The 115,343-nt window shown below is 57.0% G+C and carries 111 protein-coding genes and 1 pseudogene (2 of these 112 cut by a window edge); 47 read left to right on the plus strand and 65 right to left on the minus strand.

What is annotated here, in order from left to right; translation table 11 throughout:
- Positions 1-355 carry the 5' portion of an Nramp family divalent metal transporter gene (locus IEX04_RS11990; protein WP_188685943.1) on the minus strand. It extends 947 nt beyond the left edge of the window, so 355 of the gene's 1,302 nt are visible here — the first part of the coding sequence; the start codon lies at positions 353-355; its stop codon lies off the left edge, out of view.
- A gap of 256 nt (positions 356-611) precedes the next feature.
- Here IEX04_RS11990 and IEX04_RS11995 point away from each other — a divergent pair, with 256 nt between their 5' ends.
- Genes IEX04_RS11995 through IEX04_RS12015 form a run of 5 tightly spaced genes read left to right on the plus strand, consistent with a single transcriptional unit; the run spans position 612 to position 6,168 of the window.
- Complete coding sequence (locus IEX04_RS11995) at positions 612-1,277, plus strand: response regulator transcription factor (RefSeq protein WP_170947694.1); 666 nt, start codon at positions 612-614, stop codon at positions 1,275-1,277.
- Positions 1,274-2,698: a sensor histidine kinase gene (locus IEX04_RS12000; RefSeq protein WP_188685945.1), complete on the plus strand. Its 1,425-nt coding sequence runs from the start codon at positions 1,274-1,276 to the stop codon at positions 2,696-2,698. Before IEX04_RS11995 ends, IEX04_RS12000 begins: the two co-directional genes overlap by 4 nt.
- Positions 2,691-3,662: a TAXI family TRAP transporter solute-binding subunit gene (locus IEX04_RS12005; RefSeq protein WP_141392834.1), complete on the plus strand. Its 972-nt coding sequence runs from the start codon at positions 2,691-2,693 to the stop codon at positions 3,660-3,662. The genes IEX04_RS12000 and IEX04_RS12005 overlap by 8 nt, the downstream gene beginning before the upstream one ends.
- Before the next feature lie 38 nt (positions 3,663-3,700).
- Complete coding sequence (locus tag IEX04_RS12010; RefSeq protein ID WP_188685947.1) at positions 3,701-5,017, plus strand: M20/M25/M40 family metallo-hydrolase; 1,317 nt, start codon at positions 3,701-3,703, stop codon at positions 5,015-5,017.
- Positions 5,018-5,028: 11 nt separating this feature from the next.
- Positions 5,029-6,168, plus strand: coding sequence for an acyl-CoA dehydrogenase family protein (locus tag IEX04_RS12015; protein ID WP_188685949.1), 1,140 nt, complete (start codon positions 5,029-5,031; stop codon positions 6,166-6,168).
- Here the strand turns inward: IEX04_RS12015 and IEX04_RS12020 are convergent.
- Positions 6,157-6,399: a DUF5703 family protein gene (locus IEX04_RS12020; protein WP_096253975.1), complete on the minus strand. Its 243-nt coding sequence runs from the start codon at positions 6,397-6,399 to the stop codon at positions 6,157-6,159. The genes IEX04_RS12015 and IEX04_RS12020 overlap by 12 nt on opposite strands.
- Positions 6,400-6,443: 44 nt before the next feature.
- Here IEX04_RS12020 and IEX04_RS12025 point away from each other — a divergent pair, with 44 nt between their 5' ends.
- The 3 genes from IEX04_RS12025 (at position 6,444) to mshC (ending at position 8,919) form a co-directional block, all read left to right on the plus strand.
- On the plus strand, positions 6,444-6,662 hold the full coding sequence (locus IEX04_RS12025; RefSeq protein WP_096253974.1) for a hypothetical protein: 219 nt from the start codon (positions 6,444-6,446) through the stop codon (positions 6,660-6,662).
- 78 nt (positions 6,663-6,740) lie between these two features.
- On the plus strand, positions 6,741-7,565 hold the full coding sequence (locus IEX04_RS12030; protein WP_096253973.1) for an undecaprenyl-diphosphate phosphatase: 825 nt from the start codon (positions 6,741-6,743) through the stop codon (positions 7,563-7,565).
- Between the two features lie 91 nt (positions 7,566-7,656).
- The gene (gene mshC, locus IEX04_RS12035) at positions 7,657-8,919 is read left to right on the plus strand and encodes a cysteine--1-D-myo-inosityl 2-amino-2-deoxy-alpha-D-glucopyranoside ligase (protein WP_170947693.1); all 1,263 of its coding nucleotides are present in this window, start codon (positions 7,657-7,659) and stop codon (positions 8,917-8,919) included.
- A 57-nt stretch (positions 8,920-8,976) separates the two neighbouring features.
- On the opposite strand, the gene IEX04_RS12040 is transcribed toward mshC, so the two are convergent.
- Positions 8,977-9,885 (minus strand): proteasome assembly chaperone family protein, encoded by a 909-nt coding sequence (locus tag IEX04_RS12040; protein WP_188685950.1) that lies wholly within the window; start codon positions 9,883-9,885, stop codon positions 8,977-8,979.
- Positions 9,886-9,968: 83 nt separating this feature from the next.
- Between IEX04_RS12040 and IEX04_RS12045 the strand changes: the two genes are divergently transcribed.
- The 16 genes from IEX04_RS12045 to IEX04_RS12120 all read left to right on the plus strand — a co-directional run bounded on the left by IEX04_RS12045 (position 9,969) and on the right by IEX04_RS12120 (position 28,631).
- Entirely contained in the window at positions 9,969-10,682 is a 714-nt protein-coding gene (locus IEX04_RS12045; protein WP_096253970.1) for an HAD family hydrolase, read from the plus strand.
- The gene (locus IEX04_RS12050; RefSeq protein ID WP_188685952.1) at positions 10,679-11,806 is read left to right on the plus strand and encodes a site-2 protease family protein; all 1,128 of its coding nucleotides are present in this window, start codon (positions 10,679-10,681) and stop codon (positions 11,804-11,806) included. Before IEX04_RS12045 ends, IEX04_RS12050 begins: the two co-directional genes overlap by 4 nt.
- A 26-nt stretch (positions 11,807-11,832) precedes the next feature.
- The gene (locus IEX04_RS12055) at positions 11,833-12,885 is read left to right on the plus strand and encodes a tRNA (adenine-N1)-methyltransferase (RefSeq protein WP_188685955.1); all 1,053 of its coding nucleotides are present in this window, start codon (positions 11,833-11,835) and stop codon (positions 12,883-12,885) included.
- A gap of 83 nt (positions 12,886-12,968) precedes the next feature.
- Entirely contained in the window at positions 12,969-14,705 is a 1,737-nt protein-coding gene (gene arc, locus IEX04_RS12060) for a proteasome ATPase (RefSeq protein WP_382344650.1), read from the plus strand.
- Positions 14,702-16,321, plus strand: a complete 1,620-nt coding sequence (dop, locus tag IEX04_RS12065) for a depupylase/deamidase Dop (RefSeq protein WP_188685956.1) — start codon at positions 14,702-14,704, stop codon at positions 16,319-16,321. The genes arc and dop overlap by 4 nt, the downstream gene beginning before the upstream one ends.
- A 60-nt stretch (positions 16,322-16,381) precedes the next feature.
- On the plus strand, positions 16,382-16,567 hold the full coding sequence (locus IEX04_RS12070) for a ubiquitin-like protein Pup (RefSeq protein ID WP_096253966.1): 186 nt from the start codon (positions 16,382-16,384) through the stop codon (positions 16,565-16,567).
- A 76-nt stretch (positions 16,568-16,643) separates the two neighbouring features.
- Positions 16,644-18,017: a Pup--protein ligase gene (pafA, locus tag IEX04_RS12075; protein WP_188685959.1), complete on the plus strand. Its 1,374-nt coding sequence runs from the start codon at positions 16,644-16,646 to the stop codon at positions 18,015-18,017.
- A 118-nt stretch (positions 18,018-18,135) separates the two neighbouring features.
- Positions 18,136-19,068 carry an FKBP-type peptidyl-prolyl cis-trans isomerase gene (locus IEX04_RS12080; RefSeq protein ID WP_096253964.1) on the plus strand — a complete coding sequence of 311 codons (933 nt, stop codon included), beginning with the start codon at positions 18,136-18,138 and terminating at the stop codon, positions 19,066-19,068.
- Positions 19,069-19,084: 16 nt separating this feature from the next.
- Positions 19,085-19,480: an FKBP-type peptidyl-prolyl cis-trans isomerase gene (locus IEX04_RS12085; protein WP_096253963.1), complete on the plus strand. Its 396-nt coding sequence runs from the start codon at positions 19,085-19,087 to the stop codon at positions 19,478-19,480.
- Positions 19,481-19,579: 99 nt separating this feature from the next.
- On the plus strand, positions 19,580-21,583 hold the full coding sequence (locus tag IEX04_RS12090) for a helix-turn-helix transcriptional regulator (protein WP_188685961.1): 2,004 nt from the start codon (positions 19,580-19,582) through the stop codon (positions 21,581-21,583).
- 3 nt (positions 21,584-21,586) lie between these two features.
- Positions 21,587-21,946 carry a hypothetical protein gene (locus IEX04_RS12095; RefSeq protein ID WP_188685963.1) on the plus strand — a complete coding sequence of 120 codons (360 nt, stop codon included), beginning with the start codon at positions 21,587-21,589 and terminating at the stop codon, positions 21,944-21,946.
- Between the two features lie 32 nt (positions 21,947-21,978).
- The gene (gene tatA / locus IEX04_RS12100; RefSeq protein WP_096253960.1) at positions 21,979-22,191 is read left to right on the plus strand and encodes a Sec-independent protein translocase subunit TatA; all 213 of its coding nucleotides are present in this window, start codon (positions 21,979-21,981) and stop codon (positions 22,189-22,191) included.
- A 78-nt stretch (positions 22,192-22,269) separates the two neighbouring features.
- The gene (gene tatC, locus IEX04_RS12105) at positions 22,270-23,052 is read left to right on the plus strand and encodes a twin-arginine translocase subunit TatC (RefSeq protein ID WP_096253959.1); all 783 of its coding nucleotides are present in this window, start codon (positions 22,270-22,272) and stop codon (positions 23,050-23,052) included.
- Between the two features lie 60 nt (positions 23,053-23,112).
- Complete coding sequence (locus IEX04_RS12110) at positions 23,113-25,893, plus strand: DEAD/DEAH box helicase (RefSeq protein WP_188685965.1); 2,781 nt, start codon at positions 23,113-23,115, stop codon at positions 25,891-25,893.
- Positions 25,894-25,929: 36 nt separating this feature from the next.
- Complete coding sequence (locus IEX04_RS12115) at positions 25,930-27,540, plus strand: amidohydrolase (protein WP_188685967.1); 1,611 nt, start codon at positions 25,930-25,932, stop codon at positions 27,538-27,540.
- Positions 27,541-27,902: 362 nt separating this feature from the next.
- Positions 27,903-28,631 carry a polyprenol monophosphomannose synthase gene (locus tag IEX04_RS12120; protein WP_096253956.1) on the plus strand — a complete coding sequence of 243 codons (729 nt, stop codon included), beginning with the start codon at positions 27,903-27,905 and terminating at the stop codon, positions 28,629-28,631.
- A gap of 80 nt (positions 28,632-28,711) precedes the next feature.
- Here the strand turns inward: IEX04_RS12120 and IEX04_RS12125 are convergent, their stop codons facing one another.
- From IEX04_RS12125 to zapE, 6 genes are all read right to left on the minus strand, one after another.
- Positions 28,712-29,059 carry an RNA polymerase-binding protein RbpA gene (locus IEX04_RS12125; RefSeq protein ID WP_096256459.1) on the minus strand — a complete coding sequence of 116 codons (348 nt, stop codon included), beginning with the start codon at positions 29,057-29,059 and terminating at the stop codon, positions 28,712-28,714.
- A 176-nt stretch (positions 29,060-29,235) separates the two neighbouring features.
- The gene (locus IEX04_RS12130; protein ID WP_229677124.1) at positions 29,236-30,165 is read right to left on the minus strand and encodes an SPFH domain-containing protein; all 930 of its coding nucleotides are present in this window, start codon (positions 30,163-30,165) and stop codon (positions 29,236-29,238) included.
- 52 nt (positions 30,166-30,217) lie between these two features.
- Entirely contained in the window at positions 30,218-30,691 is a 474-nt protein-coding gene (locus IEX04_RS12135) for an NfeD family protein (protein WP_188685969.1), read from the minus strand.
- A 103-nt stretch (positions 30,692-30,794) separates the two neighbouring features.
- The gene (locus IEX04_RS12140; protein WP_188685970.1) at positions 30,795-31,643 is read right to left on the minus strand and encodes a putative RNA methyltransferase; all 849 of its coding nucleotides are present in this window, start codon (positions 31,641-31,643) and stop codon (positions 30,795-30,797) included.
- Positions 31,643-32,287, minus strand: a complete 645-nt coding sequence (locus IEX04_RS12145) for a peptide deformylase (protein WP_096256461.1) — start codon at positions 32,285-32,287, stop codon at positions 31,643-31,645. The genes IEX04_RS12140 and IEX04_RS12145 overlap by 1 nt, the downstream gene beginning before the upstream one ends.
- Entirely contained in the window at positions 32,284-33,351 is a 1,068-nt protein-coding gene (gene zapE, locus IEX04_RS12150) for an AFG1/ZapE family ATPase (protein WP_188685972.1), read from the minus strand. The genes IEX04_RS12145 and zapE overlap by 4 nt, the downstream gene beginning before the upstream one ends.
- Before the next feature lie 339 nt (positions 33,352-33,690).
- Here zapE and IEX04_RS12155 point away from each other — a divergent pair, with 339 nt between their 5' ends.
- The 3 genes from IEX04_RS12155 (at position 33,691) to IEX04_RS12165 (ending at position 35,451) form a co-directional block, all read left to right on the plus strand.
- The gene (locus IEX04_RS12155; protein ID WP_096256463.1) at positions 33,691-34,065 is read left to right on the plus strand and encodes an ArsR/SmtB family transcription factor; all 375 of its coding nucleotides are present in this window, start codon (positions 33,691-33,693) and stop codon (positions 34,063-34,065) included.
- Between the two features lie 159 nt (positions 34,066-34,224).
- Positions 34,225-34,755, plus strand: coding sequence for a YkvA family protein (locus tag IEX04_RS12160; protein ID WP_229677126.1), 531 nt, complete (start codon positions 34,225-34,227; stop codon positions 34,753-34,755).
- A gap of 234 nt (positions 34,756-34,989) precedes the next feature.
- Positions 34,990-35,451: a DUF3817 domain-containing protein gene (locus IEX04_RS12165; RefSeq protein WP_096254041.1), complete on the plus strand. Its 462-nt coding sequence runs from the start codon at positions 34,990-34,992 to the stop codon at positions 35,449-35,451.
- Positions 35,452-35,529: 78 nt separating this feature from the next.
- Here the strand turns inward: IEX04_RS12165 and IEX04_RS12170 are convergent, their stop codons facing one another.
- A complete protein-coding gene (locus IEX04_RS12170) occupies positions 35,530-36,501 on the minus strand; it encodes an arsenic resistance protein (protein ID WP_229677127.1) in 972 nt (323 codons plus the stop codon).
- A gap of 159 nt (positions 36,502-36,660) precedes the next feature.
- On the opposite strand from IEX04_RS12170, the gene IEX04_RS12175 reads away from it, so the two are divergent.
- The gene (locus IEX04_RS12175) at positions 36,661-37,047 is read left to right on the plus strand and encodes a DUF3054 domain-containing protein (RefSeq protein WP_096254039.1); all 387 of its coding nucleotides are present in this window, start codon (positions 36,661-36,663) and stop codon (positions 37,045-37,047) included.
- Here the strand turns inward: IEX04_RS12175 and IEX04_RS12180 are convergent.
- Positions 37,024-37,569 carry a hypothetical protein gene (locus IEX04_RS12180; protein WP_188685974.1) on the minus strand — a complete coding sequence of 182 codons (546 nt, stop codon included), beginning with the start codon at positions 37,567-37,569 and terminating at the stop codon, positions 37,024-37,026. The genes IEX04_RS12175 and IEX04_RS12180 overlap by 24 nt on opposite strands.
- Before the next feature lie 2 nt (positions 37,570-37,571).
- Positions 37,572-38,165 carry a sigma factor-like helix-turn-helix DNA-binding protein gene (locus IEX04_RS12185; protein WP_188685976.1) on the minus strand — a complete coding sequence of 198 codons (594 nt, stop codon included), beginning with the start codon at positions 38,163-38,165 and terminating at the stop codon, positions 37,572-37,574.
- 164 nt (positions 38,166-38,329) lie between these two features.
- On the opposite strand from IEX04_RS12185, the gene IEX04_RS12190 reads away from it, so the two are divergent.
- Entirely contained in the window at positions 38,330-38,611 is a 282-nt protein-coding gene (locus IEX04_RS12190) for an Lrp/AsnC family transcriptional regulator (protein ID WP_096254034.1), read from the plus strand.
- 77 nt (positions 38,612-38,688) lie between these two features.
- Here the strand turns inward: IEX04_RS12190 and trpD are convergent, their stop codons facing one another.
- Positions 38,689-39,756, minus strand: a complete 1,068-nt coding sequence (gene trpD, locus IEX04_RS12195; RefSeq protein ID WP_188685978.1) for an anthranilate phosphoribosyltransferase — start codon at positions 39,754-39,756, stop codon at positions 38,689-38,691.
- A 287-nt stretch (positions 39,757-40,043) separates the two neighbouring features.
- Between trpD and ctaE the strand changes: the two genes are divergently transcribed.
- From ctaE to IEX04_RS18845, 5 genes and pseudogenes are all read left to right on the plus strand, one after another.
- Positions 40,044-40,682 (plus strand): aa3-type cytochrome oxidase subunit III, encoded by a 639-nt coding sequence (gene ctaE, locus IEX04_RS12200; RefSeq protein ID WP_188685980.1) that lies wholly within the window; start codon positions 40,044-40,046, stop codon positions 40,680-40,682.
- Positions 40,683-40,757: 75 nt separating this feature from the next.
- Positions 40,758-41,552, plus strand: a complete 795-nt coding sequence (qcrC, locus tag IEX04_RS12205; RefSeq protein WP_188685982.1) for a cytochrome bc1 complex diheme cytochrome c subunit — start codon at positions 40,758-40,760, stop codon at positions 41,550-41,552.
- A 69-nt stretch (positions 41,553-41,621) separates the two neighbouring features.
- On the plus strand, positions 41,622-42,671 hold the full coding sequence (qcrA, locus tag IEX04_RS12210; protein WP_188685984.1) for a cytochrome bc1 complex Rieske iron-sulfur subunit: 1,050 nt from the start codon (positions 41,622-41,624) through the stop codon (positions 42,669-42,671).
- A 2-nt stretch (positions 42,672-42,673) separates the two neighbouring features.
- Positions 42,674-44,344, plus strand: a complete 1,671-nt coding sequence (gene qcrB / locus IEX04_RS12215) for a cytochrome bc1 complex cytochrome b subunit (protein ID WP_188685985.1) — start codon at positions 42,674-42,676, stop codon at positions 44,342-44,344.
- A 146-nt stretch (positions 44,345-44,490) separates the two neighbouring features.
- Positions 44,491-44,786, plus strand: a pseudogene (locus IEX04_RS18845) (Tn3 family transposase); the annotation flags it as partial.
- A gap of 652 nt (positions 44,787-45,438) precedes the next feature.
- Here IEX04_RS18845 and IEX04_RS12225 read toward each other — a convergent pair.
- From IEX04_RS12225 to IEX04_RS12250, 6 genes are all read right to left on the minus strand, one after another.
- Positions 45,439-46,221, minus strand: coding sequence for a GntR family transcriptional regulator (locus IEX04_RS12225; RefSeq protein WP_188685988.1), 783 nt, complete (start codon positions 46,219-46,221; stop codon positions 45,439-45,441).
- An 84-nt stretch (positions 46,222-46,305) separates the two neighbouring features.
- Complete coding sequence (locus IEX04_RS12230; RefSeq protein WP_188685990.1) at positions 46,306-46,707, minus strand: cytochrome c oxidase subunit 4; 402 nt, start codon at positions 46,705-46,707, stop codon at positions 46,306-46,308.
- 2 nt (positions 46,708-46,709) lie between these two features.
- Positions 46,710-48,428, minus strand: a complete 1,719-nt coding sequence (gene ctaD, locus IEX04_RS12235) for an aa3-type cytochrome oxidase subunit I (RefSeq protein ID WP_188685992.1) — start codon at positions 48,426-48,428, stop codon at positions 46,710-46,712.
- A 5-nt stretch (positions 48,429-48,433) separates the two neighbouring features.
- The gene (gene ctaC, locus IEX04_RS12240) at positions 48,434-49,324 is read right to left on the minus strand and encodes an aa3-type cytochrome oxidase subunit II (RefSeq protein WP_229677128.1); all 891 of its coding nucleotides are present in this window, start codon (positions 49,322-49,324) and stop codon (positions 48,434-48,436) included.
- Between the two features lie 213 nt (positions 49,325-49,537).
- Positions 49,538-49,912, minus strand: coding sequence for a HesB/IscA family protein (locus tag IEX04_RS12245; protein WP_188685996.1), 375 nt, complete (start codon positions 49,910-49,912; stop codon positions 49,538-49,540).
- A gap of 134 nt (positions 49,913-50,046) precedes the next feature.
- Positions 50,047-51,456, minus strand: coding sequence for a dipeptidase (locus IEX04_RS12250; protein ID WP_188685998.1), 1,410 nt, complete (start codon positions 51,454-51,456; stop codon positions 50,047-50,049).
- A 69-nt stretch (positions 51,457-51,525) separates the two neighbouring features.
- On the opposite strand from IEX04_RS12250, the gene IEX04_RS12255 reads away from it, so the two are divergent.
- Complete coding sequence (locus IEX04_RS12255; RefSeq protein WP_188686000.1) at positions 51,526-52,119, plus strand: DUF3043 domain-containing protein; 594 nt, start codon at positions 51,526-51,528, stop codon at positions 52,117-52,119.
- Positions 52,120-52,481: 362 nt separating this feature from the next.
- Here the strand turns inward: IEX04_RS12255 and IEX04_RS12260 are convergent, their stop codons facing one another.
- The gene (locus IEX04_RS12260; protein ID WP_188686001.1) at positions 52,482-53,546 is read right to left on the minus strand and encodes a quinone-dependent dihydroorotate dehydrogenase; all 1,065 of its coding nucleotides are present in this window, start codon (positions 53,544-53,546) and stop codon (positions 52,482-52,484) included.
- Positions 53,547-53,607: 61 nt separating this feature from the next.
- Here IEX04_RS12260 and IEX04_RS12265 point away from each other — a divergent pair, with 61 nt between their 5' ends.
- Positions 53,608-54,645: an alpha/beta hydrolase gene (locus tag IEX04_RS12265; RefSeq protein ID WP_194446454.1), complete on the plus strand. Its 1,038-nt coding sequence runs from the start codon at positions 53,608-53,610 to the stop codon at positions 54,643-54,645.
- Here the strand turns inward: IEX04_RS12265 and IEX04_RS12270 are convergent.
- The 3 genes from IEX04_RS12270 to leuA form a co-directional block, all read right to left on the minus strand.
- Complete coding sequence (locus IEX04_RS12270; protein WP_188686005.1) at positions 54,642-55,448, minus strand: isoprenyl transferase; 807 nt, start codon at positions 55,446-55,448, stop codon at positions 54,642-54,644. The two genes, IEX04_RS12265 and IEX04_RS12270, sit on opposite strands and share 4 nt — an antisense overlap.
- On the minus strand, positions 55,445-56,194 hold the full coding sequence (gene recO / locus IEX04_RS12275) for a DNA repair protein RecO (RefSeq protein ID WP_188686008.1): 750 nt from the start codon (positions 56,192-56,194) through the stop codon (positions 55,445-55,447). Before recO ends, IEX04_RS12270 begins: the two co-directional genes overlap by 4 nt.
- Before the next feature lie 309 nt (positions 56,195-56,503).
- Entirely contained in the window at positions 56,504-58,243 is a 1,740-nt protein-coding gene (gene leuA / locus IEX04_RS12280; RefSeq protein ID WP_188686010.1) for a 2-isopropylmalate synthase, read from the minus strand.
- Between the two features lie 580 nt (positions 58,244-58,823).
- Here leuA and IEX04_RS12285 point away from each other — a divergent pair.
- Positions 58,824-59,438 (plus strand): DUF4286 family protein, encoded by a 615-nt coding sequence (locus IEX04_RS12285; protein ID WP_188686012.1) that lies wholly within the window; start codon positions 58,824-58,826, stop codon positions 59,436-59,438.
- 254 nt (positions 59,439-59,692) lie between these two features.
- On the opposite strand, the gene era is transcribed toward IEX04_RS12285, so the two are convergent.
- The 4 genes from era to IEX04_RS12305 are packed head-to-tail and all read right to left on the minus strand — an operon-like array spanning position 59,693 to position 63,439.
- The gene (era, locus tag IEX04_RS12290; RefSeq protein ID WP_170947942.1) at positions 59,693-60,655 is read right to left on the minus strand and encodes a GTPase Era; all 963 of its coding nucleotides are present in this window, start codon (positions 60,653-60,655) and stop codon (positions 59,693-59,695) included.
- Positions 60,645-61,937, minus strand: coding sequence for a hemolysin family protein (locus IEX04_RS12295; protein ID WP_096257725.1), 1,293 nt, complete (start codon positions 61,935-61,937; stop codon positions 60,645-60,647). Before IEX04_RS12295 ends, era begins: the two co-directional genes overlap by 11 nt.
- A gap of 3 nt (positions 61,938-61,940) precedes the next feature.
- Positions 61,941-62,414 carry an rRNA maturation RNase YbeY gene (ybeY, locus tag IEX04_RS12300; RefSeq protein ID WP_188686014.1) on the minus strand — a complete coding sequence of 158 codons (474 nt, stop codon included), beginning with the start codon at positions 62,412-62,414 and terminating at the stop codon, positions 61,941-61,943.
- The gene (locus IEX04_RS12305; protein ID WP_188686016.1) at positions 62,414-63,439 is read right to left on the minus strand and encodes a PhoH family protein; all 1,026 of its coding nucleotides are present in this window, start codon (positions 63,437-63,439) and stop codon (positions 62,414-62,416) included. The genes ybeY and IEX04_RS12305 overlap by 1 nt, the downstream gene beginning before the upstream one ends.
- 398 nt (positions 63,440-63,837) lie before the next feature.
- Here IEX04_RS12305 and IEX04_RS12310 point away from each other — a divergent pair, with 398 nt between their 5' ends.
- Positions 63,838-64,650, plus strand: coding sequence for a GerMN domain-containing protein (locus IEX04_RS12310; RefSeq protein WP_188686018.1), 813 nt, complete (start codon positions 63,838-63,840; stop codon positions 64,648-64,650).
- Between the two features lie 73 nt (positions 64,651-64,723).
- Here the strand turns inward: IEX04_RS12310 and IEX04_RS12315 are convergent, their stop codons facing one another.
- From IEX04_RS12315 to hrcA, 3 genes are read right to left on the minus strand one after another with little or no spacing between them, the layout of a single operon-like run.
- Positions 64,724-65,497 carry a 16S rRNA (uracil(1498)-N(3))-methyltransferase gene (locus tag IEX04_RS12315; protein WP_188686020.1) on the minus strand — a complete coding sequence of 258 codons (774 nt, stop codon included), beginning with the start codon at positions 65,495-65,497 and terminating at the stop codon, positions 64,724-64,726.
- 2 nt (positions 65,498-65,499) lie between these two features.
- Complete coding sequence (dnaJ, locus tag IEX04_RS12320; protein WP_096257730.1) at positions 65,500-66,627, minus strand: molecular chaperone DnaJ; 1,128 nt, start codon at positions 66,625-66,627, stop codon at positions 65,500-65,502.
- A 51-nt stretch (positions 66,628-66,678) separates the two neighbouring features.
- Positions 66,679-67,692 carry a heat-inducible transcriptional repressor HrcA gene (gene hrcA, locus IEX04_RS12325; RefSeq protein ID WP_096257731.1) on the minus strand — a complete coding sequence of 338 codons (1,014 nt, stop codon included), beginning with the start codon at positions 67,690-67,692 and terminating at the stop codon, positions 66,679-66,681.
- Positions 67,693-67,817: 125 nt separating this feature from the next.
- Here hrcA and IEX04_RS12330 point away from each other — a divergent pair, with 125 nt between their 5' ends.
- Both IEX04_RS12330 and IEX04_RS12335 read left to right on the plus strand, forming a co-directional pair.
- Positions 67,818-68,687 carry a DUF3097 family protein gene (locus IEX04_RS12330; RefSeq protein ID WP_096257732.1) on the plus strand — a complete coding sequence of 290 codons (870 nt, stop codon included), beginning with the start codon at positions 67,818-67,820 and terminating at the stop codon, positions 68,685-68,687.
- 89 nt (positions 68,688-68,776) lie between these two features.
- A complete protein-coding gene (locus IEX04_RS12335; RefSeq protein ID WP_188686022.1) occupies positions 68,777-69,178 on the plus strand; it encodes a DUF4870 domain-containing protein in 402 nt (133 codons plus the stop codon).
- 16 nt (positions 69,179-69,194) lie between these two features.
- Here the strand turns inward: IEX04_RS12335 and hemW are convergent, their stop codons facing one another.
- Together hemW and lepA are read right to left on the minus strand one after the other, a co-directional pair.
- Positions 69,195-70,424: a radical SAM family heme chaperone HemW gene (hemW, locus tag IEX04_RS12340; RefSeq protein WP_188686024.1), complete on the minus strand. Its 1,230-nt coding sequence runs from the start codon at positions 70,422-70,424 to the stop codon at positions 69,195-69,197.
- Positions 70,425-72,269, minus strand: coding sequence for a translation elongation factor 4 (gene lepA / locus IEX04_RS12345; RefSeq protein WP_096257735.1), 1,845 nt, complete (start codon positions 72,267-72,269; stop codon positions 70,425-70,427).
- A gap of 112 nt (positions 72,270-72,381) precedes the next feature.
- Between lepA and IEX04_RS12350 the strand changes: the two genes are divergently transcribed.
- The 3 genes from IEX04_RS12350 to IEX04_RS12360 all read left to right on the plus strand — a co-directional run bounded on the left by IEX04_RS12350 (position 72,382) and on the right by IEX04_RS12360 (position 73,956).
- Positions 72,382-72,948, plus strand: coding sequence for a type II toxin-antitoxin system PemK/MazF family toxin (locus IEX04_RS12350; protein WP_096257736.1), 567 nt, complete (start codon positions 72,382-72,384; stop codon positions 72,946-72,948).
- Between the two features lie 170 nt (positions 72,949-73,118).
- Complete coding sequence (rpsT, locus tag IEX04_RS12355) at positions 73,119-73,379, plus strand: 30S ribosomal protein S20 (protein WP_096257737.1); 261 nt, start codon at positions 73,119-73,121, stop codon at positions 73,377-73,379.
- Positions 73,380-73,473: 94 nt separating this feature from the next.
- Entirely contained in the window at positions 73,474-73,956 is a 483-nt protein-coding gene (locus IEX04_RS12360) for an SRPBCC family protein (protein WP_188686026.1), read from the plus strand.
- Here IEX04_RS12360 and holA read toward each other — a convergent pair.
- Genes holA through leuS form a run of 5 tightly spaced genes read right to left on the minus strand, consistent with a single transcriptional unit; the run spans position 73,953 to position 81,329 of the window.
- A complete protein-coding gene (gene holA / locus IEX04_RS12365; RefSeq protein ID WP_188686028.1) occupies positions 73,953-74,945 on the minus strand; it encodes a DNA polymerase III subunit delta in 993 nt (330 codons plus the stop codon). The genes IEX04_RS12360 and holA overlap by 4 nt on opposite strands.
- Positions 74,946-74,979: 34 nt before the next feature.
- Positions 74,980-77,250, minus strand: a complete 2,271-nt coding sequence (locus IEX04_RS12370) for a ComEC/Rec2 family competence protein (protein WP_188686030.1) — start codon at positions 77,248-77,250, stop codon at positions 74,980-74,982.
- On the minus strand, positions 77,247-77,876 hold the full coding sequence (locus IEX04_RS12375) for a ComEA family DNA-binding protein (protein WP_096257741.1): 630 nt from the start codon (positions 77,874-77,876) through the stop codon (positions 77,247-77,249). Before IEX04_RS12375 ends, IEX04_RS12370 begins: the two co-directional genes overlap by 4 nt.
- Before the next feature lie 21 nt (positions 77,877-77,897).
- A complete protein-coding gene (locus IEX04_RS12380) occupies positions 77,898-78,830 on the minus strand; it encodes a DegV family protein (RefSeq protein ID WP_188686032.1) in 933 nt (310 codons plus the stop codon).
- Between the two features lie 9 nt (positions 78,831-78,839).
- Entirely contained in the window at positions 78,840-81,329 is a 2,490-nt protein-coding gene (leuS, locus tag IEX04_RS12385) for a leucine--tRNA ligase (RefSeq protein ID WP_188686035.1), read from the minus strand.
- A 317-nt stretch (positions 81,330-81,646) separates the two neighbouring features.
- On the opposite strand from leuS, the gene IEX04_RS12390 reads away from it, so the two are divergent.
- Entirely contained in the window at positions 81,647-83,416 is a 1,770-nt protein-coding gene (locus tag IEX04_RS12390; protein WP_188686037.1) for an HNH endonuclease, read from the plus strand.
- Between the two features lie 115 nt (positions 83,417-83,531).
- Here the strand turns inward: IEX04_RS12390 and glpK are convergent, their stop codons facing one another.
- From glpK to IEX04_RS12405, 3 genes are read right to left on the minus strand one after another with little or no spacing between them, the layout of a single operon-like run.
- A complete protein-coding gene (gene glpK / locus IEX04_RS12395; RefSeq protein ID WP_188686039.1) occupies positions 83,532-85,052 on the minus strand; it encodes a glycerol kinase GlpK in 1,521 nt (506 codons plus the stop codon).
- 17 nt (positions 85,053-85,069) lie between these two features.
- Complete coding sequence (locus tag IEX04_RS12400) at positions 85,070-85,801, minus strand: MIP/aquaporin family protein (protein ID WP_170947946.1); 732 nt, start codon at positions 85,799-85,801, stop codon at positions 85,070-85,072.
- A gap of 54 nt (positions 85,802-85,855) precedes the next feature.
- Positions 85,856-87,592, minus strand: coding sequence for a glycerol-3-phosphate dehydrogenase/oxidase (locus IEX04_RS12405; RefSeq protein ID WP_188686040.1), 1,737 nt, complete (start codon positions 87,590-87,592; stop codon positions 85,856-85,858).
- A gap of 105 nt (positions 87,593-87,697) precedes the next feature.
- On the opposite strand from IEX04_RS12405, the gene IEX04_RS12410 reads away from it, so the two are divergent.
- Positions 87,698-88,651: a sugar-binding transcriptional regulator gene (locus tag IEX04_RS12410; protein WP_229677130.1), complete on the plus strand. Its 954-nt coding sequence runs from the start codon at positions 87,698-87,700 to the stop codon at positions 88,649-88,651.
- A 10-nt stretch (positions 88,652-88,661) separates the two neighbouring features.
- Positions 88,662-89,528 carry an alpha/beta fold hydrolase gene (locus IEX04_RS12415; RefSeq protein ID WP_188686041.1) on the plus strand — a complete coding sequence of 289 codons (867 nt, stop codon included), beginning with the start codon at positions 88,662-88,664 and terminating at the stop codon, positions 89,526-89,528.
- A 7-nt stretch (positions 89,529-89,535) separates the two neighbouring features.
- On the opposite strand, the gene IEX04_RS12420 is transcribed toward IEX04_RS12415, so the two are convergent.
- The 13 genes from IEX04_RS12420 to pyrR all read right to left on the minus strand — a co-directional run bounded on the left by IEX04_RS12420 (position 89,536) and on the right by pyrR (position 104,018).
- The gene (locus IEX04_RS12420) at positions 89,536-91,497 is read right to left on the minus strand and encodes a primosomal protein N' family DNA-binding protein (protein ID WP_188686042.1); all 1,962 of its coding nucleotides are present in this window, start codon (positions 91,495-91,497) and stop codon (positions 89,536-89,538) included.
- Between the two features lie 8 nt (positions 91,498-91,505).
- Complete coding sequence (metK, locus tag IEX04_RS12425) at positions 91,506-92,711, minus strand: methionine adenosyltransferase (RefSeq protein ID WP_188686043.1); 1,206 nt, start codon at positions 92,709-92,711, stop codon at positions 91,506-91,508.
- Positions 92,712-92,788: 77 nt separating this feature from the next.
- Positions 92,789-94,012 carry a bifunctional phosphopantothenoylcysteine decarboxylase/phosphopantothenate--cysteine ligase CoaBC gene (gene coaBC / locus IEX04_RS12430; RefSeq protein WP_188686158.1) on the minus strand — a complete coding sequence of 408 codons (1,224 nt, stop codon included), beginning with the start codon at positions 94,010-94,012 and terminating at the stop codon, positions 92,789-92,791.
- Between the two features lie 81 nt (positions 94,013-94,093).
- The gene (gene rpoZ / locus IEX04_RS12435) at positions 94,094-94,354 is read right to left on the minus strand and encodes a DNA-directed RNA polymerase subunit omega (RefSeq protein ID WP_407646312.1); all 261 of its coding nucleotides are present in this window, start codon (positions 94,352-94,354) and stop codon (positions 94,094-94,096) included.
- Between the two features lie 10 nt (positions 94,355-94,364).
- Positions 94,365-94,928 (minus strand): guanylate kinase, encoded by a 564-nt coding sequence (gene gmk, locus IEX04_RS12440; RefSeq protein ID WP_096257751.1) that lies wholly within the window; start codon positions 94,926-94,928, stop codon positions 94,365-94,367.
- A gap of 3 nt (positions 94,929-94,931) precedes the next feature.
- Entirely contained in the window at positions 94,932-95,267 is a 336-nt protein-coding gene (mihF, locus tag IEX04_RS12445) for an integration host factor, actinobacterial type (RefSeq protein WP_096257752.1), read from the minus strand.
- A 134-nt stretch (positions 95,268-95,401) separates the two neighbouring features.
- Positions 95,402-96,235: an orotidine-5'-phosphate decarboxylase gene (pyrF, locus tag IEX04_RS12450; RefSeq protein WP_096257753.1), complete on the minus strand. Its 834-nt coding sequence runs from the start codon at positions 96,233-96,235 to the stop codon at positions 95,402-95,404.
- On the minus strand, positions 96,228-99,506 hold the full coding sequence (gene carB / locus IEX04_RS12455) for a carbamoyl-phosphate synthase large subunit (protein WP_188686048.1): 3,279 nt from the start codon (positions 99,504-99,506) through the stop codon (positions 96,228-96,230). Before carB ends, pyrF begins: the two co-directional genes overlap by 8 nt.
- On the minus strand, positions 99,506-100,675 hold the full coding sequence (gene carA / locus IEX04_RS12460; RefSeq protein ID WP_096257755.1) for a glutamine-hydrolyzing carbamoyl-phosphate synthase small subunit: 1,170 nt from the start codon (positions 100,673-100,675) through the stop codon (positions 99,506-99,508). The genes carB and carA overlap by 1 nt, the downstream gene beginning before the upstream one ends.
- The gene (locus IEX04_RS12465) at positions 100,676-101,185 is read right to left on the minus strand and encodes a PH-like domain-containing protein (protein WP_188686049.1); all 510 of its coding nucleotides are present in this window, start codon (positions 101,183-101,185) and stop codon (positions 100,676-100,678) included.
- Complete coding sequence (locus IEX04_RS12470; RefSeq protein ID WP_096257757.1) at positions 101,178-102,479, minus strand: dihydroorotase; 1,302 nt, start codon at positions 102,477-102,479, stop codon at positions 101,178-101,180. The genes IEX04_RS12465 and IEX04_RS12470 overlap by 8 nt, the downstream gene beginning before the upstream one ends.
- Before the next feature lie 10 nt (positions 102,480-102,489).
- Positions 102,490-103,452 carry an aspartate carbamoyltransferase catalytic subunit gene (locus IEX04_RS12475; protein WP_188686050.1) on the minus strand — a complete coding sequence of 321 codons (963 nt, stop codon included), beginning with the start codon at positions 103,450-103,452 and terminating at the stop codon, positions 102,490-102,492.
- Positions 103,449-104,018 carry a bifunctional pyr operon transcriptional regulator/uracil phosphoribosyltransferase PyrR gene (gene pyrR, locus IEX04_RS12480; RefSeq protein ID WP_096257759.1) on the minus strand — a complete coding sequence of 190 codons (570 nt, stop codon included), beginning with the start codon at positions 104,016-104,018 and terminating at the stop codon, positions 103,449-103,451. Before pyrR ends, IEX04_RS12475 begins: the two co-directional genes overlap by 4 nt.
- Positions 104,019-104,451: 433 nt before the next feature.
- Between pyrR and IEX04_RS12485 the strand changes: the two genes are divergently transcribed.
- Positions 104,452-105,147, plus strand: coding sequence for a class I SAM-dependent methyltransferase (locus IEX04_RS12485; RefSeq protein WP_188686051.1), 696 nt, complete (start codon positions 104,452-104,454; stop codon positions 105,145-105,147).
- Between the two features lie 67 nt (positions 105,148-105,214).
- On the opposite strand, the gene nusB is transcribed toward IEX04_RS12485, so the two are convergent.
- The 12 genes from nusB to IEX04_RS12545 form a co-directional block, all read right to left on the minus strand.
- Positions 105,215-105,625, minus strand: coding sequence for a transcription antitermination factor NusB (nusB, locus tag IEX04_RS12490; RefSeq protein ID WP_096257760.1), 411 nt, complete (start codon positions 105,623-105,625; stop codon positions 105,215-105,217).
- Positions 105,625-106,185, minus strand: coding sequence for an elongation factor P (efp, locus tag IEX04_RS12495; RefSeq protein WP_096257761.1), 561 nt, complete (start codon positions 106,183-106,185; stop codon positions 105,625-105,627). Before efp ends, nusB begins: the two co-directional genes overlap by 1 nt.
- An 83-nt stretch (positions 106,186-106,268) precedes the next feature.
- Positions 106,269-106,799 (minus strand): tol-pal system YbgF family protein, encoded by a 531-nt coding sequence (locus IEX04_RS12500; RefSeq protein WP_096257762.1) that lies wholly within the window; start codon positions 106,797-106,799, stop codon positions 106,269-106,271.
- A gap of 2 nt (positions 106,800-106,801) precedes the next feature.
- Positions 106,802-107,893: a 3-dehydroquinate synthase gene (gene aroB / locus IEX04_RS12505; protein ID WP_188686052.1), complete on the minus strand. Its 1,092-nt coding sequence runs from the start codon at positions 107,891-107,893 to the stop codon at positions 106,802-106,804.
- A gap of 62 nt (positions 107,894-107,955) precedes the next feature.
- The gene (locus IEX04_RS12510) at positions 107,956-108,450 is read right to left on the minus strand and encodes a shikimate kinase (protein WP_096257764.1); all 495 of its coding nucleotides are present in this window, start codon (positions 108,448-108,450) and stop codon (positions 107,956-107,958) included.
- Complete coding sequence (gene aroC / locus IEX04_RS12515; protein WP_096257765.1) at positions 108,451-109,650, minus strand: chorismate synthase; 1,200 nt, start codon at positions 109,648-109,650, stop codon at positions 108,451-108,453.
- Positions 109,651-109,679: 29 nt separating this feature from the next.
- Positions 109,680-110,510 carry a shikimate dehydrogenase family protein gene (locus tag IEX04_RS12520; RefSeq protein ID WP_229677131.1) on the minus strand — a complete coding sequence of 277 codons (831 nt, stop codon included), beginning with the start codon at positions 110,508-110,510 and terminating at the stop codon, positions 109,680-109,682.
- Positions 110,507-111,856, minus strand: coding sequence for an endolytic transglycosylase MltG (gene mltG, locus IEX04_RS12525; protein WP_188686054.1), 1,350 nt, complete (start codon positions 111,854-111,856; stop codon positions 110,507-110,509). Before mltG ends, IEX04_RS12520 begins: the two co-directional genes overlap by 4 nt.
- A 33-nt stretch (positions 111,857-111,889) precedes the next feature.
- A complete protein-coding gene (gene ruvX, locus IEX04_RS12530; RefSeq protein ID WP_188686055.1) occupies positions 111,890-112,363 on the minus strand; it encodes a Holliday junction resolvase RuvX in 474 nt (157 codons plus the stop codon).
- Positions 112,356-115,046 carry an alanine--tRNA ligase gene (gene alaS / locus IEX04_RS12535; protein WP_188686057.1) on the minus strand — a complete coding sequence of 897 codons (2,691 nt, stop codon included), beginning with the start codon at positions 115,044-115,046 and terminating at the stop codon, positions 112,356-112,358. The genes ruvX and alaS overlap by 8 nt, the downstream gene beginning before the upstream one ends.
- Positions 115,047-115,065: 19 nt before the next feature.
- The gene (locus IEX04_RS12540; protein ID WP_096257770.1) at positions 115,066-115,275 is read right to left on the minus strand and encodes a hypothetical protein; all 210 of its coding nucleotides are present in this window, start codon (positions 115,273-115,275) and stop codon (positions 115,066-115,068) included.
- Between the two features lie 11 nt (positions 115,276-115,286).
- Positions 115,287-115,343, minus strand: the 3' portion of a protein-coding gene (locus tag IEX04_RS12545; RefSeq protein ID WP_188686059.1) for a DUF948 domain-containing protein. It continues 315 nt past the right edge of the window; the window shows 57 of its 372 coding nt (coding positions 316-372); the start codon falls outside the window, past its right edge; it ends in the stop codon at positions 115,287-115,289.

Below are 115,343 nucleotides of genomic sequence, written 5' to 3' on the forward strand. Positions count from 1 at the left end.
TCGCGGTGGCGCCGTAAACGAAGCCCCAAATGATGATGTACGGACCGAAGTACCAGGTGGTCCACTTACCAAGGGTCTTCCAACCCTCAAAGATGGTCTTTCCGGTGGCCAGTGTGTAACGTCCGGCGCCTTCGACCAAAACGATTTTGAGGATGACACCCAAAATCACTGCCCAAAGTAGGGCGTAGCCGTACTGGCTACCCGCAACCAAGGTGGCGACCATATCGGCTGCGCCTACACCGGTTGCCGCAACAACCAGACCCGGTCCGACAATCTTCCATTTTGGTGGACCGCCACCGTCGCGGTCGCCCTGAACCGCGGCGTCTGAAGCGCCCGGCTGCTGCTGTTCGGCCATGAATATAATCCTTAAAAGTTTTTGCTCGTTTCCGGTGCGAGTACCGGTGTCCGTGATCGGTTTACGTGAGGTAAAAGCTACATTGATTTTCATCACGCCAACATGAGAGACAGATCTAATGTATGGGTGAGCCAGCCCATATCCAACATGTGCGCCAAATCTTAAGACTGTCTTAGGAAACCGTTCGGTCAGTTATTCGTTTAGCCCAGCTGATAAAGTGCATCTGGGTGCGTGGTGCACCAGAGATCGAAGGGACATGACCTTGCAGCTGCTTATCGTCGAGGATGACGACGCCGTCGCGACGGCCCTGGTCGACGCCGTGGCAGCTGCCGGACATACGGCAATCTGCGTGGCCCGAGGGGCCGATGCGCTGCTGCGGCACCGCGAAGCGCAGATGATCCTGCTCGATTTGGGCCTACCGGACATGGATGGGCTCGAGGTTCTGCGCAAGCTGCGACTTATCACCAGTAGTCCGATAGTCATCCTCAGCGCCCGCGATGATGAACGCAGCGTCGTTCGAGGACTGCGCCAAGGCGCCGATGACTATTTGGTTAAACCCATTGGACTGACGGTGCTTCTGGCACGCATTGAGGCTGTGGCCAGGCGTTCGCAGCTCAGCTCGAGTTCCAGTAGCGAATTGCAGGTTGGTGAACTGCGTATCGATTTAGATAAGCGAACCGCCGGGTTGGGGGAGCGGTCACTGAATCTGACAGCGAAAGAGTTTGATTTGCTCTCCTTGCTGGCACAACATGCAGGCTCGGTCGTGACCCGCGAACAAATACTCGACGCGCTGTGGGGAGACGCTTTCATAGCGGTTTCCCGTTCCTTGGACGTACATCTGACGGGGCTGCGCGCCAAGCTGGACAGTCCGGGAATGATCATCAACGTGCGCGGAGTCGGCTACCGCATCGAGGCCCCGTGAGACGCCGCGTCATTCTCATCTTGGGTTCCTTGCTGGCGTTGTTAGTGATCATCGTTTCCGGCGTGCTGATGCAAAATGCGAGCGTTGATGCCACCCAGCAACTGCGGCTGACCCGTGCCGCGTCGCTGAACCGTTTTGTTCAGCTGGCGGCTTCCCTGGATGCGGATCATGGCAAATTGCAACAAGAAATGGATACCTACTCACAGCTCTACAACGAGGGGCTGCTGATACGGATGGATCAGCAGACCTTCACCTCTGGGAGTATCGATCCGCGTGACCCGCAGGTTCAACAGGTGGTTGAGAACACCGAACTGAATCTAGGACACACCGATATTGACACCATCAACCCTTTATCCAACGACAAGTCGCTCATCGCTCGGCCTTATGGCAATTCCACCCAGGTGCTGGGCGCGGTAATTATGCAGGTAAATCTCGATTCTGCCCGAGAACTGGTTTTGCAACGCTGGGTGCTGGTGGTGTTAGTCAGCCTGACCGCAGGCTCAGCCTTATTGCTTCTGGCAGATCGAGTCACCACCTGGGTATTACGACCTATCCACCGGCTCAACGAGGCGACCAAGGCCCTAGCTGCAACAAAAACCGCGGCGCCTTTAGAAGCTGCCGGCCCGCCGGAACTACGGGAATTGGCACGTTCTTTTAGCACCATGGCTCAGGTGATGACCGCTAGTTTGGCGCAGCAGCGCGAACTTATCGCCGAAACCTCACATCAGTTGCGCAACCCGGTCGCCGCCTTGCGACTACGCGTGGATCTTCTGAAAATGCGGCTCGGCGACGAGGCGGATCCGCAAGGGGTGCGGGCGGTGGAGAAAGAACTGCGAAGAGTCGAAACCCTGTTGGACGCGGTGCTGCGTTTGGCCAGCGCCGACCACCGACTCTCTGAGCTCACCGCTGGCACTACGCTGGCCACGGGCGTTGCCGACTCCGCGCCGGTCCCGGTACGTGATTTGCTCATCGAAGAAATTGAGCGGCGGACCGAGAGCGCCCGCAACACCGGCACGGAGTTATTGTTCAACTCGGGCCAAGAAACTGAATTCTGGGTAAGTTGCAACGAATTCGAGCTGCAGCAAATGATCGCCGAACTCTACGAGAACTGCCTGAAATATGCTCCGGGAGCACCGGTGCTTACGAGCCTTACCGCCACGGAACAAATCGTCGAAATCATCATCAGAGATCACGGACCGGGGCTGCGCACCAAGGACTTAGCCTTGGTCACCGAGCGTTTCTGGCGGGCGGATCCCACCGGGGCAAGCCCCGGAACTGGTTTGGGCATGGCGATTGTGGAACGTCTGGCCCAAGCTAATGGCGGCGAACTGATCGTAGAGGCCGGCGTTGGTGGCGGACTGCAGATGAGACTTCTTCTGCTACGCAGCGCTGCACCGAGACAGGGGGTGCACCTTGGGTAAATCACCGGCTATTGGCGCGCGAACTATCGGACGCAGACAGCTACTTCGCTGGGGTGGACTCTCGCTGATGGGTGCCGGGCTGGCCGCTTGTTCCGCCGGGCCGTTGATTCCGCGGCTGGATGTCGCCGGGGGTGAAAACGGCGGCATGTATTTTGAATTCGCGACCTTATTGTGCGAGGCACTGGTCAAATACAAGATCGCCGAAAACTCCGAGGCGTTGATCACCGAGGCCAGCGTCGAGAATCTGAAACTTTTGAAGAATGGGACAGCAGGACTTTCGCTGGCACTGGCCGATACTGTGGCCCAACTGAGGCCTGCGGAGAGTTCTTTAGTTGCCTTGGGGCGTGTGTACCAAAATTATTACCACTGTCTGGTGCCGCGAGAAAGCAGCATCCGCACCTTGGCAGACCTCTCCGGGCGCAGGCTCGGCACCGGAGCCCCCGGGTCAGGTACTTGGGTCACCGGGCAGCGCATCCTTAATGCCACGGGACTCGATACCGCTATGCGTAGCCCTCGTGAACGCCAGCTCGGCTACGTTGGCGGGCTGAAAGCGCTGGAAGAAGGCAGCATCGATGCTCTTTTCCTTTTCGGCGGGATCCCTGTAAGTTCGATTACCGAGTTGGAACAACGTTTACCACTTCGGCTGATCAGTATGTCCTCGGTACTCCCGCGCTTGCGCGAAGAATACCCGCGGCTCTACGAGCCGGTGATAATCCCGCAAGACACTTATGCCGGGGTAGCACAGGTCGATACCGTCGGAGTGGCCAACCTCTTGATGGCTAACGTGTCCTTGCCCGATTCGGTGGTCTCGGCGGTAGTTGAACTCTTGGTCAACCATGCGCGCGAACTCATTCCACGTAACAGTGCGGGAATACAATATTTGACCCCAGATACACTGATCTCAACCGGCGGCCAGCCATTGCACCCGGCGGCGCAAGCCGCATACCGCAGGCTCCATGGATAATCCGCTCCCAGGCCGGGCACGAATAGAGGTTTGTAAATATGCCAAAAACGCACTCCTATGAATTGATGCAAGAAGAAGTCGTAGAGATTTGCCGCAAGCTGATCACCATTGACACCACAAACTTCGGCGATAACAACAGTCGTGGAGAGCGCGAAGCAGCAGACTACATTGCGCGCCTACTGAGCGAGGTCGGGTTGGACTCGACCATCTACGAATCAGCACCGGGACGAGCCAATCTGCTCACCCGCATTCCAGGCAGTCACCGGAGCTTGCCCGCGCTGGTGGTTCACGGACATCTAGATGTAGTGCCCGCTATCGCCGAGGACTGGTCCGTGGATCCCTTCGGAGCGCAAATTATTGATGACATGATCTGGGGTCGTGGCGCCGTCGATATGAAAGACATGGACGCGATGATCGTCGCCGTGATCAGACACCTGATGCGGGAGAAGATCAGCCCGCGTCGAGACCTGATCATTGCATTTTTCGCGGATGAAGAAGCCGGTAGTGATTATGGCTCCCTGTGGATGGTTGAGCAGCATCCAGAACTCTTCGCCGGAGCGGGCGAGGCGATCAGCGAAGTGGGTGGTTTTTCTACCGAAATCGCAGGGCAACGCGCATATCTGGTACAAACCGCTGAGAAGGGCATCGCTTGGATCAAACTTGCAGCTCATGGCGTGGCTGGCCACGGTTCACAGCTAAATGAGGAGAACGCGGTAACTCGCTTGGCGTCGGCAGTTGCGCGCATTGGCGAGTATCAGTGGCCGCTTTCTTACACGAAAACCACCAGAGCGCTATTTGAAGAACTCTCTGAAATCTCCGGGATTGAGTTCGACGAAGATCATCCCGAGCCGCTGCTCGAAGCGTTGGGGAACACCAGCCGCTTTGTTGGCGCCACCTTGCAGAACACCTCAAACCCGTCGGTACTCAAGGCCGGGTATAAACACAATGTGCTGCCTGGTTACGCTGAGGCGCTTATCGATTGCCGAACCTTGCCGATGGAACATGAATCGACACTGGCGACATTGCGGGAACTGGCGGGGGAGCATGTTGAGGTCAGCCTGCTCCAAGACCAGCAGTCTTTGGAAGTACCCTTCAGCGGCGAACTAGTGGAATCCATGGTTGCGGCGTTAAAATCCGAAGATCCGCAGGCCGTGGTGCTGCCCTACATGCTCTCCGGTGGTACCGACAACAAAGCGTTAGCAAAGCTTGGTATCACTGGGTACGGATTTGCTCCGTTGCAGCTGCCTAAAGACCTCGACTTTACTGGCATGTTCCATGGCGTGGATGAGCGGGTGCCGATCTCGGCCCTGAAGTTCGGAACCCGTGTGCTTGACCGTCTACTTAGAAACTATTAGGAGCCTCCCGCGTGACAATTGAAGAACTACTAAGCGATCAACTACTTGAACGGATCCGCGCACGAGCCGCGGAATACGACGCGGAGAACAGCTTCGCCACCGAAGACTTCGAAGAGTTGGTCGGCTTAGGGTACTTAAAGGCGCTGGTGCCCGAATCCGCCGGTGGTCTGGGCTGGAGCTTCGAACAGCTGGTGCTTGCTCAACGTCGACTGGCGACGGCGGCTCCGGGCACCGCGTTGGCGATCAATATGCATCAGGTCTGGGCCGGGGTCGCATACTTGCTTGCGGCACGCGGAGATATGCGGCTGAACATGGTTACCGACTGGATCACAGACGGAGAAGTGATGGCCTTCGGGATTTCGGAACCTGGTAATGATTCAGTGCTTTTTGATTCAAATACCGTGGCGGACACCGCGGCCGATGGTTCGGTGGCCTTCACCGGAACCAAGATCTTCACCTCACTTTCTCCGGCTTTTACTCGACTGGGAATCTTTGGCAAGGATGAGCAGACCGGGGAGTTAGTTCATGGCTTTGTGGCACGCGGAGAAAAAGTCCGCTCGCTGGGGGACTGGAACACCTTAGGAATGCGGGCGAGCCAGTCGCACACCACCAAATTAGAAGGCGCGGTGGCGCCGGCGGCCTGGGTGCATTCCAGATTGCCGGTCGGACCCAACGCGGATCCGCTGATCTTCGCAATCTTTGCGTCCTTCTTAACGCTCACCGCCAGCGTGTATGTCGGGATGGCTGAACGTGCGGTAGAGCTGAGCCAAAACGCGCTGAACAAACGCACCCATCAAGACGGTAGTAGTTACACCCAAGACGTTCGAGCTCGTGGTCTACTAGCCCAGTCAGGGATGCGGATGCTGAGCCTAGACGCACTGCAACACGCGGTAGCCAGCGACCTGGAATCACGCGTTGATCATGGCGAGGGTTGGTTCCCGCGGCTAGTGACGCTACGAACTCTGGCCGGACAAACCGCGCGAGAGAACGTGGAAACTGCCGGCCAATTGCTTGGTGGTGGCGGATACTTCCGAGGCAGTGAATTTGAACGCCTCTACCGAGATGTGCAGGCCAGCTGGTATCACCCCTCAAATGCTGCCTCGGCGGAAAACACCGTGGCTAGTTGGCTGGTGGGCCCACTAGAGTCCTGAGCGATCAAGCGTACTGACAACGCGGATCACCTTGCGCCGCATCCAATATTTGCTGGCTCCACCCTCATAGCGCAGGGTGCGAACATGCTCCCATTTTCCGTTATCCGAGTGTTCTCGCAAGGCTGCTCGGGCTACGTGTTTGGATTCCGTGGGGAAAGAAGTGATCACCAAATATTCGTACCGGTCATCATTATTCAAGTGCAGCGGGGCCTTGATAAGTTCCTGAAGCATTTCACCTCTATCGAAAGATGGCATTCGGTTGTAGCGTGTGTCTCATGAGCATCGAACCGAGCTACGCGCTACAACAGCTGATCTCACGACTTGAGCAGCACCTGACGGTGGTTTCCCAGAGTCGGGGATCGGCCGACGCAGCCGTTGACGCGGCTTTTGGATCTTTAGCCGACGCGTTCCAGACTTATGAGGATGCCCTCTACGACCAATATTCCGAACTACTTCCGTTCACCATACCCACGGATGACGACGATGACGAGTGAGTACGACCACGGATTGAATTTTCTTTCAAACGCCCGTTAATCACCGTGTCTCCCGCCCACGTGACGTAGTGTCAAGGGGTGAATTGGTTTGAAGCAGCTTTTCTCGGATTAATACAGGGCCTGACAGAGTTCTTGCCCGTCTCCTCATCGGCGCATCTGCGCATTGTGGGCGAACTTTTGCCCAACGCGCAAGATCCCGGTGCGGCATTTACCGCCATTACCCAACTGGGTACTGAAACCGCGGTCATCGTTTTTTTCTGGCGCGATATTGTGCGAATAATCGGAGCCTGGTTTAAGGCGATCACCGGCAAAATTCCGCATTCGGATCCGGACGCCAAAATGGGTTGGCTGATTATTGTCGGCTCGATCCCTATCGCATTTTTGGGCTTATTGCTCGAAAGCTACATCGATACGAACTTCCGTTCGCTCTGGATAGTGGCCACCACACTGGTGGTATTTGGCGTATTCCTTGCGATCGCTGACTACTACGGCAAACAAGAACGCACCTTGCAAACGCTGACCGTGAAACACGGTATCTTTTACGGTTTGGCTCAGGCTATGGCTTTGATTCCCGGTGTCTCACGCTCTGGCGGCACCATTACCGCCGGCTTGCTGATGGGCTACACCCGTGAAGCTGCGGCAAGATACTCGTTCTTACTCGCCATTCCCGCGGTTTACGCCTCGGGACTGTACAAGCTTTACAAGTCTTTCGCCGAGCCTGGCGTATACACGTTGGCGCAAACCGGTGTGGCCACCTTGGTGGCCTTCGTGGTCGGATTCTTTATCGTGGGCTGGTTCCTAAAGTTTGTTTCCACCCACTCCTACCGATTCTTCGTCTGGTACCGCTTGCTCTTGGGCCTAGGACTGTTCGTGTTTCTTGGCCTCGGTGTGATCAGCGCCTAACAAGACAAGAGAGTCAACGGGAATAAACTAAGTTCTCGTTGACTTGCTCTTAAGAGAAGATCGTCTATACATCTGCGAAAGGATGTACTCAGTGCTCGCGTGGAAGTCCCCGGAAGTACCGCATGTTGTCGGATCCGCACCCATCTTGGAGATTTTTGATACCTCCAGCGGAACCAAGCGGGCCACCGCGCCGGCCGATAAAGCCAACAGTCCAGCCAGCATGTACGTCTGTGGCATCACCCCATATGACGCCACACACATGGGTCACGCGGCTACCTATGTCACCTTTGACCTACTGCACCGTACCTGGTTGGATAACGGCCGTAAGGTGAGCTACACGCAGAACATCACCGACGTGGATGATCCGTTGCTCGAGCGTGCCACCGCGACGGGTGTTGATTGGCGCGATCTGGCCGAGAGCCAGATTCAGCTGTTCCGCACCGACATGGAAGCGTTGAATGTCATCGCCCCACATAACTACATCGGTGCCGTCGAGTCCGTGAGCTGGCTGGTGCCAGTAGTCGAACGACTGCTGGCCGCAGACTTGGCATACCGAGTGCCGGCGGGTGAAGACGGGGTGGATGGTGACATTTACTTTGACACCATGGCCTCGCAGAATGATGCGTGGAAGCTCGGTCAGGTATCAAACTACGACCGTGAAACGATGCTCGGCTTTTTCGCCGAACGCGGCGGAGACCCGCAGCGTGCAGGTAAGCGCGACCCGCTAGATCCACTGCTCTGGCGAATGGCTCGCGAAGGAGAACCTTCGTGGGATGGTGGAGAACTGGGCACCGGACGTCCGGGCTGGCACATCGAATGTTCGGTGATTGCCCGAAAGACACTGCCTGCACCGTTTACCGTTCAGGGTGGCGGCTCAGACCTGATCTTCCCGCACCACGAATTCTCTGCCGCACACGCTGCCGCCGATGATCAGCTCGAATTGGCGCAGAACTACGTGCACACCGGCATGGTTGGCCTGGACGGCGAAAAGATGAGCAAGTCCCTAGGCAACCTGGTGTTGGTCTCCAAACTGCGTGAGGCCGGGGTGGAGCCGGTGGCGATTCGCGCGGTGCTGCTCTCCCAGCACTACCGGACCAACTGGTCTTGGACCGATGACCTGTTGCAGCTGGCACAGCAGCGCATAGCCACCTGGCGGGAACGGATAACCGCTAGTGGCTTGGCCGAAGCTACCGCACTGCTCACCCGCATTCGCTCGCGCATGGCCGATGATCTGGACGCTCCAGCAGCGCTGGAAGCCATCGACCAGTGGGCGGCCACCGAGGCTGAAGGCAGCGGCGAAGGTAGCGAACTGCTAACCCGTGGCTTTGATGCTCTCCTAGGCCTGAAGCTCTAAGTTAGAAAAGAATCTCCATGCGAATTTCTTCGCATGGAGATTTTTTGTACCCTCAGCTTAGATTTCGAAGTCCGGACCTTGCCCGTCTCCCCGCGAGCGGCCACGCCTGCGCAGGTAGCGTTCAAACTCGCGCGCAATGGACTCGCCACTTGCTTCAGGTAATTCGCTAGCGTCCGAAGCCCGCTCGAGTTGCTGCACATATTTTGAGACATCCGGATCCGCCGCCAAAAGCTCATCGACCCCGCGTTTCCACGCGACCGCGTCTTCACGCAACTTTTCCGAGGTCACGCTCATCGGGATCAACTCCTCGAGCATTTCAACCAGCGCTAATTCCACCCGTGGGCTCGGTGCTTGGGCTACATAGTGGGATAACTGGGCCCAAAGCGACATAGTCGCAATTCCATGCTTGTCGAATTCCGCGCTTAAGACCGAAGGAATTCCTGTTGGACCCTCATAGCGTGATGCGGAGATATTAAAGAACTCCTGCAGCTTAGGATGATCGCTGTTCAGCACCGTAGGCACCGGGCGGGTATGCGGCACATCAGCCAACAGTGCACCCACGGAAAGTACCGCGTGAACATTGTGGGTTTGGGCGGCCCGCACGACCTGAGCACAAAAGGATTGCCACTTAAACGTGGGCTCCACGCCCACAACAATCAGCAGATCTGCTGGGGCTTGCTCGAGGTTGATGCGATAAACATCGGTGACCGGCCATTCGATCACCCGTCCAGTCTCTGTGAGCCGAGAATGCGGGCGAGTGAACTGGTAGTCGTAGTAATCATCTGAGCCCACGGTGGCGACATGTTCGGGCGAGGTGCTATTCAAAATGCGCCGGACCGCATCACTAGCGGCCGAGCCAGCATCATTCCAGCCCTCAAACGCCGAAATTAAGATGGTGGGACGCATCTCATGTTCGGTTTGCCCAACGAAGCCATTCAGCGTTGGTGCTTGGTATTCCTCGCTCATCACAAACCTCTTTCCTGCCACTTCACCGACCCGACGTATCCACCGAAGCGGTTTAGCCCCACTCTTCCATCTAGAATGGAGTCATGCCAAGCACCAGATCAGCGTTCGATACAAAAGTTTCATCCCACGGCCCGCAAGCGGTGCTGTGGGATATGGATGGGACCCTCATCGACACCGAACCCTATTGGATCAATGCCGAGATGGAACTCGTCAAAGCCCATGGTGGTACCTGGAGTGAGGAACAAGCATTTAACCTCGTCGGACAAGCGCTGCCTAACGGTGCCAAAATCCTTCAGGAAGCCGGAGTTAATCTCAGCATCCGCGAGATCATTGACCACTTATCGAGCAAGGTTATTGCCGGGTTGAGCCACGAAGTACCATGGCGCCCCGGAGCTCTGGAACTGCTCACTGCCGTGCATGCGGCAGGTATTCCCCAAGCGTTGGTCACGATGAGTGAACGTAGCATCGTGGATAAGCTCATGGAAGTACTACCCGAAGGTATCTTCACCGTCAGCGTCACCGGTGAGGAAGTCACCCACGGCAAACCAGATCCCGAACCCTACCGACGCGGACTAACCTTACTGAGTGAAAAGTTGGGCCGAGAATTTGAAGCCGCCCGCTGCATTGGCTTCGAAGATTCAAAACCCGGCATTCATTCTGCCTCGGCCGCCGAGCTACACGCAGTATTAGTCCCAAACGCCACCGATCCCGGAGTGGGGAACTGGCGACGGATCACGTCACTAGTTGATGTGGAAGTAGAAACCATGACCGATTGGTTGGTGCAGGTTAACGCGTGAGCGAAGTAACTGAAAAGGCCCCAGGGCTGAAGCTGGGGCGTATCGGCGGAGTGCCGGTGTACCTGTCTAGCTCGTGGTTCATTATTACCGCGGTCATCACCGTAGCCATCGGCATGCAATTATCCAATAACGCGCTGATCCCACCTGTTGTCGCTTACCTCTTGGGGTTTGCCTGCGCCGTGGTGATTGCCCTAGCTGTTCTCGTGCACGAGGTAGCGCACGCGCTCACGGCGCGCGCCTTCAAATGGCCAGATGCCCACATTGTGCTCACCCTGATGGGCGGACACACACAGTTCGGTTCCTTTAAAGCCAAGCCCGGAGCCTCTTTAGCTGTGGCTATGGCCGGTCCGCTATCGAACTTTGTGCTCGCCGGCCTAGCCTGGCTGGCTATGCAAATTCCAAGCCTCGGGTTATATCCGGGACTGCTGCTGAATTTCTTCGTCTACGCAAACCTGCTGCTCGGTGCGTTTAATGCACTGCCAGGACTTCCCCTAGACGGTGGGCGCCTCGTTGAATCTGCGGTGTGGAAACTAACCGGTTCACAGTTTAAAGGCACCATCGCCGCATCCTGGGTGGGCCGCATTATCGTCATCGGCGTGGTCTTCTGGTTTGTGGTGCTTCCATATTTTAAGGGCCAACAGCCACAACTGATCACCATGGTGGTTGGCGTGATGGTGGCGGTCTTCATGTGGCAGGCGACTACACAGTTGATCAATCACGCAAAAATGATGCTGAACCTACCCAAGGTCATTGCCGGGGACCTGATGTCACCAGCCAGTGCCATGATGTCCGTAGCCACAGTAGCTGACGTGCACACCCGCAAACGGAACCGTGGGGGATCGATCATTTTGATTGACCCGCAGGGCATGCCTTGCGGTGTGGTAGATGAACAAGCGCTGAGCCGGGTAGCTGTTGAGGCAGCTTCCGAAGTCTCCGCCTTAGCTGTTTCGCGGGCTTTGGGCCGCGGAGCGGTGGTCGCTGCTGAGGCTGATGGCAGGCAACTGATCGATTATCTGGCCACTGTGGCTAGCGCAGAATATGCGGTGATCGACGCCCGTGGGGCCGTGGTCGGGTTATTGCACCAACGCAAAATTATTTCGGCCGTCACCGGCCGCAAAGCCTAAAAAGTTCTACAACAAAGGAAAACTCAGTGAGTGCTCAGAACACCGCAGCGCCGCATGGCGCGAACGCCCGTCGCGGCCCCTTCCGCGTCGGCGACCGTGTCCAGCTGACCGACGAAAAGCGTCGCATCAACACCATCACCCTTGAAGCCGGTGGAGAGTTCCACACGCACCAGGGCGTGTTGAGCCATGATCTGATCATTGGTACCTCCGAAGGCTCGGTGGTGGAAAACGTTGAAGGCGTGCGCTATCAGATGCTGCGTCCGCTGGCGAAGGACTTTGTTCTGTCCATGCCTCGAGGTGCTGCAGTGGTTTACCCCAAGGATGCCGCCCAAATTATTCAGTTTGGCGATATTTTCCCTGGTGCACGTGTAGTTGAGGCCGGCGTTGGGTCCGGAGCGCTGTCGATTTCACTGCTGCGTGCGGTAGGAGACCAGGGGTACCTGCACTCCTATGAGCGTCGTGAAGAGTTCGCAGACATTGCGCGAGGCAACATCGCTACGGTATTTGGTGGCGAGCACCCTGCCTGGAACCTTTCAATTGGTGATTTCCAAGAGAAGGTACTGGAAATTGAGGAACCAGGCAGCGTAGACCGCGTAGTGCTCGATATGCTCTCGCCGTGGGAATGCCTGGACGCTGTAGCCACGGTGCTGGCACCTGGCGGAGTTTGGACAAACTACGTGGCCACGGTGACCCAAATGTCCCGCGTGGTGGAAGCAATTCGCGCATCGGGCCAGTTCACCGAGCCCGATTGCTTTGAAACCATGGTGCGCGGTTGGCATGTTGACGGTTTAGCGGTTCGCCCGGATCACCGCATGGTGGCGCACACGGCGTTCTTGATCACCACTCGCCGGTTGGCCGACGCGCAGGAGGGCATCCCGAAAGCTAAGCGGATGAAAGAGCACGGTTACTCGGCCGAGGATCTGAACGCGTGGACCCGGGAACACGACGCCGAGCAGTGGACCGAATCCGCACTCGGAGAACGTGGCATTTCGCCCAAGAAACTTCGCCGCGCCGCCAAGGACGCCAACCGTCCTAACCGTGTCCGCGAAGGTGAAAACGTCTCGGATATCGAGAACTAACGTTTCAATATGTGAACTAAAGCCCTGGGAAATTCATTCCCGGGGCTTTAGCTTCCTAAGATGGAATCAGAGTGCCTCGCAAGATAGCCACCTCTGGTGGCCGCGCGAGGAGAAGTGTAAAGGTTGGGAGAATAACCGTGAGCGAAAACAACGAGGCACAACGCGTCGCCGAGCGTCTTCAGGTAACCGAACGTCAGGTCAACCTGCTTCGCGATAAAAATCGCAACCTAGATAAGCAGCTAGCCGGGATCAGTGGCAACAACCAGCGCCTAGTGTCCTTGCTAGAACAGACTCGCGAACAAATTATCAACCTCAAATCTGCGCTTGAAAAAGACGGTGATACGCCATTTAGCTACGGAACCATCGTGGCAAAACACCCGCGTAAACACCCGGAACCAGGCACCGGAATCGAAACCACCGCGGTACAGGCTGTCGACGTGATTTACTCCGGACGAAAAATGCGTGTATCCATAAGCCCACTGCTGGATTTCGACAAATTCCACATTGGCCAACAGGTACTCCTCAATGAGGCTCTCGTTGTCGTGGCAGGCCTAGGCTATGAACAAACCGGCGACCTAGTGACGATCAAGGAAATCCTGGAGCACCACCAAGCAGTAGTGATGACCCGCGGCGATGACCAGCGAGTCATCGAATTTGCTGAGCCACTGCGCGGTGAACATCTGCGCGTGGGAGATCAACTAACCATTGATTCGCGTACCGGGTTAGCGATCAACCGGGTACAGCTCACCGACATGCAGTCGCTAGTGCTCGAGGAAGTACCGGATATCGATTACTCGGATATCGGTGGACTGAACTCACAAATTGAAGCCATCCAAGACTCGGTCGAGTTGCCCTTCGCGCACCCAGAGCTTTATCGAGAACACGGACTGAGCGCCCCCAAGGGCATTCTGCTTTACGGCCCTCCGGGCTGCGGTAAGACCTTGATCGCCAAGGCCGTGGCAAATTCACTAGCCCAGCGCGCAGCAGCACGAAACGGTAATACCCAATCCAGAAGCTACTTCCTGAACATCAAGGGCCCAGAACTACTGGACAAGTATGTCGGTGAGACCGAACGGCATATTCGCCTGATCTTCGCACGAGCCCGCGAAAAGGCGTTGCATGGCGACCCAGTCGTGGTGTTCTTCGACGAGATGGAATCGCTCTTCCGAACCCGTGGCACAGGTGTTTCTTCCGACGTTGAGACGACCATAGTGCCACAGTTGCTTGCCGAAATTGACGGTGTGGAGCGCTTGGATAACGTCATCGTTATTGGTGCCTCAAACCGAGAAGACATGATTGACCCGGCCATTTTGCGTCCGGGACGTTTGGACGTGAAGATCAAAATTCGTCGCCCCGACGCAGTGGGCGCCGCAGAAATTTTTGGTAAGTATCTCACCACAGACCTACCCCTGCATGAGGACGAGGTCACCGCCGATGGGGGAGAGCGCCAGAAGACCGTAGCAAGAATGATCAGCGACACCGTGGAAGCGATGTATTCCACCGAACGGATCAACGAATTCTTGGAAGTCACTTACGTCAACGGTCAAGTAGAGGTGCTCTATTTTAAGGACTTCGCCTCCGGGGCGGTCATTCACAATGTGGTGGACCGAGCAAAAAAGCATGCAATTAAGTCGTTGATCACTACCGGTGAACGCGGACTGAAAATGGAATACCTGTTGCGTGCAGTGCGTGAAGAGTTCGCCGAGCACGAGGATATGCCAAACACCACCAATCCCGATGATTGGGCGCGTATCTCCGGGCGCAAGGGGGAACGGATCAGCCATATTCGCTCGCTGGTTAATCAGAAGGGCAGCAAATGAGCGCTCGTCGGCTAGTGGGCCTGGAAACTGAGTACGGAATCATTCGGCCGTCCATGCCCAAAGCGAACTCCACGGTGCTCTCCGCGCAAATTGTGGACGGATACGCGCAATTAGTACGCGATAGCGACTCCGCAACTCGCGCCGCACGCTGGGATTATGCTGATGAGTCTCCGCTCAATGATGCTCGGGGTCATTCGGTGTCCCGCGAGGAAGCACATCCGAGTCAACTCACAGATTCTGAACCCACCTTAGAAGCCGAAAATCAGGTGTGGACCGCCGAATCTATTGCCTTAGACGGAAATGACGCACGCGTTGGTGCCACGTTGTATCAGGAAAATGACACCACCGACGTAGTAATGAATATGGTGCTCGGTAACGGTGCCCGACTCTATGTGGACCATGCGCATCCCGAATACTCCGGTCCGGAAGTGACCAGCCCGCGTGATGCGGTGCTCTGGGATCAAGCGGGCGATCAGGTAATGCGCCGGGCCGCAGCCTCGGCCGCCAGTTTGGGCAGTGGTGAACTGCTGTTATACAAGAACAACACCGACAATAAGTCGGTGTCTTATGGGTCGCACGAAAACTATCTGATCCCGCGCGATGTGGAGTTCTCCCGGTTAGTCGACGGGTTGACCGCATTTTTTGTCACCCGGCAGATTTTTTGTGGGGCAGGACGAGTGGGGCGCGGAATGCTCGGGCGCGGAGCCGAATTCCAAATCTCCCAGCGTGCCGATTTTTTTGAGGCAGAAGTTGGTCTGGAAACCACGGTCAACCGTCCGATCATTAATACTCGAGACGAGCCACATGCCAATTGGGATAAGTACCGCCGGTTACATGTGATCATCGGAGATGCAAACCTTGGTCAGATCTCCACACTGTTAAGAGTTGGCACCACAAACTTGGTGCTCAGCCTGATCGAAGCAGGAATGTCTCCGAAGCTTGAGCTAGCAGATCCGGTATCCGCCCTTCAGCAGATCAGCCACGACCCCACTCTGCAGGCATCCGTGGCGCTGCGCGGTGGGCGTCGAATGACCGCTATCGAGATCCAGCGCAGCTATCTGGAAGCGGCCGAAACCTATTGTGCACAGCGCGAGGTCACCGACCCCGACACCACTGAAATTCTTAACCGTTGGCGTGCCATCTTGGACACCCTGGAACAAGATCCTATGCAGGCGGCCGGCCAGGTCGACTGGATCGCCAAATATTCGCTAATGAAGTCATTTACCGAACGCCACAACGTTGGGCTTGATGATCCGCGCATTGCACTGATGGACTTGCAATGGGCTGACCTGCGCCTGGACAAAGGATTGTATTATCGGATCGCCGCGCGAGGCCTGATGGAAACCATCTTCAGCCAGGAAGAAATTAATGCCGCGGTGGACAACCCACCCCACGATACCCGCGCCTACCTGCGAGGAATGACGCTGCAACGCTACGCACCCTACGTGGTAGCTGCCAACTGGGATGCGCTGTCATTCTCGGTACCAGGAGCAAGGAAAATCAACAGGTTCCACATGCCCGAACCATTGACGGGTAGTCGTGCGCAGGTTGGAGAACTCTTTGATGCGCAACTGGAGATCAATGAGTTCATCGATCAGTTGGCGCGGCATCGCTAAACAGCGCAGAATGAGAACTAGGCGTGCATCACCTGCCGCCAAAGATTTGAGGAGCAAGAAATGACCCAGGAAAACTTCTCGGCTCGCCGTGAGAATCAAGCCCAGCCGGTAGAAACCGAGCAGGTACAGGTAAATACCACCGGTACCAGTGCCGGCGTTGACGATTTGTTGGATGAGATCGATTCAGTACTTGAATCGAATGCCGAAGAATTCGTGCGTGGCTTCATTCAAAAGGGTGGCCAGTAACTTAGTTGCAGTCACGGGCATGACCAACATGTTGCTGGTTTACTCTGGCAACACCAATGAGGGGAAGTAGCTTCCGGTGGATCGCAGGATTTTCGGTTTAGAGACCGAATTTGGACTGAACTATGTGCCATCTGATGGGCGACGGCTCACTCCAGAAGACGCAGCCCGGCATCTTTTTCGTCCCGTTGTCGCGTGGGGACGAAGCTCCAACGTTTTCTTGAACAACGGTTCACGGCTTTACCTTGATGTTGGTTCCCACCCTGAATACGCTACCGCGGAATGTGATCAGTTGCTTCAACTGATTGCTCATGACCGCGCCGGTGAAACGGTGATGCTGGACCTGGTTGAACAGGCCGAAGAACAGCTACTCGAAGAAGGTCACGAAGGCCGATTGTTCTTGTTCAAGAACAATGTTGATTCCGCTGGTAATTCTTATGGATGTCACGAAAACTACTTGATCCCGCGCAAAGTCGAATTTAAGCGACTCGCGGATATGCTCATCCCGTTCTTGGTGACTCGTCAGCTGCTGTGCGGTGCCGGTCATCTGGTTCAGATTGAAGATGAAACAAAGTTTGTCTTCTCCCAACGCGCGGACCACATGTGGGAAGGCGTTTCCTCAGCGACCACACGGTCTCGTCCAATTATCAACACTCGTGACGAGCCGCATGCGGATGCCCAGTATCATCGTCGTCTGCACGTGATCGTGGGGGACTCGTCGATGAGTGAGACCACGCAACTGCTGAAGATCGGTGCGACCGATCTGGTCTTGCGACTGATTGAATCCGGAGAGATCTATCATGATCTGCGTCTGGAGAACCCGATTCGTTCAATTCGCAGTATCTCTCATGCTTTTACAGGGCAAACCGTGGTGCGGTTGATGTCCGGAGATGAACCAACCGCCTTGCAATTGCAGTGGAAAATCCTTGAGCTGGTAAAGGGATTTGTGGCCCGTCATGGCGCGCACCACGATCAGGTGGAACGGGTGCTTGAACTATGGGAACGCGTTTTGGTAGCCGTTGAGAGTCAGAACTTCTCGTTAATCGACCAAGATATTGACTGGGCAATTAAGCACAAACTGATCACTGGTTACGCTGCCAAGAACAATCTGGGCCTAGATTCCCACCGCATTGCGCAGTTGAATTTGACCTACCATGACATTGACCCGACACGTGGTCTCTTCCACTTACTGCGTCGGCGCGGACTTGCTAGCTCGGTTCTCGACCCGCAGGCAATTGCAGATGCCGTAGAAAACCCGCCAGCCACCACGCGTGCGGCGATCCGCAGTAAATTCATCAGGGCCGCCAGAGAGACGGGTCGACGGTATTCCACCGACTGGGTGCACATGAAATATGAAGAAGGTGAAGGCGGGGTTGTATTGTGCAAGGACCCCTTTGCCACCACAAATTCGGCGGTTGATGAGCTAATTGAAATGATGCGCCGCCCCGTATGACCAGCTGAAAACAAGTATTTACACAGTAAATACCCCTAAGCTAGATGCAGATCGTTGCGACCGGGTCCCGTCCCGGTGCGTGTAGTAGAACCAATAGTTCTTATCGGAAAGAAGATTCGTGCGAAAAGTTTTGGCAGTTTGCGTAACCGCGTCCGTTTTGGCCCTGACCGCTTGTGGGTCAGGAACCACCTCACTCAGCAAAGTTGATGTAAAGCCGGCGGCTGACGAGCAGACCGCACCAGAGGTCAGCTTCGATGCCCCATTGTTGACCGATAAAGAAGAAGCGGTCACCGTGGTCGAAGGTGATGGTGCGGACATCAAAGATGGCGACACTATCGACATTCAGTCAGGCCTCTACAAAACCATTGACGGTCACTTGACAAATGAGAACTTCACCGGTGACACCACCCCGATGCCGGTAGATGAATCGCTTAAGACACAGATGCCGGCACTTTACGAGACTCTGCTCAAGTCCCAGGTTGGTGACTGGATTGCTTACGCTGCCATCGATGGTGTTCAGCAGGCGGACGGAACCATGAAGGAGCCAGAAGCTGGTTCCCGCGCCGAGCGCCTGATTGTCATCAAGATCGCCGATTCAGTGAGCGCCAGCAAGCCGTTGAGCCAGGATGAGGTCAAGAAGCTGAAGGACGAGGGTAAGCTACCTACCGTAAAGACCGGTAAGGGCGATCCAGCGATCACCATCCCTAAGGACACTGAGGCCCCTGCAGGTCTAGCGGTTGATGTTCTTGAAGAAGGCACCGGACCGGCGACCTCCGATACTTCTAGCGCCAGCGTTCACTACCACGGTGTGCGTTGGGAAGACGGCAAGAAGTTTGATGGTAACTTCGGCTCGGATGAGGGTTTTGAAATGAAGATGTCCGGCGGCGTCATCAAGGGCTGGCTTGAAGGTCTAAAAGGCTTGAAGGAAGGCAGCAAGGTCTTGCTAAGCATTCCTGCCGATATGGCCTACGGCAAGAACCCACAGCCGGGTCAGCCTGAAGGACCACTGGTCTTTTACGTAGAATTAGACAAGGTAACTACCAGCAAGTAACAGAAAGGCCGTAAACATGTCTTTTGGAGAACGTAATTACGAGCGCACCAAGCCTGAAATTGATTTCCCAGGCACCGATGCACCTACCGAATTGGTCATCAACGATCTGATCGAGGGCGACGGCGCAGAAGTCACCCCGGGCACCACCGTGCAGGCTCATTACGTGGGCGTTTCATGGTCCACCGGCGAAGAGTTCGACTCTTCATGGGGCCGTGGCTCGACCCTCGACTTCCCAGTGGGCGTCGGCATGGTCATCCAGGGCTGGGACCAGGGACTCTTGGGAATGAAGGTCGGCGGACGCCGTCGCCTGGAGATCCCTTCCGAGCTTGCCTATGGTGAGCGCGGTGCGCCTGGTGCTATCGCACCTAACGAGGCATTGATCTTCGTGGTTGACCTGATGGGCACCAAGTAAGACCTTGATGAAAGCCCCAAGATTGCAATTTGGCAAATCTTGGGGCTTTCCTTGTCTTCAAAGTCATAGATCAGTGCGGAAGTTCGTTAGGGTAGGCACGTGAGAATAAAGCAGACTGACGGACCGAGCAAGGCCGAACGCCTAACAAGCCTCATCTATGCCTTGGCAACCACCGAACGACGGTTTAGTGCTGAGCGTATCGGAGACTACCTCAACCCAACAGGGAATGCCGAAGCGCGCGAAAAGGCCATCGAGCGGCTCAAGGACGACATCCGCAACGAGTTCGGTCTGCGGCTGATCACCGAGGTCATTGACGATATCCCGTATTACCGGATCGATACCAGTGACTGGTTCCTACCTGCCATCGACTTCTCCGTGGCAGAATCTTCCATGATCGCCTTGGCCGCCAGCCTCTGGAAAGACTCAAAAGTCCAGGCTCTGGCATTGAGCGCCGCAGCCCGAATTACCGGCAACCAAAGTAACGATGCGAGTATTGCCCCCTACACCGGGGCCATGCTGCCACGGCTCTCGGTGGACGATCCAAACTTTAAAGCGTGCGCACTTGCGGTCTTTAATAAGAAAACACTGAAGTTTGATTATGAAGATGCCCAAGGAAATACCACTAAACGGGTCGTCGATATGTGGGGGATCGGACAGCGCTTCGGCAATTGGTACTTCACCGGATGGGATCATCACCGCGAGGCCCAACGCGTGTTCCGGCTCAACCGGTTGCAAGGTCACTTCACCATTCAGGTCCGGCGAGAAGGCGCTTCCAACACCGATTATCATCCTCGTCCGCAAGATTTTTCCATGACAGAGGTGCTCCAAGATTTTGATCTGCGAAATCCCGGTCACCTGGCAGTTGTAGAACTGCTCGACGACTCGGCCACTCCGTTGCGCGCTCGAGCTATCAACGGAACTCGTAGCTCAGCAACGTTGAATATTGGTTATGCAGACCAGCACTCTTTCGCCGCAGAATTGGCCAGTTTTGGCCCGGCAGTCAAAGTCATGCAACCGCGCGAACTGGCGTTACAGGTGGCCAATACCCTCAAAGATGCCCGGGCAGCTCAGCACGATATTGCACAGCTTTCAGCGCTGAAAGACGTCAAGTTTAAACCGCATCGCGCCCTCGGACGTAGCTCGACGGCCCAACAGGTCATGCGTAATATCGACATGATCCAGTACGTTGTCGCGCAGGGCTCGGTGACGATTGGCGAGCTATGTGAACGTTATTCGATGACCCAAGCCAAAGTTCGCGATGAACTGGCGATGATCATGATGTGTGGAGTGCCCAATGGGCAGCACGATGAACTGATCAACGTCAACGATGGTGACCTCGACTCGGATGAAGTTACCATCACTAACGCAGCGTTTCTTGCCGAACCGCAAAAACTCGCTCCCTTGGAAGCAGTGGCAGTGCTTGGTGGCCTGAACGCCTTAGATAGCATCCCCGCCTTTGAACACCGCGAGGTCTTGCGTAGCGCGCTGCAAAAAATCAATGCGGCCGTGGCACGGTTTGATGGGTGGAACGGAGCGCTGGGTTTTGCGCTGACTCAGGTACGTGAGCATGACACTCCCGCCCAGCTCATTCAGGCGCTACGCACCAAAGTTGTCGCCGATATAGATTACTACTCGGCGAATTCCCAAACTCACCAACGACGTGAGATTGAACCGATTAGGCTGATCGAGGACGGGCCAGTGCAGTACTTGCGCGCTTGGTGTCGCAAGCGCCAGGCCATCCTCACCTTCCGCGTTGATCGGGTTCTTGATGTGAAACTCACCGAGGAACCATTTGTTCTTGGCGAACGTCATCAAGACTATGAGAAGCTTGATTTCAGCTATTCGGCAAACAGTGATGATCTAGAAGTTGAATTTTATGTAGCTGCCGAAGCCGTGGCAGTTATCGAGGCTTTCAACCCGATAGCATGGTCTCAATCCAAGGTTGAATCAGGTCACTTGGCAAAAGTTCGACTTTCAGACCATCTGGTAGCTGCTCCATGGGTTGCACGCCACGGCGGTAAAATTGTTGTTGTCGGCCCTGATGCTACACGCGAACGCGTTGAGAAATGGTTGGACGACGCTATCAGAATGTATGAGGATTGATAGATGCTTCCTTGGTGGTTTTGGGTTCTCTTATGGACCGTGCTGATTCTCGCGACACTGCTCTTAGCGGTGCTTGCCGGGTTCCGCCTGTTCCGTCGAGCCATGTCCGTGCTCGACGGCGCCTCTGACGCGGCGGACCATATCAGCGGGGAATTTGCTCAACCTGGAACAGTGGTAGCTTATGAACCGGTGGTTCGGCGTTACCCGCACGGAACCGATGCAACGCATGGCGAGCGGGAAGAAATTTCCGAGTTACGCCACCTCGGTAAGGCTGAGCGAATTGAGGCACGTCGCGTCAAACGTGTGGCCCGTCGCAGTAACCGGGGTCAGGCGCAAAACATGCGCGATCTGAATCTGTTCTGACGTAGACTTAAGTTTGAGAGAAGGGGAACCACATGTTTGGTTTACAGGGATGGCACTTAGCTATCATTATCGTTTTAGCATTACTACTTTTCGGCGCTCCAAAGCTTCCAGGCATGGCTCGGTCTTTGGGTCAGTCGCTACGTATTTTTAAGTCTGAGGTTCGTCAGATGAAAGACGACGACAAGCCTGAAACCGTTGACGGTACCGTCAACGAACCTAATCCCAATGAAAAGAACAACTCGTAGACCTCTTCAGTGGTAAATAGCAAAGATAAAGAACCGCGCACTAAAAAGAAGTCGCGGTCCAAAGACGCTGAGGGGCGGATGTCCCTCAAAGCTCACCTGATTGAGGCTCGCAACCGACTCTTTAAGTCGTTGATCGCCCTGGTGATAGGCACCGTAGCCGGGTTCTTCCTCTACGACGAGCTCTTGGCGTTGCTCATCGAACCGGTTCGTGCCGCAGGTGGGTCCATTACCTACACCTCCGTGATGTCACCTTTTGACATCATGCTTAAGGTCGCGATTTTTGTTGGTGTGGTCGCATCGTCCCCGGTGTGGATCTATCAAATCTGGGCGTTCATCATCCCGGGACTCAAAAAGAAGGAACGCCGGCTCAGCTACTCCTTCGCCGCGGTAGCCGTACCACTCTTCCTCTTTGGCATAGCTATGGCGTACTTCGTGTTGCCCTTTGCTTTGCAATTCTTCGTGAGCCTTGCTGCGGCAAACTCCGAAACACTCTTCACCATCGATACCTACCTGCCCTTCATCTTCCGCTTGCTGCTCGCCTTCGGCCTAGCCATGTTGGTACCAGTACTGATGGTCGGGCTAAACATGGTTGGAGTACTCTCCTCCAAGCTGATTCTCAAAAACTGGCGCATCACGGTGTTCATCATCGCTCTGGTGGCAGCCATGGCAGCTCCAGGCGGCGATGCAATCACCATGTTCGCCCTAGCCGGACCGCTGTTCCTGACCTTTGCGGCAGCCACACTGTTCTGCTACATCAACGATAAAAAACGCGCAAAGAAACAGGCGGAACAAGACGCTGCCAACGAAAACATGGCAGCTGGGTCAGCCTCCTCGATCGATACCCCTAGCACCGAGGTCTAGCGCCCCTCTAAATATGTGTTTCGGAACGGCAACCCCGTTCCAGAAAGTGAACGGCCGATAGTGACTTCACCCGCGGAACGATACGCGAATTCCAAGGCGCGACAGGTCGAGAACGGCACCTATTTGCCTGACTTCCGCGCCAGCATGTCGTTTACTCTCGACGAGTTCCAGTCCCAAGCCTGCCATTCAGTGGCGAAGGGCCATAGTGTCCTCGTGGCGGCGCCCACCGGAGCCGGTAAAACCGTAGTAGGCGAATTCGCCATTTACCAAGCAATACAGGAGAACCGCAAGGCCTTCTATACGACGCCAATTAAGGCGTTGAGTAATCAGAAGTACTCCGAATTGGTTAAACGCTACGGACCGGAAACAGTGGGTCTACTCACCGGCGACACCTCGATCAACAGCGAGGCCCAGGTGGTCGTGATGACCACCGAGGTGCTACGCAATATGCTCTACGCTGACTCGCGAACCCTGGACGGCTTGGGCTACGTGATCATGGATGAGGTGCACTATCTGGCCGATAAGTTCCGCGGTGCGGTCTGGGAAGAAGTCATCATCCATCTGCCGTCCAACGTGCAGACCATATCGCTTTCAGCCACCGTATCGAACGCCGAAGAATTTGGTGGATGGCTAGATACTGTCCGCGGACAAACCGACATTGTCGTCTCTGAGCATCGCCCTGTGCCACTTTTCCAACATGTCATGGTTGGTCCGCAGCTCGTTGATTTGTTTGCCGAAGACGTAGCTTTTGAGCAGGCCGCCGATGATGACGCGAAAATCAGCGTAAATCCGGAACTGCGCAAACTCGTGCGCGGACACCGCCCCACAGGACGCTCACACCGAGGCGGAAGAGGACCACAACGAGGTCGGGCTCAGGGCCCAGGGCAAAGCCTAAGGGTGAGTCGCCGCGATGTCATTTCGCGGTTGGAAAAAGCCGAACTTCTTCCTGCAATTTTCTTTATCTTTTCGCGTAAGGGCTGCGATATGGCGGTCCAACAGTGCGCCATGGCAGACTTGCGGCTGACTTCTAACGAAGAAGCTGGCCAGATCGCTGAGGTGCTCGACGAACTGGCCCATCGAATCCCCAGTGAAGACCTCGACGTCTTAGAATTCTGGTCGTGGCGTGACGGTTTAGTACGTGGTTTTGCTAGTCACCATGCAGGTCTGTTGCCAATCTTCAAAGAAATCGTGGAAGATCTATTCGCACGAAATCTGATCAAGGTGGTTTTTGCTACCGAGACGCTCGCCTTGGGTGTTAACATGCCAGCGCGCTCTGTGGTGCTTGAAAAACTTGTGAAGTTTAACGGCGAATCCCATGTTCAGATCACTTCGGGGGAGTACACCCAACTCACCGGGCGTGCCGGACGGCGAGGAATCGACGTAGAGGGCCACTCCATTGTGCTGTGGAACCCCGACATTGAGCCAGAGGCGTTAGCCGGACTGGCCTCGCGACGTACCTATCCGCTGAACTCGTCCTTCCGCCCGACCTACAACATGTCTACCAACCTGCTCGCTCAGTTTGGACGTGAGCAAACACGGCAGATTCTTGAATCGTCCTTTGCGCAGTACCAAGCGGACCGCTCGGTAGTTGGCATGGCGCGCCAGGTTCGTTCGCGCGAAGAATCGCTGGCTGGATACGAAAAATCCATGGAATGCCACCTGGGGGACTTCCGCGAATACCTTCAACTACAGCGCAACATTTCCGAAGCGGAAAAGCGGTCGGCCAAAGATCGCAAGACGCTGCGTCGCTCGGCGGCTGAAACTTCGTTGCAGTCGGTAATTCGCGGAGATGTCATCGACCTGCCAGGCGCGCGACGCTTTGGACGCGGCGTGATCGTTGCATTGGACGAGTCACTCTACAATCCCCGGCAGACCGTGCTCACCGAAGAAGGCCAGTTGCGCCGAATCTCGGTGGAAGACCTGAACGGACCGCTGGAAATCGTTTCCCGCATCCGCATCCCGAAGGGGTTCACCGGTAACAGCCCTAAGGAGCGCCGTGCGCTGGCAGCCTCTTTACGTTCTGCGATTGAGGAGCAGCGTCCACCACGACAGGATGCGCCAAGCTTCAATTTTGAGGGGGCAGACTCCTTCGAACGGGAAATTGCTGCGCTACGTGAGGCGATGAAAGAGCACCCTTGCCATGCCTGTTCTGACCGTGACGCACATATGCGTTGGGCCGATAGGTATTGGAAGCTGAAGAAGGATACGGATAAGTCCCGTCGGGCCATTCGTGGACGCACCAATACCATCGCCACAGAATTCGATAAAGTTTGTAAGGTGCTCGAGTTATTTGAGTACCTAGTGCCGAGCAATGATGGTGAAGATTACGACATTACCGACTCCGGCCGTCGCCTGCGCCGGATCTATGGTGAACGTGATCTGCTCACCAGCCAGGTGCTAGAAACCGGTAAACTTAACGGTCTTAATCCCGAAGAACTCTGTGCAGTGGTCGCCGCGTTGGTCTATCAGGGCCGGCGTGACTATGACCGTCCAGATCCCAAGATGCCGACGGTACGTGTTGGCGATATTTGGACTCAGACAATTAATATCTGGGGCAAACTCTCGGACGCCGAAGAAGCTATGTCGCTGAACCAAACCGCGCCGCCGGAAGCTGGCCTGATCTGGCCCATGTATAAGTGGTCCCGTGGGTCCTCGCTGAACAGCTCGCTACGCGGTTCAGATATGGCCCCTGGCGATTTTGTGCGCTGGGCTAAGCAGGTCATTGACACCTTAGATCAATTTGGCAAGAACACGGACCTCCCGGTCCAGCTGGTGAAGTCCGCTCGTCAAGCAGTGGACCTCGTCAAACGTGGCGTCGTCGCCTACTCCAACGTCCTCTGATCAACCGCAATGTTCAGAGAGTAAAGGAAATAACTCGTGGCAACTACCTTGTACCGCAATGGAACTATCTATTCGGCCGCTGACCCCTTCGCAACGGCGCTACTCATTGATTCGGACACCGTCGCGTGGCTTGGCGGTGAAGAAGCTGCCGAGCGGTATGTAGAGAAGGCAGACGAAGTCATTGACCTTGCCGGTGCGCTGATCACCCCAGCATTCGTTGAATCTCACACGCACCTAGCCGCCTTGGGCCGAAACCTTGGGGGAGCGGACCTGGGGGCAGCCTCCTCTGGCAGTCAATTGCTTGAACTGCTCTCGGCCCGAGCCAAAGGTGCCGAGTCGGTAATCATCGCCCAGGGCTGGGATGAAACCAGCTGGGTGGATTCGAGCCTGCCGAGCGAAACCGATTTGAGTTCCGCTGCCGGCGGCCGACCGTATTACCTTGCACGCCGTGATGTACACAGTGCCCTGGTTAACCGTGAACTATTAGACCGCTTAGGTTTGGGCTCAATTGCCTCCGGCGTGGTGCGCGGTGCCGAACATGATCAGGTGCGCCAAGCACTGCTGGCCGAAGGCCCTGGGGTTGAAGAATTCCAGCGCGTGGCTTTAGAACACTACGCAGCCCGCGGTTTTGCGACGGTCGTGGAAATGGCAGCACCACACCTTGAGGGACGCGAAGCGTTGGACCAGCTGTTAGCCGCTGATCAAGCGGACCTTCCTCAGGTATATGCCTACTGGGGTGAGCTAGTGCAGGAAGAGACCGCCGCTGAGCAACTAATTCGTTCCTTCCCACAGGGCCGGGTCCTTGGCTTGGGTGGAGATCTATGTGTTGACGGTTCGATCGGGTCTCGGACGGCACTGCTACGCGAAGATTATGCCGATGATGCCGGCAACCGCGGACTGGCTTACTTGAGCATCGAAGAAATCACCGCTCATTTGGTCGCCTGCTCGAGCAAGGGAATCCAAGCAGCCTTCCATGTCATTGGTGATGCAGCATTGGACTTGTTGCTTGAGGGATTTGATGCGGCAGCCGAACAGGTTGGCGTCGCTAAGCTGCAAGCTGCCCGTCACCGTTTAGAACATGCCGAGATGGTTGACGAGGCGACGCGTGCGCGCTTGCTCAGCTATTCGATTACCGTTTCCATGCAACCTGGCTTTGATGCACTCTGGGGCGGGCCTGAAGGCATGTACGAGCAACGCCTGGGTGAACGCGCGGCAACGATGAACAATCTCTCCGCGATGCTCTCCAGCGGCGTTCCACTGGTTCTCGGATCAGACGCTCCGGTGACCGAAGTCAACGGTTGGGCCGTGGTGCGCGCCGCCATGAGCATGAGCAACGAATCCGGTCGAATTTCGGCTCGAGCTGGGTTTATGGGTCAAACCCGTTCGACCTACCGCGCAATGGGGGAGATGAATCCCTTCGCTGGACAGTTGTTAATTGGTGCTCCGGCAACATTTGCGATCTGGAGTGCCTCCGAACTGGCCATTCAAACTCCCGATGAGCGGATTAGTTCGTGGAGTACAGATGCGCGAGCCGGAACTCCGATGTTGCCGGTGGTTGATCAGGAGATCCCTACCTGCTTGCGTACCGTACGCGCCGGTGTTTTGCTGTTCGATCAGCTGGATCAACTAAATGAGCCGACAGCGTAATCGTCCTTCTTAGAAGTTCCTCAGTATCACGAATCTAGCCTTTGACGTGTAAATATTTGATGAAGATTGTAGTCATCTTATGGTTGACAATCGGGGTGGGTAAACGGTTAGGCTGGGGGATAGCGCCTCATCGTGATGCAGTAGCATTGCGTTCGAAACGACGCAGCACGATAGCGATCCCCGGTGACATTAGATAACATTTCGCGTTCTTCAAAGATGTGAGATTGGGCCGAAGTCACCGGGGATTGCTGTGTCTGATAGTGTCGCCCGATTCAGGGGTGTCTATAATTTAAGCTTGGCTTGACTCTCCGCCCGGTTCGCCGGGTGGAACTTCTGTTGTATATCTAGAAAGGTGCCGCCGCGTGCGCGTCATTACGATCATTCCGACCTATAACGAATTGGAGTCGCTCCCGCTGACAGTGGGGCGTCTTCGCCAGGCCGTTCCGGATTCGGATGTTCTGATCGTGGACGATAACTCCCCGGACGGCACCGGTGAGCTTGCCGACAAGTTCGCAGCCGAGGACTCATCGATCCACGTTCTACACCGCACCGGCAAGGACGGGCTTGGAGCCGCGTACATTGCTGGTTTCCGCTGGGCGCTCGAGCGCGACTATGACGTCCTCGTAGAAATGGACGCCGACGGTTCACACATGCCAGAACAACTGCCACGCTTGCTAGAAGCCAGCGCAGCAGGCGCTGACCTAGTCATTGGTTCACGTTGGGTCAAGGGCGGCGAAGTCGTCAACTGGCCGCTACATCGTAAGCTGATTTCCCGAGGTGGCAGCTTCTACGCTCGCACCATGCTCGGTTTGGGATTACGCGATATCACCGCAGGCTACCGCGCCTTCAAGCGTTCTACTCTCGAAGCCATCGATTTTGATGCCGTAGAGTCACGCGGTTACGGTTTCCAGGTCGATATGACCTTCCGTGTAGCGATGCTACGTAAGAAGATCGTAGAAGTTCCGGTGACCTTCGTGGAGCGCGAACTCGGTGATTCAAAGATGAGTGGAAACATTGTCTTTGAAGCAATGTGGAATGTGACCCGTTGGGGCATGAGTGCTCGCTGGAAGAAGCTGACCTCAAAGAAGTGACCTCACCGAGGCAAAACAAAAGAGTGGTGGTTTCCAACCCTAGGGTTGGAAACCACCACTCTTTTTTAAAGCTTAGAAACCTAGACGGCCTCGCCGCGCGCAGTGCGCAGCTGGGTCAGACGGTCACCTAAGATTTTCTCAAGTTCTTCTACGCTACGACGTTCCAGCAGCATGTCCCAGTGGGTACGTACTGGCTTCTCGTTTGTTGCTTCAGGGGCCTTAGCTTCGCCGTGGACGAGCTTCGCCTCCTTGCCGTTCTTGGTGAGCCAAGTAGCAGGGATTTCGGCTTCGGCTGCAAAGACGATGAATATACGTTCACCCTCTTCGGTACGGTACTCCACACGCTGACGGGCAGCCGGCTCCACACCTGCCTCAGATTCCATGCTCTGTGCACCCAGGCGCATGCCTCGTAGGCTGCGATCGCTCATGTTTTCCCTCCGCGATGTTAAAAAGAATTCGCTACAAACGTATCAACGATTGATGGCACAAGATAATTCCCAAGGAATAATTTGGACACCAAAACATCCATTATACGCGTCAATGGCGGGGTACGTCATGCGCACCTCGCCATCGAGCTGATGTGTTTCACCCTAAAGAGTGGAAATTAGATTCCCGAACCACTTTGTGGTGGCTGAACCGAACCGGTAGCTGGGTTTTCGGTGTTGCTAAAAGCACTACCGATTCCCTTAAGCGCTTCGGTCAGTTCACTTGGAATGACCCATAGGGTGTTGCTTGTACCCTCGGCCAGCTTAGGCAAGGTCTGCAGGTACTGGTAAGCAAGCAATTCAGAATCCGGCTTACCGGCGTGAATTGCATCAAAGACCTTCTGGATCGCTTGAGCTTCACCATCAGCGCGCAAGATCGATGCCTGAGCATCACCTTCGGCCTTCAAGATGGAGGACTGGCGTGCGCCTTCTGCGGTCAGGATCGAGGACTGCTTAACGCCTTCTGCGGTCAAGATCGCCGCACGGCGATCTCGGTCGGCACGCATTTGCTTCTCCATTGAATCCTGAATCGAGACCGGAGGATCGATAGCCTTGAGCTCGACGCGTGAAACACGAATGCCCCACTTGCCGGTAGCCTCGTCCAATACTCCGCGAAGCTGACCGTTGATCTGGTCGCGACTGGTCAGAGCCTGTTCCAAGTTCAAACCACCGACGACGTTACGAAGCGTAGTGGTGGTCAGCTGCTCGACTGCCTGAATGTAGTTAGCGATTTCGTAGGTCGCTGCGCGTGCTTCGGTGATCTGGAAGTAAATCACGGTATCGATCGAAACCACGAGGTTATCTTCGGTAATCACCGGCTGTGGCGGGAAAGAAACAACCTGCTCACGAAGATCGAGAAGTGGCAAAAGTCGATCCACAAATGGGATGAGGATCGTAAGCCCTGGGTTTAGGGTCTTATTGTACTTGCCGAGGCGCTCCACAATGCCGGCTCGTGCTTGTGGCACGATTCGAACACTGCGCAACAGTACGACGATCACGAAGATCGCCAGGACGACAAGTACGATGGTCAGGCCAAAGCCGTTTTCCATGGTGTGTACTCTCTTTCCATGTGCGTAGTAATGAGGTAAAAAGTCTTTGAAACTACTTGGACTCTGTAGGCGGCGCTGGATTCAAATATGCGGTAGCCCCTTGAATGCGGCTAACCACCGCGTAGGAACCTGGCAACATCGTCGCAGCATTAGCTTCAGCACGGGCGGTCCAGATTTCACCGGCGATCTTGGCGGAACCAGACAGGCGTGAGGTGGGCTCCAGAATCAGCGCGTCTTGGCCGATAAGCCGTTCAATATTCGTCCTAAATCCTTCGGGCGATTTTTTTAGATGTTTAATGGCGATAGGCCGGACTAAGAAAATCATCAGAAGCGACAGCAGGCAAAAAATAACTACCTGTAGCCAAACGGGGCCGTCAAGTAATGCGACGGCGACTCCGCCTAGCGAACCAACACCGAGCATGATGAAGTACAGATCTAACGAAATCATCTCAATGATGGCCAACAGCAGAAATAGCGCGAGCCAAATGACCCACGCGTTGCTGACAATCCATTCTGCCGTTGTCATGGCATCCACCTCTGTTCAAATGAGCAAGGGCCAATTGCGAGTGGCCTTTTCTCTATTCTGCCGTAAGGCGTGAATAAAAGCGGTAGTCATTTTGGGGTATTTTCTAGCCCTTACGGACGAATGTATGTACGCCAAAGGATGCGTTGACACTTTGCGCCCCGAGGGATTCGGTTTTGGCGCGCAAGGTTTCGGGGGAGAGGTGGTGCCCTGCCGGACCCATGAATACAAGATTGAACAAGTCGTTGGTGCTCAGTTCCATCGGGTACTTCAACTGACGGCTGTGCTGGTGCAGAAGGCTATGAGCCGCAAATTTTTCGATCAACGAGGATTCTTTGTTCTCCGCGATGCCGAGCATGTCCAGCGGTTCACGGACCTCTTGGAGATGATCGGCTGCCGCGGTGACAACTATGCAGACACCATTAGCCCGTAAGACGCGATGAAACTCCTCCGGGTTATGCGGTGCAAAGCAGTTGAGCACTACATCGCGGGAATTATTGGCCGACGGTAGCCGGCGCCAAACGTCCCATACCATTGCAAGCGTATGGGGAACCTTAGCGGCTCGTCGCATGGCGTAGCGTGAAATATCTAGGGCGAGTGCATCAACTTTGGATCCGGGCAGGGACTCGATGATCTTGTTCAGGTAGTAACCGGTGCCGGCTCCTGCGTCCAATAGGTCTAGTGAATCTTCTGGATGATGCCCGCTGATAGATTCACTGAGCAATTCAGCCAGTGGTTCGTAATGCCCGGCGTTTTGGAATTCTTCGCGGGCGAGAACCATTGGTCCGGTATCTTCGAGGAAATTTGTTCCACGTCCGGTGAGGAAATTGAAATATCCCTGTTTAGCTGCGTCAAAGCGGTGTCCCTCAGGGCAACTCAGACTACGCCGCGGCTGCGTGGTGAGGCCGAGGTTCTGTTCGCAGACAGGGCATTGAGCCGTAGTGCTAATGTCCATTAGAAGTTCAGCTCCTCTCGGGCTTGTGCAATCTCAAGACCCGGGTAGCGATATAACTCGTCCTGCCCAATCAGCGACCGAGTAATGGCTTTGTCGATATAGACGGTGCCAGCAAGATGGTCGGTTTCGTGTTGCACGATGCGAGCTTGCCAGCCAGAAAACTCTTGGCTGAGTTTGTTTCCCTCACGGTCTTCGAAGTCGGCGGCGATATCTGCCGGACGGATCACGACAGCTTGGAAGTTATCGAAGGACAAGCATCCTTCATAGAAAGTCGCCTGTCGATCGCTGACGGCACGATAGGTGGGATTGAAGATTTCTAGGTACTCTAACGGTGCTCGTTCGCGTAGCTGCGCTGTTTCTGGATCGGTGGGATACAGATCCTCCAAAACAGCGATCTTTAGCGGAATCCCAATCTGTGGTGCCGCAAGCCCGACGCCAGGAGCCGCGTACATGGTGGCTCGCATGACATCCAACAGTTCTTCAAGTAGTTCTTTGGGTAGCTGATCTGTATAGCGTTGTGCTTGCTGTCGAAGCACTGGATGACCCAGCTGGACGATCGGCACAACCTGATCCTCGGCCTGGGACAGAATGGTCACTACTAGGTCGGTCAGATCCTCGGAGGTTAGCTGCTGAGGTGAATTCACTTCATAATCCGATCAGTTGTATTCAAGGTGTTTGCTAACTGCGCCAACCTAGATTTCAGCCGTGCGCGCTCTGTGTCATGTAATTGGTGCCCAAGAAATTCCAGCCGGTCTTGGGTGTATAAGTGAATTTCGATGTCCTTGTCATAGAAAACATCTATGAGGTTGGCGAATCGGCGTTCCTCGTCCATCGGCATGTGCTCGCTGGAGGGTACGGAAGTTATATGCCAGCAATTGAAACGAGACGCTAGCTCAAGGTAATCAGCGGTATTGCGTCGTGTACGGCAAAGCTGGCTAAATGATATTTCAATGCTCGTTCCGGTTAGCCGGACAGGGCCTATATGGTCATAGCCAACGGGGAGCTGCTCAGTGAAGTCAGTTTCATCAATGGGGGAGTATCCGGGGTTTAGCGTGCCCGAACGGTAGCCACTGAGTCGCATTTGTTCTGGCGTCTCCAGCATGCGGTAATCAACCGCAGCGTCGAGTTCAAATACTTCGAAGGACGATCGAATTTTCGCAATGGTTGGCTCGATCAGATGATGGAAATATTCGTCATCCAGTAATTTTTCTGGGGCATAATTTGACGTCGTGATGATGAAGATTCCAGCCTCTTCGCAGTAGTTCACCATCTTAGCCATAAACATTGCGTCCCCTGGTTCGACGCAGTGGAACTCATCAAAGAACAGAACCTTCAAACCCTGCAGTTCGCGCTGGAGGCCTTCGGTAAATACCGAACCCGAGCTTTGGTCACTCCTACGTTTGCTTGGATTATTGATCGTTTGAAAGAACTCATGAAAATGAAAACGTGCCGTCGACTTCTGATCTAAATCCGCGCAGATGGCATCTATAAGCATGGATTTTCCGCGGCCTGGCGGACCATAAATATACGTTCCACGCTGCTCTTGTTCACTGAGGTGTGCAAGATTTCGGATCAGTAAGCCTATGAGGTCGTTCTGGCGATCATCGAGAATAAGCCCTTGTCCCTGAAGGTGGGAAACTACTCGGCGCCTACGCTTTGCGGCGCCACGGGCGCGCAACAGTCCAGAGGGCAATAGTGGTGAAGGCATATACAAATCTTCCCACTAGCCGGACTGACTGCCAATTTACTTGGCTGTACGCAGCGTAAATTGCTACATGATTTCGATGCCAACGGCCTGAGAAAGAATCGAAATCACGCTAACAACACACAGATAGACCGAGAATAATATAAGTTGAATTATCAAGCATCATAGGGGGAGTAGTACTAATCTCACCAACACATGCGCACTTGGTATTGGCAACTTCTGATCTTTACTATCGCTTTGGGGCTAAGCGTGTCCATAATGGTTGCACCGAGGGCTGTAAGTGCAGCGAGGCGTTGGGAGCACTGAGTCCGAATTATCGCTGAGCCAGAGGAGTCGAGGAAGATGACCAGTGAATATGCTGGATCGCCAACACGTGAAGAAATCATCTCCAATGATTTACTGGACATGTCAATGACGATTCTCAAGACCCTGTCAGATCCCGCTCGGCTGCAAATGTTGTGGGCGCTAAGCAAAGCCGAGCATTCATTGTCTGAGCTTGCGCAATATGTTGGGGTCAGCCCAACGGTCGCTGGACAGCTGCTCGCCAGGCTCAGGACGACTGGCGTTCTGCAAACACGCAAATCTGGTCGTCATGTAATTTACTCGATGCAAGACGAGCGCCTCAAGCAGTTCATTGGCCAAGTGCTAGATTTTGCCGAGTATCGCCTTGCCGTCAGCAACCAGGATGAGCCTGTGAGCCAGATTCGCAGCAGCTAGATGTCAGTGCGTGCAGTTCTGATTATTGGCCAACTTCTGCCACTTTCAGCCAGCTTGATATTGAGCCGATAATCTACATTATGTCAAGTAGTTGAAATCCAGTGACCCCCAACATGCCAGCTAATGGCCGGTCTTGCTTCCAGCCTCTGAGTCATACATTTGGACCTGAACGAATGTCTACCAGCTCACCTGCCCACGTTATTCTGGTGCTGGCTTCAAAGAAAAATCAGAGCTGCCGGGCTTAGCGTGGATTTCATGTGGGAAGCAATTGCAGGAATGCTTGCGGGGCTATTGGCTTTCTATCTCATACTTTTAATCGCCCTCTGGTTATATGCCAGACGCCATCCGGAAACAGTTAGCATAGCTGAAGCGTTTCGTCTGCTGCCTGATCTCATCAGAGTCATTCGAAGGATGGCTGCGGATAAAACTGCGCCACGTTCGGTGAAGATCAAACTCGCCTTACTGCTGGTCTACTTGCTGTCCCCTGTTGATCTTGTCCCAGATTTCATTCCAATTATTGGACAAGCCGACGATGTCATAATTGTGGCCCTCGTCCTACGCTCAGTTATCCGTTCTGCGGGTGTCCACTTACTTCACCGGCATTGGCCGGGAAACGCCACAGGACTGTCGCTTATCGAGAAACTTGCGGGAATTGATGCTCGTGCAGCCCAGCGCAATGAACATCACTAGCTGACGACGTCCACTTCAACAGTGAGCTCGTATCCAGCACCTTCTGCTCCCCCGGTGCAAAAAGTAAGCAACTTTTATCAAGATTGACCAACGGTGAGCCTTCTTCCGTTAGCAACTTTGAACAGCGGCCTAAGAAAGCTGTTCAGTCTGATTGTGGTTGAACCGATAAGCTTGATCCAAGGATCCCTTTTGGGCGCACCTCTCCCCCACCACAGCAAGGACTGAAAACAGCTTATGTCGCCAAGCGTTATGTATCGGACCGTAGCCCGGGCCGAAGCCGTCACCTGGACATTGCTCATCATTGCGATGATTCTAAAATACGGTGTGAAAGTTGGAGACTGGCCAGTGTCTGTCGCTGGATTTATTCACGGCTTTGTATTTTTGTCCTACGTAGTCATGTCGATACTTGTCGGAATGAATCAGCGTTGGAGTAAGCGATTGATTGTTGGCGCCGCAGCTACCTCGGTCATTCCGTACCTGACCATCCCGTTCGACAAGTGGTTGGAAAAGAACGGAAAACTTGTCGGCGACTGGCGTACTGCAGCTTCTGATCACCCTGGTGATAGAAAATGGACTGATGCAACAATGCGTTGGCTTGTTGCCCGGCCGGTATTAACTGCTGCCCTGTTGTTCGTAGCAATTGTCGCTGTGTTCTCCACCATGCTATTCCTAGGCCCTCCCGGTGGTCGTAGCTAGGAACTGAAGAGGATTGAACTCGCTCCGCAAAATTGGCCTGAGGGCGGAGTCAAGTCCTTCGTTGATGCTGAGTACCGATCAAATCAAACCTTTGTGATCATTTATGCCGCTTTTAGCGGTGACGAATCTGGGGACTAGCTGGATCAAGACCAGCATGCCAACTAACTCAACTAAGGTTTGTGATACCACTACCGCGGAAGCCAGTGAAAGCTCTGGTGGCAGCGCCAGCGCAAGTGGCAGGACAACCAAGGAATTTCTGGTCACCCCGCTAAAAGTCACCGCACGCAGCGGGGCGGTTTCCAAATGAAACAGTTTTCCAACCGCGGTTGATATTGCTGCCATAACGGCCACAAATACGACGAAGAGCGCGATGGCCGTAGCCAGGTTTTGAAACTGGCTTGCTACGGCATTGATCTGGGAACCAACCACGCTAAGTAACGTACCCATCATCAAAGGCACCATCAGATAATCAGCCCACGAGCCGATTCTGACGGCGAATGCAAACCTCTTCATTAACAGCTGCGTTAAGAATGCGGCGATAAACGGGACCACAATCAGCCCGAGTAGAGCGCGCAAAAAGGGTTTCGGGTCAATCAATGCCAGGGTATCGGAACCCGCTATAAGGAACATGTAGGCAGGGACTAGAAGAACCTGTAATAACAAGAGAAGCGGTGTAGCCGCCAATAACCTTGTACTATCTCCCCCAGCAATTCCTGCAAACACAATCACGTAATCGATGCACGGCGCTAGCAATACTAAGAGCACACCGTAGAGCAAGGCCTGATCATCGGCGATGAACCTTGTCAATATAAAAACGATGGCGGGTACCAGGACAAAATTGACCAAACCCAGGACCGCCATAAATCTCAGATCGCGGAACGATACGAGTAGTTTTGTCAGCGGCAAACTTAAGAACGTTGCGTAAAGCAGGAGGCCAAGAAACGGATTGATTGAGGCTTCGAGCGATGGCCGAACACTGGAGACCTGGAGCCCAAGAACTGCGCCGAACACGATGGCGATCAGGTACAGAACAATCTGATGTCGTTGCATCCAGGACGCCCCTGGCCAAATTCTCATGTAGCTAATGCTAATGGAGGCCAGTTCGATACGAGCGGTCTCGAACCTTGGTACGTCAACTCAGTAAGTGATTCAACATACACTTGCCGGCTGAATAGGATCGCAGAGGATCGTGGTACATATGATGGAGACATGAAAGAACGTATTCGCAATTGGCCGCTCTGGACCGTTATTGACCTCGCACTGATCATTCTCTTTGCCATCTTAGGCCGGCGTGAACACGAACATGCATTAGATATCGGCGGCATTTTCGAAACGGCTGTTCCGTTCTTGGCCGCCTACATAGTGATGACTTTGATATCTCGACCATGGCTGACGATCAACCGGGTCTGGCCTACAGGTTTACTCGTTTGGCTCGGAACCGTAGCCGTGGGAATGGCGCTAAGAATTGCGATGGGTTCAACTGCAGCCATTGCATTTGTCATCGTCACGATCCTCGTCCTAGGCGTGTTCCTTTTAGGTCGCAGATTGATCTGCTCGTTGCTTTCCAAACGATCAGCGAAGCAACAAAACGCCTAGTCCGTATCCGCCGGCAGCAATAAGGCAACTAGCGAAGGTGCCGAGGATAAACTGCTCGGCTGCCTGATGGTTTTTCAGTTCCGAAAAACGACCTAGCCCCTTCACCGCGAGCACTACCGCGATACCCTCGGGCCAATCAGCCCAAAGTGTCGCAACGATAGCCGTTCGCTCTAGCAGACCGATCCATAAGCCACCACGGAGTGGTGATGGGTCGGTCTTTTGTCGATCCTGCCTTTGATCATGGCGCCATGCCAGGTGGAAGATCAATTCGGTCAGTGGACCACCGAAACTCACCGCAAAGAGTACGCTCACAGCGATGATCAATACGTCGGGAACTGCAGGCGGTAGGTCTGAGGACTTGGCTAGTAGGCCAAGGATCAACGCCCCCAAGGAAACTAAACCGGCACCAATGGTGAGAAGATTACGAACTTTCGCCCTACTACCGTTCGATCCAGCGAGGAAAATTGCGGAGCTGGAAATAAGCACCGCCAGCACCAGGAGCGACCACGCCGTCCAAGCCACGTTCACTCCCCCAACTTACGTAGTTGTTTGGACAAGGACTTAGTCGCCTCTTCCATCATTCGGTTAGCTTCAAACCATAGGGCAGCTGAGAGCCTCGAAGACACCGCTTGCTGCGTGATACCAAGACGCGTGGCAATTTGCTGCTGAGTCAGACCTTGGTCAGCGAGCGTTCCGGCCTCCCAAGCCGTAGCGCGTCGCTTGGATACGATGCAAGCAGTGAGCTGAAGCTCGGCTTCTAGGCGACTGGCTTCTTCCGTGGGTCCGGCTACCGCCAGGTGAGCGTTAGTGTTTTTTGCCCGTTCTACCGCTTCGCGTGCAAAAACGAACGCAGGCCCGCGTCCGGCACGGGTTTCCTTGGGCAGGGGTAGTTCCACTTCTCCGTATCCAAGTCCTACGCTCCAGTCCCCCGAGGCGGCCATCATGACGGCAAGGTGGATGGCCTCCATGGAGTCGTCAAATACTGCCTGCACTTCATCGCCGGCAGTGCGCTGGAACGGACGCACGTGGGTCACTGTATTATTGGCCTGATTAATCAGCGCCTCGACTTTATCTTCTCCCTGGCGAGAGCGTCGTTGGTCGATTGTCATAACGATCATAGTACAAGCCTAAAGTATTGTAATTACTTAAACAAACTTTAAGTCCTGTTTAATGGAACGATGATCTTCGTCTTACGCATGGGAGTCAGACTGCAGGTGCACTACAGTTATTTAGTGAAGCAATCCCTGTATATGGGGGAACTATTCAACGTTGAGAGGCTTTCATGGTCACCGCATTCGTCATGATTCAGACAGCAACCGACAGTATTCCCGAGTCGGCGCAGCAGATTTCAGAAATCGAAGGAATCAGCGAGGTCTACTCCGTCGCCGGAGACTGGGATTTGATCGCTGTGGCTCGCGTCCATAAGCATGAAGATCTGGCGGAAGTTATTGCGAATCGTCTATCGAAGATTCCTGGTATTCGCCAGACACAGACTCACATTGCATTTCGAGCCTATTCGGCCCATGACCTAGAAGCTGCCTTTTCACTGGGTTTGGACGACTAGCTCTCAGAGTACAACGAAGGGAGCTTGTCCGAGGTGATTGAACACCTCAGGCAAGCTCCCTTCGTTGTGAAACCAGGCTACTTTCCGACAATCGATGAGGTTGTCGAAGACCATGCATCCAGGACCTTGGCTGCAGCACCGGAATCCAAGGATTCTTCGGCGCGACGCATTGCTGCCCGCATCCTGTCAATAAAGCTACCCTCGGCATCCTGATCAAATGCGACCATTCCGGCCGCTGAATTGAGCACCACGGCGTCACGCACCGGACCCGTGGCTCCGGAGACGATATCCCGCACGACACTGGCGTTGTAGGCGGCATCAGCCCCGCGCAAATCATCGAGCGTAGCTCGGCCAATGCCTACTTGCTGAGCGTCGAAGGCAAATTCCTCAACTTTTCCGTCTCGCACCTCCCAGACCATATTCGGGGCGGTAGTGGTCATTTCGTCAAGCCCATCATTACCGCGGAATACCAGGCCACGTACGCCTCGGCTCGCAAGCACGCCAGCCATAATCGGAGCCATGCGTAGATCCGAGCAACCAATCGCCGAAGCGCTGGGAAGCGCTGGGTTAGTCAGCGGACCCATGAAGTTGAAGGCAGTAGGTACGCGCAGCCCGCGACGTGCTCCGGCGACGTGGCGCATGGAGGGGTGGAAGATATTGGCGAAGCAAAAGGCAATGCCGACCTTTTCGTAGACCTCTACAAGGCGGTCGATTGGTACGTCCAGGTGGACGCCCAAGGCTTCCAGGACATCCGCAGACCCCGAAGATGAAGACGAGGCACGGTTTCCATGCTTTACGATCTTCACGCCGGCGCCGGCGCATACCAGAGTCGACATCGTAGAGATATTTACGGTGTTGTGTCGATCGCCGCCGGTCCCCACAATGTCTAATGTTTGTGCATCGATGACAAGTTCGCGAGCATTGCCCACCATGGAGTCAACAAGGCCGGTAAGCTCTGCCACTGTCTCCCCCTTGGCGCGCAGCGCGACAAGGAAGCCTGCGATCTGCACATCGCTGGCTTCACCGGTCATGATTTGATTCATGGCCCAGGCGGCATCTTCACGGCTCAGATTCTGGCCGCTAATTAGGGAGGCCAAAAGATCTGGCCACGTTGGGAACTTTTCATTTGCAAGGCTCGTTGACACGTATACAAGCCTATCCACGGGTCCCCCTCTCTGCTAGTTCATGTCGTCACGTGATACGCGGTCAAAAGTCTGTTTTCGGGTCAAAAATGCCCTCAATTAGCGAACGTTTGTGTTGTCTAAACGATTGTTTCGTGCGACGCGCCGACTCATGCTCTACAAATTGTAGAAAGAGTTTCTCGGCTACTTCCGCATGTTTCCGCGGTTGTTCTCATGGTGTGGCGTAGCAAACCCTAAATAACCATGGTTTGCATTGGTATCTGGGGGCTGTTTAGAGACATAATGACAGGGTGACAACTGCGACTCATGCCCCAAATACGACGGCGCCTCATGCGCCGAACCGCCCAAACATGGTGTCGGTGGGAACGATGGTGTGGCTCTCCAGCGAGCTCATGTTCTTCGCCGCCCTCTTCGCCATGTATTTCAGCCTCCGGGCTGCCGCGCCCGAGCTTTGGGCGACCGAAACTCCAAAGCTGAACGTACCGTTCGCGCTGGTTAACACCTTGATTCTGGTGTCCAGCTCGTTCTCCTGCCAGATTGGCGTGTTCAAAGCCGAAGAGTTCAAGCCTCGCCGTTCCGGCGGAATTTTTAATTTCAAGGAATGGGGAATGATTGAATGGTTCATCCTCACTTTCATTCTCGGCTCGATCTTCGTCTCTGTTCAGGCCTATGAATACGCTGTGCTCGTGAGCGAAGGCGTTGCAATAAACTCGAACTCGTACGCTTCATCGTTCTACATCACTACTGGCTTCCACGGCATTCACGTGCTTGGTGGCCTGATCGCATTCTTGCTGATCATAGGTAGAGCAATGCTTGCTAAGAAGTTTGGTCACTTCGAAGCGACCGGTGCCATCGTTGTGTCTTATTACTGGCACTTCGTTGACGTAGTGTGGATCGCGCTGTTTGCGATCATCTACTTCCTACAATAGGTAACTAATATCCATCAGTTGCCTCCACGGAAGTATGGCAACACCACACCAAGAAACTAAGTGAGGAACCAGCAAGTGAAGGCTCTTTCGAAGAAGCGCCGCCACCCGCTCGCCGCTGTGGCCCTGCTGTTGTTCGGATTGCTGGTCACCGGCAGTCTCTACACTGCAGCAGGCAGCATAAGCGAAGCGAAGGCAGCGGATACGACTTCTGCATCGGTTACCGATGTGGAAGAAGGACAGAAGCTTTTCGTAGCCAACTGCGCCACCTGCCACGGCATGAGCGCCGAAGGCACCGCAGACGGCCCATCGTTGATCGGCGTCGGCGCAGCAGCAGTTGACTTCCAGGTAGGCACCGGCCGTATGCCGATGCAGATGCAGGGGCCTCAGGCTCAGGCTAAGCCAGTACAGTTTGACGATGAGCAGATCTCTCAACTGTCGGCCTACGTTGCGAGCCTCGGTGCAGGTCCAGCAATTCCTGGCGAAGATGTGCTGGATACCACTCAGGGCGATGCCGCCCAAGGTGGTACCATCTTCCGCGTGAACTGCGCAATGTGCCACAACGCTGCTGCCGGTGGTGGCGCGTTGACCCGCGGTAAGTTTGCTCCGACGCTAGCCGGCGTCTCAGAGAAGCACATTTACGAAGCGATGGCTACCGGTCCGCAGAACATGCCAGTGTTCAACGACTCGAACATCACCCCGGATGATAAGCGCGATGTGATCACCTTCTTGAAGACCATTGAAGCTAATGGTTCTGCCGGTGGCGCTGCTCTTGGAAACCTTGGCCCAGTGGCTGAGGGTCTCTTCGTTTGGACCGCCGGTTTGGGCATCATCATCGCCTTCACCATTTGGTTGACCTCGCGTCCTTCCTAAGGCTTTCGCGGTGAAAACCGCAAACATCACTACGTACATAAATTCCTAACAGAAGGATGAGAGAGAAACATGGGCGACCATAGTCACGGCAGTCCCGAAGAATCGGGCACCGTTGCTAAGGCTGACGATGTAGCTCAGGACCGGTTCCCGGATCCAGGACTCCCCCCACATCGTCCGCGTCTCGCAGATCGCGATCCGCGCGCAGCCAAGCGACACGAGCGCCAAGTTGCGCTGCTATTTACCATCTCCATCATTGGCACGCTGTTCTTCTTCGTGGCTTACTTCGTCCTGGGTCGCCTGGGCGAAATGACCTTCGCTGAACTGCGTGTGCAGAACGCTGCACTGGGCTTGGGCACCGCATTCGCGATGCTCGGCATTGGTGTGGGTATCGTTCACTGGGCTAAGACTCTGATGCCGGACCATGAACTCGTTGAGCAACGTCACGAAATCAGCTCCGAAAAAGATCGCCAGGATGCAGTCGATATCATCGACACAGTGATCGAAGAAACCGGTATCAAGCGCCGTCCGCTGATCCGCAACACTTTGATTGGTGCCATCGCTTTGGCACCGATTCCAGCAATCTTCATGTTCCGCGACCTTGACCGCACCGGTAAGACCGCACATCAGATGATCGAGCAGATGCGCCACACTTTGTGGGACACCGGCGTTCGTCTGACCCGCGACCCATCGGGTACTCCGATCAAGGCCTCGGATGTTCAGCTTGGCTCCGCTTTCCACGTGATCCCTGAGGGTCTGGAAAATGCAGAGAACATGCTGAACGAAAAGGCTAAGGCAGTTGTACTGCTCATGCGCATGGACCCGCAGGAAATGAATATTTCCGAGGGCCGTGAAGACTGGCACGTAGATGGCATTGTTGCCTACTCGAAGATCTGCACCCACGTGGGATGCCCGATCGCCTTGTACGAGCAGCACACGCACCACTTGCTTTGCCCATGCCACCAGTCGACCTTCGACCTCGCCAATGAGTGCAAGGTTATCTTCGGCCCGGCAGGTCACGCACTTCCACAGCTGCCTATTACCGTGGACGCCGACGGCTACCTCGTAGCTCAGAGCGACTTCCACGAACCTGTAGGCCCAAGCTACTGGGAGCGTGGATAATCATGGCAACAACCAATGAATACACCCCGTCAACTACCACCGGTCGTCTAGCGAATTTCGTAGACTCCCGCGTCGGTGCCTCGGGCATGGTCAAGGAATTTGGTCGTAAGATCTTCCCTGACCACTGGTCATTCATGTTCGGTGAAGTAGCGCTGTACACCTTCGTACTGCTGCTGCTCTCCGGTACTTTCTTGACTTTCTTCTTCGATCCATCGATGACCCACATCACCTACAACGGTTCTTACGTCCCGTTGAAGGGCATCGGCATGTCGGCGGCTATGGCTTCGACCATGGACATCTCCTTTGATGTCCGCGGTGGCTTGTTCATGCGCCAGGTGCACCACTGGTCGGCACTGCTGTTCGTAGCATCGCTGTCCGTGCACATGCTGCGCGTGTTCTTCACCGGCGCTTTCCGCCGCCCACGTGAACTGAACTGGGTTGTCGGCGGCGTGCTGCTGATCATGGGTCTAGCTGCTGGTTTCACCGGCTATTCACTGCCCGATGATCTGCTTTCCGGTAACGGTCTGCGCATTATCGACGGCGTCATGAAGGCTCTGCCGATTGTTGGCACTTACCTGTCGATGTTCTTCTTCGGTGGCGAGTTCCCTGGCGTACACGTCATTCCCCGCTTGTACTCGTTGCACATCATGATCGTTCCGGCAGTAATCATCTTGCTGCTGGTCATCCACTTGTTCATGGTTGTCACTCACAAGCACACCCAGTACCCTGGCCCAGGCCGGACCAACGACAACGTTGTTGGCTTCCCAGTTGGTCCTGTGTACGCAGCGAAGGCCGGTGGATTCTTCTTCATCGTCTTCGGTATCGTGGCATTCATTTCGGGTCTCTTCCAGATCAACCCGATCTGGAACTACGGTCCATACGATCCATCACCTGTTTCTGCTGGTACTCAGCCGGACTGGTACATCGGATTCGTTGACGGCGCGTTGCGTTTGATGCCTGGTTACCTTGGTAACTTCAGCTTCGAATGGATCATCCCGTTCCCATGGGGCGATAACACCTTGGTGTTGAGCGTTCTACTGCCTGCCCTGGTTCCTGCCGGCGTACTGTTCATGGTGATGTTCGCATGGCCATGGATCGAGCGTTGGGTGACCAAGGACAACCGCGAGCACCACCTGTTGGACCGCCCGCGTAACGCTCCATTCCGTACCGCAATGGGTGCTGCTGGTGTCGTCTTCTACTGTGTCATGTGGGCAGCAGCCTCCTCGGACCTGATTGCGACCCACTTCCATGTGGCATTGAATGACGTAACCTACTGGCTGCGCATCCTCTTCTTCCTGGGCCCGATCTTCGCCTTCTGGATTACCCGCCGTATTTGCTTGTCGCTGCAGCGTAAGGATCGCGAGATCGTGCTGCACGGCCGTGAAGCTGGCATTATCCAGATGTCGCCTGAAGGTGGCTTCTCGGAGAAGCACGAGGAAGTTGACGTGTACAAGCGCTTCTTGCTCACCAGCTACAACGACAACAAGTACATCCCGGCTCAGCCGGATGCTGCAGGGCACGTCTCCGGTTCGGAGAAGCGCCGCGCAGCATTGTCGAAGTTCTTCTTCGAGGATCGTGTTGCCCCAGTGACCCCATCGGAGCTCGAAGCTGCGCACGCAGCCCACGGCCACCATGAGGTCGAAGGCGAAAAGCAAGACTCGATCGAGAAGTAGCATCGACTCGCACTAGTCACAGAAAGAGGGACACACCTACTGGTGTGTCCCTCTTCTGGGTTAAGCAGGCTTCATGCCAGCTACTCCCCTTCGGTTCAACAGCGTTGCCAACCTCCGTCGATGGTCTGCGGTACGTGGACCCGGTACGCGCGACCTTCCAGACACGGCACGGGCAAATCTACCAGCGCCACTAAGAAGGCCAGGAAGACCAGGTCAGTGCACTCGGCCTGCCCCTGAACGCGATCATGCTCTGGAACTCCCATCGCACCGATGCATCCATTAATGCATTGCGTGAGGCCGGCAACCTCGTGAATGACGCGGATACCGCCCGGCTGTCCCCGCACGGCGATCAACACGTCAACATGCTCGGCCGCTATGCCTTCATCACCTCCACACCAAACGGACCCCGTAGCAGGAACCTGCCGCGGGACAGCTGGCATGAGAAATTGATCCGTGTAATCCTAGACGTGCCCTTTCTCGGATTTAGCCAACAATTCTGGAGGCCTCTAACTCGATCTTCCATCCCCGGTCTGCGTGAGTATATCGCCGGGATTTGCTGCTGAAAGAGTGCAAGTAATCAATCACAACCACCCTCTGCCCTCTAAGTAGAAGCACGAAAAGCCAGAAGATCAGGTCTAAGTTCAGACCCACGATGAGTGCTTACTTCGAAAATTGTGGGCTTTAGTGGTCGAAGAAGTATCGCTGTATCGATAGAGAAAGCCTAAGCGTACGATTTTTCCGTTTTCTGCGCCGACCCCACATTGGTCTGCTACTGGTCGATGGCGGCCATGATGGATTCTCGTCGGGTCGCTCGACGGCTGCCGGATCGAGTGGTCTGCTGCGCTGATCTCGGATAGCGGAGTTAGCAAGGGGAATTAGCCAGCATGTGGTCTTTAGTCTTTAGCGAGAGGACATCAAGTCAGCGGCAGAATCAGAATTCAGTCACCGCTTGAGGTCAGTTCGTTGGTCTCGGTTTGCCCGGCAGTATCCGCTTCGCGGCAGGCTTCCCGTGCCAACAACATCGTCTTCGCTGTTATCTAGCGCCTGAGCGCAGGCTCTGGCCTCACTGGCACAGGACAGGATCGCTTCTAAGGCTAGAAATTGTCTGTATAGCGTGGAGTGCGCGTTCCAAGCCGTTGGAGCGGTACAAAGAGCTTGTAGCGATCCGACCGGTACAGCGAAACCGAGTAGTCGGCCAGGCGTTCGCCGATATACGCATAGCGAGTGATCTGCAGGAGCGGGAAACCCTGCTCAACGCCCAGCAGTAAGGCTTGTGCACTGCTGGCGGCTGTACTTTCCACCTGATCTTCGCCCCATTCCAAGAGGATGCTGTATCGCTCGTGGAGCGCCTGGTAAAGCTTGGATGGTGGCGGTCCGTCAACGAAGCCGGGTACCAGGTCCGCTGGCATGTAGTTTTCATCCAAGCTCATAGGTGTGCCGTCGGCAAGCAGCAGGCGCTTGAAGCGGACTACTCCAGCTCCCTCTTCGACCATGAGTTGGGCGCTGAGGTAGGGCGAAGCCTTGACCTCGTCGAATTCGAGGACGCGAGCGTCCGGAACCATGCCACGGCGCATCATGTCTTCTGAATATGAGTGCAGACGCACACGCAGATCCATTTTTTCTGGAACGACGAACGTGCCAATGCCCACCACGCGCTTAAGTACCTGCTCGTCTACCAATGCGTCAATGGCCTGCCGGATAGTTTTCCGGGCCACTCCGAAGTGCGTGGCCAGTTCGCGTTCTGGCGGGAGTTTGTACCCTGGCTTGCACGCTTCGCGAGCGTGCGTTTTGAGGATGTGACGGATCTGCCGGTACTTACTGGTCTTGCTTTGGGCATCGAGCGTGCCGGTGACCGGTGGTGTCGGTGAGTAGCGCATGTTGGTCTCCTAGGACACAGAAGTGCTAGTTAAAATGCTAACGGGGTGACAAGTGAAAACTTGTCACCCCGTTAGGAGAACTTCTTAGTGAGCGTGATCGCCGCGGCTGTATTCGTAAACCCAGCCGACAAGACCGATAACGCACAGTCCCAGACCGATGAACATAACCCACCATCCAAGGGCTAAGCCAAGGAAGCCGATTGCTGCGGCACTGGCAAGAACCAGCGGCCACCAACTCCACGGTGCGAACAGCCCGACATCGCCGGCGTTCTCGTGGATTTCACCGTCAAGGCGATCCTCTGGACGAGGGCCAATACGTTTTGCGGTGAAGTACAGGTAGCCGCCAACCATGGCCGACAAGCCAACCAGCATGAGCAGTGCTAACAGGCCAACCCATTCATCCCAGTTAGTCATGTAACCGTAGACGAGCGCGATAGGGGCGAAGAAGAAGATTCCACCCAGGAAGATCCAGGATTCAACTTTCATCTTTACAGGTCCTTCTGGTCAGCCGGTCCGAAGATCTTCGCAGCACCAGCAGTAGGAGTAGCACGGCCACTCAGTTCTGGGTGGTGCAGATCAAGCGCTGGGCGCTCGGAACGGATTCGTGGAATCGAGTGGAAGTTGTGACGTGGTGGTGGGCAAGAAGTTGCCCACTCCAGCGATGCACCGAAGCCCCATGGATCATCAACTTCAACCATCTTGCCATTGCGGTGAGTAGTCCAGACGTTCCAGAAGAACGGAATCATCGACATCCCCAAGATGAACGCGAACACGGTCGAAACCTGGTTCATCCCGGTGAAGCCATCTTCGGGCATGTAGTCAGCGTAACGACGTGGCATTCCCATAACACCCAACCAGTGCTGGATGAGGAAGGTTCCGTGGAAGCCGATAAACAGCAGCCAGAAGTGGATCTTGCCCAAACGCTCGTTGAGCATCTTGCCGGTCCACTTTGGCCACCAGAAGTAGAATCCGGCAAACATGGCGAACACCACGGTACCGAAGACCACGTAGTGGAAGTGAGCAACCACGAAGTAGGTATCCGAAACGTGGAAGTCAAGCGACGGAGCCGACAGGATAATACCGGTGAGGCCACCGAACAGGAAGGTGATCATGAAGCCGATGCTCCACAGCATTGGGGTTTCGAAGGTAATCGAACCTCGCCACAGAGTACCGATCCAGTTGAAGAACTTCACACCAGTTGGCACTGCGATCAGCATCGTCATGAAGCCGAAGAATGGCAACATCACCGAGCCGGTCACGTACATGTGGTGAGCCCAGACGGAAACCGAAAGTGCAGCAATGGATATGGTCGCGAAGACCAGACCCTTGTAACCGAAGATCGGCTTGCGGCTGAAGACCGGGAAGATTTCAGAGACGATACCGAAGAACGGCAGCGCAATGATGTAGACCTCAGGGTGACCGAAGAACCAGAACAGGTGCTGCCACAGGATCGCACCGCCATTTTCTGGGTCGAATATATGTGCCCCAAAGCGCCGGTCGGCACCCAGTGCGAACAGCGCAGCTGCTAGCGGTGGGAAAGCCATGAGAACCAAGATCGAGGTGATCAAGATGTTCCAGGTGAAGATCGGCATACGCCACATCGTCATACCAGGTGCGCGCAAGCAGATGATCGTGGTGATGAAGTTGACGGCGCCAAGAATGGTACCGAAGCCGGACAGGGCAAGGCCGAAGACCCAGAGGTCTCCGCCGACGCCCGGCGAGAAGGTGGTGTTCGACAGTGGCGCGTAAGCGAACCAACCGAAGCTAGCAGCACCCTGAGGAGTGAGGTAGCCAGCGAGTGCAATGGTCGAACCCAGTGAGAAGAACCAGAAGGCCAACGCGTTGAGACGAGGGAAGGACACATCTGGGGAACCGATTTGCAGAGGCATCATGACGTTGGCGAAACCCGCGAAGAGCGGAGTTGCGAACATCAGAAGCATGACGGTGCCGTGCATCGTGAATAGTTGGTTGTACTGTTCCTTGGTCTGCAGGATCTGCATGCCAGGTTCGAACAGCTCAGCACGGATCAGCAGCGCCATGACGCCACCAATGCAGAACATGATGAACGAGGTGATCAGATACATGTATCCGATCTTCTTGTGGTCAGTCGTCGTGATGTAGTCGACGAAGATGCGACCCTTTGACCTCGGCACGACAGATGGGGCAATCGTCTTGACGTCGTCGGTAGCGTATTCAAACGTTGTCATAGTGACTACTTTCCTCCCTCTTCTTTGCCGTGCTCCACAACAACGGAGTTAACCTTGTTGGGCTGACGGTCGTATTCTTCGCCAAGCTGGCCATCTTCCATCTTGGCAAGCTGGGCCTTGAACTCTGCGTCGTTGACGACCTTGACGTTGAAGAGCATTTCCGAGTGGTACTCGCCGCAAAGCTCGGCGCACTTACCAGCGAAGGTACCTTCAACCTGTGGAGTCAGGTAAATGTAGTTGGTCTTGCCGGGGATCATATCCAGCTTCTGAAGGAATGCTGGAACCCAGAACGAGTGGATAACGTCTCGGCTGTTGAGCTCGAGAGTTACCGACTTGCCTGCAGGCAGGTACAGGGTAGGCAAAGTTTCTTCAACGCCTGCCGAGCCATCCGTGTTCAGGTGAGCCTGTTCGCCAGCGAAGTACTTCTTCTGGCCCTCGTAGTTGTAGTTGAAGTCCCACGACCACTGCTTCGCGCGGACGTCAATGACGACCTCGGAATCTACAGGTGCCTTGATTGACTTCTCAATGGTGTTATTGAAGCTAAAGAAGACCAAAACAAGGACCAACGGAATGGCCGTGTAGAAGATCTCCAATGGCAGGTTGTAGCTGAGCTGACGCGGGTAGCCGGTATCGGTCTTGCGGCGACGGTAAGCCACGACGCACCAAAGCATCAGGCCCCAAGTCATCACACCGATAATGATCACGGCGATCCAGGAGTGAACCCATAGATCCTGGATTGCTCCAGTGTGGTTCGTGGTGTCGCGCTCCACGTTAGGGAGCCAACCGCGTTTAGCCTCCGCTGTACATCCCGTCAGCAGCAATGCGCCGGCGCCGACCAAAGCAATAACTTTAGCTTTGGCAGATCCGCGACTGCCGGTTCGGTATTGCGAACTCACAGACGGCCCTTCCTCTTTGTTGGTGCAGAATGTGGTCTTCATAAGTCACCTCGCGGTTAAACGAGTTGCACGGTGAGGTGGCTCACGAAGGGAAACATAGTTTTACTACTCTCTGTAGAGCTTACCCTCTTAGACCCCGGAATACCGAAAAACGCCGCTGTTTGAACGAGAAATTTCTTCAACGTTTAAACAGCGGCGTTAGTTCCTTGTGGCCTAGTGGAAGGAATCTCCGCAGGCACAAGATCCGGATGCGGCAGGGTTGTCAATGGTGAACCCCTGCTTGGAAATCGTGTCTTCGAAATCGATCGAAGCGCCAGACAGGTACGGCACGCTCATCTTGTCGACAACCACTTCTACGCCATCAAAATCGCGTACGTGATCGCCTTCAAGCATGCGCTCATCGAAGTAGAGCTGGTAAATCAGGCCAGAGCAGCCACCGGGCTGAACGGCGATACGCAAACGAAGGTCATCGCGGCCTTCCTGCTCAAGAAGTGAACGTACCTTCTGCGCAGCTACGTCGGAAATTGCCACCTCGTGGGTTGGCACCTCGGTAGAGTCACCCGCGGTCTGGTCAACGGCTACAGTCATGATTTTCCTCCCATACTGTTTGATGTGACGCCCTCATCCCGAAGTGCATCGGGCTAAACGGCATCTTTTCTTGATTCAATACTACGTCGCGAGGATCAAAAATGCTCTTTGATCTTCTCGTCATATGACGCGGTTCATAGTCCCGTCGAGTTAATCCGTGCCAAAAGCAATGCTTCGGCAACAATTGCTTTCTGGAAGTCCCCAATATGAAGCGACTCGTTAGCCGAGTGCGCTCTCGAATCAGGATCTTCCACTCCGGTAACCAAGATCTGCGCCTGCGGGAATACTTCGAGCAGGTCGGCGATAAAAGGAATGGATCCTCCCAGCCCCATGCTGACCGGCTCTACTCCCCACGACTGCTCGAGTGCCCAGCGTGCAGTGTCGTTCGCCGAAGCTTCAAGATCTGCCTGGTAGGCGTTTCCGCCTTCGGTGGCGACAAACTGGACCTCGGCACCGCGCAGATCCACCGACTTCACGTGTGCTTCCAACGCAGCCAGTGCCTGTTGCGGCTCTTGTCCTGGCGCCAATCGCATTGACACCTTAAAGCGCATCTGCGGAATTAAGGTATTTGACGAGCGATCAACACTAGGCATATCCATTCCAATGACGCTCAGTGCTGGTTTATTCCATAAACGGTCGGTGATCTTTCCGGTGCCTGCCAGTTGCACCGAGTCAAGCACGGAACTATCGCGGCGGAATTCGGCCTCATCGAAGTCGACTTCGGCGCTGTCGTTGGCCACGAGACCTGATACAGCAACGGAACCGTTTTCGTCATGGAAGGAAGCGATGAGCTTGGCCGCAAGGATCGGAGCGTCGAGCACCGGGCCGCCAAACATGCCCGAGTGCACTGCGTGCCCCAGGGAGCGGACGGTGATTTCTGCGGCAGCCATGCCGCGAAGCGAACTTGTCAGCGCGGGGGTCCCCACCGCCCAGTTCGATGAATCGGCCACGATGATCACGTCGGCTGCGAGCTTTTCCTGATGCGCCTCGAGGAAGTTCCGGAAGGATGGTGAGCCAGCTTCCTCCTCGCCTTCGAAGAAGTAGCTGACGCCCACGCCGAAGTCCGCCACGGACTCCAGTACCGCGCGCAACGACGCAATATGAACCATGATGCCGGCCTTGTCATCTGCGGCGCCACGGCCATAGAGCCGCTCCCCTACGCGGGTTGCTTCAAATGCTGGAGTGTTCCAGTCTTCGTCATTTCCCGGAGGCTGCACGTCGTGATGTGCATAGAGCAGAATCGTTGGCTTGCCGGGGGCGGCCTTGCGGCGGGCAACTACCGCGGGGGCACCCATGATGCCGTTATCGTCTGCTTCACGCAGAATTTCGACGGTGTCCATGCCAGCATCGCGGGCCAGAGCGGCGACAGCTTCGGCGCTCCGTTCAAGGTTCGCTGGATCAAATGATTCCCAAGCAACGCCGGGAATGGCGACCAGTGAGCTGAGCTCTTCGAGGATCTTCTCAAAGTTCTTCTCGACATGACTTTTTAGGGCAGTAACATCGACGCCATGGTTTGAGCTGTCGACTGGAGAATTGATTGTCATGCATTCAGCCTAGCAATGACCGCGGTTGCCAATGTCACTAGGTAGCCAACAACCCGGTAGGATAGGGGCGTGTTTGGACGTAAAAAAGATGACTCTCAATCCCCCGCAAATGTAGAGCCGGCAGACTCGGCTCCTGAAACAACGGACGGCCGCAAGACCGGCCCGACCCCGAAGCGCAGCGCACAGCAGGCTAGCCGCCAGCGTCCGCTGGTGCCCACCGATCGCAAGGCCGCGAAAGAAGCCGATCGCCAGCGTCGTATCGAAGCGCAGAATCGTTTGCGTATCGCTAACGAAACTGGCGACGAGCGCTACCTCATGCCACGTGATCAGGGCGCGCAGAAGCGTTACGCCCGCAACTTCATCGATTCCCGCTGGATGTTCAGTGAATTCATGATGTTCGTGATCTTCGCTTTCTTGATCTTGTCACTGACTTTCAACCAGAATCTCGGCGTGCAAATGTACGTCCAGGGTGCACTCTGGGTCGTTATCGCTCTGGTGATCATCGAACTGATTGTGACCACGATACTGCTCAAGCGTCGATTGGTCGCCAAGTTCGGGTCGATGGACCGTGGACTACGCATGTATGCAGCAATGCGCGGAATGCAGTTCCGCAAGCTACGTCTTCCTAAGCCGCAGGTTAAGCGCGGCGCAAATATCGACTAGTCTCGCAGTCCAAATCTTCTAGGGCGGACCCCAACGGGTCCGCCCTTCTTAATGCTCGAAAACGCAATGGGCATTAACCAGTAGTCTTCTACACAATGTTATAGATTTGTATTTGTCTTCACAAGGTTTAAAATATTTATGTTTTGATGCCTTCCCTGTACGTACTGAATTCCTTTGTAATGCGAGATACAAGGTCCAATGCAGCGCCTACAAGGATTTAATCTGGTGCCACGATCGTCCCACCACATCGGCTCACCGCGTCCATTAGGCGTTTTGTTTCTCCCCCGGCAACGACTAGCCGGTTAAACGACTGATCCCCTGAAACCAAGTTTCAGGGGATCGTTTATTTCCACGGTGCTGCCCTACAGGCTGCGGGCAAGTTCCTTATTAATCGCACGAGCCCAGAAAGGACCTTCATAGAGGAAGGCGGTGTAACCCTGAACCAAGTCTGCGCCCGCCTCCAGACTCGCCTTTACGTCGGCAGCATTCTCCACGCCACCAACGGCAATCAACGTCATCTGGGCAGGAACCAACTCACGTAGTTGGCGCAATACCTGCAATGAACGACGTTTTAGCGGTGCTCCGGAGAGCCCACCGGCACCGATTTCTTCCACTCGTGCAGAGTCAATGCTTAGACCGTCGCGCGTAATAGTCGTATTGGTGGCAATAATTCCGTCCAAATTGAGCTCGGTTGCCAATTTCGCAACATCGGCAACATCTTCGTCGCTCAAGTCGGGAGCTATTTTCACCAGCAATGGCAGGTGACGTCCGGCGACTTGATCGGCCAGCTCTCCCACTTCACGCAGCAGCGGACGCAATGACTCAACACTCTGCAACAGCCGCAAGCCCGGGGTGTTGGGACTGGAGACATTAACAACTAGGTAATCTGCATGGTTTGCCAGCTGGCGGGTCGATTCAAGGTAGTCGCCGATGGCATCTTCAAGTTCAACCAGTTTGGTTTTACCAATATTCACACCGATTACCGGGCGAGTTCCGGTGTAGTCGGCCTTCAGGTGCTGGCGTGCAGTAGCAACGCGTGCGGCTACGGTTTCGGCGCCTTCATTGTTAAAGCCCATGCGGTTAATGACTGCGCGGTCTTCGACCAAGCGGAATAGCCGAGGCAACTCATTGCCCGGCTGGGCTTGACCGGTGACGGTACCGATCTCCACATGTCCGAACCCGATGTCACTGAGCGCCAAAATTCCGGTGGCACCTTTATCAAACCCTGCCGCCAGACCAAACGGCGAAGGAAAATCAATCCCCATCACGGTACGACGAAGCTTGGGGTCAGGGGCAAAAAACTTTCGGACTGCCTTGGTCAAACCCACGCGTTGCGCGAGCTTGATGGCGTCAAAAGCAAAATAGTGGGCCTTTTCAGGATCCATCTTGGTGAAAACATGCTTGAAGACCAGAGGATAAATGCGCATGGTTAATAGTTTCCCGCGAAGATCCCCAAACAGACAACTTGAGATCGGTATGCTTCAAGACATGAAGGGCTCAACGTACTCATCCAGCGGGCAATGGCCGGATTTCACCGACACCACAGAACCCGGTCAATGGGTCGCGGATCCATTAGGTGAAGGATTCGAATACACGACCTTGGACTTCGGTGTTGATGATGAAGGCCCGGCCGTCGGCACCTTAGTCCGTTATAAGCCCCTGGGCTGGCGCACCTTGCTGCCGCGTCGCTACAACGGAGTGGTGTTGAGTCTGCATGGGTGGAGCGACTATTTCTACAACCGGGAGCTTGCAGAATTTTGGGAAGCTCGCGGTTATCATTTCTACGCGCTTGATCTACGTCGTTACGGGCGCAGCCTCCGCGCAGAGCATGAAATACCAGGTTACGTCGATGACCTGGCAGTGTATGACGAAGAGCTCGACGCCTCCATGGTGCTACTCGGCGCAGCACATCCAGATCTCCCGATCATCGCTCAAGGACATTCCCAGGGCGGACTGATCCTCACCCTGTGGTTAGCTCGTACCGCAGCCCGTGTCCAAGCTTTAGTGCTCAATGCCCCCTGGCTGGAATTCCAAGGAACTGCATTTTTACGCGTTCCCATGCACGGGATCCTGGAAGCTATTGGTCGTAATAACGGGCGGCGCAAACTCGTGCTGCCCGAACGCGATCACTACTGGCATTCATTGAGTGATCAAGGAGTCGGCGAGTGGGACATCCACCGGCTGTGGCGGCCGCGCTACGCATTCCAACCAACTACCGCCTGGATGAAAACCATCCTCGATGGGCACGCCCTCGTCGCCAAAGGCTTGGATCTATCCCAACCAATTCTGGTGCTCAGTTCAAATGCGTCGCATCTGAGTACCAACTACTCCCCCATTATGCAGAACTCTGACTCCGTGATCGATGTGCAGCAGACCCGCTTGCGGGCCATCAAACTGGGCAGTTTTGTCACTCTGTCACAAATCCCTGGGGCCATGCACGACGTGTTCACCTCTGCAGAACCAACCAGGGCCGCAGCTTATCGAGATCTCGCATTGTGGCTGAAGATGTTCCAGCGCAAGCGCTAGCTCTTCGGCTTGTCTACGGCTCCGCCGTAGCGGCGATCGCGTTGTGCATACTGCTGTACGGCGGTAAACAGCGTAGTACGGTCTACATCGGGCCACAGCTGGTCAAGGAACACCATTTCTGCGTACGCTGACTGCCACAGCAGGAAATTACTCGTACGCTGCTCGCCGCTGGTACGCAAGAAAAGATCTACATCTGGCAGTTCCGGCGCGTAGAGGTACTTGCCCAAAGTCTTCTCTCCTACCGAGGAAGCCTTCAACCTGCCGGCGGCAACATCTGCCGCGATCGCTGACATCGCATCACCAATTTCGGCTCGCCCACCATAGTTGACACACATGGTCAGCTGGCAGCCGAGATTATCTTTTGTCAGTTCTTCGGCGGCTCGCAGCTCGTTAATCACCGACTTCCACAATCGAGGTTCGCGACCGGACCAGCGAATTCGCACTCCCCACGAGTTGAGCGTATCGCGCTGGCGCCGCAGCACGTCTCGTGAGAATCCCATCAGAAAACGTACTTCCTCGGGGCTTCGTTTCCAGTTCTCGGTGGAGAAGGCGTAGACGGAGACATGCTTGATTCCCAGTTCCACCGCTCCGGCCATCACATCCAGCAGCGCAGCTTCGCCGGCCCGGTGTCCCTCGGTGCGAGGCAATCCGCGCTGATTGGCCCAACGTCCGTTGCCGTCCATAACGATCGCTACATGCTCAGGCACTAAGGCTGCGGGGATGCTGGGCATCACCGGGTTATCCGGGTGCGGGTAAGGCTTGACTGGACCAGGTCGGCCGGTAATCGGGCGAAGCTTGCTCATGTTCTCTCCACGTGTTTCAGCGATTTCACGGCACGCTCCAGGTGCCACTGCAGGTAATTGGCAACAATGTCGGCTGCCTGTTTTTTGGCTCGCGGTCCGGCTTCAGCCACCGAGTCCCAGTCGCCGGTGAGTAACGCCTGTAGGTAACCAAGGGTAATCGGATGGGGTGCCAAAGATCCCGGAGGCCGGCAGTCGGCACACACCACTCCGCCCAACTGGACGTGCAAAGCTTCGTGCGGACCAGGCTTCCCACACTTAACACAGTCGGTAAATGACGGAGCCCAACCAGCAATAGAAAGCGCCCGGAGAATGTAGGAGTCAAGGACTGCTCCGGAATCAACCCGATGTTTTGACAACAGCGCGATAGCACCATGAAGCAGCAAGTACTGTTTGCCGGTGGAATCCGCATCGGCTTCGAGCAGTCTCTCGGCAATTTCAACCATCGCCGTACCCACCGTATAACTCGTGTAGTCGCTCACTAGCTGTTGCCCATAAGGATGGCGTAGCTGAGCCTGCGAGACGACATCAAGATTTCGCCCCATCACGATCAGCGCGTCAACTTCCATAAATGGTTCCAAGGTGGCGCCGAGCCGCGATGAAGTGCGGCGCACGCCCTTGGCCACCGCCCGTACCAGTCCCTTGGGAGTGATCAGGGTGATGATGCGATCTGCTTCGCCCAGTTTATGGGTACGCAGCACTAACCCACGGGTGTGGTAACTGCGTGAAGCAAAGCCGGAACGTGACACGTCTTCAATTCTCCCACTTGAAACTGGAAAAATCGCAATTCACCACCGTGGATCCTTCGCTCAGCGCTGCCAGTGGCTACGTCGGAGTCCACGCCGGGTATTTCTCGCACGCAACCAGGTGCCGGATGGTTGGCTTCGCCAGTCACCAACCCCATGGAACTTTATGACGGCTGTCGGTCTGTTCCTCATCCTGATCGTTCTCGAGCGCAGAGGTGAACTAAAGGGCTCGTGGCTCTCTTTCGCGTCAGCGGAAAACAAAAATGCCAGGAACCAAAGGGTTCCTGGCATTTTGATGCTTGCGGTAGGTAGCTAAGCAGCGTCGCGAATCGCGCGGTTGACGGCAGAAACCACTGCCTTCAGAGCCGAGATGTTGGTATTGGTGTCCATCCCAACGCCCCAGAGGATACGATCACCGACGGCACATTCAACAAATGAGGCCGCACGCGCGTTGCCACCCTCGCTCATTGCATGCTCGGTGTAGTCCAAGACGCGCAGGTCTACTCCATCATCGTTGAGCATCTTGACCAAAGCAGACACCGGGCCGTTGCCCTGAGCGCTACGCTCATGCGCTACCCCATCGATGATCAGCTTCACGTCCAGCTGGAAGCTTCCGTCTTCGGCCGAAGCAGCGGTCGCCGACGCAATCTGGTAGTAACCCCAGGCATCCAATCCGGAGCCTTCGCTGGCCGGCAGGTACTCGTCCTGGAAGACGTTCCAAATGGTGGAGGAGGAAACCTCGCCACCTTCGGTTTCGGTCTTCTTCTGGATTACTCCGGAGAACTCGATTTGCGCACGGCGCGGCAGATCCAAGTTGTAATCATTTTTCAGCAGGTAGGCCACGCCACCCTTGCCGGACTGTGAGTTCACGCGGATCACTGCCTCATAGGAGCGGCCAATGTCCTTCGGATCGATCGGCAGGTACGGGACCGCCCAGAGGATGTCGTTCAGATCCTTGCCCGCAGCGGTGGCCTTTGCGCCCATCGCCTCCAAGCCCTTCTTGATCGCATCCTGGTGGGAACCGGAGAACGCGGTGAAGACCAGGTCGCCACCGTAAGGGCTGCGTTCTGGGACTGGCAACTGGTTGCAGTATTCGACGGTGCGGCGAATGTGGTCCATATCGGAGAAGTCGATTTCTGGGTCCACGCCCTGACCGAACATATTCATTCCCAGGGTCACCAGGTCGACGTTGCCGGTGCGCTCGCCATTGCCGAACAAGCAGCCTTCGATGCGATCCGCGCCAGCCAGGTAACCCAGCTCGGCGGCAGCAACACCGGTTCCACGGTCATTGTGTGGGTGCAGCGACAAGATAATCGAGTCACGGTTCGCCAAGTTGCGGTGCATCCACTCGATCGAATCCGCGTACACGTTCGGGGTAGCCATTTCTACGGTGGCCGGCAGATTCAAGATCATCTTGTTCTCCGGGCTGGCTTCCAAAACTTCGGCTACAGCCTCGGAAATTCGCTTGGCGAATGCCAGTTCGGTGCCAGTGTAGGACTCTGGTGAGTACTCATAGGTGATCTTGGTACCGGTCAGCTGCTCTTCGTACTTCTTGCACAGGCGTGCACCCTGTACCGCGATATCAACGATGCCATCCTCGTCTTGGCGGAAGACAACTTCGCGCTGCAGGATCGAGGTGGAATTGTACAGGTGAACGATTGCCTGCTTGGCGCCCTCGAGCGCCTCATAGGTGCGCTCGATCAGGTGCTCGCGGGATTGGGTCAACACCTGGATGGTGACGTCATCAGGGATGCCGCGTTCGATCAGCTGACGGACAAAGTCAAAGTCGGTCTGCGAAGCGGAAGGGAAACCGACTTCGATTTCCTTGAAACCCATTTGGACCAACAGGTCAAACATCTTGTGCTTGCGCTCTGGACTCATCGGGTCGATGAGCGCCTGGTTTCCATCACGCAGGTCAACCGCGCACCAGCGTGGAGCCTTCGTAATGTACTTATCTGGCCAGGTGCGATCTGGAAGGTTGACTTCGATCTGATCCTGGAATGGAACATACTTGTGGACTGGCATGTTCGAAGATTTTTGCATGTTCTGCATTTCGGTTATCCCCTAGACAATGTTGGTGCTTAGTTGTGTGGGGCCAGACGTGAGCTACTCCGCGGCGAGAAGGTCGGCCGAATTGACCACTAACGGTCTCTTGGATCCTCGCAGCGGCAGATTAGAAGTAGAAGCTCGAAATGCACATTTTGAGCATAACACCGGTTTGTTGAGCACCGTGATTTGCTACTCAATTGTGTCAAATAGTGGACATCAGGCGGGGAAGCGATCCTCGGGATCGGCTCGATATCCATGGACACTTCGGGTGAAATGCGCGAACAATAGGAGCTCAGGGCGAATTGCACACCGGCCGGGGCAACCAGGCTGAGGAAGGCAACGGATGAAGACGATCATCATCAGGGCAGGAATTGCCGGGCTTGTGGCGGCCGGCCCGATCGCTACGCAAAGGGTTCACCGATCTGCACCCAGATGGCGCAACGCCCTGACAGGCTCCGCCGCCGACGTAATCCGCCACCTCGCCGAAGGCGCCTGAACCACCTCGGACAATCCAGGAGGCTCACTCAATAGGGTGAACAGGATGTCATCGCAGACAGTAACCCATCCTAGAAAGGAAATTCCCTTGGACCTGAACCAAACCGGAGCGCCGGACCCCGCCGAACAAACCCTGCTATTTGAGATCCCGGGGCTACGGTGGACCGAGGCAGACGCGCGTCGGGCGCGGCAAGCGGTACCAGAGGTGCCAGTCGATATCCTCACCGCCATCTCGGAGCACGAAACGTGGATCTACGTTTCCCGGCAACAGGTGAGTGATTTGGGCACCCCGGGTGACCCGGCGGCGTTCCTGGCCAGGCTCCTGGGGACCAGCGACAATGCCACCCAGGCGTTCCGTCTTCGCCGTCTACAGGCTCTGCTCTCGATCGGGGACGCAGCACAGGGCGGGCTCCAACCCTGGCACTACACGTCACAAACGGACATCCCGGTAGATGACGAAGACGAGTTCAACCAGTGGTTCGATCGCGAGCACCTGCCGCGCCTGGCCGCGGTCACGGGTACCGCGCACGCAGCCCGCTACCGGACCGATGGCTCCCCGCGATATCTCGCCGGCTATGACTTGAGCGGTGAAGACGTGCACGGCAATGATGCGTGGCGTGATGCCGTCGCAACGCCGTGGCGCGATCGGATCCACCAGAGGTTCGTCAAACCACGTCGTCTCATGCTCAAGCGATTGCGCTAGCGGCTCGCACAGACGAGACACTGATGCACGCGGGTAAGCACTCCGAGCCAGGCTACGCAGTTGCGTCTTGGCGCGCTGCTTAAACACGGTGAAACAACGGGACGTGCGCCCAGCTCGCCACACACCGGCACACGAAGCCCAGTCAGGTTATGGTTTTTTGCGGTATCCGCCACCCGCTGCAAGCTAAAAAACCGGCCCCCGGATCTCCTCGAGCTGAGGTGATCCGGGGGCCGGCGGGTCATGCCAGGCTGTGCTTAGAAGCCCAAGCGCCCTAGCTGCTTCGGGTCGCGCTGCCAGTCCTTGGCAACCTTCACGTGCAGGTCCAAGAAGACCTTGGTGCCCAAAAGCTTTTCAATGCCTTGGCGCGCGTTGGATCCCACCTCGCGCAAGCGTGATCCGCCCTTGCCGATGATGATCGCCTTCTGGCTTGAACGTTCCACAAACAACGAGACGTGAATGTCGATCAACTGCTTGTCTTCGCTGCGTCCCTCGCGTGGGATCATTTCTTCGACCACTACAGCCAAAGAGTGTGGCAGCTCGTCGTGTACACCTTCAAGGGCAGCCTCACGAATAAGTTCGGCGACCATCTTCAGCTCAGGCTCGTCGGTGAGTTCACCGTCCGGGTACAGTGGTGGGCCCTTCGGCAGGTGCTCCACGAGCACGTTTGCGACCTCTTGAACCTGGAATTCCTTCACTGCGGAAACCGGGATGATGGCTGCAAAACCATCTTCGCCAAACTGTTCCACACCCAGTTCGGCCACCGACATTAGCTGCGCGGCGAGCTGTTCACGGTCAACCAGGTCCGCCTTAGTGACTAGGGCGATGATTGGCTTGCGCTGCAATTGCGCCAACTGGGTGGCGATAAAGCGGTCACCGGGGCCGATCTTCTCATTGGCCGGCAAGCAGAAACCAATGGCATCCACCTCAGATAGCGTCTGTGCGACCAAGTCGTTGAGGCGCTGACCTAGCAAGGTGCGCGGACGGTGCAAGCCGGGGGTATCAACCAGGATCAGCTGGGCGTCTTCGCGGTGCACGATACCGCGGATGGTGTGCCGCGTGGTCTGCGGCTTAGCCGAGGTGATCGCGACTTTCTGGCCGACTAGCGCGTTGGTTAGCGTCGATTTGCCGGCATTCGGGCGTCCCACAAAAGAGGTGAAACCCGAACGGAAGTTCTCGGGCCAGCCACTGGTGGGCATCATTTTCTCGTTATCGCTCATCGGCGGATACCTCGTTGTTCTCATTATGGTCGGATGCGTCCGTTTCCAGACGCTCTACATGGATTTTGCCAATACGGTTTCGGCGACCCGCGAGGGCCACCACGGTCAGCCGCAGTCCGTGAACATCGGCGGTGGAGCCGAGTACTGGAACGGATTCCAGCACCTTCGAGAGTAACCCACCGACGGTGTCAACATCTTCATCATCGATCAGCACGTCGAAGTGATCTGCCACATCATCGATGGACACCGAGGCCATGGCGAACAGCGAACCGTCTGGATTCTCGATGATCTCGTTACGTGAACGGTCATATTCGTCGTCAATTTCGCCGACGATCTCTTCGATCAGATCTTCAAGTGTGACCAACCCGGCGGTGCCACCATACTCATCAATCACCACCGCGAGGTGAATGGCTTCTTGCTGCAGTTCTTGAAGAAGGTCTGCAGCATTTTTTGATTCGGGCACAAAGCGTACCGGCCGGGCCAAATCTTCCAGACGCTCCGCCTGCTGCAGGCCGTGGATCTCGGAGATCACGTCCTTGAGGTAGATGATGCCTTGAATGTCGTCGGTATCTTCGCCGATCAGTGGGATCCGTGAATAGCCGGAGGCCATAAACAGTTCCAACGCACTGTTAATGGTGTGTTCCCCGGTGAGCACCACCATGTCGGTACGCGGCACCATGACCGCACGCACGTTGGTTTCTTCCAGATCCATTACCGAGGAGATTAGTTCGGCAGATTCTTCATCAAGGTCTTCGCCTTCGCTGGCGCGATCCACCATGTCGCGGAGGCGTTCTTTGCCAAGGTAACCGTCTTCGTCGTTACCCGTTCCCGGGCTCATCGCGGTACCGATGCTGGCCAGCCAATTGGTGATCGGACCCAATAAAAGACGCAACAGGCGCACCATTGGTGCCGTCGTACGAACCACGTTGCGAGCATTGGAACGTCCATAACGCCGAGGTGACACGCTCACCAGCACAAAACCGATGGCCGCCATCACCACGGTGGCCAGTAGTCCGGCTAGCCAGAGGTTTTCGATCCAGCGGGCCGCCAGTAGGGCTACCGCCACCGCGGAGGCGGTTTCAAACCAGATACGCCAGAAGCGGATTGCTTGGGCGTGGGACTCGGTGTCGTCAAGGATGCGACTCAGCGACTTTGAGTCTGATTCGCTGCGCAACCGCTCGGCCGCATTACGCGACAATGCGTAGAAAGCTGAGTCGGCGGCCGTTAAAATTGCGGCGCTGGCCATGAAGACCAATGCCAAAATGAGTAGTACTGCGCCCACCGGCTATTCCACCGTTTCTTTCGGTGCTGGGCGGCCGGTGTAGCCTTCGAGTAGTCGGCGCTGCAGGGTGAACATTTCGGCCTTTTCCTCTGGTTCTTCGTGGTCGAAGCCCATCAGGTGCAACATGCCGTGAGTGGTGAGCAGCAAAATCTCATCATGGACCGCATGCCCGCCAGCCTTCGCCTGAGCCTCGGCGATGGTTGGGCAGATCACGATGTCGCCTAAGATCCCGCTTTCCGACGGAGCGGTTTCGGAACCTGGCCGAAGTTCATCCATGGGGAAGCTCATCACGTCGGTGGGACCTTCTAGGTCCATCCACTCCACGTGCAATTCGCTCATCGCATCTTCATCAATGAAGACGATAGAAACTTCGGTTTCCGGGTGGATGAACATCGCCTCGGTAATCGAGTCGGCGAGTTTCTGCACATCGTGCAGGTCCACCTCATAGTCGGTTTCGTTGTTTACTTCCACGCTCATTACTTGGTCCGTCCCCGAGAGTGTTGTTCACGTTTTTTGGTATCCCAACGGTCATAAGCCGTGACAATGTCTGCGATCAGTCGATGACGCACCACGTCCCCGGCATCCAGCCGGCACAGCTTGATGTCATCAATATCTTCGAGCACTTCGATGACCATGGCTAATCCGGAGACCGCGTTTCCTGGCAGATCCACTTGAGTCACGTCCCCAGTGATCACCATTTTGGATCCGAAGCCCAAACGAGTGAGGAACATTTTCATTTGCTCGCTGGTGGTGTTCTGCGCCTCGTCCAGAATGACAAATGCATCATTGAGTGTGCGCCCGCGCATGTAAGCGAGCGGGGCCACCTCAATCGTTCCAGCTTCGATAAGACGCGGAATGGTCTCCGGGTCGATCATCTCGTGCAAAGCGTCGTAAAGCGGACGCAGGTACGGGTCAATTTTTTCGGTCAAGCTTCCGGGAAGGAAGCCTAGCTTCTCCCCCGCTTCTACCGCCGGGCGCGTCAAGATAATTCGACTCACTTCCTTGGCTTGCAAGGCTGCCACCGCCATGGCCATCGCAAGGAAAGTTTTACCGGTACCGGCTGGACCCACACCAAAGGTGATGGTGTTGTCCTCGATCGCGTCGACATAACCTTTTTGATTCAGCGTCTTAGGTCGAATCGATCGGCCACGTCCAGAAAGGATCTTCAGACCCAGCACGTCGGTGGGTGTATCACCACCGCCGGCAGAGAGCATCTTAATGATTTGCTCGATCGTATCTGCGCTCATCCGCGAACCGCGGCTGGCTAAGGCCCGTGCTTCTTCGGTAACCCGCTGCGCTTTACGTACCTGGATAGGTTCGCCGATCAAGGTCAAGGTGGCACCGCTAGGGCGGAACTGCACCAAGGGATAAGCACCTGTCAGGATGCGCAATAATTCATCACTAGGACCTAGCGTCGCGACCATAAGTTCGGGAGTCTCGAAGGTGATGGTCATGGACGCGGAGTCTGACTCGGCCGGTATCTTATTATGTTCAACCTGCATGCAGTGCTTAGTGCCCCTTTTATAAAGCTTGGCGATGGTTCGTTCTCGTACCTTACAGTCTATCCATGACGGTCAGCCTTCGGGAAGATTTTCGCCATGAGCAAGGGCTCAATGCATCTGAAGTGTTTCTTAAGTATCACTGGTGGCCAAGGTATAGATTTGGTTAAGAATGCGTCGAAACGCCAGATTTCCGCTTTTTTGCTCAGCTTCGTGTGCCAAACTATTTGAGCGTCAGGGCATTTAATGCCCCGACGTTAAACGATTGATCAACGGATTGGTAAGTAGTGCAGGGTAGATTCACGAGAATGGTTTCAAAGCGGGTTGCCGTTATTGGAGTCAGCCTAAGTCTCGTCGCGGCAGCCGGCTGTGGTCTTGCTTCGCGCGAGGAATCACACCAGATGCCGATTAGCTCGACCGCCACGTCGCTGTCCCTACCCGCTGCAAGCGACTCGGTTGAACATCATTCATCAATTGACCGGTTGCCTATCTATTGGCTAGAAAACACGGATCTTGGCGTATATCTCTACCGTGAATACGCTGCAAAAAATATGACTGGTGAGCCCATTGGAGATTCCATCTCCTACCTGCTTAATGAAAAGTCAGTAAATCCTGAGTGGTACACACATCTGAAACCATCAAGCGAAGTTGGCGTGTCCATGAACAAGGAAAACGTCATTACCCTTGATCTTCCGGCTAAGGTCTTCAGCGCTAAACTCGACCGCGGACTGTCCGAGCGCAGCATTCAGCAACTAGTCTTCACTTCAACCGCTGCCGCTTCTAACGCGGGTCTGTTCATTGGCACATTGCCTCCGAAGGTAAAAATCCTGGTTGACGGTCAAGCTAATGCAACGGTTTTCGGAGACTTACGACTCGCAGATTCATACGAACGAGATGCAAGCTTCATGGCGCCAATTTGGATTATCGATCCGCAATTTGGCGCCACGAATAAGGCCGGGCAAATCAAATTCTCCGGGCGAACCGCCGACTTTACCGACGGCGTCTACTACAGTCTGGAAAGCAAGGACAAAACAGGCAAGCTGACCGTGTTGACCGCTGCTGAGGCTATCGAAGCATCGTCGATCAAACAAGATGGCTCATTCAGCTTCACCACTCAACTAGGAGTGGGCTCCTACAAGCTGACCTTCTGGGGACAGGAAAACGGGTCCACGAAGAAAATCGCTTCGGTGTCCAGTGAGTTCACCATCAAGTAAATTTCGGCTCGTTGAGCCACAAAAATGTTCAGCACAACCACTTGGTTATGCTGAACATTTTTTGTTTAACGGTTTATAACTCTCCCAGCAGGTGCCGAACCAGGACCAAGGCTGCAGGTCCTGCGGTCGAAGCACGCAAGACATGCTGCCCTAGCAAGGCTGGGCGGGCACCAGCAGCAACAAACTGTTCAAGCTCAGCGTGACTTATACCGCCTTCGGGTCCGACCACCAAGGTGACACCGGCCTGCTTGGACGCCTGGCTTAGCCAGTTCTGCGTTTCTTGCGCGACAGATAGTTGCGCTGCCTCATGAAGAATCAAAACTAACTCACCGGATTCGCACAGGTGGCGAATCTGGGTACTCAGAGTCTTGGTATTAACCGGTTCCAAGACTTCCGGTTCAAAAGCACGACGTGATTGCTTCTGCGCCGAACGCACTAGCGAACGCCACTTAGCCATTGCCTTCTCGGTCTTACTTCCGCTCCATCGCACGATGGACCGATCTGCCTGCCACGGACGGACCGTAAACACACCGAGCTCCACGGCTGACTCCACGGCCTGCAGGTCACGGTCACCCTTAGCTAAAGCCTGAACCAGTCCAATTCGGTGTGCCGGAGGAACTTCCTGTAAACGTTCAAGCACGATGACGCGCAACAACTCCTTGGACGCGTCCAACACTTTAACGCGCAAACGCAAACCGGTACCATCGAGCAGATCAAGCTCTTCGCCGGAAGACACACGTTTCACGGCCACCGCATGATGGGCTTCAGCACCGGTGAGTTCTAGAGTTTCCCCCACCAGGGCTAGTGCACCTTGCTCCGCGGAGATCACAAAGCTGTGATTGCTCATGGTTAGCGCTGGTTCAACTTATCGCGCAACCGGGAGAACATCCCGCCGGACTGCTCAACGCGACCCGAGGTGAGCTTTTCCCCACGAAGTTCTGCGAGCTGTTCAAGCAGCTCACGCTGTGCAGCGTCCAACTTGGTTGGGGTTTCCACCTGCAAGTGCACGATTACGTCACCACGCTTGCCACCGCGTAGGCGTGGTACACCAAGGCCTGGAAGCGTCATGGTATCCCCATCTTGGGCACCGGACTCGACATTGATCTGCTGCTCGCCATCGAAGGTTTCAAGCTTCAGTTCACAGCCCAAGGCGGCAGCGGTCATAGGAATGGTCATCTTCGCATGCAGATCGGTTTGTGCGCGCTCAAACACCTTGTGGCGACGAACATCAACCTCAACGAAGAGGTTACCGTTCGGTCCCCCACCAGGACCGGCTTCGCCCTGACCGCGGAGCTGAATTCGGGTTCCCGAATCAACACCAGCAGGAATATTCAGCGACTTCGACACGTGCTCGCGCACGCGGCCTTCACCATTACATTCATTACATGGATCAGGGATAGTGGTACCGAACCCGCGGCAGGCAGGGCAAGTTTCAACGGTCATCATCTGTCCGAGGAAGGAACGCACCGGCCGCTGGATCTGACCCGCACCATGGCAGGTTTCACAGGTGACCGGGCTGGTGCCTGGGCGGCAGCATGAACCGTCACAGGCCTTACAGGTAACAGCGGTTTCCATTTCCAGCGGGTAGACGGTGCCCTTGACCGCGTCTTCCAAATCAATGGTGATGGTGATCAGCGCGTCGCGGCCAGCCTGCGTACGTGAGGCCGGCCCCTGGGCTTGTCCCCCGCCAAAGAACTGTTCGAAGATATCGCCAAAACCACCGAAGTTCTGACCGCCGCCACCACCGAAACCTTGCTGACCGTTGCCATTGAGGTCCCCGGTCGCGTCAAAGTTGGCGCGCTTCTTTTCATCTGAAAGGACCTCGTAGGCGCGGGTGACCAGCTTAAATTGCTCAGCAGCACCTTCACTGGGGTTCACATCGGGGTGCAACTTGCGTGCCAGTTTGCGGTAGGCACTCTTGATTTCCTGCGGGGTCGCATCCTTAGCAACACCCAGCGTCTCGTAATGCGAGCTCACGATATTCGCCGTGTCCTTTCGTAAAAATAAAAATTTTAGTGGCGACGAAAACTAATTCGTCAAAATCTTCGATAGGTAGCGCGCTACCGCGCGTACCGATGCCATCGATGAAGGGTAATTCATTCTGGTCGGTCCAAGTACGCCCAGTTTGCTACGTGCGTCCGAACCATAGGTTGTGGCAATCACCGTTGCATCGGATAACTGTCCGTAATGATGTTCGGTACCAATGGTCACCGCTACACCACGTGAGTCAGCTTCCAGCTCGGAAAATAGCTTAAGCAAAACTACCTGCTCTTCTAAGGCTTCCAGAACTGGGGTCAGCGTCAGCGGGAAGTCACCCGAGGAACGCGCCAGATTAGCAGTACCGGCCATCACGATGCGCTGTGCATTCGCGGCTCGTGCCATTTCCTGCAAGCTATCGACGATCGATTCGAACAAAGGATCTTCGTGAAGCTGTGGCGGGACTGTGTCCAACTTTAGGCTTCCCACGAGCTCAGCAAGTTGCCTTCCGCCCAGAGCGTTAAGCAAAGTCAGCTTCAGCGCGTGCAGTTCCTCGTCGCTATAAGCTCTCGCGGTCGAGATCATTCGCTGATCTACGGTCCCATTAGAGGCAATCATCACCATCAACACCTGCGCGGAGCCTAATCCCACAAGATCCAAATTTCGTAACGACGCCGTGTCATAGTGTGGCACTTGAATTAGGGCGACTTGGTTTGTCAGGCGTGCCAACAATCGAACGGTGCTATGGAGTACCTCGTCGAGATCTTGGGAGCTATCTAAGATCTTATTGATCGCTTCGCGTTCGGCCCTAGACAGCGGCTTCAGCTCACCTATCTGATCAACAAAACGGCGGTAGCCCTTCTCCGTGGGAATACGCCCTGAAGAGGTGTGCGGAGCCGCGATCAGCCCTTCTTCTTCCAGCAATGCCATGTCGTTACGGATCGTCGCCGCGGAGACTCCGAGGTTATGACGATCGAGCAATGCCTTGGACCCAACTGGTTCATGCGACTGGACGTAGTCCTCCACAATGGCGCGCAAGACGTCTAGCCGTCGAAACTCACTCACCTCAACACCTCCTATGAAACCACGCAAGGTTTTGGCACTCGAACCTATCAAGTGCCAAGTCTAATACGTTCATCGGTTGCTAGCATTGGATTTCGAGCGTATTCGATCACAGCGAAAGGCAGTACGTGTCCAATTACTCCTGGGGAGCGCAAGACCTCAGTGCACCAGCACCCAAAAAACTGCGTCAAATTCCGGTGTCCGTCGGTTTGTTATTGGAAGACGTGGACAGCGGATGGGTCGGTGAAGTGGTTCGCACCGAAAAGTCCGGAGGAATGCGTGTCATCGTGTTGGAGGACCGTCGCGGCAAGACACGTTCATTCCAGGCCGGGTTCGGATTCCTGCTCGAAGGAGAACCGGTCGAGATCGTAGAACCGCAGCCTAAAGCGGCAGCACCTAAGAAGTTAGTTTCGGCATCCGGTTCTCGTGCGGTCACTGACCTGAAAGCTCGTACCGCCCGGGCCAGTCGTATTTGGGTCGAAGGTAAACACGACGCAGAGTTGGTCGAAAAAGTCTGGGGCCATGACCTGCGCGTTGAAGGCATTGTGGTGGAGCCCTTACACGGAGTTGATGATCTTGCCGGAGCAATCCGAGCGTTTAATCCTTCACCGGAACGGCGCTTGGGGATCCTAGTGGATCACCTTATTTCTGGAACCAAAGAAGAACACATCGTCAAGGAAGCAATGCGGGTCCCCGGAGCAGCGCAACATGTGCTGATCCTGGGCCATCCGTACGTCGATGTCTGGCAGGCGGTTAAACCCTCGGCGCTTAATATTACGAAATGGCCGGTCATTGCGCGCGGCACCGACTGGAAAACCGGAATATTACGGGAGTTCGGTTGGCCACACTCCACAGCAGAGGATATTGGTCTGGGCTGGCAACGCATCCTTTCCCACGTTGACCACTATTCTCAGCTAGAACCACAGCTGTTAGGCAAGGTTGAGGAGCTGATCGATTTCCTCACCAGTGAAGATTACGGTTTCCTAACGATTGACTAATAGTTGGAGTTTCAGGGCGGGTTGGCCTTTACATCGCTAGAACCTCGATAGAATTGGAGTATCACCCTATCGAGACAAGGAAGAGCCACGTGACAACACGCAAGACCGTACCGCCGGAGAATTCACGTTTCGAAGGTTCCAAGGTCTCAGCTTTACCCTTGTCTCCTTCCGAGGACCGCCAATGGGCAATGATGTCGCACTTCGGCGCCATACTAGGTTGCATCCCAGCGGCCATCATCTTTGCGGTGTACCGCGACCGCGGGCCCTTCACTTCTCAGGAGTCAAAGGAAGCGTTCAACTTCACGTTCCCGTTGACTATCTTGGCAATCATTCTGAACGTGCTCACCCTGATCCCGGGCATCGGTTGGATCTTCGCTGTACTCACCGTGGCACTGTGGGTCTACATGACGCTAATGGGCGCCCATGCCGCCATTCAGGTCAACAAGGGACGCCCATACCGTTACCTCATTAACCTGCGGTTGATGAAGTAACTAACTTTTCTATGCTTTAGAAATCTAACAACTCACGAACAACCAGGTCGGCCAAGAGCCGGCCTCGTTGCGTTAACACCACAGATCCAGCAAAAGCAGCTTTCGGATCAATCAACTCATCGGCGATTAAACCTGCCACAGCCTTCCGGCCATGCTCATCGAGCTCTGCGATAAGCATTCCGCTGCTGAGTCGGGTCAGGAGCATCGTTCGCTCTAACTGGACTGCTTCGGCGTCAGGGAACTCGCGACCGTGTCCCGGAGAGATGCCACCGTCGATACGCTGTTGGTAAGCGGCAGGATGCTTCACATTCCACCAGCGCAATCCGCCCACGTGCGAGTGCGCTCCAGGGCCTGCGCCCCACCAGTCACCACCTTGCCAGTACGCAACGTTATGGCGACAAGCATGCTCGTCACCCTTGGCCCAGTTGCTGACTTCGTACCATTGGTAACCGGCTGCAGCGAACATCTCATCGGCTAGCTGATACTTTTCGGCATGATCATCATCATCAATATTAGGAACCTGCCCGCGCCGAATTTGCGCCGCCAGTTTAGTTCCCTCTTCGATAATGAGCGCGTAGGCAGAAATATGATCAGGTTCGTAGGATAGCGCCGCCTCGATACTGGCACGCCAGTCCTCCACCGACTCCCCCGGCGTTCCATAGATCAAATCCACGCTCACGTCCAAGCCCACCTCGCGTGCCCACTGAACTACCTGTGGAACGCGCTTGGGGTCATGGGTACGTTCTAGGACCGCCAACACATGGGGAACTGCAGACTGCATCCCAAAGGAGACTCGAGTAAATCCGCCATCTTTAAGCTCTTGAAGACTTTCACGGGTCACCGAATCGGGGTTCGCCTCGGTGGTGACCTCGGCACCGGGTTTGAGCCCGAATTCACTGCTAATGCGTCCTAATACCGAAACAAGGTCACTAGCGGGTAGCAAGGTCGGGGTGCCACCCCCGAAAAATACGGTTTCAATCTCGCGATGCGCAATGTCAGACTTGTCCATCACGCCGCGGGCGAAACTGATTTCCTGGCTGACCGTGGCAGCATAGCTGGCCTGGCTGGAGCCAGAACCAAGTTCCTTCGCTGTATAGGTGTTGAAGTCGCAATAACCGCAACGCACAGTGCAAAACGGAATATGCACGTAGAAGGACATGGTCCGCTCCTGCGCATTGTGCGAGCATAATGCGGGGAGCAGACCATCGGCCGGAGCCGGATCGCCGTCAGGCAAAACTGAGGGCATTTACTTCTTTTTCTCTTCACCAGTGGATAGGGCGGCGATGAAGGCTTCCTGCGGAACCTCCACACGACCGACCATCTTCATACGCTTCTTACCGGCCTTCTGCTTTTCAAGCAGCTTGCGCTTACGGCTAATATCGCCACCGTAGCACTTGGCTAGCACGTCCTTGCGAATAGCTCGAATGGATTCACGAGCAATAATGCGTGAGCCGATAGCTGCCTGAATTGGCACCTCAAACTGTTGGCGCGGGATCAGTTCACGCAGCTTTCCGGTCATCATGACACCGTATGCGTAGGCCTTGTCGCGGTGGGTGATCGCACTGAAAGCGTCGACCTGCTCACCTTGCAACAAGATATCGACCTTGACTAGGTCAGCAATTTGCTGGCCGTCGGCCTTCCAATCCAAGGAGGCATATCCGCGGGTGCGGGACTTGAGGTGATCGAAGAAGTCGAACACGATCTCCGCCAGTGGCAAGGTGTAGCGCATTTCTACGCGCTCCTCGCTGAGGTAGTCCATACCGCGCAACGTGCCACGACGGCCCTGGCACAGTTCCATCACCGAACCAATAAATTCAGCTGGTGCAAGGATAGTCGCAGAAACCAGAGGTTCATGAACCTCAAGAATCTTGCCTTCTGGGAACTCCGATGGGTTGGTCACGGTGATCATGACCTTGTCTTCACGCATGACCTCGTACACCACGTTTGGAGCGGTGGAAATCAGATCGAGATTAAACTCGGCTTCCAAGCGTTCACGGGTGATTTCCAAGTGCAAAAGGCCCAAGAAACCAACACGGAAGCCGAAGCCTAGTGCTACCGACGTTTCTGGTTCATAAACCAGTGCAGCGTCGTTGAGCTGGAGCTTATCCAACGCATCACGCAGCGCCGGGTAGTCACTGCCATCCATCGGATACAAGCCCGAGAAGACCATTGGCTTCGGGTCCTCATAGCCGCCCAAAGATTCGGTGGCAGGCTTGATGCTATTGGTGATCGTATCGCCAACCTTGGACTGGCGGACGTCCTTCACGCCGGTGATCAGGTAGCCTACTTCACCCACACCCAAGCCTTTACTCGGAACCGGGTTAGGTGCTGAAACGCCGATTTCAAGTAGTTCGTGAGTAGTGCCGGTGGACATCATCTGAATACGCTCGCGCGGACGAAGCATGCCGTCAACCACACGAACATAGGTAACCACACCACGATAGGTGTCATACACCGAGTCGAAAATCATTGCTCGAGCCGGAGCGTCAGCCACGCCCTTAGGCGCAGGCAGCTGCTTGATTACTTCGTCTAACAAGTCTTCTACGCCTTCACCGGTTTTACCCGAGACCTTCAGCACGTCTTCAACTTCGCAACCGATCAAGTTAGCCAATTCTAAGGCATACTTTTCCGGCTGGGCGTTAGGCAAATCGATCTTGTTTAGCACCGGAATGATGTTCAGATCACTCTCGATAGCCAAGTAAAGGTTAGCCAGGGTCTGCGCTTCGATGCCTTGGGCCGCGTCAACCAACAAAATGGCGCCTTCGCAGGCTGCCAAGGAGCGCGAAACCTCGTAGGTGAAGTCAACGTGTCCTGGCGTGTCGATCATATTCAGCGCATAGGTCACGCCGTCGACTTCCCACGGCATGCGCACTGCCTGCGATTTAATGGTGATACCGCGCTCGCGCTCAATATCCATGCGGTCCAGATACTGGGCCTTCATATCGCGCGAAGAAACCACGCCGGTGGACTGCAGCATGCGGTCGGCCAAGGTTGATTTACCGTGGTCGATGTGGGCAATAATGCAGAAGTTACGGATGAGCGACGGATCGGTCGCGGCTGGCACCTGGGCGGTGCGGGCCAATGGAGACACCTAAACAGACCTCATTTACTAACTAAGAATTTACGCGGAATTAGGCTCCATTCTGTCATGATTTACGCGTCACTACCTATTTGGAAGCGCGCGCCCTGATAGTTTGTCGATCATGGCTTTGAATGCACAGAAGATTCTTTCCCTTGCACTGCGTGCGGTTAAACTTTTTAACTCCTCACGTAGCAACGGAGCAACCGGCACAACTACTACCCGTCAGCCAACTCAGGCACCAAGCCGATCTCGGCATCCGCAAGCAGCATCCAACGGCTCAGCTACTCAGCCCGGTTCTGCATATCCCGGAGACTTTCGAGGCACCGTGCACTACGAGTACAACCCGAATCTTGACGGCCAAGCAGATCCCGGTGAGGTTGTCTGGGGCTGGGTTCCTTACGAGGAAGATCACAGCCAAGGCAAGGACCGCCCGGTATTGATTATCGGACGCGATGGAAAGTGGCTCCTAGGCTTGATGCTGACCAGCAAGGACAAGAATTTTGAGGGCCACCGAAATTCGGACTACATGGATATCGGTACCGGTGATTGGGATCGGGAACGGCGGCCCAGCGAGGTCAAGCTAGATCGAATTATTCGACTCAGCCAAAGTTCGGTGCGTCGTGAGGGTGCATTCCTTGATGAGCAGCGTTTTAACAATGTGGTGAACACCCTAAACAAGCAGCGCTAAGCGTTAGTTGTTAGACGGCCATTCTGCTAGAGTTAATTCTTGTGTGTCACGCAGGTTGGGTGACACGCCCCCTTTGGGTCGCCATAGGTGCCCCACACCGCTCAGTCGATGGCTCGAAGGATGAACCCTCTACCGACCGTATTTGACGATAAACGAGAGAGTTTATTAAAGTGGCAAACATCAAGTCCCAGAAGAAGCGTAACCTTACCAACGAAAAGGCTCGTCTACGTAACGTAGCAGTCCGCTCGGAGGTCAAGACCCTTATCCGTAACGTCAGCGAGGCAGTCGCCACCGCTGACAAGGAGAAGGCAACTGACGCACTGCGTTTGGCTAGCAAGAAGCTCGACAAGGCAGTTAGCAAGGGTGTTCTTCACAAGAAGAACGCTGCTAACCGTAAGTCGGCAATCGCCAAGAAGGTTAACGCCCTCTAAGCACCGCTAAACTTCAGCAAGATCCTCGAATCCTTTGGGATTCGGGGATCTTGCGTTTTAACCGCCATTTTCATCCGTGCGCTAGCCTGTGAGCATGCCTCAACTCAATAGCTGGATCGGATCCGAGAACTCCTCGGTCATCCATCACTGGCAGTTTCCGGTCACGACTGACCAGGTATGGCACGCATGGACTCAAGGTGCCCAGCTAAGCAAGTGGCTTGGCGAACCTCGCTTGGCTAACTTCGAAGTCGGACAGGTTGTGGAAATTCAACACGCCCTAGACTACTGGTGCACTTGTCTAATCCAACGGTGCGAACCAGGGAAACTTTTGATCATGACTCGGAAGTTCCCCGACGAGAACCTTTCAATGCTGGAATTACGACTCACCGGCAACTCAACGGGTACCAAGTTATCACTCGTACACAGTCAGCTGTCGGATCAAGCCACTAATTATCTGACCGGATGGCAGGCACACCTGCAGTATCTAGAAGATCTACTCTGCGGGACACCTCGTCCAATGACAGACTTTTGGTCCTTTTACGAGAAATTAGCCGCAGACGCCAAGCAGGCGAACTAACGTTGTGGGGCCTTGGACGCAATGAACAAGATGGCACGTTCTAAGGCATAACCTGGAGAACGGCCACCACCTTTAACCATGCGATCCGTTTGCGCAATATTTTCAATGCACAAGGCAACATCCGCACGCTTCCACCCGCGGGCTTGCTGCTGTGCAGCCTGCACCTGCCACGACGCCATACCAAGTTCTGAAGCTAACGATGCCGCAGGCTCATTGACTCCCAGCACCTTAGCCAATTGACGAATTTTCATCGCCAACGTTGCAACAATTGGGATTGGATCAGTTCCGGTATCCAGCGAATGACGCAGGGTAGTTAAGGCGAGCTGCGCATTTCCTGCCAGCGCCGCATCAGCCACTTTGAAGGCTGTCGCTTCAATACGTCCGCCGTAATAGCGATCCACTACTTCTTGGTCGATGGTCCCAGTGGTGTCTTGAATTAGTTGATGACAGCTCGAGCCAAGCTCTGCCAGCGAATTACCCACCGCTGCAACCAACGACTTCACCGCATCATTAGTGATTCGGCGTTTGGCGGCCTTAAACTCGGCCTGCACAAAATCGATTTTTTCAGCGTCTCGTTTGATCGGTTGGCAATTGACGATCAGCGCTCCGGCAGCCTTGATGGCCTCCAATAATTTTTTGCCTCGAGTGCCACCTGAATAATGCAGAATCAGCACGTTCTCTGGGGCCTGATCTTTGAGGTAGTTCAAGGCGTCTTTGAGGAAGTACTCATTCATGCTGGCGAGGTCATGGACTTCGACCAGATTGGCGCTAGAGAACAACGAGGAGCTCGTTGCAAGCAATAGTTCTCCGGGCTCATAGGTGGCCGCGTTGAGCCGCGTATGTTGAATGTCTTCGCGTGTTGCCGCTTGGCTACGCAATAGTTCGAACGCCCGGGAAGCCAGATATTGCTCGGATCCGGTCAGTAGGATCAGTGGTTGAGGAGTTAAATCCCTCCACGATATTCCCGGGGATGCTTGCGCGCGTGCCATCGAGCTCCTTTATGCGTCGTGCGGTACCTTGATCCTACCGAACTACAGCTCCAATCGCCTTGGCCAGCACCTTGTCCGCTTCGAATGTGAGCAGAACACTACCTTCCTGATCCGTCCTGATAACTTTTGAGCCAACGTGTTTTGCTGCGTCAAGAATTTTTTGATGCGGATGACCGTATGAGTTGTCTTCGCCCACGGATACCAAAATCACTTGAGGCTTGAGCTTCTCGATGACTTCGACTCCACCGTTTTTAGCCCCATGATGCGATGCTTTGAGCACTTGTACCGGTGGTTGTGGTTGGCTCGCCAGCAACTGGTGCATCGCAGCTTCTTCTAAGTCTCCGGCAGTAAAGAAGCTGACTACTCCCCCATCCAAAATAAAGTCGAAGACGATCACCAAAGAAGTGTCATTGGGCTCTGCATAGCGCGCACTGACCTCATCAGGGCCGATCACCCGATACCGCACCACGTCGCTGCCCCCGCTATCCCCCGGTGCGATAGCTTGCGCACCTTGCCAGAGATCCGGACCAAAACCAGAGGACACTAGTCGCTCGCCGATCTCGATTCCGGAAGCCTCAATTTCAGGTATTCCGCCAAAATGATCGGCATGCTCGTGGGTAATAAACACCTTGGACAGCTTCGTGATTCCTAATCGTTTCACGCAAGATTCCACGTGCCCATCGGGCGGGCCCGAATCCAGCAGCCAGGCTTCTCCTGGACCGGTATGGATCATAAAAGCGTCCCCCTGCCCGACATCACACATTGCAACGTTCCATTCTCCGCCAAGATCAGGACGATAGAACAAGGTCGCCGGCACAACAATCGCAGACATCGCCACCAGTGCTACGGTCAAGCCTCCGGCAGCGACTCGGTGCACGGCCAGATGTTCACTTTCACGGCCGGTCACAAGTAATACGGTGAAGACGACAGAGAATCCAATAGCCAGACTGATACCGGCAACGCCCGCTGGCCACGGGCGCGAAGCACCAGGTAACTCGACCACCCATAACGCTATTTTCCCGATCCACCCGGCCGGTAGCCCAGGCACCCACACCAGCACCTGTATTAGACCCGGCAAAGCGGTACACAGCAATAAACAAAGCACCCCGACGGTGGTGATCAGCGGCAATAATGGGGCAACTACGAGGTTCGCTGGCAATGAGTACAAACTAAAGTTTGAGTTCAACGCGATAATCACCGGAAGGCAGGTGAACTGGGCGGCACAGCAAATTGCGGTGAGCTGTGCAAACCATGGCGGGAAAATACGCGAGAAAATCTCGGTGAGCGCCGGAGTCAGCACGATAATACCTAGTGTAGCCAGCACCGATAATGCGAATGCCGGATCTACCGCGAGCGAGGAATCCAGATGTAGCAAGATCGTCGCGGACAAGCTTAGGATGCCCAGCGATCCCCTGCCACGGCCGAGCATCAACGAAATGGTGGCGATCATTCCCATCAGTCCGGCCCGAAGTACGCTGGGATCTGGCCCCACAAACCAAATAAACAACCCCAAAAAAGCGATACTCAAGATGGCCGCAGGGATTCTGGGAACGGTAAAAAGTCGCAGGAGCACCAACACCATCGCCCCGAGCAACGCCACATTTGAACCGCTGACCGCGGTCAGATGGCTCAAGCCACTATTTTTCATAGCTGTCGAAAGCTCTTCGCTCTGCCCCGAGCGATCCCCATAAAGCATTCCAGGCAGTAGCCCCTGAGCTTCATGGCTTAGACCTTGCAAGCTGGATGCAAACCGTGTTTTTAGGTAATCGGCGGCGTTAGGATCTTGCGAACTGAGAACTACCGGCTGACTCTGCGCTCGAGCCCACCAGGCAAACGAGCCGTTTGAATCGGTGGCTTGCAGAGCAAGGATTGTTTCAAAGTTATCGGCGGTGACTTCGAGACTGTAGGGCACGCTCAGATACACCTCAATAGGACAGCTAACCCATTGTTCTTCGTGCCAGTATTTGAGTATCTGCGCAGCTCCTTGGCTGACCTCGTCTGCGCCAAGTCTGGGTTGCCCGTCGAAGGCGATGATCACCTTGCGTTGCTGTTCGGCTTCGCCGGGCAATAAACATTCATTGTTCTCAGAGCCGAGCGCGCTGACGCTGATCGCGGCTAAAAGCAATAAGAGCGGCCCGGTAAACCAGGGGGCCGACGAGGGGGAGTCGTGACGCTGGCGCAGTAAAAATGCCAGAATCACGAAGAAGACCACCAGCACCACCAGCATTACTGGCAAGGCCGGTTTCAAATACGCGGTCAGCCACGCCCCTGCGAGCACCCACAGACCCCGAAAATCCGTTTTCATGGGACCACCAGCTCGGTTAGTTCACCCAGTAGTACCGGCCCGATACCGGAGACGGCGTCTAGTTGCTCCACGCTGGTAAAGGGGCCGTTCTTGGTGCGGAAGTCGATGATGCGTTTGGCTAACGCCGGACCGATCCCGGGCAAGGTCATCAGCGTTTGCTCGTCGGCTTGGTTCAAGGAGATCTTCGCGCCGGCGCCGGGGGCTTTCGTAGCTTCGGCCGGAGAGCTGCTGCTGGCACCGGGCAAGATGATTTGTTGCCCGTCGGTGAGTTTGGCCGCCAGATTGAGAAGTTCGGGAGCAGCCTTTTTGCTCATCCCACCGGCCTTATTAATGGCGTCGATGATGCGCGAGCCCTCGGCTAGTTCATACACTCCGGGTTTTTTGACCGCACCGACCACATGCACGGTAATCATGTTGACCGCTTGGGTCGCGGCAGGATGTTGCGGATCGGCGACCAGCGGGATTGCTTCTAATTCTTCGGCTGCCGGTGGTGGAGCAAAAATAATGGAGAAGGCGACCCAAACCAGCACCACAAGCACCAATACGAGCGCGGCCACGCGCGACACGGCGAAGCGCAAACGGGTCGGCCGTGGCGCAAATTTAGAGAAGAAGTCGTGGCGCCCCATGAGCCACAGTTTGCGCCAAAGTTAGTCGTTGGTGCGCTGCGCGGTGTCGGGCTGTGGATTCAGTGGCCCGACGGCCACCGCAAGGACCCCAATCCCGGTATGCGCGGCAAGCACTGCGGGTAAGGATTCGATCTGCACCGGCTCCTCGCTCAGCGAAGCCAGCTCGTTGGCCACCTCGGTGGCCAGTTCCGCGGCCCCAAAATGCATCACTCCGATGCGCACCGGCCCGGCAGCCTTGCTGGCCGCGTCGGTACCCAGCGCTACGAGACGAGCCTGGGCTCGAGCAAAAGAACGCGGCTTTTCAATGGGTTGAATCAGCCCATCATCGATGTGCAGGATTGGTTTAACGTTGAGCAGATTACCAAGCACCGAGGACATCGTGCTGATCCGCCCACCACGGCGTAACTGCTCTAGGCTGGGCACCGCAAAATAGACAGAATTTTGTGTGGCCGAACGCGCGATCTGGGCCAACATTTCGAGCGGCGCACCGGCCTGCCGGGCGGCCAGCACATCGGCGACGGCAAAACCTTGGGGCATCGCTACGGTACGCGTATCGACCACCGTTACCGGCAGCTGAACATCATTTGCTGCCAGCCGGGCGGCGTCCACCGTGCCCGAAAGCTGACCGGACATGTGAATAGAGATAATTGACTCACAACCAGCATCCTGCAACTGCCGGTAAACCCGGGTGAATTCCCCCGGTGCTGGGCGTGAGGTCTTCACCGATTTGCCCATTGCCAGGCCCATCATCAGCGCGTTCAGATCATCACCGTGCACATGGTTGTCGACGATAATGGGGATATTCACGCAGGCGAAGTCGGCGCTTTGCAGCAAACTACTAGGCAGGCAGGCGGCGGAGTCGGTGACCACGCCGATCCGGGTACGCGAAAGCCCACGCGGGGCCAGCCATTTAGGCAGCCAGCCCGCGCGTGGACTCTTTGTGCGTTCGCTCATGGGTTGAGCCTACGGTGCCGGAACCACATTCACGAGCTTCGGCGCACGGACGATCACTTTCAGCGGCTCCTTGCCATCGAGCATGCGGATCACCGTTTCGTGAGCCAGAGCCTGCGCACGCAGATCGTCCTCGGAAATGTCCAGCGGAACTTCTAAGCGCGCGCGGACCTTGCCCTTGATCTGCACCACGGCGGTGACGGTGTCATCAACCAGCAACGACTCGTCAACCTGCGGCCAGGCGCTATTTACGACGCTTGGCTCGTAGCCCAGCTGGGACCACATATCTTCGGCGGTGTATGGCGCAAACATGCTCAGCAGCTGCGCGGTGACCGTCGCCGCCTCGCGTACCGCAGGGTCACTTGCGCCGGCACCGGAATCGATGGTTTTACGCGCCGCGTTGACCAATTCCATGGTCTTGGCGATCACCACGTTAAACTTGCCCGAGTCCAGCAGCTGAGCGGCCTCGTGCACGGTGCGGTGAGTGACCTGACGCAAGGACTTCTCGCCGGTGGTGTAATCCACGCCCTGTGCGCTTTGCACGTCCTGGGCGATACGCCAGGCGCGCGCCAAGAACTTCTGCGAGCCCGATGGGGACACATCGGCCCAGTCCACGTCGTCCTCCGGCGGGGAGGCGAAGATCATCGTCAGACGCACCGCGTCCACACCAAACTTGTCCAGCTGCTCGCCCAAGTCAACACCGTTGCCCAGCGACTTGCTCATCGCCTTGCCACCGTTGAGCACCTGGCCCTGGTTCAGCAGCGCGCTAAATGGTTCGTCCACGTCGATCAAGCCCAGATCAAAAATGACCTTGGTGAAGAAGCGCGAGTAGAGCAGGTGCAAAATCGCGTGCTCCACGCCGCCGACGTACTGGCCTACCGGCATCCAATCGCGCACGGCCTGCGGGTCAAAAGGACCCTCGGTGTAGTGCGGGGAAACAAAACGCAGGAAGTACCAGGAGGAATCGACAAAGGTATCCATGGTGTCGGTGTCACGCTTGGCGGCGCCACCACACTTCGGGCAGTCCACGTTGACCCACTCTTCGACGGCAGCCAGCGGACTGGTGCCCTTCGGAGCGAGCTGCTCGCCGCGCAGGTTATCTGGCAGGCGTACCGGTAGCTGGTCATCGGGAACCGGGACCTCACCGCAGTCGGCGCAGTGAATGATCGGGATCGGGGTACCCCAGAAGCGCTGGCGGGAGAGCAGCCAGTCGCGTAGCCGGTAGTTGATCGTGTGCTCACCGGTGCCAGCGGCCTCAACAATCTCGATCGCCTTCGCGACGGCCTCGGTCTTGGTCAAACCGGAGAGCTCACCGGAGTTGATCAGTTGGCCCTCGCCGGTGGTCGCGGTTCCGGAAACTGCCGGATCCTCTTCACCGGTTTCGACGACCACGCGCACCGGCAGCTCAAAGGTGCGAGCAAAGTCCAAGTCACGCTGGTCGTGCGCGGGCACGGCCATAATTGCACCGGTACCGTAATCGGCCAGCACATAGTCCGCCGCCCAGACCGGCAGCTTCTCGCCAGAGAGTGGATTGATCGCGTAACGACCCAAGAACACGCCGGTCTTCTCACGTTCCGAAGACTGACGTTCGATCTCGGAGAGCGCTTTAACCTGCTCCTGGTATTCTTCCAGGGCGGCGCGGTGCTCATCGGTGACCAGCTCGCCGGCCAGCGCGGCGTCGGCGGCAACAACCATGAAGGTCGCACCGTACAAGGTGTCCGGACGGGTGGTGAAGACCGGGATCTTCACTTCTTCCAACTGATCCTGCGCGGTGATGCCGAAGGTCACCTGGGCGCCCTCGGAACGGCCGATCCAGTTCTTCTGCATCAGCAACACGCGCTCAGGCCAGTGACCCTTGAGCCCGTCCATATCTTCCAGCAGACGATCCGCGTAATCGGTGATCTTGAAGTACCACTGGTTCAGGCTCTTCTTGGTCACCGCGGTGCCACAACGCTCACAGGCACCGTTAACTACCTGCTCATTAGCCAACACGGTCTGGTCCGTCGGGCACCAGTTCACCGGGTGGTCCTTGCGGTAGGCCAAGCCCTTTTCGTAAAACTTATTAAACAGCCACTGGGTCCAGCGGTAGTATTCCGGATCCGAGGTGTGCAACCGGCGATCCCAGTCGGCGGAGATCGCGTAACGCTTGAAGCTCTCCGCCTGGGTGTCAATGTTTTTGTAGGTCCACTCCGCCGGGTGCGCATTGCGCTTAATAGCGGCGTTTTCCGCCGGCAGGCCGAAGGAATCCCAGCCGATCGGATGCATCACGTCATAGCCACGCAACCGCCAGTAACGCGACACCACATCGCCCATAGCAAAAGCCTCGGCGTGACCCATGTGCAGGTCACCGGAGGGGTACGGGAACATATCCAGCACATAGCGACGCTCGCGGCTGCCGTCATCGGCGGGCTTGAACACTTCAAGTTCATCCCATACCGGTAGCCACTTGGACTCGAGGTCCTTAAAATCGTAGGTTCTGGGTTCGTTCGTCGATGATGTCACTGAGCTCTTCTCACACACTTGCGGAAAAATTTCCTGACGGAAAACTTGGTTCGGGTCCAGACACAACAAAAGCCCCCAAATCACCACTCGGGGGTACGGCCAGTGGCCGTGCTTAGCCTAGGTTGCGCTGAAAATGCATACGCCGATTCTATCGCAGTTCAACTCGCAACGGCGCATCCGTGAAATGCTCGCTCCACCACCAGGCCAATGTCATCGCTCACAACCCTCGCGCCGGTGTCCGATGAATTCGCGCACGCTTATCCACAGCCGGCACCCACCATGGCGCCACACCTCGCTACCGGGTCAAGAATAGCTTCATGAACACGCCAGCGCTCATCGCCACCTTGCACACCCTGTGCGCCGCCCCGCTTCAGCTCGGGACGCAGCTCACCGGTGACATGATGCTGCGTTTAGGCTCCCTGACCCTGGCCCTGTTCACCGCCATTGGCCAGCTAGTGCATCAGCATCGCGATCCACGCCTCGTGCTTGCCTACTGCGACCTCGTGGAAAAATTCGCCCAGCAGATCCACCACGAACAACTGGCCACCGCGCTTGATGCGGAGCTCAGCGGCGCACACGCGCTGAGCCTTGAAAGCTTCGATCAGTTGCGCGCCGGCACCTGCATTCTGGAGGGTGAACCGCAACTCGCTGTGGGCCGAACCTGTTACAAATCTGCCGGGGACTTGCTGGCCGCATGGTTAGGACTGAACTATTTCGAGGCACAACGGCGCATCGACGACGCCCACCTGCTCATCGGCCGGCGCACCGCCCAGGGCGAGTCTTGTGAACCACGCATGCCCCAGCTGGCCAGGCTCTATGCCGACTGCGGCGCAAACCGACGCAGCATCACGGTCACCGCCCGCAGACTTGAAAAACTCGAACCCAAAGACACCACCTTCGACGGCACACCGGCGCAGCTCACCGCCAGGGACACCGACGGGCAACTCTTAGAGACCCACGCCGCACGCGCCTTAGCGCAGCTTGGTCCCAATGCCGCCCGCAAGGAGATCAGTACCCGGATCGGGATCTACAAGGAACTGCACTGCGAAAAACAACCACCGGCGCTGGGCCTATTCATCGGCCCGGTCATCGACGGCGTTCATGAATTCACCCTGCGCACCTTGGCCGCCCACGCTCAGGTAATCCGTTCGATCCGCGTGCAATCCGCAGACTGGCGCACCCAAGCGGGCAAGGCCGCACGTCACGCAACCGCAGAGCCTGCCGCTTTCGTTCCTGATCCGTCGCCAGCAACCAAAGCGCAGCAGCCAGTTGCGCATCCCGCGGCAACGCCCAGCACCCCAACATGGTTACAGCCCGAGACCCCGATGCCCGCATGGGCTAAGCCGGCGGACAAGCAATCTGAAGCCGATGGCACCCCGAACTGCACCACGAAGCCCGAACCAACGGGCAATCACGAAGAGACGGTGACTTCCGAGCTGCGCGCACTTAACGCCTTCATGGCCATCCTCACCTCACCTGCCAGCGGAGGCAAAATCAAACCAGTCATTCCACGCATCTTTGTTTACATGTGGCTAAGTGACCTACAGAATCTCGCCGAAGCCCACGCCGTCACCTCAAATGGGGTGCACTTACCGCCTGGAGAACTTCGACGAACGTTAGCCGAAGCCAACATCATTCCGGTTGTCCTAGGCGGCAACAGCCAACCACTAGATCTAGGTCGATCCAGGCGCTATCACGAGGGGTACGTCAGGGCGGCAGTGTTAGCCCGAGATCGCGGCTGCATCGTGCCCGACTGCACTACACCGCCAGATCACGTAGAAATTGATCACTATCAACGCTCGTGGGCCGACGGTGGTACTACCAGCGTGCAGTCCGGGGCAGGATTGTGTCCCGATGGGCACCACAGTCGCCACGTGGATCAAATTAGAATCGTCGACGTCGATGGCCTCCCCCACGTGATCCTGCCAGCGCATCTTGATCCTGAGCAAAAACCTCGGCGCAACACCTATTGGGGAGCCCTGCAATTAGGAGATGCGCCCGATCATGAGGCCGCACCTGTAGCTCCACCCGATCCACCTGGTTCAACTGATCCACCCGGTTCACCCGGTTCACCCGAGGAAAGTTAACCAGCAGACCGTGCCCGCCGACCCCCAATCCCCCACCGGCCGGCACCGAAAAAACGCAGACCCCGAACCCATCGCTCATGGGTTCGAGGTCTGCGTTTGTGCGTGGTGAGGCTGACTAAGCTTTGGTGTCTTCGTCCACCCAGTCAAAGGTGCGAGTCACGGCTTTCTTCCACAGGCGCAGGCTGCGTTCGCGCTCTGCGTCCTCCATCGCCGGCTCCCACCGCTTGTCCTCAGACCAGTTCGATTCCAGTTCGCCAAGGTCCTTCCAGAAGCCCACCGCGAGCCCGGCCGCATAGGCGGCACCCAGTGCGGTGGTTTCGGTGACCTTTGGACGAACCACAGGCACCCCAAGAATGTCGGCCTGGAACTGCATCAATGCCTCGTTGGCCACCATGCCACCGTCGACCTTCAACTCGGTCAGCGGTACCTCGGCGTCGGCGTTGACTGCGTCCAGCACCTCGCGGGTCTGGAATGCGGTAGCTTCCAAGGCGGCACGGGCGATGTGGTTTTTGTTCGCAAAGCGGGTCAAACCCACTATCGCGCCACGTGCTTCGGCCCGCCAATAAGGTGCGAAGAGACCGGAGAAAGCAGGCACGATGTACACGCCACCGTTGTTATCGACCTTGGCTGCCAGCTCTTCAATCTCTGGAGCGGTAGCGATCATGCCGATATTGTCTCGTAGCCACTGCACCAGCGAACCGGCTACCGCGATAGAGCCTTCCAGCGCGTAGACCGGAGCGGCGTCGCCCAGCTTGTAGGCCATCGTGGTCAGCAGCCCGTTGGACGAATGCACGATCTCGGTGCCGGTGTTGAAGATCAAGAAGCAGCCGGTGCCATAGGTGTTTTTCGCGGTACCCGCGGTGAACGCGGCCTGTCCGAAGGTGGCTGCCTGCTGGTCACCTAAAATGCCGGCCACAGGCACTTCTCGCAGCAACTGGTTGCCAGCCACGGTGCCATACACCTCGGAGGAGGAACGGATCTGCGGCATCATCGATACCGGCACACCAAAGTCGGCAAGGATTTCTTCATCCCAGGCCAGGGTCTTCAGGTCCATGAACAAGGTGCGCGAGGCATTGGTTACGTCGGTGACATGCACGCCGCCGTCGATGCCACCGGTCAGGTTCCATAGCACCCAGCTATCGGTGGTGCCGAAGATCAAATCTCCAGCTTCGGCGCGTTCGCGTGCACCTTCAACGTTGTCCAGAATCCACTTGATCTTAGTTCCGGAGAAGTAGGTTGCCAGAGGCAGTCCTACCCGGTCCTTGTAACGATCTACTCCGCCATTGGCAGCCAGTTCGTCAACGATCTCTTGGGTACGGGTATCCTGCCAAACAATCGCGTTGTACACCGGTTCGCCGGTGTTCTTATCCCACACCACGGCGGTTTCACGCTGGTTAGTGATGCCAACTACTTCGATGTCGTGTCGGGTCAGGTTCGCCTTGGATAGCGCCTGGCCGATAACTTCGCGGATGTTGTTCCAGATTTCAGCTGCATCATGCTCAACCCAGCCGGCGGCCGGGAAGATCTGCTCGTGCTCGAGCTGACCGACCGAGACTACCTCGCCGGCGTGATCGAAGACGATGGCTCGGGAACTAGTCGTCCCCTGGTCGATGGCGATAACATATTTTTCACTCATGATTCACATCTCTCTTTCTAGAACAGCAAGCCGGCGCCGACGCCGCCAAGTAGACCACCAATGACAGGACCAACGATCGGAACCCAGGCGTAGGCCCAGTCCGATGATCCCTTGCCCTTGATAGGAAGGATAGCGTGTGCCAGTCGTGGACCGAGGTCACGTGTTGGGTTGATTGCATAACCGGTCGCTCCACCAAGGGATAGACCGATGGCCACCACGAGCAACGCGACCGCTAGCGGGCCAAGCTCATGTGGTGTCTTACCGAAACCGGCAATCACAAAGACGAGCACGAAGGTACCGAAGATTTCGGAGACCACATTCCAGCCGTAGGAGCGGATCGCAGGACCGGTGGCGAATACGCCCAACTGGTTACCGGCGTTCTGCTTGTCGTCGAGGTGCTTTTTGTAAGCCAACCAGGTACCAACGGCACCGAGGAACGCACCCACAAGCTGAGCTAGGAAATAAAGCATGGTGTTGGCGAATGTTTTGGCAACACCGGGGGCATATTCGGCGGCGTCCGGGTTGATCAGCAACCCAAGGGTGACCGCAGGGTTCAGGTGCGCACCGGAAATACCGGCGATCCAGACACCGCAGTAAACACCAAGGCCCCAGCCGAAGCTGATCGCCAGCCAACCGGCGGCGCTACCAAGGGTTCCCTTGAGTGCTACGTTGGCGCATACGCCCGAGCCCATGAGGATGAGAATGAAAGTGCCGGCTAATTCGGCAAGAAACACGTGAGTGGACAACATTGACCTCTTAGTGGTTTCGAAAGCCGGCGGCAACCTACCGCCGGCCGGTGCAGGTTACGCGAGGATGACCCCATGGCTTTCTGCAAGGACCGAGAGCGAATGGTCGATCTCGGCTGCGGTCTGGGTCTGATCCCAGCCCATTGGTTCCGCGAGGTGCGAGGCGACCTCGGTGACCAAATCTTTGGTGACCAACCCGCGGAAGGCGAGGTTGGTGCGGCGAATAAACACGTCGATCAAGCGGCCGACCTGTTCGTGCGCGACCAGGTAGGAAAGTTCCTGAACGGACAGTTCGCTGCTGTGCGTCAGCAGCTCTTCGTGCTCGCCAACTTCAGCAAGCACCCGATCCGCTCCGGTGCCATAACGCTCGAGCAGGACGCGTAGCCGCGCATGCGGAGCACGATCCTCACGGGCCGCGTACCAGGCGGCCAGCTGGCCCTCATTGGTGGGGAAGTTTTTGCCGCCGCCAATAGCCACACCTTGCGTGCTGTGCTTTTCACTCTCGCCAAGGAAGGCCAATGCCTTGCCTCCGAGGTTTTCAGCCAGCGCGCGGAAGGTGGTCCATTTGCCACCGATCAGTGAAAGCATCATGGTGGAATCGGTCAGCCGGGTTTCCTTCACCTGGTAATCACGGGAGACGAAGCCCGGGGCGGTGTCGTCGTGGTTCGGTAGTGGACGCACACCGGAGAACTTGTAGACGATCTGCTCTTCACTCACGGAAATCCGCGGGAACACCTGGCCGATCAAATCGAAGAAGTACGCGACTTCCTCGTCGGTGCACACCGCTGGTTCACGCATGTCGTGTTCCAGGTCGGTGGTTCCCACCAGTACCCGGCCAAGCATTGGGTAGATCAGTACGATGCGACCGTCTTCGTTTTCGAAGAAGATTTCACGTCCTCCGGTCGCCGCCAGCAGCTCTGGGTGATCAAGCACGATGTGTGAGCCCTTGGTGCCACCGGTCCATTTGGTGTTTTTACCAAGCTCGGCGTTGGTCAGATCCACCCAGGCGCCGGTGGCGTTGATGATGACCTCGGCTTCAAAGTCGAACTGTTCGCCGGTCAGGACGTCGCGTAGCGTCGCGGTGCCGTCGGTGACGGTGGTTAGCTCCACGTAGTTGCTAGCGCGCGCCTGATCGCTGGCACCCAGACCGTCGCGCAGTACGTCGAGGGTTAGGCGTTCGGGATTGTGCACCGACGCGTCGAAGTAGGTGGCGGTGTATTTGACGTCCTCGCGCAGTTCGGGCAGATCCTTGCGGGCCGCCTTGGTGCCTTTAAAATTGTGCCATGGGGTGTTGCGTCCGCCGATGCCGGCGAACACGTCGTACATGATCAATCCGGCTTTAATGAGCGCCGCACCGCGCTCGGTCGGCTTGCCGGACTTGTGAGTTAAGAAACGCATCGGCGCGCTGAGCATGCCGGAGAACGTGGAAAAAATCGGGATCGTGGTCTGCAATGGCTTCACGTAGTGTGGAGCGATCTCCAGCAACGAGTTGCGTTCCTGGACCGATTCGTGGACGAGGCGAAATTCACCGTTTTCGAGGTAACGGATCCCACCGTGGATCATATGTGAGCTTGCCCCGGAGGCTCCTTGGCAGTAGTCGCCGCGCTCCACCAGTGCCACATCGATTCCCTGCATCGCGAGGTAGCGGAAAGTCGCCACACCGTTGATGCCACCGCCGACAACGAGCACCCGCGCCTTTGGCCGTGCACGTAGTTGCTCTAGCTGGTCCCGATTCACGATTGCATGCCCCTTTTTTGACTGTTGGTGTCTGTCAACAGTTAGTCTTGTCACCATGGAACAAAACGGTCAAACGAAATGCACAAACGTGCAGAAATGGTCTGATTGATGCAGATATCCCCCGGGAACGGTCCCTATAAACTGCCAAATCCTGACACATCCGTGCATACGAACCCCAAAGCCAAGGACGCCTTACGCGCCGCACAGTTGTATTACCTGCAGGACATCAAGATGGAAGTGATCGCCCGTGAACTTGGCGTTTCCCGATCCACGGTCTCTCGCCTGCTCGCCCACGCCAAACGCACCGGAATGGTCTCGGTGAAGATCAACCCCTCGGCTAACCTGTCGGCATTAGTCAGTAACCAGTTAGCCGAAAAATACGGGATCAACGTGCATCTAGTACCCACCGACGGGTCGATGGATGACACCGAACTGCTCCAACGTGTCTCGGCACATGCCGCCTATCTGCTGGGCACGATCGTGTCCTCCTCAATGACCATCGGTGTCGCCTGGGGCCAAACCATGCAGGCCGTCTCCGCGGCACTGACCGGCCACCCCACCCACGACTCGGTGGTCGTGCAACTAAACGGGGCGGCCAACCCGGTCTCCAGCGGGGTGCGCTACGCCAGCGAAATCCTGACCCGCTTCGGCCAAGCCTTTACCGCCCGCACCGAACAGTTCCCGGTCCCGGCATTTTTCGACAAGGCCAGCACCCGCGAGGCGATGTGGCAGGAAACCTCCATACATCGTGTGCTGAATATCCAACGCGAAATGAATTTGGCGGTCTTCTCCCTGGGAGCGGCCAACTCAAACCTCGCCTCGCAGGTGTACCGCGGCGGTTACCTCAGTAAGGCCGAGACAAGACAGCTCAGTGAGATGGGTGTAGTAGGCGACGTGGCGACGGTCTTTTTCGACAAAAACGGCGACGACGCGCACATTGAAATCAACGCTCGAGCCACCGGCCCCACCTTGGCAGAACTACGCAAGGTCCCAAGGCGCTTCTGTGTGGTCTCGGGACGCGGCAAATTACAAGCCGTCCGCGGGGCACTGAATGGCAAGCTGATCACCGAGCTGGTCATCGACGAGGGCACCGCGCTGGCGTTGCTCGACGGGTAGGGTTAAATACATGACGCCACGCACCCAACTGGTCACCACCCATACCCTGCACGGATCCACCACCAAGGTCTACAGTTACCCGGCCAGCGGGCAGCCAAGCGCCGGAACGATTTTTGCGATCCACGGTTTTCGTGGCGATCATCATGGGCTGCAACGCATCGTGGACCAGCTGTCGCAATACACCATCATCGTGCCCGATCTACCTGGTTTCGGCTCCTCCAGCTCAATGGACCTACCCCATGACGTCGACGGATACGCGACGGCCTTGTCCACGTTGGCCGACGAGTTCGCCCTGCCTTCCAACGCCATCTTGCTCGGACATTCTTTTGGCTCGCTGGTGGCCGCCAAACTGGCTACCGAACGCGACTTTTCCAGGCTTGTGCTGCTGAACCCGATCTCCGAGCTGGCGTTGGATTCCTCGCAGGCACTGATGGCCAAACTCACCGGATTTTACTACGAGGTCTGCGCAAAACTTCCCGAACGCCTCGGTTCTGCGGTTCTGCGCTCGGAGTTATTCTCCGACGCAATGAGCGTGGTGATGACCAAGAGTAAAGACCGCGCCATGCGCCAGTATGTGCGCGAACAGCACCGCGCCTACTTTGGTGGCTTTCATTCACGAGTAACCCTTGCGCAGGCATATCAGGCATCTATCGCGCACACCGTGGGCGAATACAGCGCAGATATTCACATTCCGGTACTCCTGGTCGGCGGCATGCTCGACGAGTTAGGCACCCCGGAAACCCAAGAGAAGCTCCGTGCAAGCTTTGGCGACGCGCGGCTAGTCATGCTGGAGAACGTCGGACACCTGATTCACTACGAAAAGGCCGGCGACACCGCGGCGGCGATCGACAAATTTCTGCAGCAATTGCCGGACTAATCTTGGGCTAAAGCACCCCGTCGGGATCCACCGCGATGTTCACTACCGGATCTTTAGCCGCGGACATCCGCGCCCGCAAAGCTCGCAGCGAGGTGGTAACTAGGTGGCCGTCGGCGTAGGAAAAGAACAGCACGTAGCGGTGTTCGATCGGCGGGCCATCAATAATCGTCGGACCGTGCACCGCCAGCTTTTCACGCAGTTGCGGTGCCATGGCAGCGATTAACCGTTCGGCCCCGGGACCGGAGACCACGGCGCTTCGTACCGCCGGAGGCAGTCCCAGTTCACGACGCTCTCCCAGTTCACGCTCGGCAAAACTTGCCGGGTCATAACGCACCAGTGCCGCGCCGGCCGGGCTCGGCGTGCCGGTCAGCACCACTACCCCATCGTGCGAGGCCAACGAGGCGGCGCTAAACCAGCGGCTGAGCACCTCCTCGGTATTACGAAGCGAGTCATGGGCCATCATTTTGTCCGCGTCCAGTAGCAGCACGGCACTGTATCCTCCGTCCACCACCGGCTCCACCCCGGGGGTTGCTACCACCAGCGCGGGTTTGCGCTCCAGCCGGCGCACCGGTTTGGCCCCGGTAGAAGAGATGACCGGCACCTTGGCAAACGCCTGACCCAACTCGTCCGCGGTACGATCCGCGCCAATGCTTGCCGCGCGGATCCGTGGCGAATTACATTCGGCACAACGGTATTCGCGATACTGTTCGCCACACCATTTGCAGGAAATATGGTGGGTTGACCCGCCAAGTTGTAACGGACCCTGACAGGCCGGGCAGCGGGCCAACGTTCGGCAGTCCTGACAGGCCAGCGCGGGCATAAAACCGGTGCGCGCCACTTGCACCAGCACCGGCCCGGTTTCCAGTGCCTTGCTTGCTTCACGCCAGGCGAGCGACGGGATCCGAGCACGGGCAAGCACCGGGTCACGTTCCATTTCAAAGTCATTGGTGGTAGCCACCACGCGCGGGGTCTGCGCGCGCAGCACCGCCCGGGGCACCTTGAGCTCCGTGGCCCATCCGGTAGCCACCAGGCGCTGGGCTTCGACCGAACGCGAAGGTGAGGCAATGAGCAGCGAGCAATCGCTATGGGTGCTGCGCAACAACGCCACCTCACGCGCATGCTGGTACGGCGCGCGCTGTTCGCGGTGGGATTGATCTGCATCTTGCCAGAGCACGATCAGCCCCAACTGCGGTATGTGGCACTGCGCGGCGGATCGGGTGCCGATGACGATCTGCACCTGCCCGCCGATGGCGCGCAGGAAATTTCGGTACCGTGGGGTCGGCCCATCGTCGGCCTGCAGCCGCGCATAACTGTCTTTACCGAAGTGCTCGTCTAAGTGTTCGGCCAGTCGAGCCAGATCACTGGCGTCGGGCACCAGCAGGAGCACGCGCTGCCCGCGGGCCAACACCGGACGGCAGGCATCAAGCAAAAATCCGGGCCACGAGCCATAAAAGTTCGGCACCCAGGTGGCTACCGCGCGCAGCGTATCCCCGTTGGCCCAGGCTTGGAGCGCCTCGGGACCCAGCTCGTAATGTTCGAGCTGATTTGGATGCTCAGGCAGCGTGGGGGCTACCTCTTGCAGTTCTTCCTTTTCGGCCTTGGCCGCGCGTGCCGGGACGGCTAGGCGTACCACATCCCAGACGGTGCCGGCATAACGCTGTGCTACTAGTTCGGCGACTTCATAAACCTCGCGGTGCAGCACCACCTTGTCGCTGACCAGTTTAGACAGTGTCTTGAGCTTGATCGGCGAGGCGTAGTCTTCAAGCACCTCGGTGATAAAGCCAGGCAGTTGTTGCGCCCCAAAAGGCACCTTCACGCGTGTGCCGGCCACCGCGGTGGACAGCATTGACTCGGGCACCTGATAGTCGAAGAGCCGGTCCAGATGTGGCAGGGAAGAATCAATCAGCACCCGAGCAACCCGCTTGATACGGGCCGGCACGGGTGCTGATATGAGGGCGTCTTGCTGCACGCTAGGTCCTAGGCGTTAAACCAGCTGCGCAGCGCATCCACGCGGTCGGTACGCTCCCAGGTGAAGTCGGTGTCGTCACGTCCGAAGTGGCCGTGCGCGGCGGTTTTACGGTAGATCGGACGCAACAAATCCAGGTCTTCGATGATGCCCAGTGGGCGCAGGTCAAAGATTTCGTTGATGGCGCGGGTGATTTTGGCCGGTTCTACGGTTTCGGTGCCGAAGGTCTCCACATACAGACCCACCGGGCGAGCCACGCCGATGGCGTAGGCAACCTGAACCTCGGCGCGGCGAGCAAGCCCCGCGGCGACCACATTCTTCGCTACCCAACGCATCGCGTAGGCGGCCGAACGGTCAACCTTGGAAGGGTCCTTGCCGGAGAACGCGCCGCCACCGTGGCGGGCGAAGCCGCCGTAGGTGTCCACGATGATTTTGCGTCCGGTGAGCCCGGCATCGCCTACCGGTCCGCCGATCACAAAAGGACCCGAAGGGTTCAGGATCACGTTGGTGGCTGAGGTGTCCAGATTGGAACGCTCAAGAATCGGGGTGACAACCTCTTCGAGCAGGTCTGCCTTCAAGGTCGCCAACTCGTATTCCGAGGCGTGCTGGCTGGAAACGACCACGGTGTCGATGGAGACCGGAGTGTCCCCGTCATAACCGATAGTGACCTGAGTCTTGCCGTCCGGACGCAGCAGCGGCATGCGTCCATTCTTGCGCACCTGGGTCAGTCGCTCGGACAGACGGTGAGCCAAGAAGATCGGGGTAGGCATCAGCGAATCGGTTTCATCCGAGGCGTAGCCAAACATCAGGCCCTGGTCGCCGGCGCCCTGCATATCGCGGGGGTCCTTGGCGGTACCTTCACGCGCTTCCAGCGAGTTGAATACGCCGTCGTGGATTTCCTGGGACTGCTGTCCGATCGAGACCGACACACCACAGCGCGCCCCGTCAAAGCCGTTGGCCGAGGAGTCGTAGCCGATGTCCAGGATGGTACTGCGCACGATCTCGGGGATCTCTACGTAGCCGTTGGTGGTCACCTCGCCGGCCACATGCACCAGTCCGGTGGTGGTCAGCGTTTCGACGGCGACCTTAGAGTTCGGGTCCTGCGCCAGCATGGCATCGAGGATCGCATCCGAGATCTGGTCGCAAATTTTGTCTGGGTGTCCCTCGGTAACGGATTCCGAGGTGAAAAGACGAAGTTCGGGGGTAGTTGAAGTCACCTTTTTACTCTATCTGGTCTGACCGACCGATTGGCTTTAGTTGCGACGTTACGTGACCAAACACCATATGGTGCGGCTCACTTTGTGACGTGCGGATGTCCGATTATTGCGCTGGCGATCTGCTCTATGACCACCCGGGCCACCTCGAGTTTGCTTCCCGTAGCCTGCACACTCGGAGCCTGCGAGGCAAACAGCACCTGAATGCTGTTGGTGTCTTGTCCAAAGGCAAGCTGCGCGCCCACCTCGTTGACCACGAGCATTTCGCAGCCCTTACGCGCCAACTTCGAGCGCCCGTAGTCCAGCACGCTGCCCTGCTCGTCACCGGTTTCGGCGGCGAACCCGACGATCAGTGAGGGCAGCGTCGCATCCTGGGCACGTGCCTGCACAATCTCGGCCAGAATGTCTGGATTGCGCACCAAGGTGATCACCGGAGCGGAGTGTTCGTCGCGCTTTTTAATCTTCGAATTTTCGATGTTTGCCGGGCGGAAGTCGGCCACCGCGGCGTTCATGATCAGCACATCGTGACCTGGAGCCTCGGCGAACACCGCCGCGCGCAGCTCTAACGCGCTCGATGCATGCACCAGACGCACCCCAGCCGGTGGGGCAACTTCGAGGTGAGTGGCCAGCAACGTCACCTCGGCGCCAGCATCACGGGCGGCCTGCGCCAGTGCCACGCCTTGGCGGCCGGAGGAACGGTTACCCAAGAAGCGCACCGGGTCCAAAGGCTCGCGAGTACCACCAGCGGTGATCAACACTCGCTGGCCGGCCAGGATCGGGGTGCTGAGCAACGGGGTAATCTGCGCAAAAATATCTTCGGGTTCTGGAAGTCGTCCCGGTCCGGAGTCTTTTCCGGTCAACCGCCCGCTAGCCGGTTCGATGATGGTCACCCCACGTGAGCGCAAGGTGGCCACGTTGGCGCGGGTGGCCTCGTGTTGCCACATTTCGGTGTGCATTGCCGGGGCCATCACTACCGGGGCCCGGGTCGCTAGCAGCGTGCCGGTCAACAAATCATCGGCGATCCCCGCCGCCGCCTTGGCCATCAGGTCCGCCGTCGCTGGCACGATCAGCACCAGGTCGGCTTGCTGACCTAAGCGCACGTGGTTCACCGATTCGACCGCGTCAAAAACGTTGGAGGTCACGCGATTGCCCGACAGGGCTTCCCAGGTGGCGTTGCCAACGAAGTTTTCGACCTTCGCAGTCGGGATGACGTCGACGTGATGCCCGGCCTCTTTGAGCAGGCGCAGCAACAACACGGACTTGTAGGCGGCGATCCCAGCCGAGACGCCCAAAACGATACGCAACACGCGAAATATCCTTTGGTGATTTATTACCTGGTGGTTAAAGAAAAAAGATGGCGCCCGATCGGGGCGCCATCTCTCATATTAGTCTTCGGTAACTTCAGCCCGAGTGACCTTGAGCAGCTGGCTGTCCAGTTCGCGCAATGCGATGGTCAGTGGCTTTTCGTTCAACTTGGTCTCAACCAATGGACCAACATACTCGAACAGGCCTTCATTTAGCTGCGCGTAGTAAGCGTTGATCTGACGTGCGCGCTTTGATGCGTTGAGCACCAGCGCGTACTTCGAGTCGTTGGTCTCAAGCAACGAGTCGATCGATGGGTTAATGATTCCCTCTAGATTGGACACAGGACTCCCTTTAGTCATTCTTCAGGCCCATAAGGGCCACAAGCTCTTCGGCGGCGCGTGAAACATCATCGTTAACGATGGTGACATCGAATTCTGATTCCGCCGCAAGTTCTAGTTTAGCGGTTTCTAGGCGACGCTGCTGCTCCTGGGCCGTTTCGGTCCCACGACCGATCAGTCGGCGCACCAATTCATCCCACGTTGGCGGGGCCAAAAAGACAAACTTTGCCTCAGGCAACGTCTCTTTAACCTGTCGTGCACCCTGCAGATCGATCTCCAGCAGGACCTTCTTGCCATTGGCCACCGCGTCGTCAACCGTGGAACGAATGGTCCCGTAGCTATTCTGCCCGTGCACCACAGCCCATTCCAACATGTCACCGCCATCGACCAGTTGATGGAACTTTTCAGGCCCGACGAAGAAGTAATGAACCCCATCCTCTTCGCCTGGCCGTGGGTCTCGGGTTGTAGCCGAGACCGAAAGCCAGACATCAGGATAGTTATCTCGGATGTAGGTGGAGACGGTGCCCTTACCTACGGCCGTGGGGCCGGCTAGAACAGTTACCGACGCAGCGGTCATTGACTACACTTTCGTTTTTGGTGGCGATTGCTTGAAGTGTTCGGTGATCGCCGTGCGCTGCTTGCGGCCTAAACCGCGCAAGCGACGCGAAGGGGAAATGCCAAGACGTTCCAGCAGGTTTGCTGCACGAACTTCGCCAACACCCGGCACCGATTCCAGAAGGTCCATGACACGCATGCGTCCCACAGCCTCGTCTTCGTATACCAAGTCTAGTACCTCCGTGATGGAGATCTTGCCGGTACTGAACTGGGCTTTAAGTTCTGCACGGCGTGTGCGAGCTGCCAATGCCTTGGCACGAGCCCGAATACGGTCTTCGTCTGAGAGTTCTCGCAGTACCATCGTTCAGCCATCCTTCATGTGTAGTGGACTAAGGCTATGAGAGTGAACATAGCGATCAAACGCGCATTTTGCAAGAGTAATCGCGTTGTGGCTACCAGAAACTGTAGTAGCCACAACGCGATTGCGCTAGTTATTTAGCCCGCGGCCAATAATTCATCACGAACTTGCGCTGCTTTCGCCCGCAAGGCGTTTACACTTGGCCCCACCTTGAGGATGTCCCGGCTGCTGGTACCCAGTACTTGTGAATAGCTACCGGCAAATGCGGCGGCGATATCACGTGCCGTGGCCCCTTGGGCACCGAGCCCAGGGGTGAGCAATGGCGCCTTCGTTGCACTCAGATCGATGCCCAGTTTCGCCGGTGCATCGCCAATGGTTGCGCCTACCACCAGACCCACGTGGCCCATATCTTCAGCGCCCGCATTTTCTGCGGTGACTTGGTCAATAATCGATTTTGCAACCGACTTTTCACCGCCAACGTGCTGCACAGAGGGCCCTTCAGGGTTCGAGGTGAGCCCCAAAACGAACACTCCACGACCGGTCTGCGCGGCCAGATCAATGGCCGGACGAAGCGACTCATAACCGAGGTACGGACTGAGCGTCACCGCGTCCGAAGCCAGCGGTGAAGCATCGTCCAACCACGCCGTGGCATAGGCCGCCATGGTCGAACCAATGTCGCCACGCTTAGCATCTGCGAGGGTTAATATTCCCGCAGATTTTGCCAAGCTGAGAGTTTCCTCCAAAACCGCAAATCCTGCGGACCCGAAGCGCTCATACAACGCGACCTGAGGCTTCAAAATTGCTGCCACACCAACCATGGCTTCCACCACGGTCAGTGAGAAAGATCGCACCCCAGCGGGGCTGTTTTCCAGCCCCCACGCTTGAAGCAACGCCGGGTGCGGGTCAATTCCCACACACAGCGGCCCGGAGGCCTCCATCGCCGCCCGAAGACGGGTTCCGAAGTTAGGCATTACGCGCACCGCGCAGGTTCTGATCGTGCACCTGCAAGCTGGTGACATCCCACTCGTACTCACGTAGCGCGTCGATGGCCTGCACGCAGGCACCAAACTCGGCGACGGTAGTGATAATTGGGGTGCCCACCGACACCGCGGCGGCGCGGATCTCGTAGCCGTCCCCGCGTGCCTCGGAGCCGGTTGGGGTGTTCAAGATCAGGCCGATCTGCCCGGCGTTGATCAGATCAACGATGGACTCGCCGCCCTCATGGACCTTGCCGACCACCTGGGTCGGGATGCCATTGCGGCGCAGTACCTCTGCGGTACCACCGGTGGACAGGATCTCAAATCCGTTGTCCGCCAGGTGCTTGACCGGGATCACGATGGAGCGCTTGTCACGGTTGGTCACCGAAACAAATACCTTGCCGCCGGTAGGCAGCGGGTTGTTCGCCGCCGCCTGGGACTTGGCGAAGGCGGTATCAAAGTACTTGTCGATACCCATGACCTCACCGGTGGAGCGCATCTCTGGGCCGAGCAGCGAGTCGACGACCTTGCCCTCCGGGGTGCGGAAGCGAGCGAAGGGAAGCACCGCTTCCTTCACCGCGATCGGCGCCGAATCTGGCAGGTGAGTGCCATCTCCGGTAGCCGGCAGGGAGCTGCCGCGCAGCTCGGCGATGGTGTGTCCCACGCCGATCAATGCCGCAACCTTGGCCAGCTGTACGCCGGTAGCCTTCGAGGTGAATGGCACGGTGCGGCTGGCGCGTGGGTTCGCTTCGATCACGTAGAGAATATCTGAGGCGAGCGCGAACTGGATGTTGATCAGACCGCGGACGCCCACACCGTCGGCGATGGCGCGCGTGGCGGCTGCCACGCGGTCACGCACGTCTGGGCCCAGGGTGATCGGAGGCAAGGTGCAGGCCGAGTCGCCGGAGTGAATGCCGGCCTCCTCGATGTGCTCCATGATGCCGCCGACGTACAGGTCGGTGCCGTCGAACAGGGCGTCCACGTCGATCTCGATGGCGTCTTCCAGGAAGCGGTCCACTAGCACCGGGTGGTCCACGGTGATTTCGGTGGCGTTGGCGATGTAGCGTTCCAGGTGCGCCTCGTCGTAGACGATCTCCATACCGCGTCCGCCCAGCACGTAGGAAGGGCGCACCAAGACCGGGTAGCCGATCGAGTCGGCGATCTTCTTCGCGTCGGCGAAGGACACCGCGGTGCCGTTCTTCGGGGCGATCAGCCCGGCGTTATCCAACACCTGCTGGAAGGCGCCACGGTGCTCGGCGAGGTCGATGGCCTCCGGGGAGGTACCCAGGATTGGCACGCCGGCTGCCTTCAACTCGGCTGCGAGCTTCAGCGGGGTCTGACCGCCAAGCTGCACGAACACCCCGAGTACTCCGCCGGTCGCTTCTTCCGCGTGGATGATTTCCAGCACGTCTTCCAAGGTCAGCGGCTCAAAGTAGAGACGATCGGAAATGTCATAGTCGGTAGACACGGTTTCCGGGTTGCAGTTGATCATCACGGTGTCGTGGCCTGCTTCTCGCAAGGCCATCACCGCGTGCACGCAGGAGTAATCAAATTCGATGCCCTGGCCGATCCGGTTTGGGCCGGAACCCAGGATGATTACCGAGGGCTTCTCGTGGGCGACAACCTCGGTCTCTTCGTCGTAGGTCGAGTACATGTACGGGGTGAACGCCTCGAACTCGGCCGCGCAGGTGTCCACGGTCTTGAAGACCGGGCGCACACCCAACGCGTGACGGATTCCGCGGATGACCGCTTCAGGCTTACCGGTCAGCGCCGCGATCTGCGCGTCGGAGAAACCGTGGCGCTTCGCTTCGCGCAAGACCTCTTCGGACAGGTCCTTATTCGCCGCAATCATTTGTGCGGTCTCGTTGATCAGGGCCAGCTGATCCAGGTACCACGGGTCGATCGCGGTGGTTTCAAAGAGCTTTTCGATGGAGACCCCGGAGAACAGCAGACGCTGCACTAGCGAGAGGCGCTCGGTGGAGCCCTTCACGATCGAGGCCAGCACCGCCTCATGCTCTTCTTCCGGAATCGGCTCGAAGGAAAGCTCCGAGCCCTTCTGCTCGAGCGAACGCAACGCCTTCTGCAGGGCCTCGGTGAAGTTGCGGCCCAGCGCCATCGCCTCGCCCACGGACTTCATGGTGGTGGTCAGCGTCTTATCGGCTGCCGGGAACTTCTCGAAGGCAAAGCGTGGGACCTTGACGACCACATAGTCCAGCGCCGGTTCGAAGGAGGCCGGGGTCTTCTGCGTGATGTCGTTTGGAATCTCGTCCAGGGTGTAACCCAGCGAGAGCTTGGTGGCGATCTTCGCGATCGCAAAGCCGGTGGCCTTGGAGGCCAGCGCCGAGGAACGCGAGACGCGTGGGTTCATCTCGATGACAACCACTCGTCCGGTGTCCGGTTCGATCGCGAACTGAATGTTACAGCCGCCGGTGTCCACGCCCACCTCGCGGATGACCGCGATGGAGATGTCACGCAGGTTCTGGTATTCGCGGTCGGTCAGCGTCATCGCCGGGGCGACGGTGATCGAGTCGCCGGTGTGCACGCCGACCGGGTCGAAGTTTTCGATCGAACACACGACGACGACGTTGTCGTTCTTGTCGCGCATCATTTCCAGCTCGTATTCCTTCCACCCCAGGATGGACTCCTCCAGGAGCACCTCGGTGGTCGGCGAGTACTGCAGGCCCGCTCCGGCGATACGGCGCAGATCCTCGGCGTCATAAGCCATGCCCGAGCCAAGTCCACCCATGGTGAACGAAGGGCGCACTACCACCGGGTAGTTCAGAATCTCGACGGCGGCAAAAGCCTCCTCCAGCGTGTGCACGATCTGTGACTTCGCCGATTCGGCGCCACAGCGCTCCACGACGCCCTTGAACTTCTCGCGGTCCTCGCCCAGCTCGATGGCCTCGATATTCGCGCCGATCAGCTCGACGTTGTACTTTTCAAGCACGCCTGCCTTGTCCAGTGCGATGGCGGTGTTCAGTGCGGTCTGCCCGCCCAGGGTCGGCAGGATCGCGTCGGGGCGTTCCTTGGCGATGATCTTCTCCACGACCTCCGGGGTGATCGGCTCGATGTAGGTGGCATCGGCGAATTCCGGGTCGGTCATGATGGTGGCCGGGTTGGAATTCACCAGGATGACCCGCAGGCCCTCCTCCTTGAGCACCCGCAGTGCCTGGGTGCCGGAGTAATCAAATTCGGCCGCCTGGCCGATGACGATCGGGCCCGAACCGATGACGAGTACTGAGGTGAGATCGGTGCGCTTAGGCATTACTTGCTGTCCTTATCTGCGGCGGAATCCATCGCGGAAACGAAACGGTCAAAGAGGTAGGCGGCATCGTGGGGACCCGATGCTGCCTCCGGGTGGTACTGCACGGAGAAGGCCGGGATGTCCAGGCAGGACAGGCCCTCCACCACGTGGTCGTTCAGCGAGAAGTGCGAGACTTCCACCTTGCCGAAGCGTTCCACCGGTGCGGTGACGGCGCCTTCAAGCGGTGCGTCGACGGCGAAGCCGTGGTTCTGGCTGGTGATCTCCACCCGGCCGGTGGACTTGTCCATGACCGGCTGGTTGATTCCACGGTGTCCGAAGCGCAGCTTGTAGGTGTCAAAACCCAGTGCGCGGCCTAGGATCTGGTTGCCGAAGCAGATGCCGAAGTATGGCATGCCGGCGTCGAGTACCTCGCGAACCAGTTCCACCTGTGCGGTAGCTGCCGCCGGGTCACCGGGGCCGTTGGAGAAGAACACTCCGGTGGCGCCGGTGGCCTTAATTTCTTCCAGTGTCGCGTTGTACGGCAAAACGTGTACGCGCAGGCCACGCTCGGCCAGACGGTGCGGGGTCATCGACTTCATGCCCAGGTCCACGGCGGCCACGGTGTGCAGTGGTGCGCCACTAAATCCGTGATCGGCCGGTTCCACGGTATACGCGGTAGCTACCGAAACCTCGGCGGAGATGTTCCGTCCGGCCATGGCTGGCTGCGCCTTGACGGCGGCGATCAGTTCGGTCTCGGGCTGTGCGGCGGCCTCACCGGAGAAGATGCCGGACTTCATTGCCCCGGCGTCGCGCAGGTGACGGGTCAGCGCGCGGGTATCCACGTTGCGGATACCGACGATGCCGTATTCGACCAGGTCTTCATCCAAGGTGCGTTCGCTGCGCCAGTTGCTGGGGCGTCGGGCCGCGTCGCGCACCACATAGCCGGCCGGCCACATCCGAGTGGACTCCGGGTCTTCGCTGTTCACGCCGGTGTTTCCCACGTGTGGGAAGGTCTGCACGACGATCTGGTGCGCGTAGGAAGGGTCGGTCAATGTTTCCTGGTACCCGGTCATTCCGGTGGTGAACACTGCTTCGCCAAGGCTTGTGCCTACGGCGCCGTAGCTACGTCCACGGAAGATGCGGCCATCTTCGAGTACCAACACTGCTGGTAGGTTGCTCAGGGAATTCACTTAGTTTGTCTCCTGCTCGGCCGCGTCGGCTTGGTGCGACGCCAGCAACTGATAAATCTTTGCGGTGTCCTCGTGGTAGCGAGGACGGAATCCGGTATCGAAGGTGAAATCATCCTTCGTCCAGGTGATCACGATCAGCCCGTCACGTTCGACGAACTTGCCGACCATGCCGGCGGACCGGGCCACCTTCACAAACGCGTTCCACGGAATGTGCAGGTCGGTGGTGCCCGGACGGAGCAGATGCACCCCGCCGCTACCCAGTTCCAAGGTGGCGTTCGAACGCACTCCGAGCTGATGGACGGCGATCCGATCCAACCAGTCTTCATACCGGGTGGTGGCCACGTACATGCCGGTGAACTGGTGTTCAGGCTCATCGTCGAACCCGGCATAAGGCGCCGGAATGCCCGACTGTCGTCGTTTCATATTGCGCCAGCCGATCAGGATCAGCGCACAAAAAAGTACCACGATCCCGATGGTGACCAGCACGCTGGTGAGCTCCCCGCTAGTCATTAGCCACCCGCGGGGTAGCCAGCGCACCGTCGAGCACGGTGGGGTGACCGTGGAAGAAGGTGGCGCGCACCGCACCTGGCAGCTCCATCCCGGCAAACGGTGAGTTGCGCCCCTTGGTGGCCATCGTGAACGGGTCCACGATCCAGCGTGCCGCCGGGTCCACTAAGGTCAGGTTGGCCGGTTCACCTACGGCGATCGGGCGGCCCTGATCTGCTAGGCTGCCGATCTTCGCCGGGGTGAACGAGGTAATCCGCGCCACGTCGGCCCAGGAAAGCAGCCCGGTCTGAACCAGCGTGTGCTGCACGATGGACAGCGCGGTTTCCAACCCGGTCATGCCCATGGCCGCGACACCCCATTCGCAGTCCTTCGCTTCGCTCGGGTGCGGGGCGTGGTCGGTGCCGATCACGTCGATGGTGCCATCGGCGACGCCCGCGCGCAGCGCCAGCACATCTTCTTCGCGGCGCAGCGGCGGGTTGACCTTGTACACCGGATCAAAGGTTTTCACCTTTTCGTCGGTCAGCAACAGGTGGTGTGGGGTGACCTCGGCGGTGACGGCGATGCCGCGCGCCTTGGCCCAGCGGATAATCTCCACCGATCCGGCGGTTGACACGTGGCACACGTGCAAGCGTGCGCCGACATGTTCTGCCAGCAGCACGTCGCGGGCGATGATCGATTCTTCGGCGACTGCCGGCCAGCCGGTCATGCCGAGCACCGCGGACACCTCGCCCTCGTTCATTTGGGCGCCCTCGGTGAGCCGTGGTTCTTGGGCGTGCTGGGCGATCACCCCGTCGAAGGCCTTCACATATTCCAGCGCACGGCGCATCAGCAGCGGATCGGAGACACAGATCCCGTCATCTGAGAACATCCGCACTTTCGCGCGGGAATCTGCCATCGCGCCGATTTCGGAGAGCTGCTGCCCGCCCAGTCCTACGGTCACCGCACCGACCGGGCGAACATCCACCCAGCCAGCCTTGCGGCCCAGCTCGTAAACCTGCTCGACGACGCCGGCGTTATCTGCCACCGGGGTGGAATTGGCCATCGCGTGCACCGCGGTGTAACCGCCGCGAGCCGCGGCCTGGGAACCGGTTTCCACGGTTTCGGCATCTTCACGGCCCGGTTCGCGCAGGTGCGTATGCGGGTCAACGAGCCCCGGCAGCAATACCAGCCCGGCGGCTTCGATCACCGTAGCCTCGGCGTCGCTGAGCTCGCCGAGCTGTGCGATCTTGCCGTCAATGATTAGCACGTCGGTAGCTTGACCGCCGAGAACGGCGGCCTGTCGAATCAAATACTTCATCTTAGGTTCCTTAGATCAGGTCGCCGGAAAGCAGCATGTAGAGGCTTGCCATGCGGACCGCAACGCCGTTGGTGACCTGTTCCAGGACCATCGACGCTGGCGAATCGGCGGCAGCCGAGGATATTTCAAGACCGCGGTTCATCGGGCCAGGGTGCAAGATCAGCGTGTCGTGCCCCTTGGCTTCAAGCGCTTTGAGCCGGGTGTCATCCAGCCCCCAGTAGCGCGAGTATTCGCGTGGGTTCGGGAAGAACGCTGCCCGCATGCGCTCGCCTTGCACACGCAGCATCATCACCGCATCCACCCCGGATTCGATCACCGCGTCCAGCGAGTAACTAATTTTGCACGGCCAAGCGCTCGCGCCGACCGGCAGCAGCGTCGGCGGGGCGACCATGGTCACCGATGCGCCGAGCGTGTTCAGCAGCCACAAATTTGAGCGGGCCACCCGGCTGTGCAGGATGTCACCGACGATCGCGATCTTCAGCCCGTCCAGTCCCCGGCCTAGCGGAGAGACGCCCTCGCGCAGCGCCAGCTGGCGGCGCAGCGTAAACGCGTCGAGCAACGCCTGGGTGGGGTGTTCGTGGGTACCATCCCCGGCGTTGACGATCGGCAGTCCGATCCAGTCGGTGGCCGCCAGGCGTGCCGGAGCCCCGGAGTCAGGGTGGCGGATCACTACCGCGTCCGCGCCGATGGCCAGCAGCGTCTGTGCGGTGTCCTTCAACGATTCGCCCTTGGACACGCTGGAGCCCTTGGCCGAAAAGTTGATCACATCCGCGCTCAAGCGCTTGGCGGCAGCTTCGAAGGAGATGCGGGTGCGGGTGGAGTCCTCAAAAAACAGGTTCACCACGGTGCGTCCGCGTAACGCCGGAAGCTTTTTGACCTGCCGGGTGCCGGTTTCGCGCATTTCTTCGGCGATGTCCAGGATCGCGATGGCTTCTTCGCGGCTCAAGTCCGCGGTGGATAGCAGGTGTTTCATGCGCTGGCCTCGATGATGACTTCGTTGCTTCCGTCGATTTCGGCCAGGTGCACGCGCACCTTTTCGCTTTTTGCTGTGGGCAGGTTTTTGCCTACGTGGTCCGCACGAATCGGCAACTCGCGGTGCCCGCGGTCAATGAGCACAGCCAGTCGCACAATGCGCGGCCGTCCCCAGTCCGAGAGCGCGTCCAGCGCGGCGCGAATGGTGCGTCCGGAATAAAGTACATCGTCCACCAGTACGACGACCTTGCCGTCGATGCCACCGGCAGGCAGGCGCGTAGGCGCCGGGGTGCGGGTGGTGGAGTGACGCAGATCGTCACGGTACATGGTGATGTCCAGCTGTCCGACCAGCGACGCGGGGTCCAGCTGGTTCGGCGTCGAAGCGGCGATGCGTTGTGCTAGGCGTTGGGCCAGCGGATAACCGCGGCTCGGAATGCCTAGCAGCACCAGATCTTCGGTGCCCTTGTTGGCTTCGATAATTTCGAAGGCCACACGGGTCAGTACACGTTCGATGTCTTCGCCGGTCAAAACCGTGCGAGCCACATCGTGCTGTGAATTTTCATTCATCGGTGTGCACCTCTCCCTTCTCCGCCTCACGGGACGGGATTTAAAGGAATATTGCTAGTTCAAATTATCACGATCCGGCCATCATTCCCTAGCGGAAACCTATGCATACCCGTGAATGACCTATGACTTCTTTCACAGTGTGATCCGCGCGCTCTCACGATCCCCCGCAAAGTGCGCTAATTCGCGCTCTTTGTCACGCTCGATGACCATCTACCTGTCGCTTTGAGCACACTGGCAGGGGTAAGCAGGTACGCCATAGTGTGATGTAGCTCCTCAAGGTTTCCCGCTCACGCCGGACACACACTCACGTAACAAAACCAGAACTACGTGAGAACTACCAGCTGACCGGCAAGATTTTCGAAGCTCACGCACCGGCATGGCTGTTAGCCTCGGAGAATCAGCGACCTGCGAGGAAATGGATCGGTTTGCCCACATGAGTCAAGACACCAACTACGACACCTTCGCCGAGGCGTATAACGCCGAAAATGAAACCAGCCTGCTCAACGCCTACTATGAGCGCCCGGCGATGCTCAAGCTCGCCGGGCAAGTGCGAGGTAAAACGATTCTTGATGTCGGCTGCGGCGGCGGGGTGCTCAGCGAAGAATTGCTCCGACGTGGGGCCACGGTCCACGGGTTCGATGCCAGTCAAGCCATGCTCGATATCGCCCGACGCAGGCTCGGCGCGCAGGCCCAGCTGAAGTGCGCGGACCTAAGCGAGCCTCTGCCCTACGCCGAGAATAGTTTTGACGATGCCTGCGCCTCCTTGGTCTTGCACTATCTGCAAGACTGGAGCGCTCCACTGGCCGAGCTGCGGCGTGTGCTCAAACCTGGCGGACGCTTGCTAATCTCGGTGAACCACCCATTGCTGTACCCGCTGACTCATCAGGGTGTCCAGTACTTTAAGACCACCAGGTACACCGATGAGCTCGAATTTGACGGTCAGCAAGGCAGCCTGACCTACTGGCACCGTCCGCTGCATGCAATGTCCGACGCCTTTGCGAGGGCCGGATTCAGCATCGAGCTGATCAGCGAGCCGCCCTACTCCAAGGACGCACCGGATGAACTGGTTCCGGAGAATTTAAAGGACCGTGAAGCCTTTGTGAGTTTCATCTTCTTCGTGCTGCGTTAAGCGTATTTAAATACCGAGAGCCGGAACCCAGCAGGTTCCGGCTCTCGGTAGATTATGAAGTCGAGGATTAGTCGATCAGGGTGTCCTTGACGCTCTGAATGCGTCCGAGCACACCGTTGACGAATTCCGGAGATTCGTCGGTGGATAGTTCACGTACGTTCACGACCGCTTCGGCCACGGCAACCGCGTCCGGAACGTCGTCGTTGTACAGGATTTCCCAGACACCGATGCGCAGCGCCATGCGGTCAACGCCCGGCATACGCTCGATGGTCCAGCCCTTAACGTAGCTTTCAAGCACCTCGTCGATGCGGTCCAGGTGGGCCATAACGCCCTCAAGGATTGTCAGCGAGTACTCGTTAAGCACGATGTCAGAATTGTCGCGGCGGCCGATCGCTACACTAAGCGCATCAACGTCGCGGGCCTCGGCTTCAAAAAGAAACTCAAGTGCACGACGTCGCGCCTTAGCGCGGGCCCTCACTAGGAGACACGTCCCAGGTAATCGCCGGTGCGGGTATCAACCTTCACCTTGGTGTTCTGCTCAACAAACAATGGAACCTGGATTTCCAGACCGGTCTCCAGGGTTGCGTTTTTGGTACCAGCCGACGAGCGGTCGCCCTGCAGGCCCGGCTCGGTGTAGGTGATTTCCAGAACGACGGATGCTGGCAGTTCCAGGTACAGTGGGCTGCCGTCGTACATTGCGATGGTCAGCTCCTGGTTCTCCAGCAGGTAGCCTGCTGCGTCTCCCACGGTGACTCCGGAAACGGTGATCTGGTCGTAGTCTTCCAGGTTCATGAAGACGTAGTCTTCGCCATCCTGGTAGAGGTACTGGTAATCGCGGCGGTCAACGGTGGCCAGCTCAATTTTGGTGCCGGCGTTGTAGGTCTTATCCAAGACCTTTCCGGACATCACGTTGCGCATCTTGGTACGGACGAAAGCGCCGCCCTTGCCTGGCTTAACGTGCTGGAAGTCGATGATGGTAAAAAGCTGGCCGTCAATCTTGATGACCTGACCATTTTTGATGTCAGTTGTATCCGCCACGGGTCCTCAATCCTCTATTTTTTGCCGGCATACACCGGCATTATCAAAAATCCATTTATCACTATAGCAAACTGCGCTAATGACTAATTTTGTGCACGTTCCTCGGCCAGTCGTAAACAACCGGCCGACGCGTTGAGCAAATGCTGCGAAGAACCCATCTGCTGGCGCTGCTCCAATGCGGTGCGGAACCGGGTTACCGCTGCCTTGTAGTCACCCTTTGCGAAGAATGACATGCCCAGGTGGTGCTGCATCAGCGGCTCGTAGTAGGTGCCCGAAAATTCATCCACCAGCTTGCGCAAGCGGTTGATAGCGCGATCGAAATCACCTTGCAAGCGGGTCAGCTCGGTGTCCAACACGCGTAAGTGCGCATTGGTTGGGTCTTCAAAACGTGATTCGGCAATCAGATTACCGGCCAGCGCGAGCTCGCCACGAGCCATGTGGATCACCACTTGGTCGGTAGGCGTGCCGTTGGCCATCGAACGATCGGCGGCCTGTTCATCGTTGATGAAGGGACGCAGAGTGTTCGGGTCAATCAATACTCCGTCGATGGAGGTGCCCACGCCTTCGTGGTTTACCGATGCGACGTCAATGGCGTATGCGGTGAATTCGCTCATGCTTACTCTCCGATTTCCTGGTAGGCGGCGAATAACAGCGAGTTATCCGGCACCTCGTAAATACGTGGTTTGCCGATGGCGTCGAGCACTACAAAACGTAGTTGATCACCACGGGTCTTCTTATCGCGCTTCATGCCGTCTAGCAGCGCCATCCACTTGTCGTTGCGGTAGCTGGTCGGCAAGCCCAAGGACTTCAGGATGCTGAAGTGCCGTTCGGTGACCGCGTCGGGGGTGTGCCCCACCGAACGGCCCAGCTCTGCGGCGAAGCACAGCCCGATGGACACTGCCGCGCCGTGGCGGATGTTGTAACGCTCGGACAATTCGATCGCGTGGGCCAGGGTGTGGCCATAGTTCAGGAACTCGCGGTCCCCCGCTTCCTTCAGGTCGCGTGAAACCACCTCGACCTTCACCGCGATGGTGCGTTCGATAATTTCGCGTAACCGGTCGCTGTCGGCGCGGATCGCATCTTCGGGATCTTCTTCGATCAGTTCCAAGATGCGCTCATCGGCGATGAACCCGCACTTCACTGCTTCGGCGAGGCCGGTAACCAGTTCGTGCTTAGGCAGCGTGGCTAGCGCATCAAGATCCGCCAGCACACCCGCCGGCGGGTGGAAGGAACCGACGAGGTTTTTACCCTCGGCGGTGTTGATACCGGTTTTGCCGCCCACGGCGGCGTCGACCATACCCAACAGCGAGGTTGGCACGTGGATCACCTTCACTCCACGCAGCCAGGTGGCGGCCACAAAGCCTGCAAGGTCGGTGACCGCTCCGCCGCCCACGGCGACAATTGCGTCGCTGCGGGTGAAGTCGTTCTTGCCCAGTACTTCCCAACAGAAGGAGGCAACTTGAATGTGCTTGCCCTCTTCGGCATCGGGAATTTCAGCGGTCAGCGAGGTAAGCCCGGCTTTTTCCAGGTCGTCGCGAACGACGTCACTGGTAGCGCGCAGGGCGCGAGGATGGATGACCAGAACCTTCTTAACTGCCGGACCCAAAAGTTCGGGCAATTCTCCCAGTAAGCCGTTACCGACCATGACCGGATATGACTCCGCTGGGGTGGTTCCGGTGACCTGAAGTGTGGTTGGTGCGAGTGGCATCCTTGACGTTCCTCCTGATGGTGCTGATCTATCCAGCGTACGCGGGAGCGCTGTAGGTTTTGCTATCTCGTGGCGTGAATCACATGCGACTCGATCGCCTCAACGAGCTGCGCGAGACTCAAATTATCAACCTGTAAGGTCAGATCAGCAAGGTTTTCGTAAATTTCTTGGCGGGTCTCGTAGAGCCGGGACCAGGTGGTGAGGGTTTGGTCACCAGCGAGCAGTGGGCGGTGCGTATCCCCCGCGAGGCGACGCTTAGCGGTCTCTAAAGTCATCGCTAAGTAGATGACCGTGCCGCCGCGTAACACTTGTTGATTCTCTTCGCGCAATACCGCGCCTCCACCGGTGGCGATCACCCCGGCACGTAATTGCGCCAGAGCCGCCACCTCAAGGTCACGGAAGTAGGCCTCATCGTGCTCGGCAAAAATCTGTGCGATCGACCCATGCTGGGCGACAATATGCACGTCGGAATCGGCAAAACTAGTGCCCAAGGCCTTAGCCAGCGACCTGCCCACGGTGGACTTGCCGCTGGCCATCGGACCAATCAGGTAAATCATTTAGACCCCGGTCGAGCCCAGCGAGGCAGGAATATTCGCCAGGTAGCTGTCGATATTGCGCTTAGTTTCATTCAGCGAGTCGCCGCCGAACTTTTCTAGCAACGACTGCGCCAGTACCAGTGCGACCATCGCCTCGGCGACCACTCCGGCGGCCGGAACCGCACAGACGTCCGAACGCTGATGGTGCGCGGTGGTTTCTTCACCGGTGGCGGTGTCGATGGTGGCTAGCGCGCGGGGCACTGTGGCGATCGGCTTCATGGCGGCGCGTACACGCAGTACCTCGCCGATGCTCATGCCGCCTTCGATGCCGCCGGCACGATTGGTTTCACGCTTGATTCCGCCGGATTCGGCGGGGATAATTGCATCGTGCGCGGCCGAACCGCGTCGCGCTGCGGTAAGGAAACCGTCGCCGACCTCAACACCCTTGATGGCCTGAATACCCATCAGGGCTCCGGCCAGACGCGAGTCTAAGCGGCGATCCCAGTGCACGTAGGAGCCGATGCCCGGAGGCAGGTTGTAGGCGAGCACCTCAACCACACCGCCGAGGGTCTCCCCTGCCTTATGCGCGTCATCGACCTCAAGAACCATTGCCGCGCTGGTTTCGCCATGGAAGCAACGCAGTGGATCGGCGTCCAGTGCGTCCACGTCGGCCAAGGTTGGCAGCGGCGCATCAACCGGAGCGGCGACCGCACCAATAGCGGTGGTGTGTGAAACAAGTTCGATGCCAAGGCCGGCCAGGAAGGCTTGGGCTACCGAGCCGAGGGCGACGCGGGCAGCGGTCTCTCGCGCGCTAGCACGCTCGAGGACCGGACGTGCATCGTCGAACCCGTACTTTTGCATTCCGGTGAAATCGGCATGGCCCGGACGTGGCCGGGTTAATGGGGCGTTACGCGCCATCGAGGCCAGTTCGTCGAGGTCTACCGGGTCCGCGTTCATCACGCGCTCCCACTTGGGCCATTCGGTATTCCCGATTTCAATGGCGATCGGGCCGCCCTGGGTTTTGCCATGGCGCACGCCACCGAGGAAGCTGACCTGATCCTTTTCAAATTTCATTCGCGCGCCTCGGCCGTAGCCAAGACGTCGCCGAGCGAGCGCATCGCGCACCACTTCACTGTCCACCGAGACTCCGGCGGGTAGACCTTCAAGAATTCCAACGAGTGCCGGGCCGTGTGATTCGCCCGCCGTCAACCAACGCAACATGGATTCTATTTTGCCATGACGTGGCTTCTTTAACCGCGTCGATGAAGCCCAAGTGAGTGATACATCGCATTTGTGACGCGTTCACGGGTTAGCTCATCAAAGGGTAAAGCGCTGAAATAACGGGCTTGTTCCACCGCTTGATGCACCAGCATATGAAGCCCGGAAATCACCGTTCCAGCCCAGTTCTGCGCCAGCTCGCTGGGCCAAGGGTCATAAGCGACGTCCAGCAGGATGCCTCGCCCGGCGCCTAATGGCGCCACCCAACTGTCCGCCGCACGCGGCGGCAAGGTGCTGATGACCAGTGGATCGGCGATAATTCCGAGCTCGTCAAACGAATTAACTTCGACGAGCTCAACGCGCATTCCAAGCTCTTGGGCCAAGGAGATGGCGAGGCTAGCGCGGGCCGGGTCACGGACCACAAGTTTCAGCTCGGTAGTGCCCAGTTCGGCGGCCGCCTCAATAGCTGCCAGCGCGGTATTTCCCGCGCCAAGTATGGTGGCCTGGCTACTGTGCCGCACGCCCGCGTCGGCCAAGGCCAACACGATCCCATCAACATCCGTATTTTCTCCGTAGAGTCTTCCATCGCGGCATACCACAATGGTGTTCAACGCACCGAGCCGGGCCACGCGGTCCGACACCTCGTCCATCAGTGGCACGAAGACATCTTTGAGCGGCATCGTCACCGAACAGCCGGCCCACTGGTTGGCACGCAGCTGTTGCGCGAATTCTCCAGCGTCGGCGGGAGTCAGCTCGATCGCCTCGTAGTTAATGTCTGCGCCGAGCAACGCATAGGCGGCCCGGTGCAGGATCGGCGATTTGGAATGGCTAATCGGCTGGCCGAGCACCGCCGCTCGCATCATTTGCATACCTCAGGGTTTGCGTCGCACCAGGCGCTGAACTTTGCGTGGTTCACCTGATGTTCCGCATAGGTGGAGGCAAATTTCGTCTCACCGGTTTGGGTGTTCACGGTGACCCAATAGTAGAAGCCGTTATCCTGTGGGTTCACCGCGGCGTTGATCGCCGAGGTGGCCGGGGATCCGATCGGAGTCGGCGGCAGGCCGGTGTGTACGTAGGTGTTGTACTTGTTGCTAGCGTCCTTCTTCTCCGCTTTGGTGAACTGCAGCGAATAGCGGTTCAGCCCATAAATCACGGTGGAGTCGGTCTGCAGCAGCCCATGAGTTTCGTTATTATTTGGGTCCAGCCGGTTCTGGATGGCTCCGGAAACGACCTCGTAATCCTTCGGGGTGGCTTCGGCCTGCAAAATGGAGGCGATCTTTAGCGCCTGATAGCCTTCGCTCAGGTCACTGACGCCGGCATCGGTCAACGCTTTTTTGGTGGAGTCAACCATGGTTGTCAGTACCTCGTCGGCCTTGGTGTCCAACGGGAAGCGGTATTCTCCGGGGTGCAGCCAGCCTTCAAGGTTTGTTGATTCGCTGGGTAGCCCGAATTTTTCTGGCTGATCAGCCAGTTTACGAAGGGTTTCAAGCTTCAGGCCCGAACCCTTGGCAATCTCTTCCAACGTAGCGCTCAGGCGCATATTTGCCTTCAGCCCGACGTAAAAGACCTTATCCGGTCGCTTGTCGATCAGCTCGTCCGCGGCTGCCGCGGCGGACATCTGCGTCTTGAGCAGGTAGGTGCCGGGGTGGATGAGTTTGCTTTTGGCATCCGAATTGTCGATGGCCGACATGAACAGCTTGTCACTGGCCACGACGTCTAGGTCATCAAGCTTGCGCGAAATGAGGGCCGGACCCCAGCCGTCTTCCACGGTGAATTCCACCGCTTGGCCGCCAGGACCCGGGTAATCATCGGGGTTAAACTGCTTGTACAGCGAGCGAATGAAGTAGAAAGATCCGGCGACAACCACGGCAAAGATCAGGAAAGTTGCCAGCATCACCAAGTTACGGCGGCGTTTGCTACGCTTTTTGCGCGCCTTGCCACCGTGGCCGGCCGAGCCGGCACGCAACGCCTGTTGTGTGCCGGGCTCGTCGTGGTACTCGGGTTCGGGCTGCGAGAAATCCTGTGCGACCGGCGCGGATTCCGGTGCAGAGTGCTCTGGCGCGCCAGCGTCGGCGTCAAGATACACTCCTCCGCCGGTCAGTTCCGGGCTCGAAGCCTCGGGTAAAACCGAGCGTTGCCCGGCAGCAAAACGTGCGTAAAGCTCGGAGTGGGTTTCACGCTGCCGTTTGCGGCGGGCTTCATCTCGCATTAATTCTCCCAAGTGGTTTCTCGCGTCGCGCCGTTATTTCAACACGATACGGCTGGCTTGCACACGCACGGAGTTGCGACGCATTTCAAGCACCTGTTGCAGGATTTCGACGGCTGCCACCTGGTCAACGACCTGGCGGTGATCTTGCATGCGGCGACCTGAGGCATGCAATGAACGATGGGCACTGACCGTGCTCAAACGCTCATCGACCAAAAAAATTCCAACCTCGATTTTAGCCTCATTTGCCTCTTCCGCCAAGGCAATCGCGTAGTCACGAGCCATTCTTGTGGATTCGGTTGAGTTTCCGGCCAGTGATTTCGGTTCGCCGATGAATACCTCGGACACGCCCCGGTCAACGATCATGCGTAATAACATGCGTCGATCAGAGTTTTTCTTCAGGTCCCTGCGCAGTGTCATCACCGGGGTGGCGAGGATTCCGGAGGGATCGGACACGGCGACGCCGACGCGGGCCAGGCCCACGTCGACGCCGAACGCAATATTAGCCATTGGCAAGTGCCGCCCGAATTGCTGCCAGCGCGTCATCGATCTTTGACACGTCCTGGCCGCCGCCCTGAGCCATATCGTCCTTGCCGCCGCCTCCTCCTCCGAGTACCCCGGTTGCGGTGCGAACCAGCGCGCCGGCCTTAAAGCCGTTGCTGCGGGCCTCATCGTTAGTCACTGCGAGCACCAGCGGACGGGAGCTTGACTCGCCGATCAGCACGATGACAGCCGCTTCGCTACCAAGTTTGCCACGCAGATCCAACGCCATGGTGCGTAGCGCATCGGCCGAATCGATGGTCCCGGCATTGTGCGCCAAGAGCCGGGTTTGGCCGATGGTTTCGACCTTCTCCAACAGCTTTGCCGACTGTGCGAGCATCGCCTGGCTCTTCAGCTCGGCGATCTGCTTCTCCGCTGCCTTCAACTTCGCCACGGTGTCATTGACCCGCTCGGAAACCTGATTTGAAGGCACCCGGAAGAGGCCTGACAGCTCGGAAACTAGGGCACGTTCGGCCGCTCCGTGACGGAACGCCTCCATGCCTACCAGTGCTTCGACGCGGCGGTTGCCCGAACCGACCGAGGCTTCGGAGAGCAAGGTGAGCTGGCCGATGCGTGAGGTGGTTGGCACGTGCGTGCCACCGCAGAGCTCGCGGGACCAGGCGCCGTTCATCTCAACGACGCGCACCGCGCTGCCGTACTTTTCACCGAACAGGCTCATCGCGCCCAGCTGCTGCGCTTCGGCCAAAGCCATCTCGTTGGTGACCACCTGGTGGTTGGCGGCGATCGCGAGGTTCACGACCTCCTCAACCTCGGTACGTGCCTGGGCCGAGAGTGCCTCGGTCCAGGAGAAGTCAAAGCGCAGGTAGCCAGCCTTGTTGAAAGAACCGGCCTGGGTGGCGGTGTCGCCAAGTAACTGACGCAACGCGGCATGCACCAGGTGGGTGGCCGAGTGGGCCTGCTCACCGGAGTGGCGACGGATTGCATCTACCTGGGTGCGCACCAGCGCGTCGGCGGGAAGTTCACCCTCGCGCACGATCACCTTGTGCACGTTCAGCCCCTTCACCGGAGCCTGCACGTCGGTGACCTCAAGGACAAAGCCGTCGCCGGTGATCAAGCCGATATCGCCGGCTTGGCCGCCAGATTCGGCGTAGAACGGGGTCTCGTCGAGCACCAGTTCAATTTCTTGACCCTGCTCGGCGTAGTTCACCACCGCACCGTTGGAAACGATACCGCGGATCTTCGATTCACCCACGAGCGTGTCATAACCGGTGAAGTTGACCTTGCCGGCCAGCGCCAACTGGTTAAATACGCTCAGATCAGCGTGCCCACCCTTTTTGGACTTGGCGTCCTTCTGGGCGCGGGTGCGCTGTTCGGTCATCAGTTCGCGGAAGCGCTTCTCATCTACCGCAAGCCCCGCCTCGGAAGCGATTTCCAAGGTCAGGTCGATTGGGAATCCGAAGGTGTCATGCAGGGTGAAGGCGTCATCTCCGGAGAGGTTGTGTCCTTCGGCCTGAGCGGATTTCAGCGCGTCGTCCAGTCGGATGGTGCCCGAGGCGATGGTGCGGCTAAAGGCGCGCTCCTCTGCGTAGGCGATGCGTGCGATACGTTCGAAGTCTTCGGCGACGATTGGGTAGACACCCTTCATCGCGTCGCGCGAGACCGGCAGCAGCTCTGGCAGAACCGCGGTGTCCACGCCCATCAGGCGCAGCGCGCGCACGGCACGGCGGATCAGTCGGCGCAGTACGTAGCCGCGGCCTTCGTTACCCGGGGTGACACCATCGGAGATGAGCATCAGCGAGGAGCGAGTGTGGTCAGCGATCATGCGCAGGCGCACGTCGTTGGCGTGGTTCGGGTCTGCCGGGTCCTCGGTGGAGGTGTATACGATGCCGGCGAGTTCCGCGGCCTTGTCGAGCACCGGACGCAGCTGATCGGTCTCGTACATGTTCTCCACGCCCTGCAAGATCATTGCCAGACGTTCCAGACCCAGACCGGTATCGATATTGCGCTTGGGCAGTTCGCCGGCAACATCAAAGTCGGTTTTGGAGCGTACCGCGGAAAGCCGGTACTGCATGAAGACGAGGTTCCAGATTTCGACAAAACGGGTTTCGTCGACGGCCGGGCCACCATCCACACCGTATTCCGGGCCGCGGTCGTAGTAGATTTCCGAGCAGGGGCCACCGGGGCCGGGCTGGCCGGTGTTCCAGTAGTTATCTTCCTTGCCGGTGCCGACTACGCGTTCGGAAGGCATGCCGATCTCGTCTTCCCAGATGCTGCGAGCTTCGGTGTCTTTTTCGTCGCCGTCCTCGTAGACGGTGACCCAGAGACGAGCCTTATCTAGCCCGTAGCCACCGTCTTCGATCGAACCGGTGAGCAGTTCCCAGGCGAAGTGGATCGCTTCGCGCTTGAAGTAATCGCCGAAGGAAAAGTTGCCGCACATCTGGAAGAAGGTGCCGTGACGTGAGGTCTTACCGACCTCTTCGATGTCACCGGTGCGAATGCACTTCTGCACCGAGGTAGCGCGCGTGTAGGGCGGCTCTTCCTGCGCGGTGAGGTAAGGGATGAACGGGACCATGCCGGCCACCGTAAAGAGCAGCGAAGGGTCAGATGAGACCAGCGACGCGCTGGGTACCGCCGTGTGCCCCTTGGAGACGAAGAAGTCTACCCAGCGGCGTGCAATTTCCTGCGTTTTCATCGTGTTACGGATGGTCCCTTCACTTAGCGGTGTCCACGCCTAAGGCGGAACGTAGTTCTACTTCGCGGGAGTTCATTCCCTCACGGAATGCTCCCACTACCTCCGAGATGCGATCGGCATACTTACCGACCTGACGGTTTAGCGCCGCCCCGGAGGATACTTCGGTGTATTTTTTGGTGGCGAGGACTCCGACGCCCACGCCAATAACAACCCACAAAAGCTTCTTCATTCTAGTCTCCCCTAACGGCTACGGCGGCCCTTGCCGCTGGCATTCGCGTTCATCGCTGCCTTCACACC

Source organism: Glutamicibacter ardleyensis, from assembly GCF_014644555.1.
GTDB classification, from domain to species: Bacteria; Actinomycetota; Actinomycetes; order Actinomycetales; family Micrococcaceae; genus Glutamicibacter; species Glutamicibacter bergerei.

Coding starts and splice junctions, on each gene's coding strand:
- alaS (WP_188686057.1), bottom strand. CDS start 115,046: ATGAAAACGCAGGAAATTGCACGCCGCTGGGTAGACTTCTTCGTCTCC.
- pyrF (WP_096257753.1), bottom strand. CDS start 96,235: ATGCCTAACTTCGGAACCCGTCTTCGGGCGGCGATGGAGGCCTCCGGG.
- IEX04_RS12510 (WP_096257764.1), bottom strand. CDS start 108,450: ATGATTTACCTGATTGGTCCGATGGCCAGCGGCAAGTCCACCGTGGGC.
- IEX04_RS12260 (WP_188686001.1), bottom strand. CDS start 53,546: ATGCGCATTTATCCTCTGGTCTTCAAGCATGTTTTCACCAAGATGGAT.
- IEX04_RS12095 (WP_188685963.1), top strand. CDS start 21,587: ATGCTTCCTTGGTGGTTTTGGGTTCTCTTATGGACCGTGCTGATTCTC.
- IEX04_RS12130 (WP_229677124.1), bottom strand. CDS start 30,165: ATGGAAAACGGCTTTGGCCTGACCATCGTACTTGTCGTCCTGGCGATC.
- IEX04_RS11995 (WP_170947694.1), top strand. CDS start 612: ATGACCTTGCAGCTGCTTATCGTCGAGGATGACGACGCCGTCGCGACG.
- IEX04_RS12070 (WP_096253966.1), top strand. CDS start 16,382: ATGACCCAGGAAAACTTCTCGGCTCGCCGTGAGAATCAAGCCCAGCCG.
- pyrR (WP_096257759.1), bottom strand. CDS start 104,018: ATGAATGAAAATTCACAGCACGATGTGGCTCGCACGGTTTTGACCGGC.
- mltG (WP_188686054.1), bottom strand. CDS start 111,856: ATGCGAGATGAAGCCCGCCGCAAACGGCAGCGTGAAACCCACTCCGAG.
- IEX04_RS12265 (WP_194446454.1), top strand. CDS start 53,608: ATGAAGGGCTCAACGTACTCATCCAGCGGGCAATGGCCGGATTTCACC.
- IEX04_RS12025 (WP_096253974.1), top strand. CDS start 6,444: ATGAGCATCGAACCGAGCTACGCGCTACAACAGCTGATCTCACGACTT.
- mihF (WP_096257752.1), bottom strand. CDS start 95,267: ATGGTACTGCGAGAACTCTCAGACGAAGACCGTATTCGGGCTCGTGCC.
- IEX04_RS12360 (WP_188686026.1), top strand. CDS start 73,474: ATGCCTCAACTCAATAGCTGGATCGGATCCGAGAACTCCTCGGTCATC.
- IEX04_RS12470 (WP_096257757.1), bottom strand. CDS start 102,479: ATGAAGTATTTGATTCGACAGGCCGCCGTTCTCGGCGGTCAAGCTACC.
- IEX04_RS12225 (WP_188685988.1), bottom strand. CDS start 46,221: ATGCGCTACTCACCGACACCACCGGTCACCGGCACGCTCGATGCCCAA.
- ctaD (WP_188685992.1), bottom strand. CDS start 48,428: ATGACAACGTTTGAATACGCTACCGACGACGTCAAGACGATTGCCCCA.
- aroB (WP_188686052.1), bottom strand. CDS start 107,893: ATGCCACTCGCACCAACCACACTTCAGGTCACCGGAACCACCCCAGCG.
- ruvX (WP_188686055.1), bottom strand. CDS start 112,363: ATGGCTAATATTGCGTTCGGCGTCGACGTGGGCCTGGCCCGCGTCGGC.
- IEX04_RS12045 (WP_096253970.1), top strand. CDS start 9,969: ATGCCAAGCACCAGATCAGCGTTCGATACAAAAGTTTCATCCCACGGC.
- IEX04_RS12315 (WP_188686020.1), bottom strand. CDS start 65,497: ATGAGCAATCACAGCTTTGTGATCTCCGCGGAGCAAGGTGCACTAGCC.
- IEX04_RS12185 (WP_188685976.1), bottom strand. CDS start 38,165: ATGATCGTTATGACAATCGACCAACGACGCTCTCGCCAGGGAGAAGAT.
- IEX04_RS12155 (WP_096256463.1), top strand. CDS start 33,691: ATGACCAGTGAATATGCTGGATCGCCAACACGTGAAGAAATCATCTCC.
- IEX04_RS12485 (WP_188686051.1), top strand. CDS start 104,452: ATGAGTCAAGACACCAACTACGACACCTTCGCCGAGGCGTATAACGCC.
- IEX04_RS12370 (WP_188686030.1), bottom strand. CDS start 77,250: ATGAAAACGGATTTTCGGGGTCTGTGGGTGCTCGCAGGGGCGTGGCTG.
- tatA (WP_096253960.1), top strand. CDS start 21,979: ATGTTTGGTTTACAGGGATGGCACTTAGCTATCATTATCGTTTTAGCA.
- era (WP_170947942.1), bottom strand. CDS start 60,655: ATGAGCGATAACGAGAAAATGATGCCCACCAGTGGCTGGCCCGAGAAC.
- ybeY (WP_188686014.1), bottom strand. CDS start 62,414: ATGAGCGTGGAAGTAAACAACGAAACCGACTATGAGGTGGACCTGCAC.
- hemW (WP_188686024.1), bottom strand. CDS start 70,424: ATGCCCTCAGTTTTGCCTGACGGCGATCCGGCTCCGGCCGATGGTCTG.
- qcrA (WP_188685984.1), top strand. CDS start 41,622: ATGGGCGACCATAGTCACGGCAGTCCCGAAGAATCGGGCACCGTTGCT.
- IEX04_RS12375 (WP_096257741.1), bottom strand. CDS start 77,876: ATGGGGCGCCACGACTTCTTCTCTAAATTTGCGCCACGGCCGACCCGT.
- glpK (WP_188686039.1), bottom strand. CDS start 85,052: ATGAGTGAAAAATATGTTATCGCCATCGACCAGGGGACGACTAGTTCC.
- IEX04_RS12380 (WP_188686032.1), bottom strand. CDS start 78,830: ATGAGCGAACGCACAAAGAGTCCACGCGCGGGCTGGCTGCCTAAATGG.
- carB (WP_188686048.1), bottom strand. CDS start 99,506: ATGCCTAAGCGCACCGATCTCACCTCAGTACTCGTCATCGGTTCGGGC.
- IEX04_RS12245 (WP_188685996.1), bottom strand. CDS start 49,912: ATGACTGTAGCCGTTGACCAGACCGCGGGTGACTCTACCGAGGTGCCA.
- IEX04_RS12165 (WP_096254041.1), top strand. CDS start 34,990: ATGTCGCCAAGCGTTATGTATCGGACCGTAGCCCGGGCCGAAGCCGTC.
- IEX04_RS12040 (WP_188685950.1), bottom strand. CDS start 9,885: ATGAGCGAGGAATACCAAGCACCAACGCTGAATGGCTTCGTTGGGCAA.
- gmk (WP_096257751.1), bottom strand. CDS start 94,928: ATGACCGCTGCGTCGGTAACTGTTCTAGCCGGCCCCACGGCCGTAGGT.
- tatC (WP_096253959.1), top strand. CDS start 22,270: ATGTCCCTCAAAGCTCACCTGATTGAGGCTCGCAACCGACTCTTTAAG.
- IEX04_RS12190 (WP_096254034.1), top strand. CDS start 38,330: ATGGTCACCGCATTCGTCATGATTCAGACAGCAACCGACAGTATTCCC.
- IEX04_RS12405 (WP_188686040.1), bottom strand. CDS start 87,592: ATGGTGACAAGACTAACTGTTGACAGACACCAACAGTCAAAAAAGGGG.
- IEX04_RS12010 (WP_188685947.1), top strand. CDS start 3,701: ATGCCAAAAACGCACTCCTATGAATTGATGCAAGAAGAAGTCGTAGAG.
- IEX04_RS12390 (WP_188686037.1), top strand. CDS start 81,647: ATGAACACGCCAGCGCTCATCGCCACCTTGCACACCCTGTGCGCCGCC.
- IEX04_RS12085 (WP_096253963.1), top strand. CDS start 19,085: ATGTCTTTTGGAGAACGTAATTACGAGCGCACCAAGCCTGAAATTGAT.
- IEX04_RS12400 (WP_170947946.1), bottom strand. CDS start 85,801: ATGTTGTCCACTCACGTGTTTCTTGCCGAATTAGCCGGCACTTTCATT.
- IEX04_RS12350 (WP_096257736.1), top strand. CDS start 72,382: ATGGCTTTGAATGCACAGAAGATTCTTTCCCTTGCACTGCGTGCGGTT.
- IEX04_RS12135 (WP_188685969.1), bottom strand. CDS start 30,691: ATGACAACGGCAGAATGGATTGTCAGCAACGCGTGGGTCATTTGGCTC.
- IEX04_RS12270 (WP_188686005.1), bottom strand. CDS start 55,448: ATGAGCAAGCTTCGCCCGATTACCGGCCGACCTGGTCCAGTCAAGCCT.
- IEX04_RS12475 (WP_188686050.1), bottom strand. CDS start 103,452: ATGAAACACCTGCTATCCACCGCGGACTTGAGCCGCGAAGAAGCCATC.
- IEX04_RS12415 (WP_188686041.1), top strand. CDS start 88,662: ATGACGCCACGCACCCAACTGGTCACCACCCATACCCTGCACGGATCC.
- IEX04_RS12540 (WP_096257770.1), bottom strand. CDS start 115,275: ATGAAGAAGCTTTTGTGGGTTGTTATTGGCGTGGGCGTCGGAGTCCTC.
- leuA (WP_188686010.1), bottom strand. CDS start 58,243: ATGCAGAACATGCAAAAATCTTCGAACATGCCAGTCCACAAGTATGTT.
- dop (WP_188685956.1), top strand. CDS start 14,702: ATGAGCGCTCGTCGGCTAGTGGGCCTGGAAACTGAGTACGGAATCATT.
- holA (WP_188686028.1), bottom strand. CDS start 74,945: ATGGCACGCGCGCAAGCATCCCCGGGAATATCGTGGAGGGATTTAACT.
- zapE (WP_188685972.1), bottom strand. CDS start 33,351: ATGCCTTCACCACTATTGCCCTCTGGACTGTTGCGCGCCCGTGGCGCC.
- qcrB (WP_188685985.1), top strand. CDS start 42,674: ATGGCAACAACCAATGAATACACCCCGTCAACTACCACCGGTCGTCTA.
- IEX04_RS12465 (WP_188686049.1), bottom strand. CDS start 101,185: ATGACTAGCGGGGAGCTCACCAGCGTGCTGGTCACCATCGGGATCGTG.
- IEX04_RS12175 (WP_096254039.1), top strand. CDS start 36,661: ATGAAAGAACGTATTCGCAATTGGCCGCTCTGGACCGTTATTGACCTC.
- IEX04_RS12170 (WP_229677127.1), bottom strand. CDS start 36,501: ATGCAACGACATCAGATTGTTCTGTACCTGATCGCCATCGTGTTCGGC.
- IEX04_RS12125 (WP_096256459.1), bottom strand. CDS start 29,059: ATGAGCGATCGCAGCCTACGAGGCATGCGCCTGGGTGCACAGAGCATG.
- IEX04_RS12310 (WP_188686018.1), top strand. CDS start 63,838: ATGCCGATTAGCTCGACCGCCACGTCGCTGTCCCTACCCGCTGCAAGC.
- IEX04_RS12520 (WP_229677131.1), bottom strand. CDS start 110,510: ATGATGCGAGCGGCGGTGCTCGGCCAGCCGATTAGCCATTCCAAATCG.
- IEX04_RS12020 (WP_096253975.1), bottom strand. CDS start 6,399: ATGCTTCAGGAACTTATCAAGGCCCCGCTGCACTTGAATAATGATGAC.
- IEX04_RS12305 (WP_188686016.1), bottom strand. CDS start 63,439: ATGCAGGTTGAACATAATAAGATACCGGCCGAGTCAGACTCCGCGTCC.
- IEX04_RS12500 (WP_096257762.1), bottom strand. CDS start 106,799: ATGAGCGAATTCACCGCATACGCCATTGACGTCGCATCGGTAAACCAC.
- IEX04_RS12250 (WP_188685998.1), bottom strand. CDS start 51,456: ATGACAATCAATTCTCCAGTCGACAGCTCAAACCATGGCGTCGATGTT.
- IEX04_RS12140 (WP_188685970.1), bottom strand. CDS start 31,643: ATGGACATTAGCACTACGGCTCAATGCCCTGTCTGCGAACAGAACCTC.
- aroC (WP_096257765.1), bottom strand. CDS start 109,650: ATGTTGCGTTGGTTGACGGCGGGCGAATCACACGGCCCGGCACTCGTT.
- IEX04_RS12230 (WP_188685990.1), bottom strand. CDS start 46,707: ATGAAAGTTGAATCCTGGATCTTCCTGGGTGGAATCTTCTTCTTCGCC.